The organism is Bradyrhizobium sp. SZCCHNRI3052 (genome assembly GCF_032484895.1).
Classification (GTDB): Bacteria; Pseudomonadota; Alphaproteobacteria; order Rhizobiales; family Xanthobacteraceae; genus Bradyrhizobium.
Genome location: NZ_JAUETW010000002.1, coordinates 852,173 through 956,869, shown reverse-complemented (window position 1 = coordinate 956,869; position 104,697 = coordinate 852,173). Strand labels below are relative to the sequence as shown.

144 protein-coding genes, 2 tRNA genes and 1 pseudogene (2 of these 147 only partly in view) are annotated in these 104,697 nt (G+C 62.2%); 120 read left to right on the top strand and 27 right to left on the bottom strand.

Going from position 1 to position 104,697, the window contains the following annotated elements; translation table 11 throughout:
• The 4 genes from QW887_RS09830 to QW887_RS09815 all read right to left on the bottom strand — a co-directional run.
• Window positions 1-258, bottom strand: partial view of a hypothetical protein gene (locus QW887_RS09830; protein ID WP_316194445.1) — the 5' portion only. Its footprint begins 174 nt before the window's first position; the window shows 258 of its 432 coding nt (coding positions 1-258); it begins with the start codon at window positions 256-258; its stop codon lies off the left edge, out of view.
• Entirely contained in the window at window positions 255-569 is a 315-nt protein-coding gene (locus QW887_RS09825) for a hypothetical protein (protein ID WP_315768417.1), read from the bottom strand. The genes QW887_RS09830 and QW887_RS09825 overlap by 4 nt, the downstream gene beginning before the upstream one ends.
• Before the next feature lie 97 nt (window positions 570-666).
• Window positions 667-987: a hypothetical protein gene (locus tag QW887_RS09820; RefSeq protein ID WP_315768419.1), complete on the bottom strand. Its 321-nt coding sequence runs from the start codon at window positions 985-987 to the stop codon at window positions 667-669.
• A gap of 109 nt (window positions 988-1,096) precedes the next feature.
• On the bottom strand, window positions 1,097-1,273 hold the full coding sequence (locus QW887_RS09815; RefSeq protein ID WP_315813937.1) for a hypothetical protein: 177 nt from the start codon (window positions 1,271-1,273) through the stop codon (window positions 1,097-1,099).
• 606 nt (window positions 1,274-1,879) lie between these two features.
• Between QW887_RS09815 and QW887_RS09810 the strand changes: the two genes are divergently transcribed.
• The 9 genes from QW887_RS09810 (at window position 1,880) to QW887_RS09770 (ending at window position 5,170) form a co-directional block, all read left to right on the top strand.
• Window positions 1,880-2,320, top strand: coding sequence for a hypothetical protein (locus tag QW887_RS09810; RefSeq protein ID WP_316194444.1), 441 nt, complete (start codon window positions 1,880-1,882; stop codon window positions 2,318-2,320).
• The gene (locus QW887_RS09805; protein WP_315768425.1) at window positions 2,317-2,586 is read left to right on the top strand and encodes a hypothetical protein; all 270 of its coding nucleotides are present in this window, start codon (window positions 2,317-2,319) and stop codon (window positions 2,584-2,586) included. The genes QW887_RS09810 and QW887_RS09805 overlap by 4 nt, the downstream gene beginning before the upstream one ends.
• Before the next feature lie 677 nt (window positions 2,587-3,263).
• A complete protein-coding gene (locus tag QW887_RS09800) occupies window positions 3,264-3,539 on the top strand; it encodes a hypothetical protein (protein ID WP_315768427.1) in 276 nt (91 codons plus the stop codon).
• Window positions 3,540-3,597: 58 nt separating this feature from the next.
• On the top strand, window positions 3,598-3,837 hold the full coding sequence (locus QW887_RS09795) for a hypothetical protein (protein WP_315768429.1): 240 nt from the start codon (window positions 3,598-3,600) through the stop codon (window positions 3,835-3,837).
• A 131-nt stretch (window positions 3,838-3,968) separates the two neighbouring features.
• Entirely contained in the window at window positions 3,969-4,211 is a 243-nt protein-coding gene (locus tag QW887_RS09790) for a hypothetical protein (protein ID WP_316194443.1), read from the top strand.
• Window positions 4,208-4,432 (top strand): hypothetical protein, encoded by a 225-nt coding sequence (locus QW887_RS09785; protein ID WP_316194442.1) that lies wholly within the window; start codon window positions 4,208-4,210, stop codon window positions 4,430-4,432. The genes QW887_RS09790 and QW887_RS09785 overlap by 4 nt, the downstream gene beginning before the upstream one ends.
• Window positions 4,429-4,674, top strand: a complete 246-nt coding sequence (locus QW887_RS09780) for a hypothetical protein (protein ID WP_316194441.1) — start codon at window positions 4,429-4,431, stop codon at window positions 4,672-4,674. Before QW887_RS09785 ends, QW887_RS09780 begins: the two co-directional genes overlap by 4 nt.
• On the top strand, window positions 4,671-4,955 hold the full coding sequence (locus QW887_RS09775) for a hypothetical protein (RefSeq protein WP_316194440.1): 285 nt from the start codon (window positions 4,671-4,673) through the stop codon (window positions 4,953-4,955). Before QW887_RS09780 ends, QW887_RS09775 begins: the two co-directional genes overlap by 4 nt.
• Window positions 4,952-5,170, top strand: coding sequence for a hypothetical protein (locus QW887_RS09770; RefSeq protein ID WP_316194439.1), 219 nt, complete (start codon window positions 4,952-4,954; stop codon window positions 5,168-5,170). Before QW887_RS09775 ends, QW887_RS09770 begins: the two co-directional genes overlap by 4 nt.
• Before the next feature lie 185 nt (window positions 5,171-5,355).
• On the opposite strand, the gene QW887_RS09765 is transcribed toward QW887_RS09770, so the two are convergent.
• The gene (locus QW887_RS09765; protein ID WP_316194438.1) at window positions 5,356-5,625 is read right to left on the bottom strand and encodes a hypothetical protein; all 270 of its coding nucleotides are present in this window, start codon (window positions 5,623-5,625) and stop codon (window positions 5,356-5,358) included.
• Window positions 5,626-5,735: 110 nt separating this feature from the next.
• The gene (locus QW887_RS09760) at window positions 5,736-5,894 is read right to left on the bottom strand and encodes a hypothetical protein (RefSeq protein WP_316194437.1); all 159 of its coding nucleotides are present in this window, start codon (window positions 5,892-5,894) and stop codon (window positions 5,736-5,738) included.
• 829 nt (window positions 5,895-6,723) lie between these two features.
• On the opposite strand from QW887_RS09760, the gene QW887_RS09755 reads away from it, so the two are divergent.
• The 27 genes from QW887_RS09755 to QW887_RS09625 all read left to right on the top strand — a co-directional run bounded on the left by QW887_RS09755 (window position 6,724) and on the right by QW887_RS09625 (window position 19,455).
• On the top strand, window positions 6,724-7,503 hold the full coding sequence (locus tag QW887_RS09755) for a hypothetical protein (RefSeq protein WP_316194436.1): 780 nt from the start codon (window positions 6,724-6,726) through the stop codon (window positions 7,501-7,503).
• Window positions 7,504-7,698: 195 nt separating this feature from the next.
• Window positions 7,699-8,175, top strand: coding sequence for a hypothetical protein (locus QW887_RS09750; RefSeq protein WP_316194435.1), 477 nt, complete (start codon window positions 7,699-7,701; stop codon window positions 8,173-8,175).
• Entirely contained in the window at window positions 8,172-8,369 is a 198-nt protein-coding gene (locus QW887_RS09745; protein WP_316194434.1) for a hypothetical protein, read from the top strand. Before QW887_RS09750 ends, QW887_RS09745 begins: the two co-directional genes overlap by 4 nt.
• Before the next feature lie 15 nt (window positions 8,370-8,384).
• Window positions 8,385-8,648, top strand: coding sequence for a hypothetical protein (locus tag QW887_RS09740; protein WP_315768452.1), 264 nt, complete (start codon window positions 8,385-8,387; stop codon window positions 8,646-8,648).
• Window positions 8,649-8,758: 110 nt separating this feature from the next.
• Window positions 8,759-9,043, top strand: a complete 285-nt coding sequence (locus QW887_RS09735; protein WP_315740079.1) for a hypothetical protein — start codon at window positions 8,759-8,761, stop codon at window positions 9,041-9,043.
• Between the two features lie 432 nt (window positions 9,044-9,475).
• A complete protein-coding gene (locus QW887_RS09730) occupies window positions 9,476-10,432 on the top strand; it encodes an IS481 family transposase (protein ID WP_315740559.1) in 957 nt (318 codons plus the stop codon).
• A 169-nt stretch (window positions 10,433-10,601) separates the two neighbouring features.
• On the top strand, window positions 10,602-10,772 hold the full coding sequence (locus QW887_RS09725; protein WP_315740078.1) for a hypothetical protein: 171 nt from the start codon (window positions 10,602-10,604) through the stop codon (window positions 10,770-10,772).
• A gap of 362 nt (window positions 10,773-11,134) precedes the next feature.
• On the top strand, window positions 11,135-11,374 hold the full coding sequence (locus tag QW887_RS34890; RefSeq protein ID WP_409999104.1) for a ribosomal protein L7/L12: 240 nt from the start codon (window positions 11,135-11,137) through the stop codon (window positions 11,372-11,374).
• A 102-nt stretch (window positions 11,375-11,476) separates the two neighbouring features.
• Window positions 11,477-11,653 carry a hypothetical protein gene (locus QW887_RS09715; protein ID WP_315740077.1) on the top strand — a complete coding sequence of 59 codons (177 nt, stop codon included), beginning with the start codon at window positions 11,477-11,479 and terminating at the stop codon, window positions 11,651-11,653.
• Entirely contained in the window at window positions 11,650-11,985 is a 336-nt protein-coding gene (locus QW887_RS09710) for a hypothetical protein (RefSeq protein ID WP_315740076.1), read from the top strand. The genes QW887_RS09715 and QW887_RS09710 overlap by 4 nt, the downstream gene beginning before the upstream one ends.
• Window positions 11,982-12,194 carry a hypothetical protein gene (locus QW887_RS09705; RefSeq protein WP_315740075.1) on the top strand — a complete coding sequence of 71 codons (213 nt, stop codon included), beginning with the start codon at window positions 11,982-11,984 and terminating at the stop codon, window positions 12,192-12,194. The genes QW887_RS09710 and QW887_RS09705 overlap by 4 nt, the downstream gene beginning before the upstream one ends.
• A 1-nt stretch (window position 12,195) precedes the next feature.
• Complete coding sequence (locus QW887_RS09700; protein WP_315740074.1) at window positions 12,196-12,408, top strand: hypothetical protein; 213 nt, start codon at window positions 12,196-12,198, stop codon at window positions 12,406-12,408.
• Window positions 12,395-12,577: a hypothetical protein gene (locus tag QW887_RS09695; protein WP_315740073.1), complete on the top strand. Its 183-nt coding sequence runs from the start codon at window positions 12,395-12,397 to the stop codon at window positions 12,575-12,577. The genes QW887_RS09700 and QW887_RS09695 overlap by 14 nt, the downstream gene beginning before the upstream one ends.
• 8 nt (window positions 12,578-12,585) lie before the next feature.
• On the top strand, window positions 12,586-13,092 hold the full coding sequence (locus QW887_RS09690) for a hypothetical protein (RefSeq protein WP_316194433.1): 507 nt from the start codon (window positions 12,586-12,588) through the stop codon (window positions 13,090-13,092).
• Between the two features lie 21 nt (window positions 13,093-13,113).
• Window positions 13,114-13,299, top strand: coding sequence for a hypothetical protein (locus QW887_RS09685; protein ID WP_315740071.1), 186 nt, complete (start codon window positions 13,114-13,116; stop codon window positions 13,297-13,299).
• Window positions 13,296-13,769, top strand: a complete 474-nt coding sequence (locus QW887_RS09680) for a hypothetical protein (protein WP_315740070.1) — start codon at window positions 13,296-13,298, stop codon at window positions 13,767-13,769. Before QW887_RS09685 ends, QW887_RS09680 begins: the two co-directional genes overlap by 4 nt.
• Window positions 13,770-14,249: 480 nt before the next feature.
• Window positions 14,250-14,465: a hypothetical protein gene (locus tag QW887_RS09675; RefSeq protein WP_315740069.1), complete on the top strand. Its 216-nt coding sequence runs from the start codon at window positions 14,250-14,252 to the stop codon at window positions 14,463-14,465.
• Between the two features lie 11 nt (window positions 14,466-14,476).
• Window positions 14,477-14,704: a hypothetical protein gene (locus QW887_RS09670; protein ID WP_315740068.1), complete on the top strand. Its 228-nt coding sequence runs from the start codon at window positions 14,477-14,479 to the stop codon at window positions 14,702-14,704.
• A 295-nt stretch (window positions 14,705-14,999) separates the two neighbouring features.
• A complete protein-coding gene (locus QW887_RS09665; protein WP_315740067.1) occupies window positions 15,000-15,326 on the top strand; it encodes a hypothetical protein in 327 nt (108 codons plus the stop codon).
• Window positions 15,313-15,690 (top strand): hypothetical protein, encoded by a 378-nt coding sequence (locus QW887_RS09660; protein ID WP_315740066.1) that lies wholly within the window; start codon window positions 15,313-15,315, stop codon window positions 15,688-15,690. The genes QW887_RS09665 and QW887_RS09660 overlap by 14 nt, the downstream gene beginning before the upstream one ends.
• Before the next feature lie 55 nt (window positions 15,691-15,745).
• Window positions 15,746-16,333: a hypothetical protein gene (locus tag QW887_RS09655; protein ID WP_315740065.1), complete on the top strand. Its 588-nt coding sequence runs from the start codon at window positions 15,746-15,748 to the stop codon at window positions 16,331-16,333.
• Window positions 16,334-16,567: 234 nt separating this feature from the next.
• Window positions 16,568-16,642: transfer RNA gene (locus QW887_RS09650), tRNA-Glu, on the top strand.
• 244 nt (window positions 16,643-16,886) lie between these two features.
• A complete protein-coding gene (locus tag QW887_RS09645; protein ID WP_315740064.1) occupies window positions 16,887-17,201 on the top strand; it encodes a hypothetical protein in 315 nt (104 codons plus the stop codon).
• A 106-nt stretch (window positions 17,202-17,307) separates the two neighbouring features.
• Window positions 17,308-17,505: a hypothetical protein gene (locus QW887_RS09640; RefSeq protein WP_315740063.1), complete on the top strand. Its 198-nt coding sequence runs from the start codon at window positions 17,308-17,310 to the stop codon at window positions 17,503-17,505.
• Window positions 17,505-18,047: an HD domain-containing protein gene (locus tag QW887_RS09635; protein ID WP_316194432.1), complete on the top strand. Its 543-nt coding sequence runs from the start codon at window positions 17,505-17,507 to the stop codon at window positions 18,045-18,047. The genes QW887_RS09640 and QW887_RS09635 overlap by 1 nt, the downstream gene beginning before the upstream one ends.
• 263 nt (window positions 18,048-18,310) lie before the next feature.
• Window positions 18,311-19,033: a hypothetical protein gene (locus QW887_RS09630; protein ID WP_316194431.1), complete on the top strand. Its 723-nt coding sequence runs from the start codon at window positions 18,311-18,313 to the stop codon at window positions 19,031-19,033.
• Between the two features lie 77 nt (window positions 19,034-19,110).
• Entirely contained in the window at window positions 19,111-19,455 is a 345-nt protein-coding gene (locus QW887_RS09625; RefSeq protein ID WP_316194430.1) for a hypothetical protein, read from the top strand.
• A gap of 17 nt (window positions 19,456-19,472) precedes the next feature.
• On the opposite strand, the gene QW887_RS09620 is transcribed toward QW887_RS09625, so the two are convergent.
• Both QW887_RS09620 and QW887_RS09615 read right to left on the bottom strand, forming a co-directional pair.
• Window positions 19,473-19,919 (bottom strand): hypothetical protein, encoded by a 447-nt coding sequence (locus tag QW887_RS09620; RefSeq protein ID WP_316194429.1) that lies wholly within the window; start codon window positions 19,917-19,919, stop codon window positions 19,473-19,475.
• Entirely contained in the window at window positions 19,919-20,572 is a 654-nt protein-coding gene (locus QW887_RS09615) for an HNH endonuclease signature motif containing protein (protein WP_316194428.1), read from the bottom strand. The genes QW887_RS09620 and QW887_RS09615 overlap by 1 nt, the downstream gene beginning before the upstream one ends.
• A 97-nt stretch (window positions 20,573-20,669) precedes the next feature.
• Here QW887_RS09615 and QW887_RS09610 point away from each other — a divergent pair, with 97 nt between their 5' ends.
• From QW887_RS09610 to QW887_RS09495, 24 genes are all read left to right on the top strand, one after another.
• Window positions 20,670-21,125 carry a hypothetical protein gene (locus QW887_RS09610; RefSeq protein ID WP_316194427.1) on the top strand — a complete coding sequence of 152 codons (456 nt, stop codon included), beginning with the start codon at window positions 20,670-20,672 and terminating at the stop codon, window positions 21,123-21,125.
• Window positions 21,118-21,510, top strand: coding sequence for a hypothetical protein (locus QW887_RS09605; RefSeq protein ID WP_315740055.1), 393 nt, complete (start codon window positions 21,118-21,120; stop codon window positions 21,508-21,510). The genes QW887_RS09610 and QW887_RS09605 overlap by 8 nt, the downstream gene beginning before the upstream one ends.
• Window positions 21,511-21,597: 87 nt before the next feature.
• The gene (locus QW887_RS09600) at window positions 21,598-22,353 is read left to right on the top strand and encodes a hypothetical protein (protein ID WP_315740054.1); all 756 of its coding nucleotides are present in this window, start codon (window positions 21,598-21,600) and stop codon (window positions 22,351-22,353) included.
• 74 nt (window positions 22,354-22,427) lie between these two features.
• The gene (locus QW887_RS09595) at window positions 22,428-22,802 is read left to right on the top strand and encodes a hypothetical protein (protein ID WP_315740053.1); all 375 of its coding nucleotides are present in this window, start codon (window positions 22,428-22,430) and stop codon (window positions 22,800-22,802) included.
• Window positions 22,799-23,092 (top strand): hypothetical protein, encoded by a 294-nt coding sequence (locus QW887_RS09590; RefSeq protein ID WP_315740052.1) that lies wholly within the window; start codon window positions 22,799-22,801, stop codon window positions 23,090-23,092. The genes QW887_RS09595 and QW887_RS09590 overlap by 4 nt, the downstream gene beginning before the upstream one ends.
• Window positions 23,093-23,241: 149 nt before the next feature.
• Window positions 23,242-23,640, top strand: a complete 399-nt coding sequence (locus QW887_RS09585; protein ID WP_316194426.1) for a hypothetical protein — start codon at window positions 23,242-23,244, stop codon at window positions 23,638-23,640.
• 555 nt (window positions 23,641-24,195) lie between these two features.
• Complete coding sequence (locus QW887_RS09580) at window positions 24,196-25,719, top strand: hypothetical protein (protein WP_315740050.1); 1,524 nt, start codon at window positions 24,196-24,198, stop codon at window positions 25,717-25,719.
• Window positions 25,720-25,740: 21 nt separating this feature from the next.
• Complete coding sequence (locus QW887_RS09575) at window positions 25,741-26,751, top strand: M28 family peptidase (protein ID WP_315740049.1); 1,011 nt, start codon at window positions 25,741-25,743, stop codon at window positions 26,749-26,751.
• A gap of 39 nt (window positions 26,752-26,790) precedes the next feature.
• Window positions 26,791-28,926, top strand: a complete 2,136-nt coding sequence (locus QW887_RS09570) for an ATP-binding protein (RefSeq protein ID WP_315740048.1) — start codon at window positions 26,791-26,793, stop codon at window positions 28,924-28,926.
• Window positions 28,927-28,943: 17 nt separating this feature from the next.
• Window positions 28,944-29,408 (top strand): hypothetical protein, encoded by a 465-nt coding sequence (locus QW887_RS09565; RefSeq protein WP_315740047.1) that lies wholly within the window; start codon window positions 28,944-28,946, stop codon window positions 29,406-29,408.
• Window positions 29,409-29,416: 8 nt separating this feature from the next.
• A complete protein-coding gene (locus tag QW887_RS09560; RefSeq protein WP_316194425.1) occupies window positions 29,417-31,429 on the top strand; it encodes a hypothetical protein in 2,013 nt (670 codons plus the stop codon).
• An 11-nt stretch (window positions 31,430-31,440) separates the two neighbouring features.
• Window positions 31,441-31,857 carry a hypothetical protein gene (locus QW887_RS09555; RefSeq protein WP_315740045.1) on the top strand — a complete coding sequence of 139 codons (417 nt, stop codon included), beginning with the start codon at window positions 31,441-31,443 and terminating at the stop codon, window positions 31,855-31,857.
• A 66-nt stretch (window positions 31,858-31,923) separates the two neighbouring features.
• On the top strand, window positions 31,924-32,346 hold the full coding sequence (locus tag QW887_RS09550) for a hypothetical protein (protein ID WP_316194424.1): 423 nt from the start codon (window positions 31,924-31,926) through the stop codon (window positions 32,344-32,346).
• 151 nt (window positions 32,347-32,497) lie between these two features.
• Window positions 32,498-32,869 carry a hypothetical protein gene (locus QW887_RS09545; RefSeq protein ID WP_315740043.1) on the top strand — a complete coding sequence of 124 codons (372 nt, stop codon included), beginning with the start codon at window positions 32,498-32,500 and terminating at the stop codon, window positions 32,867-32,869.
• Complete coding sequence (locus QW887_RS09540; protein WP_315740042.1) at window positions 32,869-33,240, top strand: hypothetical protein; 372 nt, start codon at window positions 32,869-32,871, stop codon at window positions 33,238-33,240. Before QW887_RS09545 ends, QW887_RS09540 begins: the two co-directional genes overlap by 1 nt.
• A gap of 66 nt (window positions 33,241-33,306) precedes the next feature.
• Window positions 33,307-34,932 (top strand): ATP-dependent helicase, encoded by a 1,626-nt coding sequence (locus tag QW887_RS09535; protein WP_315740041.1) that lies wholly within the window; start codon window positions 33,307-33,309, stop codon window positions 34,930-34,932.
• Window positions 34,932-35,300, top strand: coding sequence for a hypothetical protein (locus QW887_RS09530; RefSeq protein ID WP_315740040.1), 369 nt, complete (start codon window positions 34,932-34,934; stop codon window positions 35,298-35,300). The genes QW887_RS09535 and QW887_RS09530 overlap by 1 nt, the downstream gene beginning before the upstream one ends.
• Window positions 35,301-35,320: 20 nt before the next feature.
• A complete protein-coding gene (locus QW887_RS09525; protein ID WP_315740039.1) occupies window positions 35,321-36,079 on the top strand; it encodes a hypothetical protein in 759 nt (252 codons plus the stop codon).
• Complete coding sequence (locus QW887_RS09520) at window positions 36,079-36,264, top strand: hypothetical protein (protein WP_316194423.1); 186 nt, start codon at window positions 36,079-36,081, stop codon at window positions 36,262-36,264. The genes QW887_RS09525 and QW887_RS09520 overlap by 1 nt, the downstream gene beginning before the upstream one ends.
• 9 nt (window positions 36,265-36,273) lie before the next feature.
• Entirely contained in the window at window positions 36,274-36,597 is a 324-nt protein-coding gene (locus QW887_RS09515; protein ID WP_315740037.1) for a hypothetical protein, read from the top strand.
• Window positions 36,581-36,850 (top strand): hypothetical protein, encoded by a 270-nt coding sequence (locus QW887_RS09510; RefSeq protein ID WP_315740036.1) that lies wholly within the window; start codon window positions 36,581-36,583, stop codon window positions 36,848-36,850. The genes QW887_RS09515 and QW887_RS09510 overlap by 17 nt, the downstream gene beginning before the upstream one ends.
• Window positions 36,847-37,119: a hypothetical protein gene (locus QW887_RS09505; RefSeq protein ID WP_316194422.1), complete on the top strand. Its 273-nt coding sequence runs from the start codon at window positions 36,847-36,849 to the stop codon at window positions 37,117-37,119. Before QW887_RS09510 ends, QW887_RS09505 begins: the two co-directional genes overlap by 4 nt.
• A 336-nt stretch (window positions 37,120-37,455) precedes the next feature.
• Window positions 37,456-37,713, top strand: a complete 258-nt coding sequence (locus tag QW887_RS09500) for a hypothetical protein (protein WP_315740033.1) — start codon at window positions 37,456-37,458, stop codon at window positions 37,711-37,713.
• Window positions 37,710-38,102 (top strand): hypothetical protein, encoded by a 393-nt coding sequence (locus QW887_RS09495; protein ID WP_315740032.1) that lies wholly within the window; start codon window positions 37,710-37,712, stop codon window positions 38,100-38,102. The genes QW887_RS09500 and QW887_RS09495 overlap by 4 nt, the downstream gene beginning before the upstream one ends.
• Window position 38,103: 1 nt before the next feature.
• Here QW887_RS09495 and QW887_RS09490 read toward each other — a convergent pair whose 3' ends face one another.
• On the bottom strand, window positions 38,104-38,829 hold the full coding sequence (locus QW887_RS09490) for a helix-turn-helix transcriptional regulator (protein WP_315740031.1): 726 nt from the start codon (window positions 38,827-38,829) through the stop codon (window positions 38,104-38,106).
• A 230-nt stretch (window positions 38,830-39,059) separates the two neighbouring features.
• A complete protein-coding gene (locus QW887_RS09485) occupies window positions 39,060-39,683 on the bottom strand; it encodes a hypothetical protein (RefSeq protein ID WP_315740030.1) in 624 nt (207 codons plus the stop codon).
• Window positions 39,684-39,810: 127 nt separating this feature from the next.
• On the opposite strand from QW887_RS09485, the gene QW887_RS09480 reads away from it, so the two are divergent.
• The 37 genes from QW887_RS09480 to QW887_RS09300 all read left to right on the top strand — a co-directional run bounded on the left by QW887_RS09480 (window position 39,811) and on the right by QW887_RS09300 (window position 62,805).
• Complete coding sequence (locus QW887_RS09480) at window positions 39,811-40,638, top strand: helix-turn-helix domain-containing protein (protein ID WP_315740029.1); 828 nt, start codon at window positions 39,811-39,813, stop codon at window positions 40,636-40,638.
• Between the two features lie 270 nt (window positions 40,639-40,908).
• Window positions 40,909-42,420, top strand: a complete 1,512-nt coding sequence (locus tag QW887_RS09475) for a DnaB-like helicase C-terminal domain-containing protein (protein ID WP_316194421.1) — start codon at window positions 40,909-40,911, stop codon at window positions 42,418-42,420.
• 61 nt (window positions 42,421-42,481) lie between these two features.
• Window positions 42,482-43,096 carry a single-stranded DNA-binding protein gene (gene ssb, locus QW887_RS09470; RefSeq protein ID WP_316194420.1) on the top strand — a complete coding sequence of 205 codons (615 nt, stop codon included), beginning with the start codon at window positions 42,482-42,484 and terminating at the stop codon, window positions 43,094-43,096.
• An 84-nt stretch (window positions 43,097-43,180) separates the two neighbouring features.
• Window positions 43,181-43,513 (top strand): HNH endonuclease signature motif containing protein, encoded by a 333-nt coding sequence (locus tag QW887_RS09465; RefSeq protein ID WP_316194419.1) that lies wholly within the window; start codon window positions 43,181-43,183, stop codon window positions 43,511-43,513.
• A gap of 115 nt (window positions 43,514-43,628) precedes the next feature.
• Window positions 43,629-44,018 carry a hypothetical protein gene (locus tag QW887_RS09460; RefSeq protein WP_316194418.1) on the top strand — a complete coding sequence of 130 codons (390 nt, stop codon included), beginning with the start codon at window positions 43,629-43,631 and terminating at the stop codon, window positions 44,016-44,018.
• 3 nt (window positions 44,019-44,021) lie between these two features.
• A complete protein-coding gene (locus QW887_RS09455; RefSeq protein WP_316194417.1) occupies window positions 44,022-44,378 on the top strand; it encodes a hypothetical protein in 357 nt (118 codons plus the stop codon).
• A complete protein-coding gene (locus tag QW887_RS09450) occupies window positions 44,359-44,949 on the top strand; it encodes a hypothetical protein (RefSeq protein WP_316194416.1) in 591 nt (196 codons plus the stop codon). The genes QW887_RS09455 and QW887_RS09450 overlap by 20 nt, the downstream gene beginning before the upstream one ends.
• On the top strand, window positions 44,939-45,580 hold the full coding sequence (locus QW887_RS09445; RefSeq protein ID WP_316194415.1) for a hypothetical protein: 642 nt from the start codon (window positions 44,939-44,941) through the stop codon (window positions 45,578-45,580). The genes QW887_RS09450 and QW887_RS09445 overlap by 11 nt, the downstream gene beginning before the upstream one ends.
• 15 nt (window positions 45,581-45,595) lie before the next feature.
• Window positions 45,596-46,297 (top strand): DNA polymerase III subunit epsilon, encoded by a 702-nt coding sequence (dnaQ, locus tag QW887_RS09440; RefSeq protein ID WP_316194414.1) that lies wholly within the window; start codon window positions 45,596-45,598, stop codon window positions 46,295-46,297.
• Window positions 46,294-46,587, top strand: coding sequence for a hypothetical protein (locus QW887_RS09435; protein ID WP_316194413.1), 294 nt, complete (start codon window positions 46,294-46,296; stop codon window positions 46,585-46,587). The genes dnaQ and QW887_RS09435 overlap by 4 nt, the downstream gene beginning before the upstream one ends.
• Window positions 46,588-46,632: 45 nt before the next feature.
• Entirely contained in the window at window positions 46,633-47,598 is a 966-nt protein-coding gene (locus tag QW887_RS09430; protein WP_316194412.1) for a YqaJ viral recombinase family protein, read from the top strand.
• 36 nt (window positions 47,599-47,634) lie between these two features.
• Window positions 47,635-48,429 (top strand): hypothetical protein, encoded by a 795-nt coding sequence (locus tag QW887_RS09425; protein WP_316194411.1) that lies wholly within the window; start codon window positions 47,635-47,637, stop codon window positions 48,427-48,429.
• A complete protein-coding gene (locus tag QW887_RS09420) occupies window positions 48,419-48,619 on the top strand; it encodes a hypothetical protein (RefSeq protein WP_316194410.1) in 201 nt (66 codons plus the stop codon). Before QW887_RS09425 ends, QW887_RS09420 begins: the two co-directional genes overlap by 11 nt.
• A 4-nt stretch (window positions 48,620-48,623) precedes the next feature.
• Window positions 48,624-49,130 (top strand): hypothetical protein, encoded by a 507-nt coding sequence (locus QW887_RS09415; RefSeq protein ID WP_316194409.1) that lies wholly within the window; start codon window positions 48,624-48,626, stop codon window positions 49,128-49,130.
• A complete protein-coding gene (locus QW887_RS09410; RefSeq protein WP_316194408.1) occupies window positions 49,130-49,537 on the top strand; it encodes a hypothetical protein in 408 nt (135 codons plus the stop codon). The genes QW887_RS09415 and QW887_RS09410 overlap by 1 nt, the downstream gene beginning before the upstream one ends.
• Entirely contained in the window at window positions 49,534-49,689 is a 156-nt protein-coding gene (locus QW887_RS09405; RefSeq protein WP_316194407.1) for a hypothetical protein, read from the top strand. Before QW887_RS09410 ends, QW887_RS09405 begins: the two co-directional genes overlap by 4 nt.
• Window positions 49,686-49,922: a hypothetical protein gene (locus tag QW887_RS09400; protein ID WP_316194406.1), complete on the top strand. Its 237-nt coding sequence runs from the start codon at window positions 49,686-49,688 to the stop codon at window positions 49,920-49,922. The genes QW887_RS09405 and QW887_RS09400 overlap by 4 nt, the downstream gene beginning before the upstream one ends.
• On the top strand, window positions 49,919-50,197 hold the full coding sequence (locus QW887_RS09395; RefSeq protein ID WP_316194405.1) for a hypothetical protein: 279 nt from the start codon (window positions 49,919-49,921) through the stop codon (window positions 50,195-50,197). The genes QW887_RS09400 and QW887_RS09395 overlap by 4 nt, the downstream gene beginning before the upstream one ends.
• Window positions 50,198-50,213: 16 nt before the next feature.
• Complete coding sequence (locus QW887_RS09390; RefSeq protein ID WP_316194404.1) at window positions 50,214-50,393, top strand: hypothetical protein; 180 nt, start codon at window positions 50,214-50,216, stop codon at window positions 50,391-50,393.
• Between the two features lie 31 nt (window positions 50,394-50,424).
• The gene (locus tag QW887_RS09385) at window positions 50,425-50,934 is read left to right on the top strand and encodes a hypothetical protein (protein ID WP_316194403.1); all 510 of its coding nucleotides are present in this window, start codon (window positions 50,425-50,427) and stop codon (window positions 50,932-50,934) included.
• 226 nt (window positions 50,935-51,160) lie between these two features.
• Window positions 51,161-51,472, top strand: coding sequence for a hypothetical protein (locus QW887_RS09380; RefSeq protein WP_316194402.1), 312 nt, complete (start codon window positions 51,161-51,163; stop codon window positions 51,470-51,472).
• Window positions 51,469-51,744 (top strand): hypothetical protein, encoded by a 276-nt coding sequence (locus QW887_RS09375; RefSeq protein WP_316194401.1) that lies wholly within the window; start codon window positions 51,469-51,471, stop codon window positions 51,742-51,744. The genes QW887_RS09380 and QW887_RS09375 overlap by 4 nt, the downstream gene beginning before the upstream one ends.
• Window positions 51,744-55,184 (top strand): adenosylcobalamin-dependent ribonucleoside-diphosphate reductase, encoded by a 3,441-nt coding sequence (locus QW887_RS09370; protein WP_316194400.1) that lies wholly within the window; start codon window positions 51,744-51,746, stop codon window positions 55,182-55,184. Before QW887_RS09375 ends, QW887_RS09370 begins: the two co-directional genes overlap by 1 nt.
• Entirely contained in the window at window positions 55,181-55,315 is a 135-nt protein-coding gene (locus tag QW887_RS09365; protein WP_315768576.1) for a hypothetical protein, read from the top strand. Before QW887_RS09370 ends, QW887_RS09365 begins: the two co-directional genes overlap by 4 nt.
• A gap of 127 nt (window positions 55,316-55,442) precedes the next feature.
• The gene (locus tag QW887_RS09360) at window positions 55,443-55,880 is read left to right on the top strand and encodes a Tellurite resistance protein TerB (RefSeq protein ID WP_315768578.1); all 438 of its coding nucleotides are present in this window, start codon (window positions 55,443-55,445) and stop codon (window positions 55,878-55,880) included.
• Between the two features lie 65 nt (window positions 55,881-55,945).
• Complete coding sequence (locus tag QW887_RS09355; protein ID WP_315782214.1) at window positions 55,946-56,611, top strand: TerC family protein; 666 nt, start codon at window positions 55,946-55,948, stop codon at window positions 56,609-56,611.
• The gene (locus tag QW887_RS09350; protein WP_316194399.1) at window positions 56,611-56,946 is read left to right on the top strand and encodes a hypothetical protein; all 336 of its coding nucleotides are present in this window, start codon (window positions 56,611-56,613) and stop codon (window positions 56,944-56,946) included. The genes QW887_RS09355 and QW887_RS09350 overlap by 1 nt, the downstream gene beginning before the upstream one ends.
• Complete coding sequence (locus QW887_RS09345; RefSeq protein ID WP_316194398.1) at window positions 56,930-57,073, top strand: hypothetical protein; 144 nt, start codon at window positions 56,930-56,932, stop codon at window positions 57,071-57,073. The genes QW887_RS09350 and QW887_RS09345 overlap by 17 nt, the downstream gene beginning before the upstream one ends.
• Entirely contained in the window at window positions 57,070-57,453 is a 384-nt protein-coding gene (locus QW887_RS09340) for a nucleoside triphosphate pyrophosphohydrolase family protein (RefSeq protein WP_316194397.1), read from the top strand. Before QW887_RS09345 ends, QW887_RS09340 begins: the two co-directional genes overlap by 4 nt.
• 65 nt (window positions 57,454-57,518) lie before the next feature.
• Window positions 57,519-57,908, top strand: a complete 390-nt coding sequence (locus QW887_RS09335; protein WP_315782209.1) for a hypothetical protein — start codon at window positions 57,519-57,521, stop codon at window positions 57,906-57,908.
• 211 nt (window positions 57,909-58,119) lie between these two features.
• Window positions 58,120-58,578 carry a hypothetical protein gene (locus tag QW887_RS09330; RefSeq protein WP_315782207.1) on the top strand — a complete coding sequence of 153 codons (459 nt, stop codon included), beginning with the start codon at window positions 58,120-58,122 and terminating at the stop codon, window positions 58,576-58,578.
• 12 nt (window positions 58,579-58,590) lie between these two features.
• Window positions 58,591-58,800 (top strand): hypothetical protein, encoded by a 210-nt coding sequence (locus QW887_RS09325; protein WP_316194396.1) that lies wholly within the window; start codon window positions 58,591-58,593, stop codon window positions 58,798-58,800.
• The gene (thyA, locus tag QW887_RS09320; protein WP_316194395.1) at window positions 58,797-59,729 is read left to right on the top strand and encodes a thymidylate synthase; all 933 of its coding nucleotides are present in this window, start codon (window positions 58,797-58,799) and stop codon (window positions 59,727-59,729) included. The genes QW887_RS09325 and thyA overlap by 4 nt, the downstream gene beginning before the upstream one ends.
• Window positions 59,726-60,043 (top strand): hypothetical protein, encoded by a 318-nt coding sequence (locus QW887_RS09315; RefSeq protein WP_315739998.1) that lies wholly within the window; start codon window positions 59,726-59,728, stop codon window positions 60,041-60,043. The genes thyA and QW887_RS09315 overlap by 4 nt, the downstream gene beginning before the upstream one ends.
• Window positions 60,044-60,257: 214 nt before the next feature.
• A complete protein-coding gene (locus QW887_RS09310) occupies window positions 60,258-61,454 on the top strand; it encodes a tyrosine-type recombinase/integrase (RefSeq protein ID WP_316194394.1) in 1,197 nt (398 codons plus the stop codon).
• Between the two features lie 414 nt (window positions 61,455-61,868).
• On the top strand, window positions 61,869-62,159 hold the full coding sequence (locus QW887_RS09305) for a hypothetical protein (protein WP_316194393.1): 291 nt from the start codon (window positions 61,869-61,871) through the stop codon (window positions 62,157-62,159).
• A gap of 247 nt (window positions 62,160-62,406) precedes the next feature.
• Window positions 62,407-62,805: a hypothetical protein gene (locus QW887_RS09300; RefSeq protein WP_316194392.1), complete on the top strand. Its 399-nt coding sequence runs from the start codon at window positions 62,407-62,409 to the stop codon at window positions 62,803-62,805.
• A 30-nt stretch (window positions 62,806-62,835) separates the two neighbouring features.
• On the opposite strand, the gene QW887_RS09295 is transcribed toward QW887_RS09300, so the two are convergent.
• Together QW887_RS09295 and QW887_RS09290 are read right to left on the bottom strand one after the other, a co-directional pair.
• Window positions 62,836-63,384 (bottom strand): DUF6714 family protein, encoded by a 549-nt coding sequence (locus QW887_RS09295; RefSeq protein ID WP_316194391.1) that lies wholly within the window; start codon window positions 63,382-63,384, stop codon window positions 62,836-62,838.
• Between the two features lie 698 nt (window positions 63,385-64,082).
• Window positions 64,083-64,159: transfer RNA gene (locus QW887_RS09290), tRNA-Pro, on the bottom strand.
• A 229-nt stretch (window positions 64,160-64,388) separates the two neighbouring features.
• On the opposite strand from QW887_RS09290, the gene QW887_RS09285 reads away from it, so the two are divergent.
• Genes QW887_RS09285 through QW887_RS09270 form a run of 4 tightly spaced genes read left to right on the top strand, consistent with a single transcriptional unit; the run spans window position 64,389 to window position 67,895 of the window.
• The gene (locus QW887_RS09285) at window positions 64,389-65,387 is read left to right on the top strand and encodes an L-threonylcarbamoyladenylate synthase (protein WP_315717199.1); all 999 of its coding nucleotides are present in this window, start codon (window positions 64,389-64,391) and stop codon (window positions 65,385-65,387) included.
• Window positions 65,388-65,405: 18 nt separating this feature from the next.
• On the top strand, window positions 65,406-66,833 hold the full coding sequence (locus QW887_RS09280) for an FAD-binding oxidoreductase (RefSeq protein WP_315717200.1): 1,428 nt from the start codon (window positions 65,406-65,408) through the stop codon (window positions 66,831-66,833).
• A 15-nt stretch (window positions 66,834-66,848) separates the two neighbouring features.
• Window positions 66,849-67,304, top strand: coding sequence for a GNAT family acetyltransferase (locus QW887_RS09275; protein WP_315717201.1), 456 nt, complete (start codon window positions 66,849-66,851; stop codon window positions 67,302-67,304).
• Window positions 67,305-67,313: 9 nt separating this feature from the next.
• A complete protein-coding gene (locus QW887_RS09270; protein ID WP_315717202.1) occupies window positions 67,314-67,895 on the top strand; it encodes an NUDIX domain-containing protein in 582 nt (193 codons plus the stop codon).
• A gap of 160 nt (window positions 67,896-68,055) precedes the next feature.
• Here QW887_RS09270 and QW887_RS09265 read toward each other — a convergent pair whose 3' ends face one another.
• Window positions 68,056-68,826, bottom strand: a complete 771-nt coding sequence (locus QW887_RS09265) for an SOS response-associated peptidase (RefSeq protein ID WP_315717203.1) — start codon at window positions 68,824-68,826, stop codon at window positions 68,056-68,058.
• A gap of 86 nt (window positions 68,827-68,912) precedes the next feature.
• Between QW887_RS09265 and QW887_RS09260 the strand changes: the two genes are divergently transcribed.
• From QW887_RS09260 to QW887_RS09245, 4 genes are all read left to right on the top strand, one after another.
• Window positions 68,913-69,434 carry a hypothetical protein gene (locus tag QW887_RS09260; protein WP_315717204.1) on the top strand — a complete coding sequence of 174 codons (522 nt, stop codon included), beginning with the start codon at window positions 68,913-68,915 and terminating at the stop codon, window positions 69,432-69,434.
• Window positions 69,435-69,499: 65 nt separating this feature from the next.
• Window positions 69,500-69,919: an NUDIX hydrolase gene (locus QW887_RS09255; RefSeq protein ID WP_315717205.1), complete on the top strand. Its 420-nt coding sequence runs from the start codon at window positions 69,500-69,502 to the stop codon at window positions 69,917-69,919.
• Window positions 69,920-69,950: 31 nt separating this feature from the next.
• Window positions 69,951-70,349: a TIGR02301 family protein gene (locus tag QW887_RS09250; protein ID WP_315717206.1), complete on the top strand. Its 399-nt coding sequence runs from the start codon at window positions 69,951-69,953 to the stop codon at window positions 70,347-70,349.
• A gap of 168 nt (window positions 70,350-70,517) precedes the next feature.
• Window positions 70,518-70,784: a hypothetical protein gene (locus tag QW887_RS09245; RefSeq protein ID WP_315717207.1), complete on the top strand. Its 267-nt coding sequence runs from the start codon at window positions 70,518-70,520 to the stop codon at window positions 70,782-70,784.
• An 851-nt stretch (window positions 70,785-71,635) separates the two neighbouring features.
• On the opposite strand, the gene QW887_RS09240 is transcribed toward QW887_RS09245, so the two are convergent.
• Window positions 71,636-71,935: a hypothetical protein gene (locus tag QW887_RS09240; RefSeq protein WP_316171380.1), complete on the bottom strand. Its 300-nt coding sequence runs from the start codon at window positions 71,933-71,935 to the stop codon at window positions 71,636-71,638.
• A gap of 250 nt (window positions 71,936-72,185) precedes the next feature.
• Here QW887_RS09240 and QW887_RS09235 point away from each other — a divergent pair, with 250 nt between their 5' ends.
• Window positions 72,186-72,449, top strand: coding sequence for a hypothetical protein (locus QW887_RS09235; protein ID WP_316171378.1), 264 nt, complete (start codon window positions 72,186-72,188; stop codon window positions 72,447-72,449).
• Between the two features lie 200 nt (window positions 72,450-72,649).
• Here the strand turns inward: QW887_RS09235 and QW887_RS09230 are convergent, their stop codons facing one another.
• A complete protein-coding gene (locus QW887_RS09230; RefSeq protein WP_316171377.1) occupies window positions 72,650-74,179 on the bottom strand; it encodes a DUF1254 domain-containing protein in 1,530 nt (509 codons plus the stop codon).
• Between the two features lie 357 nt (window positions 74,180-74,536).
• Between QW887_RS09230 and QW887_RS09220 the strand changes: the two genes are divergently transcribed.
• Together QW887_RS09220 and QW887_RS09215 are read left to right on the top strand one after the other, a co-directional pair.
• Window positions 74,537-75,796, top strand: a complete 1,260-nt coding sequence (locus tag QW887_RS09220; protein ID WP_315754037.1) for an HlyD family secretion protein — start codon at window positions 74,537-74,539, stop codon at window positions 75,794-75,796.
• Between the two features lie 436 nt (window positions 75,797-76,232).
• A complete protein-coding gene (locus QW887_RS09215) occupies window positions 76,233-76,418 on the top strand; it encodes an Ig-like domain-containing protein (protein WP_316175991.1) in 186 nt (61 codons plus the stop codon).
• Between the two features lie 62 nt (window positions 76,419-76,480).
• Here the strand turns inward: QW887_RS09215 and QW887_RS09210 are convergent.
• Window positions 76,481-76,642 (bottom strand): annotated as a pseudogene (locus QW887_RS09210) (transporter); the annotation flags it as partial.
• Window positions 76,643-76,857: 215 nt separating this feature from the next.
• The gene (locus QW887_RS09205) at window positions 76,858-77,301 is read right to left on the bottom strand and encodes a CBS domain-containing protein (protein WP_316159425.1); all 444 of its coding nucleotides are present in this window, start codon (window positions 77,299-77,301) and stop codon (window positions 76,858-76,860) included.
• A gap of 737 nt (window positions 77,302-78,038) precedes the next feature.
• Between QW887_RS09205 and QW887_RS09200 the strand changes: the two genes are divergently transcribed.
• On the top strand, window positions 78,039-78,557 hold the full coding sequence (locus tag QW887_RS09200; RefSeq protein WP_315717215.1) for a protein phosphatase CheZ: 519 nt from the start codon (window positions 78,039-78,041) through the stop codon (window positions 78,555-78,557).
• 133 nt (window positions 78,558-78,690) lie between these two features.
• Here the strand turns inward: QW887_RS09200 and QW887_RS09195 are convergent, their stop codons facing one another.
• Window positions 78,691-80,025: a dihydroorotase gene (locus QW887_RS09195; RefSeq protein ID WP_316175998.1), complete on the bottom strand. Its 1,335-nt coding sequence runs from the start codon at window positions 80,023-80,025 to the stop codon at window positions 78,691-78,693.
• A gap of 198 nt (window positions 80,026-80,223) precedes the next feature.
• Between QW887_RS09195 and QW887_RS09190 the strand changes: the two genes are divergently transcribed.
• The 7 genes from QW887_RS09190 (at window position 80,224) to QW887_RS09160 (ending at window position 86,301) form a co-directional block, all read left to right on the top strand.
• Entirely contained in the window at window positions 80,224-81,108 is an 885-nt protein-coding gene (locus QW887_RS09190; RefSeq protein WP_316175990.1) for a folate-binding protein, read from the top strand.
• A gap of 9 nt (window positions 81,109-81,117) precedes the next feature.
• Entirely contained in the window at window positions 81,118-81,747 is a 630-nt protein-coding gene (locus QW887_RS09185) for a DNA-3-methyladenine glycosylase I (protein WP_316172769.1), read from the top strand.
• The gene (locus tag QW887_RS09180) at window positions 81,744-82,361 is read left to right on the top strand and encodes an HD family hydrolase (protein WP_315717218.1); all 618 of its coding nucleotides are present in this window, start codon (window positions 81,744-81,746) and stop codon (window positions 82,359-82,361) included. Before QW887_RS09185 ends, QW887_RS09180 begins: the two co-directional genes overlap by 4 nt.
• Window position 82,362: 1 nt before the next feature.
• The gene (locus QW887_RS09175) at window positions 82,363-82,602 is read left to right on the top strand and encodes a hypothetical protein (protein ID WP_315717219.1); all 240 of its coding nucleotides are present in this window, start codon (window positions 82,363-82,365) and stop codon (window positions 82,600-82,602) included.
• Window positions 82,599-82,823, top strand: a complete 225-nt coding sequence (locus tag QW887_RS09170; RefSeq protein WP_315717220.1) for a hypothetical protein — start codon at window positions 82,599-82,601, stop codon at window positions 82,821-82,823. Before QW887_RS09175 ends, QW887_RS09170 begins: the two co-directional genes overlap by 4 nt.
• A gap of 101 nt (window positions 82,824-82,924) precedes the next feature.
• A complete protein-coding gene (locus QW887_RS09165) occupies window positions 82,925-83,431 on the top strand; it encodes a protein tyrosine phosphatase (RefSeq protein ID WP_315754022.1) in 507 nt (168 codons plus the stop codon).
• Window positions 83,432-83,619: 188 nt separating this feature from the next.
• A complete protein-coding gene (locus QW887_RS09160; protein ID WP_316194390.1) occupies window positions 83,620-86,301 on the top strand; it encodes a DUF2339 domain-containing protein in 2,682 nt (893 codons plus the stop codon).
• A 12-nt stretch (window positions 86,302-86,313) separates the two neighbouring features.
• Here the strand turns inward: QW887_RS09160 and QW887_RS09155 are convergent, their stop codons facing one another.
• From QW887_RS09155 to QW887_RS09135, 5 genes are all read right to left on the bottom strand, one after another.
• Complete coding sequence (locus QW887_RS09155) at window positions 86,314-88,002, bottom strand: methyl-accepting chemotaxis protein (protein ID WP_315717223.1); 1,689 nt, start codon at window positions 88,000-88,002, stop codon at window positions 86,314-86,316.
• A 659-nt stretch (window positions 88,003-88,661) separates the two neighbouring features.
• Window positions 88,662-88,895 (bottom strand): DUF6894 family protein, encoded by a 234-nt coding sequence (locus tag QW887_RS09150; protein ID WP_315717224.1) that lies wholly within the window; start codon window positions 88,893-88,895, stop codon window positions 88,662-88,664.
• Window positions 88,896-89,071: 176 nt separating this feature from the next.
• The gene (locus QW887_RS09145; RefSeq protein WP_315717225.1) at window positions 89,072-89,740 is read right to left on the bottom strand and encodes a hypothetical protein; all 669 of its coding nucleotides are present in this window, start codon (window positions 89,738-89,740) and stop codon (window positions 89,072-89,074) included.
• A gap of 114 nt (window positions 89,741-89,854) precedes the next feature.
• The gene (locus tag QW887_RS09140; RefSeq protein ID WP_315717226.1) at window positions 89,855-90,841 is read right to left on the bottom strand and encodes an MDR family oxidoreductase; all 987 of its coding nucleotides are present in this window, start codon (window positions 90,839-90,841) and stop codon (window positions 89,855-89,857) included.
• A gap of 64 nt (window positions 90,842-90,905) precedes the next feature.
• A complete protein-coding gene (locus tag QW887_RS09135) occupies window positions 90,906-92,153 on the bottom strand; it encodes an MFS transporter (RefSeq protein ID WP_315717227.1) in 1,248 nt (415 codons plus the stop codon).
• A gap of 358 nt (window positions 92,154-92,511) precedes the next feature.
• On the opposite strand from QW887_RS09135, the gene QW887_RS09130 reads away from it, so the two are divergent.
• The 3 genes from QW887_RS09130 (at window position 92,512) to QW887_RS09115 (ending at window position 98,352) form a co-directional block, all read left to right on the top strand.
• Complete coding sequence (locus QW887_RS09130) at window positions 92,512-94,110, top strand: L-aspartate oxidase (protein WP_316175989.1); 1,599 nt, start codon at window positions 92,512-92,514, stop codon at window positions 94,108-94,110.
• 850 nt (window positions 94,111-94,960) lie between these two features.
• Entirely contained in the window at window positions 94,961-95,854 is an 894-nt protein-coding gene (locus QW887_RS09120; RefSeq protein ID WP_316175988.1) for a hypothetical protein, read from the top strand.
• 152 nt (window positions 95,855-96,006) lie between these two features.
• Window positions 96,007-98,352: an ABC transporter substrate-binding protein gene (locus tag QW887_RS09115; protein ID WP_316175997.1), complete on the top strand. Its 2,346-nt coding sequence runs from the start codon at window positions 96,007-96,009 to the stop codon at window positions 98,350-98,352.
• A 4-nt stretch (window positions 98,353-98,356) separates the two neighbouring features.
• On the opposite strand, the gene QW887_RS09110 is transcribed toward QW887_RS09115, so the two are convergent.
• From QW887_RS09110 to QW887_RS09100, 3 genes are all read right to left on the bottom strand, one after another.
• The gene (locus tag QW887_RS09110; RefSeq protein WP_315717230.1) at window positions 98,357-99,838 is read right to left on the bottom strand and encodes a cell wall hydrolase; all 1,482 of its coding nucleotides are present in this window, start codon (window positions 99,836-99,838) and stop codon (window positions 98,357-98,359) included.
• 438 nt (window positions 99,839-100,276) lie between these two features.
• Complete coding sequence (gene ppdK, locus QW887_RS09105) at window positions 100,277-103,240, bottom strand: pyruvate, phosphate dikinase (protein WP_315826960.1); 2,964 nt, start codon at window positions 103,238-103,240, stop codon at window positions 100,277-100,279.
• Window positions 103,241-103,346: 106 nt separating this feature from the next.
• Window positions 103,347-103,502, bottom strand: coding sequence for a DUF3096 domain-containing protein (locus tag QW887_RS09100; RefSeq protein ID WP_012042558.1), 156 nt, complete (start codon window positions 103,500-103,502; stop codon window positions 103,347-103,349).
• A gap of 248 nt (window positions 103,503-103,750) precedes the next feature.
• Between QW887_RS09100 and QW887_RS09095 the strand changes: the two genes are divergently transcribed.
• A complete protein-coding gene (locus QW887_RS09095; RefSeq protein ID WP_315717233.1) occupies window positions 103,751-104,104 on the top strand; it encodes a DUF1236 domain-containing protein in 354 nt (117 codons plus the stop codon).
• Between the two features lie 164 nt (window positions 104,105-104,268).
• On the opposite strand, the gene QW887_RS09090 is transcribed toward QW887_RS09095, so the two are convergent.
• A protein-coding gene (locus QW887_RS09090) for a class I SAM-dependent methyltransferase (protein WP_315826961.1) crosses the window boundary here: on the bottom strand, window positions 104,269-104,697 show its 3' portion. Its footprint extends 165 nt past the window's final position; the window shows 429 of its 594 coding nt (coding positions 166-594); the start codon falls outside the window, past its right edge — the gene reads right to left on this strand; the stop codon is at window positions 104,269-104,271.

Genomic DNA, 104,697 nt, shown 5'->3' with positions numbered 1-104,697 from the left:
CTCGAACACATCCACCTCCGGCTCACCATTCCTGGCGATGAGCCCGGTGTCGTATTCGCTCAGCTCCGGCGGATCTCCGATCTCACCAGCCAGAAACCAGCGGTGAAAGGCCTGAGCCCAGTTCAAGTTGCCAGAGCAGCCGCAAAGGGCTCCGTCGTCGCGCCTTACGATCTTGGTGACATGGCCAAACTTCGTCGACCCCTTGATGATGAGGGTGTCGGCCGCCATGACGCCGTTCTTGTAGGCAACTGTGGTCATGCGCCAGCCTTGATGAGCTGGCAGCCGTAGTTCTGGCCGCGCTTGATGAACTTGAATGAGCCGGTCACCGAACCCTTGACGAGGTGCGGGATCATGGCCTCGAAGTCCTTCAGGAAGACGATGACGATCTTGCCGTTGTGGTCCTTGAAGTCGAAATAGGCGGCGGACCTGCCGCGGCTATAGCCGACATAGGTCAGCGTCGCCACGAACGGAGCGTTGTCGCGCCATTCGAGATCAGTCATCCAGCTGTCAGCCCAGTGCTGCTGGTTGCCATCCTTGTCGAATGGGATCTGGTATTGCCCCTTCGGCATCAGCGCTTCCCTGCCTCGACGTCTGCGACGAGAACCATGAAGGCAATCGCGATAGCGAATCCGATCAGGATCTGTGTGATCTCATGCGCGATCATGTTCACGCTGCCTCCTGCCGGCGGCGACGGCGGCGCCCGGGTACTGGCGCCTCAGCGGTCGTGACTGCATTGACCGCAGCGCTGGTGATGTCGTCCTGGACGGCTTCGAGCGCCTTCTCCATCGCGTGGAAGAGCAGGAACTGGTGAACTAGGTCGTCGGAGACGTCATGATGCTGGATGGTCATCTCCTCGTGAGGAACGATGTCCGGCCCGATGGTGAGCGGCATCAGCATGTTCCGCGACTCGTCCCGGCGCAGCTGGGTCATGCCCGGCCGCCAGGTGCCGTGGCGCGTCCACAGCTTCAACTCGTCGTCGAAAGCCATTTGCGCCTTCGAGATCAGTGCAGCACTCACGCCCATGAGGTCTGGCCTTCTCGCTTTGAAAGGGTGAGCCGGGCTGCCGTTGGCGAGCACCGGTCTCTGGGAAACTGGTTCAGAACGGCCGATGCCGTTTGGGCTGCTCTGGCTTGGAGCGCCCGTTGATCTTCTCGACGAGGTGAGTGCCGAGAGCGAGAATCGTGATGAGGATCATGGCGCAGAAGCCGAGGGTGACGAGTTTGAGGACCAGCTGGCAGAGGACGACGACGAACTCGATGTCAGCGAACATCACGACCGCGCTCCCGGAGGCATGCCCCTCCACTGGGCGAGCCAGAACACTCCGAGCACGGCTGCACACACGGCCGGCGTCAGGACGAGGGAAACGAGGGGAGCCACAGGTGATCCTTTCCGCGCCGTCCCCCGGGGCTCGCCAGCGGTGGAGGCCGGCGTTCCCGGGATCGGGGCGAACTGTGAGGTTTCTTGAATTTGCAGGAATGCCAATCTAGCGCTTCTGTACCCCAATACACGACATTCGTCAAGAGGTGAATGCAAAAAAGCAAATACAGATGCAAATCACGGAACCTGATCGTCCCTGACCGGCTGCAGATGACGTGGCCGGCGCCCGCCGCCAGGCGGAAATGACATGGTTGGAGTGGGGGTTATAGTGAGGGTTCTAGTATACGGTTATTGGTGTCGGCCAGTTTGACAGGGGGTGTCGGCGTATTTGACAGGGGGTGTCGGCCGGTTTGACAGGGGGTGTCGGCCTGTTTGACACCCCCCTCACCGCCGCGGCGCCCTGTTTTGGTTCAGATCTGGGCGCGATAGCGCCCTCGCCCTATGCCCGGTTTCTACCCGGGCATAGTCGAGGGCAAACCTCAGCGTTCTTGGGACGGAAAGCATGGAACTCACCCGCCGGCCCAATCGAAACCGGCAACATGAAGGTGGTTGGCACGTCTACTTTGGCGACGTTCGGGTCGGGCACATCGGCCGGCGATCCGGCGTTCCGACCGACCTCCCACAATGGGGATGGAGCTGCGGCTTCTACCCGGGTTGCGGCCCAAGCCAGACCGCCAACGGATCAGCCTCGAGTTTTGAGGAGGCCAAGGCTGGATTCGAAAACGCTTGGCAGAAGCTACTGCCGAACTTGAAGGACGCCGACTTCGAGGCCTGGCGGAAGGATCGAGACTTCTCTGCCTGGAAGCAGCGTATGTGGGACGAGAAGTGCCGGCTGCCGACGCAGAACCCGAACGGGATCTCGCGCTGCTTCTGCGGAGAGACCATCACGAACGCCGACTACAGCCGGCACATCCATACAGCTCACAAGGGGATTGGGGCATGAAGCTCACCGAGGATCGTCCGTACGCCAAGCCGGAAGCTGCCGCTCGCCGGCTGATGGAGATCGCGCGAACGGTCGTGCCGGTCCAGGACGGACGCATTCACATTGAGAAGATCAACGGCCCCTTCCTGCTGGTCGATGGAGGCAAGCCGGCTGAGTATCGCGCCGGCCTCGATCTCCTGCTCGCAAGAGGCATCCTGGAAATCCACGAGAGCGGCACTTACGTGAGGATCCTGGATCATTCGGATGCAAGTTTGCCTGCGCTGTAGCAACGCCCGTTGGGTCTGTGAGGCCCACCCAGATCTGCCGTGGGGCATCGCAGATCATGCGTGCGGTTGTGGAGCGCCTGGTGAGCCCTGCCCGCTCTGCAATGTGGGGGACGTCCCACTGATGCCGGACGGATTCGTCGCTGAATCGGTTGTGGATGGCCACCTGCTCGATCTTCAAGATATTGACGAGGTGGAGGAGCTTCTCGTAAATATTGAACGACTGAAAAAGCCAACGTGATCAACCAGATGGATGATCGCTATGACGGACATAGCGAACGAAGTCCTAAGACCAATTTTTACGGCAACATTTCATTAAGGCCATAGGTGCAGGATCAAAGGTAAGCCAGGTCGTTCAATGGCCCGGTGAAACGGGGAGAAGTGTTTCCACCACCTCTCCCCATTCCGTAACGCCTTTGGAGCACCTCAGATGCTTATTCCCAAAGACGACCCATGGCGGTTCATCGAGATACTTCTCGATCTCGCCAAGCTTATCCTGTTGATCTTCCGCAGGTAAGCCACTACTCGACACGAAGGCCCCGGACCCCCGGGGCCTTTTTCGTGAGCTTCGATAGAGTTAAGAATGGTCTACTAGGAGTTAACGAAGGGTCAATTCTGTGGCGCCTAAATACCGTTGCAGCAATTTTCCGTTGGCGTTTGCTCCCGCGAGCTGACGCGGAATGCCCTGGTCCAGTGCCTTCGACGATCCAATCCCCCTCCCCAATGGCAAGCACGCGAAAACGTTGCGTGAGGCTGCTGACTACATCCTCAGCCTGCCAGAAGCTGAGCAGCAGCACCGTGCTTGGCAGCCGGCTATCGAGATCTTGATCGGCGCCGCAGAGGGGCGTGATTTCATGCTGCACGCCTGGATCGCGATGAAGCAGGCTCTTGGCAAAGACATGCCTGCTCCCGAGTCCCCGAAGAAAAGGGCGAAGAGCTATCGCATCATCCGGTAGCTCACACCGCAGACGGTGGATTTGGTAGCGGAGAAACAGCCGCTGGCCGAGGCCTGGAATGTCTCTGGCCACGACACCGATTTCCCCTGTGTCTTCCGCGGAACTCCTGCCGGCAACGGCGCTCCTGAAGCGGAGACCATGTCGGCCGCCCGGCAAGCAGGTCGTCGAGCACAAAGCTGATCACCTCGACCAGCTCGACGTTGGTCATAAGGTCGATCTCGGCGTTGGCCTCAACGCGGTTGTGAATGCGCTCGTCGATCAGGTGGGTGCGAATGCGTTGGACAAGGCTAGGCATTAATATCTCCAGTTCGGAATGTCAGAAATGTACCAGAAGAATTTCGTACCCGCAATGTTCTTTTTTGATCATAGGTAACATATTGCTGTTCGGCCACATTTGCATTTCATTTGCATTTATGCTAACCGGACGAGATGCAGCTTCACGACGTGCAAATTCACGACATCGAGATCATTGAAGTGAGCAAGGCCGCTCGCCTGGTCGACAAGTTCCATGGGGCCGCAATCTGCCCGATGCTCAAAGCGCAGGCGCTGTCGGAAAAGCAGATGATCCAGAACCTCATCATGGCGAGGCTCGGGGCGGCGACAGTCGATGAAGCTCAGGCCATCCACATCTGCGACCAGGTGATCGCTGCCTGCAAGAGGGCGAGGCCGTGACGGATATCACCAAGCTGATTGCCGATGCCATCGCCAATGCCGAGGCCGTCAAATCGGCCAACATGATCGGGGTCCGCATGCGCGACGAGAAGCGCCGCGAGGTCACCCTGACCACGATCATCCAGGGCAGCCCGCTCGCTTGGATCGCCTACAATGCTGACCAGCTCGATGAGCTGATCCGGCTGCTGCAGGCCTACCGAGCCGACATGGTGCCGGCATGACCGACGTCACCCGCGCCTGCGACACCTGCAAGCATCTCAAGGTGCCGGCCGACCCGGACCACGCCAAGCACTATCGCGTCTGCACGGTCATCACGCCGCTGCCGGCAAACATGCACGTCTGGAATCGCGAGGAGATTGAGGGGCGTCAATACAGCTCACAGCGCTGGATCACCATCCACTGCGTCGAGACCAAGCTCGGGCTCAAGGACTGTGAGTTGCATGAGCCGCGGGGCGTGCCATGACCATTCCAGATCCCATCCAGGAGCTGCTCGACCAGCTCGGCTGCCAGCTCGCCGAGGAGGAGCTGAACGTCCGCCAGAAGGTCGATCGCGCCCTGGCGCTCGGCAACGAAGAGGCGGCCAGCCACGCATGGTCCGTGTTTCATGATCGCGTGGCGCCGATCCGCGCCGAGATCAACCACATCATCCGCCAGCTCGCCGCGATCGAGGCCATGAAGCCTCGGCCGGTCGTCATCGTGCTAGATCAGGGCGAAGCCCTCGCCGCATTTGGGGACAGCCAATGAAGGAAACCCTGGTAATTCTGTCCCTGGTCATCGGCGCGGCATCGGTCTCGACGCTTGGCCTTGGCTACCTGGCCGCGACATTGCAGGACAAGGACAGGGCCTTCTGCTCATCGCACAATCTGCGAGCCACCGAGATGCCTCGAAGCGTCAGGCTGTGGTGCATGGATGAACAGGGCAGGATCATCTCGCCTTCCGCTATCAGGGATCGGCCATGACTGACCAGGAAGCGATCGTCATGGCTGAGGGGTACGGGCTCTGCCGCTTGTTTCCGGTGGTGCGGATCCGCCGCGGGGCTGCATCAACGAGGTGACGACAGTCGAGTGGCGACCAGGTCGAGAGCCGGCCGTCACTCGAGCGCCGAGCGAGCATCTGATTCTCTAGCGCGAAGCGCTCGCCGGCCTCAGCGATACAGCAGGCCGCCGCGGGACGAGCCCACCTCAGCAGCGCTGATCGAGCGGATCCCGCCGGGCGCCATGCCCTGGACCTCAGCCGCGGTCGCGTTGCGGATGCAGTCGCCGATCTTCTCGGGGACGTCCTTGAGCACGGTGACGATGGCTTCCTCGCCATCGGCAACGCCGGCAGCGACGAAGTAGCGGGCGAGATCGTCTTTGGCGTGGTCGTATACCTTGACGACGTAGCCAGGAGCAGCGGTTGATTGCGGGTCAGTCATGAGAAACTCCTAAAACAACGGGGCCAACCTGATAGCAGAGGATTTTCCGGCTTGGGTAGTCACGCTATCGGGAGCCGGCAATGATCTGCGGCCGGAGCATGTCGCGACAGTCAGCGGCGCCATGGCTTTTCGATCCAGCTCTCAAGCGCCCACTTCACGAATGGCCTTCGCTCAAGCCAGCGGATGAAGAAGAGCTGCCGGACGCTGTAGTAGGCCCGTGCCTTCTCCTCGTCGATCAGTGTGCCAAATGTTGTCCGCTTGCGCTTCATCCCGACCGCCCAGCCACCTCGGAGATTGTAGAGCGCGAAGCGCTCGCTGCAAATTCCCGTCCGTCCGCCGTCCCAGGATCGAGGACAGCCGGAAAAGGGCCTTTTAGGGCACGCGGCGCGGCGATGAACCTCCCGAAAGGGGTGGGGTCTTTTTCGAGGCCACCCCCATTTGCATTCCTGGGCCGCCGAGGCGCAGCGCGGGCCGCCTGTGAGCGCAGCCAACCAGGGTACCAGAGCAGCGGTCAGCCCTGTTGACGCTCTCCCGCCCCCGTTTCTGCAAGCCGACGAGCCCATTTGGCGGTGATGAGCCTCGGCCAGCGAAAAAGGCCCTTTTAGCGATTCGAAGTGTGGGGGTGACGGCCATGCCAGCCCCCTATTCGCATAAAAAATTCGGATTTCCCGTACACACACCTCGCGGGAGGGAACCTGCCATTTGCATACGAGGCATGCACATTTGCATATGAGCGGAATGCAAAAGCTATTAGTTATATGATTTTTCGATATCCATTTGTTTTCATTGTGCTTTTCGCCTTGAACTAATAGTGGAACTCGAAGTCTTCGGAATGTCAGAAGTATAAGCCATTGATTTTGCAGCGAAATCTTTTCCTTGAACGATTTGCATTATCAACTATTGTCTAGATGTCAGATGCAAACGAGCAAACGGGAGTTTCGGAACACGGTCTAGGTTTCTCACGCGATACGAGTCGCTCGACTCGTCTGGAACTCAGGAAAGAGAGCTTTCCAGAGCACGGGAAACCTTTGTCTCCACGCCGAAATCTTCCGGCACCTCCCGGAAACTGCATCTAGAGCAAAGGAAAGGGAACCGACGATGACCACGACTCAGAATGCTACCCCCGCGCGCTCGCTTGGCCAAATCGTTCTTGATGCGGCCGTCAGGGCTGTCAAGGCGGACGATGCCGCCGCGTTCACGGGCACCGTTTCGCTGGCCCTTGTCATGGCAAACAAGCAAGTGGAACTCGCCGAGTCCGACAAGGGAATCGACGACAAGGAAAACAAGAAGGTGTTCCGCGCCTTCCTGAAGTATTTCGCCAGCAAGGGAAACCCGGTCTGGCGCGACACGGATCATTTGGTGTCCGGTTTCATGGCGCTGCGCGACAAGAAGGCGCGTGAGGCTGCCGTGTCCGAATATATCGACGGCGGAAAGAGCGTGAAAACGCAATTCGCCAAGCCGGAAGGCGCCAAGCTTAACGAAGGGCTGTCCAAGCTTCGCACGTGGTCTTTCCGCCTGATGACGGACGTCTGCACCAATCATGCGGACGTCATCCGGGACATGCTGGCAAAGCAGAAGGCCGGCGCGTCGGGTGAGGCGCTTGTGCAGAACTTCACGGATTTCGTGAAACGCACCTATGGCCCATCGTTCGCCAAGATGACGGCGGCACTCACGGTCGACAAGCCGCAAAAGCAGGTTGACGCAATCGAGTCGATCGTCAAGCGGGCGGACGGCATGACGGACGGGGAACTCTCCGTTCTCATTCGGCGGCTCAATGAGATTGTCGCGAAGCGCGCCGCAACGGACGAAACCATCGAGTCGGTGTTCGGCGAAGCCCCGGCGGAAGCCCCGACTCTCATCCCGGCCCAAGCCGCCTAAGGGCAGCACGGCGAAACCAAATCCCGCGGAGTAGACCAAGCCCTGCCCGGCTCACCGGGCGGGGTTTCGGTGCGGTCTTTTTTTGACTTTTTCCGGCAGGGGCCGGCGCTGACACACAGCGCGAGCTGGCCGGGTTTGGAAATCTTCCCTCAGCCGCAGCTGAGACCCCCACCCTCAAATCTCTGGAGACCTGCGATGGGCAAGCGCTTCATCGAACGCCCCACTGCGCGCCAAATCATCGACCGTGCCGAGCGCGAGGCTCAGTACGAGAGAGCGCTGGACCGCGATCGCGACTGGCTGGCCGCAAACTTCGGCCCACCCCCTGCCCCGCGCCTGCCGACCAAGGCCGAGCTGAAGGCGGCTGAGGAGAAGGCCACCTTCGATCGCTTCTACGACGAGTGGGAGCACAACGAGATCCCAGATCGCCTTGGTAAGACCGGCCAGTACGAGCCGAAGTCGATCTATTCGCCGGCTCCCGCCGCTCGCATCCGCCGTGAAGCGCCCCGCAAGCGCAAGGCTGCCGGGCGCAACGAACGCGATTGCGAGCTGCCGACCGACTTGCGCCGGCATCACACGCTGCAGATCACCGATGGCCGTGGCCGCGACAAGGCGACGATCACGGTCAACCCGTTCTCGAAACGGATCACCATCACCGGGGCTGGCTTCCGATGATGCATCCGCGCTTCGAGGAGACGCAAGGCCGGCTGTCCCGGCTCGGGCGCCACATTCGCTGCCGCCTGTCCCGCAAACAGAAGCGGACCTACGCGGCGATGTTCCACACCGCACTCGAGAAGGACGAGCGAGGGGACCAAGCGGTCCGTCTCATCGACGACCTGATCGAGCAGAACCGCCCCCTGAAATGGTGACCATGAGGAATGACTATGGCCTACGCCTTTGATACGCTCGGCTATTCGAAGCGGCTGCAGGATGGGGGTGTCCCCCGATCCCAGGCCGATGCCCAGGCGGAAGCCGCAAGGGACTTCATCATGGCCGAGCTTGTGACCAAGACTGACCTGGCTGCCACCAAGACCGAGCTGACCGCAGCAATCGACAACGCGGTGCTGCGCCTGACCGTCCGCCTCGGTGGAATGGTCGCAGCCGGCATCGCCGCCCTGGCGATCCTCGAGCGCATCCTGCGACCGTAAGGTCTGCCGCCCCTCCATCTCACCTGATCTGAGCAACGCGCTGCACCCTCCGCAGCGCGTTTTTCTTTGCGCCTCCCACGCCCCGCCAACTCGAACACATGGTGACTGCCATGACCATCATCCCTGCCCTCGACTGGCTCAAGCTGGTCTCCCAAGACGACGTACCCGTCCCCGGCCTGTTCAATATCCGCGATCGCTCCGGTCGCATCATGCTCAATCACGACGTGGAGCGCTTCGAGGCCGAGCAGTGGCTCGACTACATGCGAACCCGCTACGCCCCCGGCAAGCCCTTCGAGAACGGCAAGGGCATCCACCCCGATCACGGCTTCCACATCGTCGAGGTCACCGCTGACGGCGCCTACGAGGAAGCCGTCGTTGAGCCGTTCGCTGCGTGAGGTGCGCCATGGGTCTGTTCTCGTACCGCGTCGACCCGTTCTGGAGCGCCATCATCATGCTCACAGCCGCGATCGCCGGCTGGACCACCGGAGGAATTTGGTGGTGAACACAACATCTGGTGTCTGAGACCTCCAAAATGGGGTCTCAGACCCGGTTTCGGGACCATTTTGACCCCTCAGCACACTAGATCTGGTGTTTCCAGGGTGCGTTGAGGCGTGAAAATGCAAATTTGTCTTTTATGGCGAGGGAAGGTTGAGATCGACGAACCTGGCGCTCTGGCTGCGATTTGCATCGATTTGCCGGCTTTAGGTGACCGTCGAGACTGGTGGGTCCGATTGGGTGATTAGCTGTGGTCTTCCAGGAGGTTGTCCATCCGGTCTGAACCGAGGAAGCTGAGGTTGCGAAGCTTCAGTGTTCCAAGGAGAGACCAGATGGACGTCCACAAGAATGCGCCTATGACACCGAAAGGTCGAGAGGCGATGGTGCGGAGTGTCGTTGAGGGTGGGCTGAGCTATGCTGAAGCTGCTTACCAGTACAATACGACGCCGAAGACCGTAGCCAAATGGGTGAAGCGGTTCCGCGAGGAAGGTGTCGAGGGATTGCTCGATCGCTCCTCCAGACCGCACTCATCGCCAGGCCAAACCACTGCTGCCACATGTACCGCTATCGAGGCTTTGCGCCGTCAGCGCCACACGGGCAAGCAGATTGCGGCTGAGGTTAAGGTGTCGCCGGCCACGGTCAGCCGCGTTCTGCGACGACTGGGGTTGAACCGAATCCGTGATCTGGAGCCGATCGAACCCGTGCGTCGCTATGAGCACGCTGCGCCGGGCGAGATGATCCATATCGATATCAAAAAGCTCGGCCGTTTCGCGCAAAGCGGCCATCGCGTCACCGGCAATCGGAACGGCTATAGTCATTGTCGCGGACTTGGCTGGGAGTACATGCATGTCTGCATCGATGACCACTCCCGTGTCGCCTTTTCACAGCTCAAGCCTGATCAGACCGCCGAGAGTGCTGTTGCGTTTCTCAAGGCCGCTGTCGCTCACTACAAGAGCTTGGGCGTTACCGTCACCCGCGTCATGACCGACAACGGTGGCTGCTATATCGGCTTCGATTTCGATAAGGCCTGCCGCGATATTGGTCTCAAGCATATCCGCACCAAGCCCTACACGCCCAGAACCAATGGCAAGGCTGAGCGCTTTATCCAGACAGCGCTCCGGGAGTGGGCCTATGCACACACCTATCCCACTTCCGATCAGCGCGCCGCGCAACTGCCCATCTGGCTGCACCAGTATAATTGGCACCGGCCTCACGGCGGCATAAACTCCCAGCCGCCTATCAGCAGACTCGGTTTAACCGAGGACAACCTCCTGAGGCTCCACAATTAGCCTCCCCCCTCCTGGTCTCCCTGCCTCTACTCCCTCTCCTGTCCCCTCTGCATCCCCTGTCTCTGCTCTCTCTTGAGGGTGTGCTTGTCCGGCGGCCCGCGAATGGGCGGCCCCTGGATTTTCGGCTGTTTCTTGGATGTTTCGTCAACTCTAACGCACGGAGCCAATCATGCTCGACATGCTTCAGAAGCTCTACCAGGAGCTTCGCTTTACCCCATCGAAGACCCTGGAACAGTGCTACGCCCTGAACGAGGTAGCCTACCTTCTGGGGTCTGGTAACGCCTCGGCCGGCTTGGTCCGTATGGCGTTCGAGTACCTTCAGGCGGCCTTCGGAAAATGAGGCCGAAATTCCCTCGCGGGAATTTCTGACGGGGTTTTTCGGGAATTAATCGACCAATTTCCTGGACCGGAACTTTCGCTGTTCCCGCCCCCTGATCTGGTGCCAATCCAGTCAACTCCGTTTGCATTTTCTATCAGAAATGCAAAGGAAAGTCAAGGGCTTGCCCCTTGGATGGTGTGATGGCCAGGCGTGAAGGCACGTCCCGGTAACGGGCTTTGGGGTCGCAAACGCCGGATGGCTACCATGCACGTTCGATCCGTGCCCTGGCCATCTCACCATCCAAAGTTCCATGCCGAGGGCACACATGCGCCCTTGCGTTTGCTTTCGTCTTCGTGCAAATGCACATGCCAACGAGGTTCGACATGATCACGCTCGACACAGACTTCATCGCCAGATTGGTCCGCTACGTCGTCGACGCCGAGAAAGGCCGGTCGCGGCAGATCGGCAGCAACAAGATCGCTGCCATCAAGGCGCTGCGTGAGATCACCGGCCTCGGCCTGGTCCACGCCAAAAGCCTCGTCGAAGCCGCCGAGGCTGCGCCGACAGATCCGCTCATGAGCGCGATCAAAGATATCCAGTACATCCTTTCCACCGAAGGCTGACCGGGAGCCTGACCATGCACGGACACATCGGTGAATACATCATCACCGGCGGGATGATCCTCTCCGCCCTGGGCGCCTTCCTCTACATCTGGCGAGGCTGACATGATCCGACGCAATCCGCCGCCGGGCTGCCACCAGGCTCGAATGCAGCTGCTGTTCGGCCTTCTGCTCACCGTGGCGTTCGTCGGCGCGGTCACCATCGGTCCACTGATCGGCATCCTCGCCACCTGCGCCGGCTTCACCAAGCTCGCCGCGTTCCTGTTCGTGGTGTTCGCATGAGATTCCCCGAAGGCTTCAAGCCACCGAGCCAAGAGACGATCGATCGCGTCAACAATTCCGCGACATTCGTCGTCGCGACGTGGAACGGCATCGCTGCCGATCACACAGGCAAGCGCGACGTCCGTTACCTGACAAGCCGGGTCGCTCCATGGAGCGAGACCGAGCTGTGGAGCAGCTGGCGCAGCAACGCCCGGCAGTTCGCCACCATGACCGAGGCCGAGGCCACCATCGCCACGCTCAAGCTGAAGTGGCTTCGAACGTACGCCAAGGTCTGCCCCAACTGCGAAGCCCACGTGTTGACCGGCGGCATCGCCGGCAAGGAGCTGACATGACCGAGGCCAGCGAGAAGCTCTGGAAGGATCTGTGCGGCTTCACCCCACCAAGCTGTCCCGTGTGCGCCAGGACCGCCGTGCTCGATGAGGATGGCTACTACTGCGAGTGGTGCGGCGATCCCGCGCATCCCAATCCCGCAGTCGACGACATCCCGAACGGCGCCGAGTTCGATGAGATCTTGGAGCGCTACAAGGCTGCGAGGAGCTGACATGAAGCATGCTGTTCTCGTGATCCTCGACGTCGAGGGCAACATCGATGATGCGGGTCTCTTTGCCCTGGCACGCGACAAGCTCGCAGCCCCGCCCATTGCGCTCGGCGACGACGTCATTGCCGGAGAGCTTGAAGAGGTTGCCAGCGCTGGAATGGAAATCGCCCACTCCGAGCAAGAGATCGACGAGGAGGATGACGATGCCGACGACTAACCAGCTCCTCCGTGAGATCGAACGAGTCCTGTCGCCCGGTCCGACGATCGAAGCTCGCTCCGCCGCCTATGAGTCCGAGCTGGTCCGCCGCTATCACGCTGGCGAACACCTCTCATGCGCGGACAAGCGCGAGGCTCGCCGGATCATCCATCGCAACACGAGCCACTGAGGCCAGCCATGCCGCATATCTTCGATCACGAGCCGAACGCTCAGGAAGTCTTCGATCAGGCCTGTGTCTTCTTTGCCACGTCCGAAGGGCCGTCCGCGATCCCCAGCACACGCAATTGCGCTGGCTACGAATGCGTCTACCGCAGAGATGACGGCCGGGTCTGCGTGGCAGGCTACTTCTTGCCGGATGAGAGCTACGATCCGGATATGGATGATCCGGAGAGTTCCTCGGACGGCTCCGATGTCCATGCACTGGTGAAGCACTACGGAGACCAGATTCCGTCCTGGTTCGGCCAGCACGTCGAACTGCTCAAGCAGCTGCAGCAGATTCACGACAACGAGTTTCACTGGACCGCCGATCACGCCTGGAACTATGCCGAGCTGATTCGTGATCTAGACGTCGTGGCCGACGATAACGGCCTTACCAAGGTTGCGATCGATCAGGTACGAGCCAAGGTCCCGAAACCGGAGTTCACGGCCGCTGACGAGCAGCTGCTGCGGGAGCTAGACCAATGAGCACATATTGGAGGAGTCCGCATGAAACGAACCAAACGGCAGCAGAAGATCGACGCCGACCGCATCCAGCGTGCCATTACCGGCATGATTCTCTCGATGACGGCGATCCCGCGCATCTACGCTCACGCCGAGAAACTGATCGAGGACGGCGCGACAGACGAGCAACTCAAGGCGGGCATCCGCCAATATCTGGGAGAGCCGGCATGATCGTCACGGCCAAATCGCAGGCAGCCTACGACACTGCGGCCAACCTGCCCTTCTCACTGCCACTCGGCCACATGCAGGTGGATGTCGATCCGGAATATGTCGGGAGCCTCAAGGCTTCCGACTATGATGGTCTGGAGCCGCCGTCCTTCAAGCCTGGACAGCTGGTGTGCGTCGTCGTCGGTTCTGGCAAATCAACGGTCGGCAAGGAGCGGCTCGCGTGCGTCGCCATCAAGCGCGATGGTGAGGTGAAGGGCGGACTGCGCTCGCACTATGAGCTGCGGCAATCGATCGACCCGAACGATCCAGATCCCCGGGTCGGCAAGCCCGACGATATCGACGGCTTCCTCACGTCCACGGGTCGCTTCGTGACGCGCAAGGAAGCCCGAATCATCGGCATCGAGTCCGGCCAGCTTCACCACAGCTGGAAGGATGCCAAGCGAGACGTGCTCTCGTCTGACATCAACTGGTGAGGTCCCCGGCGTGCGGTAAAGCGGTCTGCACGCCCATCTTATGGGGAGATCCGCAACGGTTCTCACTCAGAGCCCGAGCTAAAGGCGCGTGAAACCGTGCGCCTGGCTGTGACGGCACCCATGACCACGCAGGACGTTTGAGCGGAGAGACAGCACCGCTCTCATGAAGAGGCTACGCGAGCCGAGATCGCGACACCGAGGCCGGCGGTATAACCGGCCAACCTTGCTCTTCTGCGAGCGCGGGCATCCTCCCCCATAGCAAGCGAGCCCGGCTGTATATGCCGGTAGCTGCCAGATCCGGATGATCGCCGCGCTCACACAAGAGCAACGGAGGTAGGCCATGAAGAAGTAATCGAACCTTTCTGAAACCCTGACTGAGTGCAACTACGTTTTATGACCGGTGAAGCCGGGAGCGACCGGACCCATAGCCCGACCAGCGGCGGGCCAGCCAATTCCGCTGGTGCAATTCAAGGTGCAGCCATGTCGACCGTCACTGTTACGATCCACTTCGCGAACGGATCACATGACCAGCATCCGTTCCCCTCGTTCATCGAGGCGCGGGACTTCTACCGGAATCGTATCTGCTATTCCAACCGCGTGAGCCGCGTCACCGTCGCCGATCTGAGCAACTCAGCCCGCTCGGTGTGGGACGCATCGTGGGATGATCTGAGCAAGTACCACGGACTGAACGACTGAGAGGATTAGCTATGAGCGACGCACTACTTCGCGGCACCGATCACATCTACCGCAACCTGTATCTGACGCACAATGGCAGGTCGGAATCGCTTGAAGATATCGACACCGACACGGTCCCAGGCCTGACGCCAGCACAGCGCAAGGCGATCGGCGCGATCAGCTCTGGTGAAGCCGACATCATCATTGCCGATGACGGCACGATCAGGCTTTGGATCCACGGAGAAACGGTCTCGCGGTGAATCGTTAGGCAAGCGGGTCTCAGTCGCGAGCAGACCTGGTCTGGACCCAAGTACCTAGCAGGCCAAGCACCCCATTCCCGCCCGAGGTGCGCCTTGGACTTTGCTTGAAGGCAAATGCAAATGACGTTGACACAGCTGCAGCACTACGAAGTGGCGCGTCGCCGGCTCGCCGATGCCGACATCGCCTTCATGGAGATGGTCGCGCATCCGACTAACCCGTACCAGCCGCCCTCACGCCGCATGTATGGGGCGACATTCATTCCTTTGGTGCAACCATCAGCGAACGGAGCGAGCTGTGAGCTACACCCCGCCTGACTACATGGACGACCTCAACCGAGCGCTTAACGTTTCGCTGGACACCGATGACTGCGAGCTGCAGGCGACGGCGGCCATCGCAGAAGTTGACCGACTGCAGGGCATCGAGAAGCTGCTGCGCGACAACCTTGTCCACATCATCGCAGCCCTGGAGCAGAAGCGGGATAGCGACGCCGATAACGACCGTGAAGGCGAAGCTGAAGAGGCCGGCACACTGATCAGGCTGCTGCGAAGCCTTCCCGATCAAGCTCCAGCCGAGTCCTACATCGAGGACGAGGAAGAGGAGGACGAAGATGGGAGTGAGTGAGCACGCTTCCGGAACCAGCTCCGGCTGGCGCTATGACAATCCCGAGAACGACAGGATCATCCTGTCGATCTACGGTCCGAAAGGCGCGACCAAGTTCTGCGGCGTTCTTAGCACAATCGACGCCCGCAACCTGCGGGACCAGCTCGATATGGCGCTCAACAAGATCGTCGACGCCAGGGCGAGGACTACGGTCTATGTCGTGGTCGAGAATGCCGGCTACGAGGGGGAGCGAGATGCGCAGCAATGCGCCAGCTATGGTGACGCCATCGAGTGGATGACCAGCAAGTATTCTCCAAAGGAGATCGAGGAGAAGCGGATGGCGATCTGTCGCGACATCGCCGGAGAGCGCAGCTACGATCTGTGAATTTTCTTGACTTTTGCTTTGCTTGAATGCAAATCTGCCGCAAACGGAGGACGGAATGAAAATCTCACTGAAGCGAGCGTTGAAGCTCCGTAAGGAGCTGGAGGCGATGCTCGCCAAGATCGAGCTGCCGACCAACGTCAGCCTGTCGCTGCTGATCCAGCAGAATGTCGATGATCCGGCGGAAATGGTGATCCGACCCGGCGTCCGGACGCTGACGCAGCGCATCGACGAATACATGGCGCTCTCCCTGGTGCTGGCGAACCTGCGCCAGGCGATCGCCAAGGCCAACGTCGAGCAAGGCGTCGAGGCAGCCCTCGCCCAGGCGGCGCACCACAACCGCGTCATGGCGATCCTGAAGAAGCTGGCGTCCGCTGGTGTCACGCCGGCCGAGGAGCAGCTGAAGGCCGAGCTGGCTTTCAGCCTCAGCGCCCTGCAAAGCGCCGAGCGCAGCTATGGCGTGAACCGCGCTGTGAACGTGTCGGTGGTGTTGCCCGAGCTGCGGGACAAGGCCGCCGCGGGCTACATCGAAGCCAAGCGGTCGCTCGAAGCGATCGAAGATAATCGCGCCGGGCTGAACGCCGCGGTGCATCTGGAACTCGCAGAAGGCGATGCAAACCTGCTCCGGCAGACAGGCCTCATCTGACGCAAGTGGGCGGGAGACTTACCGAAGGCACACCGATCGAAAGATCATCATTGGCAAACAACGCCCTCACCCCGAGGTCGCAACGCTCCTCGTTACCCGGCTGAACCCGCTCCCCATCGTGTGGAGCTTCGTCACTCGTCCGGTTTTATGAGCGCTCGTTGCTTGTGGTTTGTTCCTCGTTGATCGTCCCTCGTTCGTGCTCTGACGTTCGTCTCCCGCTTCTGACCTGAGCAAGCTCCCGTCGTCTATCGGCAAGGACACCGCCCTCTCAAGGCGGAAAGGAAGGTTCGATTCCTTCCGGGAGCGCCAGGACGCTTAGCAAGCGATTGCATCGGCCGAGGGGTGAATCTGATCGTCGAAGATCAGGCGAGTCCAATTGGGCTCGGTAGCCAACAAGCGTGCGTGGGGACGTCGCCCCTCGCCCGATGCAATCCCTGCGATCCACCCCGACATCGCTGACCTTCCGCCCTGCGCTTCATCACGGAGCGCAGCACGGAGCGACATGCGTTGCTCTGCCGGACAACCTCCGGCTTCATCACAAGGAGTCTGCTACATGATCAAGAAGTTCGCGTTGCTTGCCGCTGCCACCATGCTCGCTGCACTGTCCGTGATGTCGTCCCCGGCCGCTGCCGGCGACTATACGGTCTACAACTCGGCGACCGGCCAGGTCGGCACCGGCAACCTGCATCTCGAATACACGGCGCCGTCCACGATCGTCGAGAGCGACGTCAAGACCTGGCCGAGCATCGGCGCCGGTTCGATCGACAGCCGGCCGTCGCACAACTTCTCGAAGAAGGCCTACGCCAAGAGCACCATCGTCGAGAGCGATCCGTCGACCTGGTACATCTTCAGCGCATCGGCGCGCTGATCAGCTGAACGTGACTTTCGGGAGGGGAGCAATCTCCTCCCGGGTTGCGTTTGTTTTGTGTTGCGTTTGCACGAATTGCGATGCAAATTTGGAGCAGGAGAAGCTCATGTTCGCCTTCGTAACAGGTCCGGAGTACCGCCTGCCCTTCGGCACATTCACCATCTGTCGCTTCCGGAAGAACCATGTGCATCGCGACTTCCAGAACCTCAGCTGGACCGAGCCGATGGACCTGAGCGTCAGCGTCCCGGCGCTGGACCTGGCCGCCATTCACCCCGCCAACAACGACAATGAGAGGGTCGCCTGATGGACCTGCACTGGATCCAGAAAGCCAGAGACTTCGCCAAGCACGCCCACGGCGCGCAGCTCCGCAAGTATACCGGCGTGCCGTACTGGCACCATCTGGAAGAGGTGGCCGGGATCCTTTTGCGCCATTCGCAGAACCCACAGGTCGTCGCCGCCGGCTGGCTGCATGACACGCTCGAAGACACCACGACCACATACGAGCAGCTGGTTGCGGAGTTCGACACCACGATCGCCGAACTGGTGCTGGAAGTGACGGATGTCAGCCGTCCCGAGCACGGCAAGCGCCCGATGCGTAAGCGGCTCGATCGGCAATACCTGGCTGGCGCCTCGGCTTTCGGCCAGATGATCAAGTGCGCGGACACCATCAGCAACACCAGAGACATCGCCGAGCACGACCCAAGGTTCGCTCGTGAGACCTACATCCCGGAGAAGGCTGAGCTGATCCCGGCGCTCGTCAACGCCAGGATGCTCTGCTATCCGCTCTGGCGGGCCGCCATGGACGAGGTCGAGGCGGTGCAATTCCATCTAGAGCCCGCGTCCTGATTGGAGCGGCCTGACGCTGTAAGATCAAGCGCTGAGGAGGGGTCTTTCCGATTCTGGCTGTTGCATAGCCATAGCACTCCCGGCATAGTGAACTTGTCGCAACCTACGGCGAATGGGAGCGGCAACGTTCGGCGGGGCATGTCACCCGGCAGGGCCGTTGGTGTTGCCCTACGCTCCGGAACTCTCTCCTGTGAAGGCGCACCTTAGATCCTATGCGTTCTAAATTCATAACCGAGCCACCGAGCAAATCCGAAAACGTTCGTATGAGCAGATTAAGGCAGGGACTGCTGCTCGCCGCCGGACTGATCGCCGTCTCGGGGCTGACGCTCGCATCGGCGGTGGCATGGGGGCCGCACTCCTGCGGAGTTGTCATCGTCAAGGTGATCGGCTGCGCGATCGGAAGCTACGAAAGCTTGTCCGGTGGATTGCTGGCGGCCGATGCGGCGATCTTTGCTGGCTGGCTGGCCTGGAGCGCGGTGCAGGTACAGATTGCCACTGAGGAAAGGAGAGCAACCGCTAGCCGCGTGGAAGTCGAAGACATCTTAGCTCTGGATATAGATGCAAAAGCTGAGGGTCTCGGCAGGATTTGGCGCATTCTCGAAGAGATGGACAACGACACGGAAGCGAGAAAATACGGAATAGAAAAGCGAGAGTCTATGATTGAAGGCGTGCGATGGGGCATTGATAAGATTGCATCCCAGGGCTGGATTGATTCCGCCAGATCGATGGCGCGCGAACTCGGATGGCAGAGGCGCCGACATTTTGAAGAGCTTTTCACCGAATTTGAAGAGCTGCGAGCGACGATGCATCAATCGCCTATTGATTCATCTGAATTGCTTCGGAAGGTAGGCTCAGTCGGAGACTGGATGAGCGTAGTCCAGCCAGAGGTCGAACAATATTTTGAAGGCCGGTTTAGGCGAAGCGGAAAGGCGTGGACGCTCGGATATGCGATCGGAATCCACGCGGGGGTTGACTTCGACGAGTGAGGTCCCACCTTCGCCTGTTGGAAATCCGCTCCCGCATCGCGGCAGCGTGCTACGTTTCATCTAGCCTGGAGGTTGCATTGCAAAAGTCGAAACATATCAAGCTGATGGATCGTGGTTCGGTAATGGACTTGATTTGCCCGCGCTGCGGTAGCGAGTATCTTCATCATACGGGCGCAGTCTTTTTCGAGCGCGGGGAAGATGCCGCGTCCGTCGTCAAGATCGTCGTTGATGGCGCTTCCACTACGACCAGCATTGACCCGGGTGCAGATAACCCCAGCTCACGGCGCCACGGCATGTTCGTCAAATTCGAGTGCGAACAGTGCAGTGGGCCTGGAGGCGTGTTGCAGCTCAACATAGCCCAGCATAAGGGGGCGACCGAGCTTAGCTGGACGTTCAGCCCGAGAATGCCGATCTCGGACTGATTTGCAATGCCGAGCTGCTAAGCCCGCTGGATCGTCTCCTCGATCTTTCGCTTTCGCACCGACCGCACGTGCTCCAACATCTCGCCATGCGACATGAATCTGATCCGGGACTTGTCTGTGGCGAGACGCATGGCCTGCACGGCGAACTCCGCGGTCACGTCGAACCAGCTGCCGGCGAGGCGCCGGTTCCCCTTGTCGAACACGCTGCACACATCGCCCGCGATCCGGTTTGCGAGCAGCTCACCATCGACCCAGATGATGTGGTGAACCTGAAGGTCCTTCCAGCAGCCGAGCTGCATGGTCTTCAAGCTGCTCTGCAGGTTCGCTGAGACGCCGATCCGTAGCGGCCGGCCGCCATAAGGCCCAATCGCGTAGACGGAGCAGAAGCCCAGCTTCGTGAAGATCTCGCGTTCCTGCTTCGTCGCGAACCAGGGCAGGCCGTTTACGATTTCAGATTTCGCCACTAGGCAGCACTCCGCCGGAGACCATTGCGGATCAGAGAAACAGTGCTCTCACTAACGTCGAACATCTGCGCGAGAGATTTTCCTGACAGATCAGACGATCGGATGATCTGAACCTGCTCATCTGTCAGCTTCTTCCTTCGGTTTCGCTTTTCCAGACCCGTAACCCTCTTCCACGAGAGTCCTGTCCTGATGCGATTTACCGTGTGCGAGGAGAGACTCAGCGATTCGGCGATCTCGCGATCTGATCTGCCCTCTAACCCTGAGATCTCCCTCACCTGGTCGGCAGACAGTTTTGCTGAGGGATGCGATTCTCCAAATCGCACACGCCCCTTGCGAACAGCATCTTCGCTGTTTTCCTTCGGAGTCCCGGCGAAAAGGTGATCAGGATTGACGCAAGCCGGCATATCGCAGCGATGGCAAACAAAGACGCCAGGAGGCAGGCTGCCAGGACCGTGAGTCAGAAGAAACGCTGCTCTGTGCGCCTTCATCATCAGAGGCGCCCGCGTCGGGCCGAACAGGCCGCTCCAGATCACGCCGTAGCCAGCCTTGTTCGAGGCTCCGAACCACAGAAAGCAGCCACAATTCGGCTCTGGTAGGTACCAGCGCTCGAACCGATTTTGCAGAGATGCCAAATCAATCGCATTTAAGTCCATTCCGGACCTATATACGATTCTTTGCTTGAATGCAAATTTGCTGTTGCGTCGCGCGCAAATGCAAATTACCCAGATCGCACCCACTCAGGAGGGATAGATGACCGATAGAAGACCAGTGCTTTCCGCTGACGCCCTTCAGATCATGCCAGCGGAACACAAGGCGTTGCTCGAAGTCCGTGAGCTGTTCGCCAACGGCGCTTTCCACCACGACCACGAGATGAATTTCGGCCAGCAGAACGGCTTCAACATGGAGTGCCTGTTCGACAAACGCGAGTGCGGGACGACCGCCTGCATCGGCGGCTGGATGTGGGCTGTCATGAAGCGAGATGGCGCCACCGAGAGCAAGAGCGGAGCCCGATACGTCAAGGACGATCGCAGCTATCGCCTTCAATTCCTGTTCTATCCGCCGCTCGATGACCTCAACGGCATGACCTACGACTACATCACGCCCGGCGCGGCCCTGGCGGCGATCGACAATTTCCTGTCCACGGGCGAGCCGAATTGGCCGCAGGCCTGCGGTATCGATCAGTCCTTCGAGGTCGAAGATGCTTGACTTCAGTAAGCCCATGCAGACCCGGGAGGGGCGCCCTGCCCGGTTCATCGGCCGTGGCTTCTGGAATGGCCCGGGCTGCGGACCACTGTTGTTTGCTGTTGATTGCGATGGCGTCGAGCGCCTCGCCTTCCGTGAGGAGGACGGCCGGTATCCGAAGTGTTACCGCGGCGGTGAAGAGCAGTCCATGTGGGACATCGTCAACGTCGGCCCTGACGTGGTCGTAATCGTGCTCGGCGGAAACGCACATGTGGCGCAGATGAAGCTCGGCATGTCGGTCGAGATCCGCGACTACGATGTCGAGGCCTTCTCCGAGGATCCTGAAAACGGAATCCTGAGGGACAACCACGGCCGACTGTATCAGTGCAGCCACTACAGCTGCTCCTAACCAACACCCCCGTTGAGCAAAGCGCGCCGCCCTCTGACGGGGGTGGGAATGCACGGCACGCACCAACCACCACCAAGGAGAGACTGAATGGACCCCACCATGGGCGAGGCCACCTTCGACGTTTCCGAGTCCGCTTCCGCGCTCGTGAACGAAACCGCCGTCGTCACCACGACGTCGCCGGCAACTGCTCCGGAGACAAATTATCCGGTCGGTGTCGTCGACTTCAACAAGCCGTTCGAGGTGTTCGACTCCAACGACGACGACGATCGACACAGCAACGCCCGCGTCCTGGCCGTCCTGGCCGGCAACAACTATCCGGTGGTCGTCGTCTCGAACGACGGCAGCGAGGAGGTTGTCACTCAGTTCGACACCGATGGCAACAGCCTCAACGGCGACCTGAGCGTCGAGAACGTCGGCCCCGCGGTCGAGCAGCTCAAGTTCGTGATCATCTTCAAGGACCGTCGCGAATTCTCGCTCGGCGCCGAGCTGTATGACACCGAGCAGGCGGCGTTCGACGTGGCACGCAACGAAAGCGATGTCTTCGCAGTCCTGCCGGTCACGATCCCTGCCCTCAAGCAGGAGATCCCGCCGGTCCAGGTCGCCGCCACGTCCGATGACGACGAGGAGGACGAGGGCGAGGCAGTCGATGCCGGTCCGAAGTACGTCGCCGGCATGACGCTGAAGACCGGCGACAAGGTGCGTGCGTATCGCAAGAACCGCGGTTCGCGCACCTGCACCATCCTCAAGACCCGCCACTACCCGGCACACAAGCAGCTCTACATCCAGGCGGATGCCGAGAACCCCTACTGGGCGCTGAACAAGAACATCAGCCGCAACTGGTGATGCGACCTGCCCGCTCTCTACGGAGGGCGGGCACCCCACCCATTTTCTTCGACCATCAACAACAAGGCCGTAGCATGAAAGAGCCAGTCCGAGTCATCGATGAGCCGACCTTCGCCGCTCGCCTTCGCGAGGTGCTGTCGAGCACCGATCTTTTCCAGGTGAATGCCGTCACCGGCCCCGGGCGATCCGGCGCTGTCGCCGCCGTCTATGCCTCGCATATCCTGCACATCCCGTATATTCCGTACGGAGCCCGCTGTCCGGCAGGCTTCAAGCTGCTGATCGTCGACACCGCACGTGAGAGCGGCCGAACGCTGCGCAAGGCAGCCCGGCGCTACACGGACTCCGATCCGACCGTCGTGGTCGCCTTCGAGGAACCGCCTCGCGTCATGTTCTGGTACGAGGCGCCGAAGCCGCAGTTCTACCGGCACGAGAACAAGGTGGCGGCATGAAGCGCGCCATCCTCATGGCAGCTCTGCTGCTCGCCGGCTGCGACGACGGCGATAACGGCATTCCCAAGCCGCGCCTGACATGCACCCAGGTCACAGCTCAATACCCGTGCGGACGCGGTGGCACATGCGAGCAATGCGGCAACTGGCAGATCGGATGCCCAAAGCCGCTGGAGCTGCATCAGCAAATCGCGACCGGCAAATACGGGAAGGATGAAACCCAGCTCGTCTGTCGATTGAAGGAGCATCGCGATGTTTCTGCGTCGTCGCCGATGGCGGCACCCCTGCGATAAGGGCGATCCGGCGCAGCGCGCCATTGGGGCTGCGTTCCGCTTCCTGCTCGAAGAGCGCACCTGGAAGCGCCATCCCGAACCATTCTCGAAGAGCAAACGAGGACGCGAACGTCGGGCCGTGAGGCGCTTCGTTCGCCGTGGAGACCACCATGAAGCTGAAATACTGGTCTGACCGCGAGCAGCAGATCCTGCGGGACAATCCGCAGACGCCGGTCAAGGAACTGAAGAAGAAGCTTCCCGGCAGATCGGAACAGGCGATCAGACGGAAGCGAGATGATCTCGGGCTCGCCGCCATTCGCGAGTACAAGAACTGGTACCCATCCGACGATCGGCAGCTGATCGAGCACGCGAAGACCAAGGGCGCGATCGAGGTGGCGCGGTTGATGGGGCGCGGTGAAGGATCAGTCCGCACGCGAGCCGAAACCCTCGGCATCAGGTTTAAGAGCGAGGTTTCGAAGTATGCGACGACCGGCAACGCGCTCGTTGATGCGATCCGGCGTCGCTGCGAGGAGGATGGCATCGCAGTCCGAGACCTCGATCGCAGCTAAAGACAGGGGCGTATTTCTCGAGTCATTGCCTGGGGTCGAAGGCCAGGCGCCGACTCCCGGTGATGAAGCACATCGCCAAGGCCGTCGACTTCTTCGGCGGTGAATTGGTCATCAACTGGAAAGACGAATAGAGGAGGGAACAATGGACGCAAGCCGGCCGCGATCTCGGGGCGGCCGGTGACTGAAAAGCGCGGTAACGAAGGGACATAGGCAACAGTGAGAACTCTTCTAGGACGGGCGGAGAAGAGTAGAAAGAACAGAGTATGCGTCACAACAGGACAGGCGGTCTCGTTCGGCGGGTCCGCCTTTTTCGTTCACGGGACAGACCGGATCGGACAACGACAACTCCAAATCCCGCACCCAGGAGACGTTGCCCGTGACCACTATTCGCTACCGATCAAGGGATAGACCACAAGAGGCGCTCAAGCGCCCAAACTTTTCGCTTGCTCTTTTGTTTGCTTGAATGCAAAAAGCGAACGGGAGAGGACTCCTCGCCGGCAGACGTGTGTCAGCTCGTTTGCTTGAATGCAATTCGCATGCACACCGGAGAAATGCATGTCCTTCTACCTCGTCCGGCTTGAGCCGGATCCGAACCAGCCCGGCGTCTGCACCGATGTGCCGCTGCCGGAATACGGTCCCTACGAGAAGGGGAGTGAAGCCGCCAAGGAGGCCAAGCGCGTCGGCGACTACCTTGGCGTCCGTGTGCAGCCTCGGCGCATGAGCCAGGCTGGAGATTGGCGCGAACGCCATCGCAAGCGCCTCGCTGATGGCATCGAGCGCGGCATTCTCAAGGCACTGCCGGCGAAATGGAACCTTCCGCCGATCGCGGACCACTTCGCCCATATCCAGCTGGTGGGCGCACCCACCATGATCACCTTCGTCGCAACCGAAGAGGACGCGATCCTCGACAAGTTCACCTCGATCACCCCTGGCCGGTACATCAGCCGGTACTTCGATATCGGCGACAGCAAGATCCCCGACGACCAGCGGCGCAAGCTGATCGCGGCGATCGACCCCAGCGGCGAGATCCATTTCGCCTTCTCTCCCGCAGATATCGCCCACGTGTACGCGAATGGCCCCTCCTCGTGCATGGACGGCGACCACTCGTTCTCAACCCCGGTCCGTCCGGTCTCGGTGTACGGGGGCGGCGACCTGGCGGTTGCTTACACGGTGAATAGCCGTGGCAGCATCCAGTCTCGTGCAGTGTGCTGGCCGGAGAAGAAGGTCTATGGCCGCTGCTACGGCGACGTGCAGCGTCTGGAGTCTGCTCTTCAAGCAGATGGCTTCGAGACGCCGCGCGACGATCACTCCGCCGATGGCAACGGCCCCACCTTCGTCGGCGCCAGGATGCTCAAGGTGTTCCTGCGTAACGACGAAAATTACGCGGTGATGCCCTACTTCGACGACCTCAAGGTCTGCATCGATGCGGGAGATCACTGGATCACAGCGGACAAGGAGCCGCCTATCGACGCGGCCGATCATCCAGACATCGTCAAGAGCGGTGGGACGAACGGCTACGCAGAGATCCAGCGCTGGTGCCCGAAGATGCTTCGCTACTTCAGCAAGCGGTCCTTCAAGCACGTCTACGGCGTCGAGCAGCAATGGTCGGCTGGAGCGATCGAACATTACGCCTTCAGGTGCGAAGGCACACAGGAGCTGTGGCCTGACGAGGCGAAATACAAGGTCGTCATCCCAGATGGCGGTCGCTACGGCAACGACATGTACGTCTCCAAGAAGTGGTTCGAGGAGAACGGCGCGATTTGCGAGGTGTCAAATTTGCCTTGCAAAAAGTCCGATCTCGTCGAGCACAACGGCAAGACGGTCTCCCGCCATTGGGTACGGCGGGAGAAGGAGCGCACTCAACGTGAATACGCTCGCAGGCCGTATGGCGGATTGAATGTCTGGGTCGATGAGTATGAACAGATCCCGATCAGCCGACTCACCATGCCACGTCCGGACTTCACCATCCGCGACATGCTCGAAAGCCGCTTCGATCCTCCGGCCCCAGCACCCCGCGAAGCTGAGTACGTGACGGCCCAAACGATCGATGGCCGCACGATCCGTCGACGCATCGCCTAATCCCCGACGAAAGCATAAGCAATGAGCAACAAAGACCTCGAAACCCTCACCGCGATGCTGACCTATCGCCGCCCGGCGGGATCGCCTACGGAGGCGGAGTTCATCGAACGCTTCCTGATGCCGCTCGGCGTCAAGAAGGACCAGTTCGGCAATCATTTCCTCATCATCGGCGAGGAAAGCCCGACTGTCCTATGGTCGTCGCACACCGACAGCGTCCACAATCGGACCGGCTACCAGAAGGTCCATTACGACGGCAAGTTCCTCCGCCTGCCGGAGAAATCGAAGTCGAATTGCCTCGGCGCCGACTGCGCTTCTGGCGTGTGGATCATGACGGAGATGATCAAGGCCAAGGTGCCTGGTCTCTACATTTTCCATGCTGCAGAGGAGATCGGCTGCATCGGCTCCAGCGCGATTGCTGAGAAGAACCCGAAGTTCCTGGAAGGCATCCAGGTGGCTGTGGCGTTCGATCGTCGCCGCACGCACTCGGTGATCACTCACCAGGGACCGCGCTGCTGCTCGGATACGTTCGGCAACTCGATCGCTGCTCAGCTGCCCGAGGGCTACAAGCTCGACCCGACCGGCTTCCTGACCGACACCAAGAAATACATCAACCTGGTGCCGGAGTGCAGCAACCTGTCGGTCGGCTACTTCGAAGAGCACCATCCGACCGAGAAGCAGGATGTTGATCACCTGATCAAGCTGCGCGACCACATGGTCAAGATCGACCAGAGCAAGTTCGTGGTCGAGCGTGATCCGAAGAAGCCAGAGCTGCCCAGCCAGATCCTGAGCAAGCTGTCCAGCTACCGGCGCAAGCGGCCATCCACGGTCTACGACCTGGTCTATCACAACCCGGGTCCAATCGCTCGCTTCCTGCAGGATGAGGTCGGCCTCACCTTCAAGGAAGTGAACACGATCATCGAATGCCAGAACCAGAAGCCTGACATCGATCAAGGCGGCAATCTCTCGATCTCTGACCTGTTCGATGACGACGACGATTTCGGCTTCGGCTTGGGCTCGAAGATCGCCTCCTGATCCACACAACATCACCACTGACAACAGAAAGACCACGCCATGAAGCTTGGAATGCAGGATCACGTCGACGTCGCATCCGGTGTGCAGTCGGAGATCAAGGTCACGTTCGACATGAACGCGGTCGCCTTCTACGCCCAGATGTCGGGCCTGGCGAAGGACAAGATCGGCTACCCCATCCGCGAGATCTCGACCAACGCCTGGGACGCCTCCCGCGGCAATTACGAGGTCCATCTGCCGACCGGTCTGAACCCGGTGTTCCGCGTCCGCGACTTCGGTCCTGGCATGACGCCTGAGCAGATGCAGGACGTCTACGCCAAGATGTATGCGTCGACCAAGCGCGAGAGCAACAACGACGTTGGTGGCTGGGGTCTCGGCCGCTTCTCGCCCTTCGCCTACCTGATCGGCGAGAACGGCGCTGGCTCCTACAACGTCGTCTCCTACACCGGCGGCATGATGCGGGCCTACGTGATGTCGCTGGCTGCCGGCGGCTTTCCGGTGCTGCGCCTACTCGCAGAGGTTCCGTCCGACGAGCCGTCAGGCCTCGACGTGTCGTTCCCGGTCCGCCGTGAAGACGTCCACGCCTTCAACAGCCGTGCCAGCCAGATCCTATGGTCGTTCAATCCGCGCCCCAGGATCACCCCGGCGCCGCAGTGGAATGATGCTGAGGTGTCGTCCTCCGGCGAAGGTTGGACCTGGTACAAGGACCATACGGTTCCGTTCTACGGTCCGCAGGTCCGCATGGGCTGCGTCATGTATCCCATCGATCTGCGCCAGATCGAGACCACCGGCTTCCTGCATCACGACGACACTGTGCTGTTCGACGCTCCGATCGGCTCGCTGAAGGTCACGCTATCCCGTGAGGAGCTGGCTTACGACGAGAACACCAAGGGGACGCTGAAGAGCCTGGTCGCGTCGTTCGAGCAGAACTTCATCAACCAGGTCCGCCGGAAGGTGGATGCGGCCAAGACGCTGTTCGAGGCCTGCAAGGTGTTCGAGACCGAGCAGGAAGAGCTGGGCATAACCCGGCTGGAAAAGCTGCGCAACCTGATCGAGTGGAGCGGTCGCCGCCTCCACCAGCACATTCTGAAGAGCGACTTCAAAACAGCCAAGCTGCATGACGGATGGCGGTCGTTCGAGAAGTTCGATGACATCGAGGTTCGCACGTCCTGGGCTGCGGACGCCACGATCGTCATCGAGCATAATCCGAGCTACTCGCTCAGCCGCTTCATGATGGCGGAGCTGGTCGGCAAGAAGGTGCTCTGGGTCCGCTGCAAGCGTATCAACCGCGATGCCACTCTCGCTCGCCTCGGCAATCCCGAGAATGTTGTCGATCTCGACAGCTTCAAGGTTCCGGTCGAGAAGCGTCGCGGCAAGACGGTCCGCAAGCGCCGCACCCTGGTGGTCAGCGCAAGCGGCCTGCACAAGATGACGCAGGACGTCGATCTGGCCGATGGTGGCGAGTACATCGAGGAGTCGACCGCGGGTTACGGCCGGCGGCGGCGCCACGACAGCTGGTTCTATGTCAACGGTCGCTCGATCAGCCTCTACGACCTCGACAGCGTGGTTGCTGACTGTGTGCGGCTCGGCATCCTGGAAGTTGGTCAGATGTTCCTGATCAAGGGCCAGGACGCGGTGACTCCGGACAACTGGTCGGAGCTGGACATCGTCTCCGACCTGAAGGCGAAGGTCGATCCGGAGCATCTGACCGAGAAGGACAATCGCACCTCGCTCAATAGCAACCTCTCGGTCTGGGCCAAGAGCCGTCAGATCGAGCGGATGCCGGACGATGTGCAGGCCTTTTGGTCAAAGCTGCACCAGGCTCAGTCCAGCCTGTCGCGCCGCGGCGCCCGGGAGACCACGCCATCCGACATCGCTCACGGTGCCCTCAAGAAGCTCGGCATCTCCGTCGAGATCAAGAGGGCAGATGATCCCGTGGTCGTGGTCGAGAAGGAATATGCCGCATTGGGCCAAAAGTACCCGCTGCTCCGGTCGATCATCAATCGCGCCGGCTACTACAGCTTCGACGGCGAGACCTACCGACAGCTGACGCACTATCTCGGCCTCCTGGTTGACAGCCAGGAGTTCCGGAAGTTGGCGCCGGCCAAGGACGAGAAGGTCATCGTCGAAGATGACGAGGATGCAGACCTCGACGAAGACCTCGACGAGGCGGCCTGAAACCAACGGAAACCGTCATGATCCCGAGCATCATCACTGACACTTCGATCACATTCATCGCACAGGGCCGTCCATGGGTCCTGGCGATGGACCATCCAAAGTTCGACGAGGTCAAGGAGCTGCTGCAGGCGGGTGCTGCCGACGCGGACAAGCTCGTTTGTCTCGCTGACGTGCGGGTGGCGGTCGAAGCGGCCACCGATGGAGCGGCCGTCCTCAATGAGGACGGTCTGTTCCTGAACGGCGAGAAGCTTTCGGAGGCGTGGGAACAAAAGGCTCAGGCGGCTCCGGATGCGATGAAAGTCCTGCTCGTGAGCCCGGGAGACCGGGTTCGCGTCCAGGGCGATCCCGATGCGCCTGACGGCATCTACACGGTCGGCGATGTCGACAATGCGGATGCCGACAAGCGCGTCTACGTCGAGAGCGACGAGGATTTCTTCGGCTTCGTCGCCAATATCTCCATCATCGAGATCATCAAGGAGTGAGAAACCACATGGACTTCTCTCTGTTCAAGCACGCCGTCTCGGCACAGTTCAAGAAGATGCGCGACGGCCATCTGTTCTGCACGGCGGTCGACAAGGACCAGCTGTGGGACGCCTATCTCGAAAGCTTCCCCGCGGGCACCAATCCGGTATTCCGCGAGCGCAGGGAGCATGACTGCAGCTGCTGTCGTCAATTCATCCGTGCAGTCGGCAACGTGGTCTCGATCGTCGACGGAAAGTTGGTCTCGATCTGGGATGGCAAGGTGGCCGATCCGGTCTATCAGACAGTCGCCGATGCGATGTCGCGGCTCGTGAAGTCCCGGGCGATCGCGGACGAGTTTTTCCACTACGAGGCGTCGGTCGGAACCGACAAGAACTTCGAGGACGTTCTCGGCAAGGTTCGGGCCTGGGAGCACTTTCACCTGCACCTGCCGGCGGGCCGCGTCATGCGTGGCGACATGCTGGTTACCAAGCGTTCCGAGATCCGCTCGGCGCACGACGTGTTCCATCGTGCTCTGACCACCCTCTCCATGGACTCGATCGACACCGTCCTGGAGCTGATCGGCCAGAACTCGCTCTACCGCGGCCACGAGCACAAGTTCGCCGTGGAGGCCTTCCGGAAGGCCAAGGTTGCGTTCGATCGGCTGCCGGAAGATCAGCGCGACCCGTTCGTCTGGCTCGCTGTGAAGGCCAATCCGGGCTCTGTGACGGGCATCCGCAACACCTCGATCGGCACCCTGCTCATCGACCTGTCCGAGGGCATGGACATGAACGGCGCGGTCCGCAAGTTCGAGGCCATGGTGGCCCCGGCCAATTACAAGCGGCCGACTGCCTTGGTGACCAAGGGCATGATCGAGAAGGCCAAGGCCACGATCACCGAGCTGGGACTGACGGGCGCCCTGGAGCGGCGCTACGCCCGCACGACGGACATCTCGGCGGCCAACATCCTGTTCGCAGACAACGCGACCAGGAAGGTGATCGACGGCGACGTGTTCGACTCGATCCCGGTCAAGTCGAGCACCCGGAAGATCGACAAGGTCGAAGAGCTGCCGATCGAGAAGTTCCTCTCGCAGGTCGTTCCGAGCGCCGAGTCGATCGAGGTGATGTTCGAGAACAAGCACATCTCGAACCTGGTCAGCCTGATCGCGCCGGTCGATCCAGGTGCCTCCCGGCTGTTCAAGTGGGACAACAACTTCTCCTGGTCCTACAACGGTGACATGGCGGACGGCGTCCGCGAGCGCGTCAAGCAGGCCGGCGGCAACGTCAGCGGCGACCTGTGCTGCCGTCTCGCATGGTCGAACTACGACGATCTCGACTTCCACATGCGCGAGCCGGACGGGAACGAGATCTATTTCGGCAACAAGGGTCAGCGGTCTCGCTGTGGCGGCATGCTGGACGTCGACATGAATGCCGGCGCCGGCCAGAGCCGACATCCGGTCGAGAACATCTTCTACAGCTCGCAATCGACGATGCGGGAGGGCATCTACGAGCTGATCGTGGAGAACTTCTGCAAGCGAGAGTCGGTCGATGTCGGATTCGAGGTCGAGATCGACTGGCTCGGCCAGATCACGCGGTTCGCCTATCCCAAGGCGGTCCGCCACAAGGAGAAGATCTCTGTCGCGAAGCTCAAATACTCCCGAGCCAAGGGCATCGAGATTATCTCCTCCATGCCGTCCACGCAGTCGACCAAGACGGTCTGGAACATAGCGACCCAGGCCTTCCACCCGGTCAACCTGATGATGCTGTCACCGAACTACTGGGACGGTCACGGCGTCGGCAACAAGCACTACTTCTTCATGCTCGAAGGCTGCCTGAACGACGGACAGGCACGCGGGTTCTTCAACGAGTTCCTCCGCGAAGATCTCTCCAAGCATCGGAAGGTCATCGAGATCGTCGGCTCGAAGATGAGGACGGCCGAGTCGGCCGACCAAATCAGCGGCCTCGGTTTCTCCAGCACACAGCGCAACGAGATCCTGGCCAAAGTGAAGGGCAATTTCACCCGGACCGTCAAGGTCATATTCTGAAGGAGAACTGAATGTCAGATTTGTTCGAGAAGGCCTCTCGCCTGAAGCTCCGCTTCCCCTCCCCGCTCGGCGGTGGCGGCCTGACGGTCGAGCAGCTCTGGGACCTGCAGATCAGCAGCAGGGCCAAGAACAGCGCGGACTTGACCAGCATCGCCCGCGAGCTGAACCGCCGGCTCAAGGACAGCAGCACCGACGATGACCTGCCCTGGCTCAGCAGCTCGTCGAAGGCTGACAACGAGCTGCAGCTCGCCTTCGACATCGTCAAGCACGTCGTCGAGACGAAGAAGGCAGAGGCCGAGAAGGCTGCCGAGACCGCGGCGAACCGCGAGAAGAAGCAGCAGATCCTGGCTCTGATCGCGGCCAAGGAGACCGAGGAGCTGGGCGGAAAGTCACTCGACGACCTCCGCAAGCTCGCTGCAGAGCTGTGATGCGCCGGCCGGGTGGCCTCTTGCTGCCCGGCCATTTGCTTGAATGCAAACAGAACAGAGGATCCGATGCCAGAAACGGCAAAATGCACCCTTTGCGCCGCGGTGGACTCACCTGGCTTCTACACCGGCTGTATGGTCAGGGACGGTGAGGTGACGGACTGGCGATGCGATGGAAAAGGGCACCTTACTCGCGCGACCTTCCGTGAGGCCCTCGACATCTTCTACCAGGGCTGCCAGCGGATCTCCGAGGAGCACCGCGCAGCGAATTACTCGTCGATCCCCAAGTACACCTGGCACATCGTGGAGCTGAACAAGCGCTGGAAGATCATCCAGGGGACCGGCGTCCACTGCTTCGTCGACAAGGCGACCGGCGACGTCCTCAAGGCCGAAAGCTGGTCCAAGCCGGCCAAGCACGCCCGCGGCAACATATTCGACGAGCATAACGGGCTCGAGAAAATGGGACCGTCCGGTCCAGCGTATCTCCGATGAGGCCCTACGGAGCCAAGCGCACCTTCGCCAGGTGCCGCACCTTCATCCGCAGGATGGGCGGGAAGGTCCATGTCATCATCGCGGTCAAGAACCGGAAACGAGATCGGGCCGCAGCAAAACTCACGGCAAAAAGGGAATCAGAGGCGACGCCATGACGGAAGACGAGATGATGGCTGTCCGGCAGGTCGATAAGACCCCGATCACGGTAAGCCCTGACGATGGTCCCGACCGGACCTTGCTCTACGGCTACGACTGCGAACGCTACACCTGGCACATCTACCAAAAGGACGGACAGATCCATCGGGCCATCTACCTCGGCAGCAATCCGAGCCCGCAAAGCTTCGATAGCGAAGCTCATTTCGTCGCATCGGCTCTTGTGCCGAACAAGCGTCTTTACCCCGAGCATTGCGACTTCGACTTCTGCATGAAGCTGGCCGCGCTCGGCATCCACCTTCCTTTCACAACCTACGGATCCGCAGCAGACGGCGTGAACCGGAAGCCGTTTGCCGGGAGGACTTTCTGATGGCAAAAACTTTCACAGACCTGCAAAACCAGATCATGGCGCGGGCGATCTCGCAGAGTGTCAGCGAGACCATCTACCTGCGCAAGGGTCACTTCCCTGCGACGCGAAGCCTGATCGAGAAGGGATTCCTCGATCCGCACTGCTATGGGATGGTGCAGACCCAGCACGTGACGCCGGAGGGCAAGACCGCCTTCTTTACCGAGCACGGCGAGGTGTTTGCGATCCCTGACATCTACGACAACTGCTGGATCGTCTTCGAGGATCGCAAGGTGATCGCCAAGCCGCGCAGCGAGGAGAACGCAAAGCGCATCGTCGCCGCGCTGAAGGTGCTTCGCCAGAAGGATCGCCTTGAGCAGAAAACCGCCGCTTGATTTGCTTTTATTTGCATGAATGCTAATCGATGCTAACGTGTCCGCACCCAACCAGACGAGGAACAAATGTCCAGCACCGCGGCAGCGCCCGCCATCTACGTTCCGTCGCCGCAGCAGGCTGCCTTTCAGGATGAGGCCTGGAACGGGACCAGCTCGATCGTCCTGATCGCTGTAGCCGGAGCCGGCAAGTCTACCACGATCGTCCACACGGTTAGCCGCATGCGCGGCAGCAGCGTCATCCTGGCGTTCGGCAGGAAGATCGCCGCAGAGCTGAAGGACAAGCTCCAGAAGCTGGGCATCGACTGGAAGAAGGCAGAGGCCTCGACCTGCCATGCGATCGCGCTCCGGAACCTCCGGAAGGACCGGCGCTTCTCCGGCGTGAGGATCGACGAGGAGAAGGTCGGCCGGATCACGGCTGGCTGGATCGACACCAACCGCATCGATGCCTCGCTCGCTCCTCATGTGGGCGTCGTGGTCCAGCTCGTGGGCCTTGCCAAGCAGTCAGGCATTGGCATCCCTGGCTGCGGCGATATCGAGGATACCTCGGTCTGGGAGGATCTCGCCGAGCACTTCGACCTGTTCGATGAAGAGGCTCTGGAGAAGAAGGCGGACGACCTGATCGATCTGGCGATTGAGGTGTTGAACGAGTCGAACAGCAATCCGCAGGTCATCGACTTCAACGACATGATCTATCTCGCCCTGCTCTATCGGGTGAAGATGTGGCAGTACGACACCGTCATCATCGACGAGGCGCAGGACACCAACACGGTGCGCCGGCTGCTGGCTCGGGCGTTGATGAAGCCGAACACCGGCCGGCTGTTCGCGGTCGGAGATCCCCACCAGGCCATCTTCGGCTTCACCGGTGCCGACAACGACAGCCTGGACATCATCAAGCAGGAGTTTGGCGCGAAGGAGATGCCGCTCACGGTCACCTACCGGTGTCCGAAGACGGTGGTCAAGTTCGCCCAGACCTGGGTCAACCACATCCAGGCTCACCCGAGCGCGCCGGAGGGCAGGATCAGCCTCGAAAGCTTCGAGCAGATGATCCAGCAGCGTGACCGGCTGAACGGCGATTCGGCGATCCTGTGCCGCAACACCAGGCCGCTCGTGAACGCCGCCTTCGCCCTGATCCGGGAGAAGGTGCCGTGCCGGATCGAGGGCCGGGACATCGGCGAGCAGCTCAAGAAGCTGGCCACCCGCTGGAAGTCCATCAACACCATCCCTGAGCTGGAGGACAAGCTGGAGGACTGGCTGGAGAAGGAGAAAGAGCGCTGGCTGCCGAAGAAGAAGATGTCGAAAGTCCAAGAGGCCGAGGACAAGTTCGAAACCCTCAAGGTCATCATGGATGCGTGCCGTGAGGACAAGCACGACAGCATCTCCGCGGTCGTGGCCTATATCGACAACATCTTCGCCGACAACGTCGAGGGCATTCTGACGCTCGCGACCATTCACCGGTCCAAGGGCCGGGAATGGAAGCGGGTCTACTGGCTCGACCGGTTCGGCACCTGCCCTTCCAAATACGCCAGCATGCCGTGGGAGAAGGAGCAGGAGATCAACCTGCAGTACGTGGCCGCAACACGTGCCATGGACGAGCTGATCGACCTGATGCCGCCGCTGCCCAAGGTCAAACCGGTCAACGACAACCAGCAGCCCGCCCAGGGTCAGCTGCCGCTGACGCAGAAGGTGGCTTGATGCTGCCGAAGCTCGTCTACCCCTACGGCCGGCCTCCTAATGGGAGTTCGGTCCTCTGGCGGTGCGAAGCCCAGCGATATTCCGTGTGCATCGATCCTGACGCCGATCGCTACGGCGTCACGGATCCGCAGCTGGAAATGCGCTGGCATCGCATCATCAGTCGAACCCCGAAAGGGGCCTGGATCAGCGGACGCTTCGTCCTGCTGACCGCAACCAAGCGATGGGCCTGTCCGACCGAGGAAGAGGCCCTCGAATCCTTCATCGCAAGGAAGCGCAAGCAGATCAGCATCCTGAGCCACAAGCTCCATCGCGCGGAGCAGGACCTGGCGCTCGCTTTTCCCCATATGCACGTCCTCAGACTTGCTTGAATGCAAACAAAGGAAATCCCATGAACGGATGTATCGTATGGAAGGGGCCGTCCGAGGTGGACGGCAGCCCCATTATGCTGCTCGCCACCGGTCTTGAGGACGGCGGCAGCAACTCCAAAACCGGTGCAATGGTGCAGCTCTACATCCTGCGCCAGGACATGAACCCGCTGAAGGCGAGCCAGATCGGCGCCGACAAGGCGATCTGCGGCAGCTGCATTCACATGGGCAGGGTGGTCACCGATCCCAAGACCAGGCTTCGCCGAAACGAGGGCCGCTCCTGCTACGTGATGCTGTGGCGCGGTCCGCACGTGGTCTTCGATGCCTACCAGCGCGGCGTCTATCCCGAGGTGACCCTGGCCAAGGCCAGGAAGCTTCTGGCCGGCAAGCGCGTTCGTGCCGGCGCCTATGGAGATCCTGGCGCGATCCCGATGGCTGTTTGGGAGACGATCCTCGCCAAGGTCAACGACGTCACCGGCTTCACCCACATGTGGCGCGAGAAGCCCGAGCTGGCGGCCTTCTGCATGGCATCCTGTGACACGGAGATCGACCGGGTGCTTGCCAAGGCGCTCGGCTTCCGAACCTACCGCGTGCGCCCTGAGGGCGCTCCGAAGCTCACTGGTGAGGGCCACTGCCCCGCGTCCAAGGAGATGGGCAAGGCCACGCAGTGCGCCCAATGCCTGCTCTGCGGTGGCCACAAGACCGCGGCGAAGGCCGACATCACTATCCAGATCCACGGGCCTGGCCGGAACAACTTTCAACCAGTGCTGCAGGCTGCGTAATGGCCAAGAACGCTGAATATTTCGGCCGCGGCTCCGTTGGCCTGCTCGAATCGCTCGATGGCGAGGAGGACATCGCGAGCCTCATCAGAACCTCGCGCGGCAGCAGCCGCTCCACCCTGCGCGCCACCGATCACCGCCGCCACGATGAGGCGGAGGATGGCTACGACGAATTGGACTTCGCATAGGAGACGACATTGGACAACGAAAAGATCGAGCGCCAGATCGCCGAGAAGATGGTCGATGACGCTCTTGCAGCCGGCTACACGATCGACGTGTGGGACGGCGGTGATTTCCCCCTGAAGCAGAGCAGCGACCGCGAGGCGATCCTCAAGGCAATGTTCTCGACCGACGAGGACAGGCTGTACCTGACCAAGGACGGCAAGACCGCCTGGGTGTGGCTGGTCTACGGCAACAGCTACCACCTGATCAGCGATTACACGATCAGCCTCGCAACGGTCCTGGCCGGCGCCGAGAAGCTCTCCGATGAGCTGGAGGACCAGTATGGCCAAGCTGCTTAAGGAGGCGTTTGGCTTCAAGGCCGAGCAGCGCGTGCGTCTCAAGATCGAGACCAAGGGCGCGGACCACGAGGACATCGAGCACACGATGCCGGCTGGCTCGATCGGCATCATCGACCACATCGAGGTCTACACCGGAAGCCAGGGGATCGTATTCCACGTCTGGATCCCCGTCGACGAGACCAACGAGCGCGGCATCGTCAATTCGTTCGACCAGCTCGATGGACCAATCACTAACTTCCTGGAGGCACTGTGAAGGAGAATCAGGAGCTTACGGAGGCGTTCGGCTTCAAGGTTGGCCAGAAGGTTCGGATCCTTGAAGAGACGATGGGTTCGGATCACGAGGACATTGAGCACGTCGTGGCGGCCGGCGCTACAGGAACGATCGAGATCATCGAGGTTCTGCGGGCGCAAGGCACTGCATTCCACGTCGCCATCCCGGTCGACGACACCAACGAACGTCACATCATCAACGTCTTCGATGAGCGCGACGGTCCCATCACCAATTTCTTGGAGGCACTATGACGAAGCGTAATTTCCGATCACCGCCGTTGTTCTATGTCGCGCAACGGAAGGACGGAAAATGGGTACTGATGGCGACCGAGCCTGTGCTCAGGACGGCGGCGGTACGTCTCGTCGCGTCGGCGTGGAAGGAAGGCAACCTCGCCCGCATCCGGGATGCTGATTCGGTGAGGAAGGCTGCATGATCGTGGGTGCTGATTTGCATAAATACAACCGCGTGTGCTCTAAAAATCACAGGACCGGTGTTTACATGGCGGTAGGAACATTCCTTTGTTCGTGGTGTATAGGCCTGTTGGCCGCCGCCGTGACACAATCGGGACCACAGCAACGAGGTGGGAAATGCCATCGCAGGCACCCGACAACGAGAAGTTTCTGACCGGTGAGGAGACCAAGCTGTGGCGGATTTCCCGCGGGCTGAACCAGGCCGAAGTTGCCCAGTGGCTGGGCATCACGCCGCAGGCGGTCAGCAAGCAGGAGCGGCGCGGCGTCTCAAAGATTGTAGCATTGGCGCTGGCGGCGCTCGACCGTGGTCTGCCGCCATTTCGTCCATCCCAGGAGGACTACGACGCCACCGAGAATAAGGGAAAACGGGAATGAAATCTTCCATCATAGAGGATCCACCTAATCCGGTTCGTAGGGAGATCAACCCGCGCTTCAAGAGCCGGCTGCCCGTCATCATCGGACGGGCATGCGACTGCCTCGTCAGGATCGAGCCCGAGATCAAGAAACTCGAAGTCTTTCTGAGGGAGTTCGCAGAGTATCTCGACTTCGAAATCGAGAAGGTCCGTCTCGAGATTGCGAAGACGGAATGGCAGGATCGAGTCGATCGAGCCCAGCTGGATGATGCTAGGGAGTGGCTCGCAAAGCTTCGTCAGCTTCGGAAGGACTTCGACATCGACCTGATGACGGCCCCTTCAGGCTACATCAGGTCAATGGTCGCTAGGGTCGAGACGCTCTTTGGAGCTATCGACGTAAGTCAGTGCTGACTTACAAGCGCACGATCACGGCGACGATGGCGATCTCAGCGACGTCGTCAAATGCCATCCGCTCTTCATCGCCGGCCGGCATCGTCTTCGTCATGACGAGGCCTCGCTCGTCGATGCTGGTCAGCAGTCGAACCTTCGACTTCCCGTCCTTGCCGGTCACCAGGATCATGTCACCGGCAACGGGATCACGGCGCTTCGTGCCGTAGCAGAGCGACCCTGCCTTCAGCCACAGACCAAACGAATCATCCGGCACATGGAACGCGAAGCCCGTCTCGTCTCCGTCAAGCTGAGGCGGAGCCGGAACGTAGCCATCCCTTCGGCTCGAAGCTGCAGCCTGCAACGAAGCCGGCAGAGCGGACACATGCTTGAACTCGACGGTCGCCGTCCTGGCGGCGATAGGACGCAGTCCAGCGCGCTTCGACATCCCTTCCGGGACTTCTGTGCCGTTCTCCTCCGTCTCAGCTCCGAGAGCCTCCATGACCTTCTTCGTGATCGGGATGCCCGAAGCGTCCGCGATCTTCGCAAGAGTCTTCTGAGTAGGAAGGAAAGGATGCTCAGGGTTGTTGAGGAGGCGCAGCAAAGTCGACGGAGCGAGTTCCGCCTTCCTTGCAAGCTCCGTAGCATTCCACCGCTTTCGATCGAGGATGTAGTCGATCCACTCGATCACGACCTGCTTCGGAGTTTGTGCTTTTGTTTTCGCTGCCACTTTTTCGAGAGCCAAGGTCATTGCAATGCGCCTTTTTCTATCAGTCTTTAGAAAATGAAACTAGGGTTGAACGGGATTTCCTCCCAGAATCGTTTTCGAGCAGTGATCTTCTGGTCAAGAATTCCGTTTGCATGCCGGCCCCATCCATTTGTTTGGATGCTAACACCTCTCCCCTAGTCTAGGTTTCAGGCGAATGCAACGAAATTTTCGTTCGCCATCCGTTCTCATTTTTCCGCAAATCTATAATAAAATCAATAACCTGCTGCTTGCGAGGCGGGCGCAGCAATTTTGAGCATTGCTAACAATTGCCTGAACTCCTGCAAATGCAGGCCTGCATGTACGATGGCGATCGCATCTGCAACATGCTCATTGTCCAGATGCAACTCGCCTTTCCGGTTCAGAATCTTACCGCCTTTCCCAATCGTGTCGCGGTCGTAGAGCTTCCAGGGAGCCTCTGGATAGCGCCGCGCAGCCCAGGAGATGATCTCCGGCTTCTCGGCCTTTGGATTGCCCACGCTCCCCTTCTTCGTCTCCAGCGGCATGACCTGGAAGAGCGGGATCTGGATCGACGCGAGAACGCCAGCGGCAGCTCCAAAGCCGTAGGAGGCTCTTGCAGCCTTGGCGCCTGACGGGATCTCCGCAAAGGCCACCGTGCAGCCGGCAAGCTCCTCGTGGAGCCCGGCATGCAGCTCTCGGGCACGTCGCAGGTCATCCGAGTTCTGCCGGATCAGCTTCTTTTTGCCGGCCAGCTTCTCGGTCGAGATCGTTCGGAATCTATCGAGCTTCAGTTCCAGCGTGCTGAGGTCGAGCCACATTCGGGCGATCCCGAAATTGGCGAACGCCGGATCGAGGCCGGCTACGAGGATGGGGTTCATCGGTCCCTAGTGGGTGTCGGTGTTGCCGCATCACCACATCTCGTGGCTTGCCTTTGCATTTGCATTCGGGCAAATACATCACCCCTCGCCGGCCGTCAAGCTGGCGACAGCCAACAAGAAACATCGCATGAGCCTCAGAGCACTCACCTGGGCGTTCGACCTTGTCGACGCGGATCTCACACCCACCCTCAAGCTGGTCCTCATCACGCTGGCGAACTACGCCAACGAGAAGTTCGAGACCTATCCGAAGCAGAGCACGATCGCCGTCAAGTCCTGCTTGACCCGGCAGACGGTCTGCACGGCACTGACCAAGCTGGAAGATCTCAACCTCATCACCTCCACCCAGCGCTACTACGACAACGGCGGATTCCGCTCGAAGGTCTACCGGCTGAACGTGCCGGCGGCGCTGGAGGAGAGCATCAATGATGATGACCCCCTGTCAAATACGCCGACACCGGGGGTGTCAAATTCCCCGACACCGGGTGTCAGCGACGATGACAGGGGGTGTCCGCCTCCCCGACGAGCCCTGTCAAATACGCCGACAAGGGGTGTCGGCGAGGCCGACAACAATAACCGTGTACTAGAACCAGACTCAGAACCGAAACCAGAACCACGTCGCAAGCAGCGACGGACGGCGGAGTGGCCTTCGGATTACGAGGAGCAGTTCTGGGCGGTTGTTGCCAAGAAAGTCGGCAAGGAAGCTGCACTGGCCAAGCTCGCTCGGATCGAGAAGGCCGACAAGGTCGAGTTCAAGGACATCATCGAAGGCATGCGCCGGTACGCAAACAGTCCGGACGTGCGTCGAGACCTCCGTGATCCGGATCGTCGCCGGTTCGTCATGCATCCGACAACCTGGCTCAACCAGGGCCGGTGGTCGGACGAAGACGGTATGCCGCCGGAGTCATCCGATGATCGCCATCGCCGGGTCCTGGCACGACGCACGGTGGCGATCTGATGGCTGGCGTCGATGTCGGAAAGGTGCTGGCTGAGCACGGTATCAAGCTCAGGTCCCTGAAGTTCGGCAACCAGTACACGCTCTGTCCGATGTGCTCGCACACGAGGAAGGGGGCTCACAAGAAGATCCGATGCCTCAGCGTCAAGATCGACGATCGAGGCGTCGTCTGGAATTGCCACCATTGCACATGGAGTGACGGAGAGAATGCTAAGCGAGAAGCACGCGAGAGGACTGGAGGACAGAGGCCTGTGCCCCGAACTGGCGGTGGCTATGGGGCTCTACAGCGGGAGTCTCTCGCGCGATGGGCAGGACCAGGTCATTGTCGTTCCGGACCCGGACGGTAAGGTTCTGTGCTGGCCCTATTTCGAAGAGAGCGACACGGAGGTCAACTGCAAGTACCGCTGGGCGCAGGACGGCGAACGCCGCTTCATGCAGAAGCGGAACGCTGCCAAGACCCTCTACAACGCGAAGATCTTCTGGGACGAAGCGATCATGAACCGGCTCGAAGCCGGAGCGGAATCGCTCATCTGGACGGAGGGCGAGCCTGACTGCCACGCCGTGCTCCTGTCCGGCTACGATACCTGCGTATCCGTGCCGGATGGAGCGCCGCCGGCTCGCGACAAGAACGGCAAGCTGATCCACGTTCCTGACGATGATCGGGACATCGACCCCGAGGACGATGACAAGTTCTCGTTCATGGGCCGGCTGATGGACTCGCTGCAGCGGGTCAAGCACCACATCATCGCTGTCGATGGTGACGAACCTGGCGGCCGGCTCGCGAAGGAACTGGTGCGGCGCCTCGGCGCGGCCAAGTGTCTCTGGGTCGAGTACCCAAAGGACGAGGTCGTTCCGGACAAGAAGCGCAGAGGCAAGAAGCGCGCTTGCAAGGACATGAACGAGGTCAAGCTGTACCTCGGCGCCGAGAAGGTGCGGGAGCTGATCGATAACGCCAAACCGTGGCCGGTCAAGGGCCTGTTCCGGCTGAGCGACTATCCCGAGGTTGAGATCCCGCCGATGGCTGAGGTCGGGATTTCGGACATCCTCGACAAGCACATGAAGTTCTACCCCGGCCAGTTCGTCGTTGCCACCGGCATCCCGAACGTCGGCAAATCGACCTTCATCAACCAGTGCGCCGTGCTGCTCGCCAAGCGGCACAAATGGCCGGTCGCGATCTTCTCAGGCGAGAAGGACGTCAAGCCGTTCCTGGCGCACGAGCTGATGACCGCCTGCCTCGACAAGCCTCGCGAGGACTGGTCGATGGAGGAGAAGCTGCGTGCGACGGCATTCGTTCAGCGCTACTTCCAGTTCATCGACTACGACGACTCGATGGAAGGCGATATCGACCTGAAGTTCGTCCTCGACACGGCTGCTGCCGCGGTCTTCCGAGACGGCGTGAAGTTGCTGATCATCGATCCCTGGAACGAGCTGGAGCACACCAGGCCGCCCAGCGTGTCGCTGACTGAATACGTTGGAAAGGCTATCAAGCAGATGAAGCGCTTCGCAAAGCAATTCGGCGTCTGCGTCATCGTCGTGGCTCACCCGACGAAGCTGGACCCGAAGGTCACGCCAGGCCTCTACAACATCTCAGACTCGGCGCACTGGGCCAACAAGGCGGACCTGGGCATCGTCGTCAACGCTGATCCCGAGCGCGCGGAAGAGGCGCCAAACGAACGTCAGATCATCATCCCAAAGGTGAGGCTGAAGCGGATCGCCGGTATGACCGGCACCGTGGATCTGACCTTCGACGATCGAGCGAGCCTGTTTCGCAAGTTCGATTTTTGAAAAAGTGTTTGCATGAATGCAAATGCTATGGTAGTGCAAACTGGAAAAGGAGAGACCATAGATGTCAGGTTCAGTGAACATGGTGATCCTCGCCGGCAATCTCGGCAAGGATCCTGAGGTGAAGAACCTCAGCAACGGCAAGTCGGTGTGCAACTTCTCGATTGCCACTTCCGAGACCTGGAAGGATCGGGACGGCGAGCGCCAGGAGAAGACCGAGTGGCACAACTGCCAGGTCTGGCAGGAAGGCCTGATCAAGGTCATCGAGCAGTACCTGTCCAAGGGCGACAAGGTTCACGTCGTCGGCAAGATCCAGACCCGCAAGTGGGAAGATCAGGATGGCAAAGATCGCTACTCGACCGAGATCGTGGTCGACAAGCTGACCATGCTGTCCACGAAGGGCAACGGCGGCGGCCGTGACGATGATGACCGCGGTGGTCGCTCGCGCAGCCGCGATGATGATGGCGGTGGCCGCTCGCGCGGCGGTGACGAAGGCGGCCGAAGCCGCAGCCGCTCCCGCGACGATGACCGCGGTGGCGACGATCGCGGTGGCGGTCGTTCGGCGAGCCGCAGCTCGTCCCGAGACGATCGTGGTCGGGATGACGACAGGGGCTCCTCGCGCTCGTCGAGCCGCTCCTCGTCGCGCCGCGATGAACTAGACGACGAGATTCCATTTTAGAGTCCGGTCGTGAATGACAACAACGAAATCTGGAGGCCGATACATCGGCTGCCAGAGTACCTCGCATCCTCCCTCGGGAGGGTGATGAGGATCCCTTATGTGGCCGCAATGCCTCATGGCGGATCCAGGTTCTACGGCGGTGAGCCGCACTTTGGTCAGTGGGACAGCGAGCAAAATCGCTTCGTCCTGATGTTCAAGGGGAGGACGTACCGCGTGGCCGTGCTCATCTGCGAAGCGTTCAACGGTGAGAAGCCGTTCGCTGATGCGGTTGTGATGCACCTCGACGAGGACAGCCGGAACAACCGGCCGACCAACCTCGAATGGGGCACACAGAAGGAGAACCTAAATTTTCCTGGCTTCAAGCAGAAGCGCTCGGAGTTGAGCACGAAATGCTGGTCTGATCGCAAGGTCGCCTAGCTGAGCTTCCCCGTTGAGCGGGGAAAATGCGGGGGCGCCTCCTACTTGGTTGGCGTGCAGGGGGCGCCCCTCTGTCTTTCGATTTGCATGAATGCCAACGGAGCAACAAAAGCAAATGAGAATCTTCCAGGTTACGCCGGACGGCATGGCTTCGCTGTTCGACGCGCATCACGCTCAGGAAGCTGACGAGCACGGTGAGTGCTCCTGCCCGCCTGGCATCTGCATCGAAGGCGCTACGCCAGCCGATCTCGACACGCCCGGCTTCCCGCCTCTCGAAGAGGTCCTCAGCGACCTCATGACGATCCTCGCCGAGGATGATCTCGACGAGAACGATGACGAAGACGATTTCGAGATCGAGTTCGAGCCAGACTTCGAATTGAGCGATGAGCCGCTCACCAAAGCGCAGCAGCTCGACCAGCTCGGATCCATCGTCGAGGACGTGACATCGCTCGCGGGCCTCTATGCCACGATGGTCCACGAGGACCGCAGCGAAGGCGAGGACTGAGCCATGGCTCGCACAGTCCTGGACGTCTCTCCCGGCGCCCTCTCGGACTACTACGACTGGCTCAAGGACGCGCCTGCCGGCGACGTCCTGGTCTACTGGAGCGGTGACCTCCAGTACGACCGCCAGGTCGTGATCCCCGAGACCGACGTGCTGCGCGGAAACGAGCGGCTCCGTCTCGCAACCCTCAACGTTCTCGCCGACCGCATCTTGGAGGACGCCAAGCATGGTCACCTCCTGCTCACGCAGAAGCGGATCGGTACGAACATCTTCGAATACCGAGCAACCCGCCGCCGGCAGCCCGCTTTCGGCAGCGACATCACGGGCAAGAAGATCACACCGCATGACCTCGTCCTCGCATGAGGATCGCACGAATGCTCTGAGCTGGCTGGCGCACGGTGCCCAGCTGGCTTTCGAGCTGAAGGGCGATCAAGCCAAGCACAGTGACGTCATCTGGCAGCTCCTGGTCGAGGCGATCGAAGTGATCGACAAGACGCCCGACCAGGAACGCCGTTGGCTGACTTCCGGCAACCGCTCAGGCGGTTGGAACATGGTCGGCATGTCGCGTGCCGAGCTGCTCGTGATCGAGCGTATCCGCCTCCTCAGTGCGATGAAGCCCTATGACGGACAGACCAAGGTCTCCCCCCAGAGAGACGATGTTGAACGATCTCTTGGCGTTCTGTCGTGGATGCGGTGGTGCAACGCCGCAAGACTGGCAGATCGACTTGTTAAGGCAGCTGTCGCGCTGGCACGCGGCGGGGAGGCCGAGATTGTGCATCGACTTTATTGCCCGACGCGGAAGTCTCGCAACCGGCAGGCCTCCTACGAAATCAAACAACGCACGGTCGGCTTCATTCTGACCGGACTCAAAAACGATCTCGGCATTGTGCCGGGTCACGGCCTCTCATTCCAGGAGCTGAACCATGCTGCATGATCTGCCGCTGCCGAAGAGAATCGACGTCGATCAGATCGTCGAGCATTCGTTCAAGGACTATCACGTCAAGGGCTTCGACTATCTCTGTCTCCAGCGTTCACCGGAGGAGACGGTGAAGCTGTACTTCTTCGACGGCGATATCTCCAAGCTGCCGGAGGTCGTGGCTCCGCACAATCACCGCTACGATTTCGAGACCTATGTCGCGGCCGGCCTCAGCGAGAACATCTGGTTCACGCGATCGGCGATGCGCCCAGAGCATCAGGGCACGGTCTTCAACTGGTTCGAGTATCGCACCCCGCTCAACGGCGGCGACGGCTTCACCTTTGCCGGCGAGGAAGAGCTGTTCGAGGCCAAGCGTGGTCGGTTCGGAGTTGGCGACTCCTACTTCATGCATGCCGAGGATCTGCACACAATCCGCATCGTCCAGAACGAGACGCTGCTGATGCTGGTGCAGTTCGAGGACATCGTGCCGCTCGACAAGCCGACGTGGACCTATTGCGAGAGCAACGCTCCGCCCCTGGACGGCCTCTACACCAAGTTCACTGCCGATGATGTCACCAGCCGGCTCCGCAAGTTCGAGGAGCGCACCGGCCTGGTGTTCAGCTCGATCGGCACCCGCAACGTCGCGTAGCCAACGGAGACCGCCTTGAAGCGCGAGATCATCCTCGATACGGAGACCACGGGACTCGATCGCAAGACTGATCGAATCGTCGAGATCGGCTGTGTCGAGGTGATCGATCTCATGCCGACCGGAAAGACGTTCCACAAATACATCAATCCGACGCATCCTGTTCACAAGGAAGCGTTCAAGGTCCACGGGCTCAGCAACGAGTTCCTAAAGAAATTCCCGACGTTCCGCCGACAGGTCAACCAGTTCCTCACCTTCATCGAGGGTGCGACGCTGGTCGCCCACAATGCCGGATTCGACGTCGGAATGCTCAATGCCGAGCTGGACCGCCTCGATCTGCCGCCGCTTCAAAACGAGATCGTCGACAGCCTGGCGCTCGCCCGCGAGAAGCGCCCCGGGGTCAGGCACACGCTCGACTCACTGTGTAAGACGTTCGGCATCAACCTGAGCAAGCGCGACAAGCACGGCGCGCTGCTCGATGCTCAGCTGCTTGCAGAAGTCTACTGCGAGCTGCGCGGCGGCCGGCAGATGGGGATGTCCCTGGACCTGTTCTCAGAGTCCACGGAAGCTGCTCCCATTGTCATCAGACAGCGACCTGTGCCGCTTGCGCCAAGGATCACAGACGATGACCGAGCCCTGCACGCGCAGTTCATCAGCGAGATGAAGGACGCAATCTGGCTCGACTATCGCGACCAGAAACTCGAGAAATCAGCAGCATGACCAACAAACATAAAGAGTGTTTCTATTGCGGTGGATTAGTCGCCGAGAGAAGTGGTCAAGGAGATCACTTCCCGATCCCCGACAGAAATGGCGGCCTTGAAACAGTGCCGTGCTGCGTGTCGTGTCACGACATGAAGGACAGGTTCACGCTCGAAAACTGGCCGATGGATTGGCTTTACAAAGTTTTGGCTGATTTCCCGAAGCTATCTAGGGAGACGAGGATTTTCCTAGCCAAAACGATGGCGATCGCATCCGACCTCAAACAGGAGCGCATGCGTCCAAACGCATGAACTAAACACTTGCACATATGTTTGCTTGAATGCAAAGGAAAGAATATGAGCGCACCAGCACTTTACCGGCGTACTGGCCACCTTGGCATGAGCGCCGAAGCCCGTGCCGCCCGCAAGACCTCGATTGGTGGATCGGATGCCAAGATCATCATGTCCGGTGATCAGAACGCGATCGAGCGTCTCTGGGCAGAGAAGCGTGGCGAGATGGCGCCGGATGACCTCAGCGAGGTCATCCTGATCAATCTCGGCAACCTGACCGAGCCGCTGAACGCCGACCTGTTCGAGAAGGACACCGGGCTATGGGTGACCGACGAGCAGAAGAAGGTCTTCTACGAGGACTGGGAGAACGCCCACGCTACGCTCGACGGACTGGTCCGAGAGAATGAGACCGGTCCTGCGATCGCGATGGTCGAGTTCAAATTCATGTTCCCGTTCGGCTTCTCGCTCGATGCGGCGATCAAGAAGTACTTCCCGCAATGCCAGCACAACATGATGGTGACCGGCATGCCGGTCTCTTACCTGTCGATCCTGACCGGTGCTGCGCAATGGTACAAGGTCGAGATCGAGGCCGACATCTTCTACCAGGTTGAGCTGCTGAAAGCCGAGAAGGACTTCTGGGATTGCGTCCAGACCGGCCGCATCCCCGGCAATCCGGTGATCAAGGTCGAGATCAAGGATCGCATAAAGATCGTCGACATGAGCGAGAGCAACGAGTGGGCATCTCTGGCTCACGATCTGAAGCGTACGCTCACTGCCGCCAAGAAGCACGAGGCGGCGAAGAAGGCGATCAAGAAGCTGATGCCGGAGGATGCCCTCCAGGCAGCCGGCAAGGGCGTGACCATCAAGCTGTCGAAGGACGGCAAGCTCCTGATCGATTGCGACAAGGACGAGGTCAAGAAGGTCGACGACGAGCAGGCCTGGTTCCCGCCGGAGGCGAAGAAGTCAAAGGGCGGCGGCAGGAAGAAAGCCAAGGCCGACAATGACAACACCGAGGAAGCAGAGGCGGCCTGACCGCCCCTGCCCTCACCTTTCACCAAGAGGAAGACCATGAGCAATCCATCCGAAAACCTCGCGATCTGGAACGAGGTCGAGCAGACCGACCCAAACTTCACCAAGTCGTTCAACCGCGGCGGCGGCTTCAAGGGTACGGCGACCAACGCCACGTACCTGATCAAGAAGGCCACGAAGATGTTCGGCCCGATCGGCATCGGCTGGGGCTGGACCATCGTCGAGGACAAGTTCCAGCCAGGCCAGGACAAGGACGTCATCCACATCCTGAAGCTGAAGCTCTGGTACATGTGGCGCGACAAGAAGGGCGAGGTCGAGCACTTCGGTCAGACCACCTTCGTCGGCAAGAACAAGAACGGCTGGTACACCGACGAAGAGGCGCCGAAGAAGTCACTCACGGACGCGCTGTCGAAGGCGCTCAGCACGCTCGGCTTCGCTGCCGACATCCACCTCGGCATGTATGACGACAACCGCTACGTCAGCGATCTGAAGCAGGATTTCCGCGGCTCTGACGAGTTCGACAGCGCCAACGACAATCAGGATCGCGGCGATCGCGGCGGCAAGTCGACTGACAAGGGCGGATCCTCGAAGGGCGGAAAGTCCAAGCGCGGACCGTCCGTCGACGAGAAGGAGCAGGACTCCATCCTCGACCACTGGGAGGATCAGATCGCCCAGGCCAACTCCGTCAAGGAGATCATGGAGATCATCGCCGAGAAGGCGTTCGCCGAGGATCTGGCGAAGCTCCACGAGGATGACGAGGCTCTCATCCGCAAGAAGGCCAGTGACCGCTCTCAGGAGCTGAAGTCGGCCAAGACCAAAGCGAATGCGAGCTAAGTCGCGCGCATACGTCCAGCTCGCCTTGCAGGTCATCCAGCTCGCCCAGAGCACGGATGATCTGCGGGCCTGGTGGGCGGCCGAGAGAGATCACCGCTACGACTACGGCCTGACGGACGATCAGATCGAGCGGCTCAAGGAGGCGTGCAAGGAGCGTGTGCTTCGCCTCGGTGGAGAGCTACGGGAATGAGCAGATGAGCAAGGCATCGAGCAAGTCGAGCAACCCCTGGATCTACGTCGTCAAGAACGAGGATGGGCACCTTGTGCCCTATGCGCCTTACGACCGAGAGAAATTCGACGAACTGCCGGTCAACAAGCTGCTGCGCGTCAACATTGTCCAGCAGCGCAACGCGCCACGGCACCGGCTCTATCGGGTGATCCTGCGCCTGGTCGTCCAGAACACCGACCTGTTCGTGTCGGAGGACAGTCTGCACAAGACCCTGCTGGTCGGCTGCGGCGTGGTCGAACCCATCATGACGGTTGCCGGCGAAATCATGATGGTCCCGTCGTCGACGGCCTACGATGCGATGACCGAGGAAACCTTCAAGCCGTTCTTCGACAAGGCCATGAACATCATCGAGACCAACATCCTCCCGGGGATCGACATTGATGAGCTGCTGAAAGAAGCCAGGAAGCAGGCGAATTACAAGGAACCGGCGAACGACAACGAAGATCGCCACAAGGACGAGGATGCAGCGTGATGGCAAACGTAGTGGAAGGCGAGCCGCGCAACAGCCAGGAATGGCACGGCTCCTATCTGGACGAGGATGGCATGGTTGCCGACATCGTCGCGAAGGTGAAGGCCGATCCGGTCGCTCTGCAGCGCTGGCTCGATCCGGTCAGCTGGCGCCCGCCGACCATGAACCCGTACCTGGCCGAGCTGAAGAAGGAGCCTGATCACGCCGGATGCCTTTGGCACGCGGGCATGTCCATCCGAAACTTCTATGGACTCTGGCACGCCAGCAACCCGCATACCGCCTTCGACCTCCATGATGACGTCGAGATCACGGACGGCATCATCACCGACAAGCGGCATCCGGACAACTTCTCGGACCGCGTGATCGAGCGCGTGAAGGCCGAGCTGGCGAAGCTGTCGGAGGTCGCATGAAGGTCTACCGGCCGATCATCAGTCTGCCGACCGGTTTTTGGGGCGGGGAATGGATTTTCCTCGCCAAGTCCGAAGGCGACGCCCTCCGGATGCTCAGACGGCGGATCGAGGCCGGCAAGGTGAAGTGGACGCCGCATGGAGCGCTGAAATGATCAAGCTAGATGACCAATCAACATGGCCTGAGATCGGCAGCATCTGGAGCCACTACAACGGAAATGTCTACGAGGTCGTGATGTTCACGAACATCGATAGCACCCGACAGGATCAGTATCCCACGACCATCGTCCACCGCAACGTCGTGAACGGAAAGAACTACAGCCGAAAACTGGCCGACTGGAAGCGCTCCATGACCCAGCTGCATCCACTGCCAGGGATGACGCCATGAACCCGAAATATCTCCCGACCACGCCCTATGGAAGACACGCCAGACTCTTTGAGGAGATCGGCGAGGTGCTGCAGGCGGACAGCAAATGGCGCCGCTTCGGCAGCTTCAGCCGGCACCCGAATGGCGGACCGACAAATGCCGAGCACATGCTGGCGGAACTGCATGACCTGAAGCACGCGATCGAGGCCTACATCCCTGATGTCGAGGCCACGATCCAGTTGGATAGCCAAGCCGCAGCGGACAACGACCATGCCGAGATCACCGAGGCTAACTGAGGCCCAGAAGCGGTTCATGGACGAACACGCTCCGGCCTATCTGTGTTGGATGGACGACACCAGTTCGGCTCTGCCGATCTTGCCGATGCGGCGGCTGAAGCGGACCTTCGACGCGATGGTGCGCAAGGAGTTCCTTACGCCTGACGGGCATATCACCGAGCTGGGGCGAGAGACCTGGCTCAAAACATTTGCTTGATTGTTTGCATTAATGCAAATATGAAGAACGAATGCAAAGCGTCCTCGATCTTGCTCCCCCGAAGGGCTTCCGGAAGGCCATTCCGGACAGAGTGAAGGTGCAGGTGATCCTGCAGCAGAACGCCACCTGCACGAAGTGCGGTGAGCGCCTGGGCAAGATCGAGGACTGCGAGTTCGACCACATCCCCGCGCTGGGACTGCGGTGCTGGGACGCTGAGGCCAAGGATACGACGCCGAGGGCGAACGATCCTGCCTTCATCGAGGGCAAGCACAAGGACTGTCACGCGAAGAAGACGTTCGGCTCGCATGGCGAGTTGGCGCGCGGCGACGTCACCGAGATCGCCCGCACCAAGCGGATCGCGAAAGAGACCGAGGATTTCAGGCGTCGAATGCTGGCGAAGGTCGACCCTGATGCGGAGGTCGATGCACCGCCGCGGCGCCCCAAGAAAGCGTGGCCGAAACGGCCTTTTCCGAAGCGGGGCAAGAAGCATGAAGCGCGAGGTGAGAGAGGTCCAGCAGGAAGTTCAGATCCTGAAGGATAACGGAGAGATCGAAGACTTCAGGCTTGGTCACAGCGCCAAGCACCGGACGGTCAACTTCCAATTTCGCGGCGCCTGGTACTCGACCGTTTTCCCGTCAACGCCTCGCACGCCCTACGCCAACAATTTCGTTCGTCAGCAGATCAGACGCCAAATCCGGCGTCTGGAGACGCTTTGAGTTCACCAAAGAGAGGAAGACATGGACGCTTTACGAGTTGAAGACACGTCGATGGGACTGATGAAGGCGCTGCATTTCATCACGACGCAGCAGCAGAGACGGAAGGTCAAGCCGAAGTTTCAGTACGCCTCGGCCGGATCCACCACCCGGGCCACTCGGTGTCTGACGCGCTTCGAGCGCAGCCACGTCACGGAACTGGTCCAGCAGCTCGTTCCTCTCGATCCGAAGGCGCAGCAGGATCAGATCAAGGAGATCATGCAGCAGCTGTCGAAGCTGCCGGTCGCCTTCTTCCCGGTCAAGCGCGAGATGCGGATCGACTATTCGAAGACCTATCCCTACCGGTCGACGAAGCGCGGCGGATGACCGCGATCACTGCAAGCATCCGGAAGGCACAGCGTGTCGCGATCGACGCAGGCGGATTCAACCTGCGTGGCGTGATCTACGGCGACACCAAGGGCCGCTATCGCGATGGCTGGTTCTTCTACACCGCGAAGGTGGTGGCGGAGATCGAGCCGAACGTCTTCCGGACTGCAACGGGCAATGTCTACCAGGTTGAGACCTGGTCGGCGCCGTCAAAACCCACCAACGAGTATGACCCCCTCCCGGCCGATTGGCCGTACTGCGCGAGTGCCTGATGAGAATTGAACGACGATATACGACTGCCGGCCAGGATCCCTATGGCCAGATCGAATGGCGCAAGGCGACCAGCGAGATCCGCAATCCGGATGGGACCGTGGTCTTCCGTCAGGAGGGCATCGAGATCCCGGCTGCGTGGTCGCAGGTCGCAACCGACGTGCTGGCGCAGAAATACTTCCGCCGCGCCGGTGTGCCGAAGCAGCTCATGCGCGTCGAAGAGGACGGCGTGCCGGAATGGCTCCAACGCCGCGTCTCCGTGCCGTACTTTGAGAGCGACGCGGCCAACTGGCTGACCGCGGAGGCGTCGGCCAAGCAGGTGTTCGATCGTCTCGCCGGCTGCTGGACCTATTGGGGCTGGAAGGGCGGCTACTTCTCGCCCGGCCCGATGAGCACGTTCACGAGCCTCGCCAGCATGAAGGCCGAGCAGGAGCAAGACGCACGCGCATTCTTCGACGAACTCCGCTTCATGCTCGCCAGCCAGATGTTCGCGCCGAACAGCCCGCAGTGGTTCAACACGGGTCTGCACTGGGCCTACAGCATCGACGGTCCGGCCCAGGGCCACTTCTATGTCGATGATGCGATTTATACGGCGCACCAGAATGATGACCTCTATCCGGACTCGCTGGCGGTTGTCCCTTCGCGCTCGGCATACGAGCGTCCGCAGCCGCATGCCTGCTTCATCCAGGGCATCTTGGACAACCTGATCCAGGACGGCGGCATCATGGACCTGTGGGTCCGCGAGGCTCGACTGTTCAAGTATGGCTCCGGCACGGGAACCAACTTCTCAAGCCTCCGCGGCAAGAACGAGGGGCTGTCCGGCGGCGGAAAATCATCGGGCATGATGTCGTTCCTCAAGATCGGCGATCGCGCTGCCGGCGCCATCAAGTCGGGCGGCACCACGCGCCGCGCGGCCAAGATGGTCGTCGTCGATGTGGACCATCCGGACATCGAGGAGTTCGTCACCTGGAAGGTCGAGGAGGAGCAGAAGGTTGCGGCGCTGGTGGCCGGCTCGAAGGCTGCCAAGAAGCTGTTGCAAGCCGTCTGGGAAGCGTGGGGCGACGGCGAGAGCCGCGATACCCCGTCTATGAAGGAGGCCATCCTCGCCGCCAAGCGAGCCTTCATCCCGGACACCTACATCAACCGGGTGATCCAGCTCGCAGAGCAGGGTGAGAACTTTTACGCCGAGGAGTTCGACGTTGACTGGCAGTCGAAGGCCTACGAGACCGTGTCTGGCCAGAATGCCAACAACACGGTGTCGGTGACCAACGACTTCCTGAAGGCGGTCGAGCAGGACACGAAATGGAATCTGATCGCTCGCACCACCGGCAAAACGGTGAAGACGGTCGATGCCACGTATCTATGGGACACCATCGCTCGCGCGGCGTGGGAGTCGGCCGATCCTGGCCTGCACTTCAACACCACGATGAACGAGTGGCATACGTGCCCGGCCGGCGGCGACATCCGGGCGTCGAACCCTTGCTCGGAGTACATGTTTCTCGACGACACCGCCTGCAACCTGGCGTCGGCGAACCTGCTCAAGTTCACGGCGAGCCATGGTGATGGTCCGATCGTGTTCGAGACGGAGAGCTTCATCCACGCCTGCCGTCTGATTCAGATCGTACTCGAGATCTCGATCTACATGGCGCAGTTTCCATCAAAGGAGATTGCCAAGCTCTCATACGAATACCGCACCACGGGCCTCGGCTACGCCAACATCGGCGGCATGCTGATGACCATGGGCCTCCCCTACGACTCCGACGAGGCTCGGGCTTTGGCTGGAGCTGTCGCGGCGATCATGACAGGGACTGCCTACCTGACCTCCGCCGAGATGGCGCGGGAACGGGGTCCGTTCGTCAAGTTCGAGGAGAACCGGCATTCCATGCTGCGCGTGATCCGCAACCACTATGCGGCGGCGGAGAATGGCGATGCGGAGTTCGAGGGGCTGACGATCAAGCCGGTGCCGCTCGATTGGGACAACTGCCCCCAAACCGATCTGCCGGCGCGGGCTTCTGCCATCTGGGCTGAGGCAGTCGAGTTGGGCGAGGCTTACGGCTTCCGCAACGCCCAGACCACGGTCATCGCGCCTACGGGCACGATCGGCCTGGTGATGGACTGCGACACCACGGGCGTTGAGCCCGACTTCGCTCTGGTGAAGTTCAAGAAGCTGGCCGGCGGCGGCTACTTCAAGATCATCAACCAGGCCGTGAAGCCGGCGTTGCAGCAGCTCGGCTACACGGCGAAGCAGATCGACGAGATGGTGACCTATGCTACGGGCACTGGCATCCTGCCAACCTACCTCCAGGGACTGCTCGATGACCAGGGGATCAAGGTCACTCCTGAGCAGGTCAAGTCGACCTTCGACGTTCGCTTTCTGGCTGACTGGGCATCTCTGGATCCCAAGCTGCCAGGGGTGATGGAGGAGATCAACCAGAAGGTCTGCGGAACCATGACTCTGGAAGGTGCCCCACACTTGAAGGAGGAGCACTACGCGATCTTCGACTGTGCCACCCCATGCGGCAAGCTGGGAACGCGGTCGATCTCCACTGAAGGCCACATCCGAATGATGGCGGCAGTACAGCCGTTCATCTCTGGCGCTATCAGCAAGACCATCAACATGCCTGCAACGGCGACGATCGCGGACGTGAAGGCGGCCTACATGCTGTCGTGGAAGCTGGGTCTGAAGGCCAACGCTATCTATCGCGATGGCTCGAAGCTGTCCCAGCCGTTGTCTTCGGCCCTGGTCGAGGACGAGGCGATCGAGGATGAGGCTCCGAAGACGGTCATCCAGGTGATCGAGAAGATCGTCCGGAAGCGGGAGAAGCTGCCGCACAAGCGGGCCGGCTACACCCAGCGCTCGATCGTCGGCGGGCACAAGCTCTATCTCCGGACCGGCGAATACCCGGACGGGCGATTGGGCGAGATCTTCATCGACATGCACAAGGAAGGCGCTGCCTTCCGGTCGGTGATGAATGCCTTCGCCATCGCTGTGAGCCTCGGCTTGCAGTACGGCGTGCCGCTGGAGGAGTTCGTCGATGCGTTCACGTTCTTCCGGTTCGAGCCCTCCGGGTTCGTTCAGGAGCATGGTCGCATCAAGAACGCGACCTCGATCATCGACTTCGTGTTCCGGGACATCGCGATCAACTACCTCGATCGTGATGACCTGGCGCACGTCACCCCGGAAGAGAGCGGCCACACCGCGATTGGTGATGGGGTGAATGGGGCGCCTGCTGTCGTCGTCAACGTCGCTGCCGGTGCTGACGTCAAGAAGGTGATCGAAGCTACGTCGAAGGCCATCGACAAGGCGCTGGATAAGCGCTCCGTCGCCAAACTGAGCGGATACACCGGGGACACCTGCGGATCGTGCGGGAACGTCACCATGGTCCGCAACGGCACCTGTCTCAAATGTGACACGTGCGGCGAGACCACGGGGTGTTCATGACCTGGCTGAAGCGACTGCTCTGCCTGTTCATCGATCACAGGCGGGAAGCTGACGACGAAGGGGCTTACGGAAGCTACGGCTGGAAGTGCCCGCGCTGCGGGGAGACTGGCTTCGGCATTCACGACATGTGAGCCGTAGGCGACAAGAACGGAACGGATCTACGGGTCCGTTCGCTTTTTTGCTTGCTTGAATGCAAATATTGCAGTAATGCAAACCCACGCAGGCGGGCAGCCTGCAACCGAACCAAAGGACTGAAACATGGGCTTCCTCTCCAATCTCCTGAAGCAGGCCGACAAGGCGATCAACAGCTACACGGGCGACAAGGCTTTCCTGGCCGGCGTCGCTGCAGCGGCTGCCAACGTCACCGCGGCGGATGGCTCGATCGATGACGCCGAGATCAATGCTGCGATCTCCGGCATGCTGGCGAACCCGATCGTGTCGGCTTCCTACTCCGCCTCGCAGATCGAGGAGGCTCTCAACGCCGCCCTCGCCCGCGCCAAGAGCCGCGCCGGCCGCATGGAGAACAAGCGCGCCATCGAGGCACTGATGACCCGCGACATCTCCGCTCGCCAGGACGTGTTCCTGATCGCCGCCGACGTGGCCGACCAGGACGGCATCGGTGACCAGGAGCGCGTCGTGCTCGCCGATATCGGCAAGGCGCTCAACGTCGACGACAACAAGCTGCTCGCTGCCTGATCCGGCGCTTCATTTGAACGGGGCGGTCCTTCGGGGCCGCCCTTTTTCTTGAACTGGAGATTTTCATGGACCACCTGTTCTGGGTCGCGCTTCTCGGTATCGTCTGGGTCGACCTCTTGCTCTCTGGCGACAACGCCCTCGTCATCGCCATGGTCAGCCGGCAGCTGCCGAAGGACCAGCAGAAGTGGGGAATCATCGGCGGCACGGCAGTGGCTATCCTACTCCGCGTCGTGATGGCCACGGTCGCCAACAGCCTGCTCGACGTTCCTGCACTCGGTATCCTCGGCGGCGCCTATCTGCTCTGGGTCGCCATCAAGCTGATCATCGTCAACGATGACGATGTCAGCGAGAAACCGGTCACGACCCTCTGGTCAGCGATCACGACCATCGCCATCGCCGATGCAACCATGAGCACCGACAACGTCATGGCGATCGCGGCACTCGCACACGGTCACGTGGGGTTGATGGCGATCGGCGTCCTCCTGTCGATCCCGCTCGTGATCGCCGGCAGCGCTATCATCTCGATGATGATCGAACGCTTCCCTGCCCTGAAATGGGCCGGCGCAGCCCTGTTGGGCTGGGTTGCTGGCGGCATCATCGGATCTGATCCTTGGTATCCGTGGCCCTGGGGTCCGAATGCCTTCACCGGCCTGATGATCGTCGTCACCGCAGGATGGATCGTCCATCTGTACCGTCAGATCGACAAGGCCAAGGAAGTGCCGACAGTCTGATGTTCACCGAGCTGGAGATCGTCGAGCGCTGTCTGCTGATGTTCTCCAAGCCTGGGCGCTGGACGCAGAAGACGCTTGCGAGGGACCGACAGGGTAAGCCGGTTCCGGTATTCAGCGAGATGGCGCGGTCCTTTGACATCGAGGGCTGCATCAGAAGAGCCGCTGGCATCGAAGACCGAGGCGCGTACGCGCGCTTCGTGCCCCTCATCAAGAGCCAGGTCGGCAAGCAACCATTCGACTGGAACGACCAGCGAGGCCGCATCCAGAAGGAGGTGGTCCGCATGTTCGAAGACCTAGCTGACGAACTGAGGTTTGGAAATGGACGTCACGGTTGACCAGCTCTGGGAAGCCCTGAAGCAGGTGTGCGGCAGCAATCCAGACAAGTCGAAGATCAAATCGCTCGTCGTCGTGCGGCGCGAGCACATCAAGGCCGCCATGGCCATCGTGAAGGAGAAGAAATGAGCATCGTGAACACCAACATCGATACCCAGGAGCCGATCAGAGCCGAAGAGCTGATCCGCGGATTCGACCTCTACCAGGAGCAGTCCATCAAGACGATCGCATACGGCGACGACATGAAGCTCTGGTATCCGGCGCTCGGCCTCGGCGAGGCCGGTGAGGTCCAGAACAAGGTCAAGAAGATCTTCCGCGATGACGGCGGCATCCTCACCGAGGAGCGCAAGAAGGCCATCGTCAAGGAGATGGGCGGGAACCTGTGGTATCTCGCGGCCCTGGCCCACGGCATGGGCATGAGCCTCGGCGAGATCGCGCTCTCCAACATCAGTGAGCTGCGCGGTCGCGTCGATCGCGGCACACTCCAGGGCGACGGCGACGATCGCTGACATTTCGCTTGACGTTTCGTTTGCTTGAATGCAAATAACGTCACATGCAAACAGGAGAGAGAACCTTGGACGCGAAACAGGCAGAGGCCAAGGCGTACGAACTGATCTTCGCCGAGATCAGCCGCCAGAACGAGATGTGGGGTGCGCTCGACACCCGCCGGGACGTCGGTAACGGCGAGCTATTCGAAGCAGGCGTCGGTCAGCTCGATGCTGTGTTCGATCGCCGCAACGGTGACGAGGCCGCCTTCGACGGACCGCCGCAGATCTATCCCGAGGGATGGAGCGGATTCCGCAGCTACGGGGGCGATATCCCGAACATCATCGTCGGTGTTGCCTTCCTCATCCAGGAGACCAAGCGCCTGCTGATGAACGGCGAAGATCCGACCCGGCTCTCCCGCCGGCCCGATCAACCCTACAACCCTGAAACCGGCTTGCCGGCAACAATCGAGGCCTGACATGCCCGTATTCGGCGTCTTTCTCGCCAACCACGTTCTCGATGCAATCGGCCTGCTCACGATCATCGCGAGCGCCGTCAAGATCACCAAGGGCTATCCGATCAGCCGCTGGTTCTTTTGACGCCCAGGCGTTTGCTTGAATGCAATCGACGGCCGCCTACGGGCGGCTGTCCTCTTTCATTTTGTCCATTTTCAGAGCGCGGAGCGAGCCATGAGCAGGTCGGGATACAGCGAGGATTGCGACGATGATCAGTGGGGCTTCATCCGGTACCGCGGCATGGTTGCCAGTGCCACGCGCGGCAAGCGCGGCCAGTCCCTTTTTCGAGACATCCTGATCGGCATGAACGGGATGATCTGCAAGCGCCTGATCGCCGACGAGTTGGAGCAGGAAGGCGCGGTCTGCGCTATCGGAGCCGCCGGCAAGGTTCGCGGTGTCGACATGTCCAGCATCGATCCTGAGGACTCCGACACGGTCGCCGGCAAGTTCGATATCGCCGACTGTCTGGCTCGCGAGATCGTCTGGATGAACGACGAGTGCGGTTCGACAGGCGAGTGGCTCGAAGACAAACGGCGGTGGCGCCGAGAGACCCCAGAAGATCGCTTCAACCGCATGCGCAAGTGGGTCCGTTCGCAAATCACAGACCCCCTGTTCGACGTGGTCTGGTGCTGAGGGAGTTCAATCATGACAACCATGAGCAAGACCATCGTCAAATTCCTCCCGCCCGAGGAGGTCGGTGAGGACCAGGCTGGATGGTGGCTCCTCCACATCGACATGAATGCGGATGGCACTGAGGCTGGCTGTTACGACGCCGCTGGTCCGTACGACAGCAAGGAAGAAGCAGACCGCCTGGCTCTGCCCTGGACCAAAGATCAGGAGGCTGCCGCAGCATGAAAAAGTACCACGACCTGCTCCAGAAGATCCTCACCGAAGGCGTGCAGAAGGGCGATCGCACCGGCACGGGCACATTGTCGATTTTCGGTCACCAAATGCGTTTCGACCTGAACGAGGGTTTCCCACTGCTGACCACGAAGCGTCTGCCGTTCAAGGCTATCGCGATAGAGCTGCTGTGGTTCCTGCGTGGCGACACCAACATCAAATTCCTGCACGACCACGGCGTGACCATCTGGGACGAGTGGGCGGATGCCAACGGTGATCTGGGCCCGGTCTACGGCGCGCAATGGCGGTCATGGCCGGCATACGATCGAGCGCCAGACCACATGCAGGATGCCTGCTACGTCACGTACACGGGACGCAATATCGACCAGATCGCCAACGTCGTCGAGATGATCAAGCGCAATCCGGACTCGCGACGTCTGATCGTCTCAGCCTGGAATCCGGCCGAGGTCGATCAGATGGCACTGCCGCCCTGCCACTGCCTGTTCCAGTTCAATACCAGGCCGATGACGTTGGAGGAGCGCCTCCAATTCGCAGGCGTCACAGCTGATCAGGTAGACGACCCCGAGGTGTTCCTGGGCGTGAATCGATACCCCTCGCGATACCTCGACTGCCAGCTATATCAGCGCTCGGCAGACGTGTTTCTCGGCGTCCCTTTCAACATCGCGTCCTATGCGCTGCTGACGCATATGATGGCGCAGGTGACCAACATGGCGCCGGGTCATTTCGTGCATTCGTTCGGCGACACGCACCTTTACCTGAGCCATCTGGAGCAGGCGAAGATGCAGCTAACGCGAGAGCCGCGACCATTGCCGAAGGTTGGACTCGACCCAGCCCGGATGGACATCTTCGAGTTCACATATGACGACATCGTCCTCTACGGCTACGACCCGCACCCATCGATCAAGGCGGACGTGTCCGTATGACGAAGGTAGCAAGCTCGTTCTACTCTGCGGCGGTCCCGCATCGGGATATCGATGGTCTCTATCACGCGACCTTCGGTATCCCAGGCGACCAGCCGCAGTGGGTCAATGGTCAGGATGGCAAGCGAGACGTTTTCCGCAGCCATGATGCAGCCGTCCTGGCTGGCTTCCGGGTCCTGGTGGCCAAGCTCAATCGAGCGCGCCAGGAGCAGACCTTCCAAGTGAAGGGGCATGTTCATCCAAGGACGAGGAGTTGGACTGCACCGGTCGACACCAGAGAACCAACTATTGAGCAGGTGTTCGGGAGTAAGAAATGACTGGTCTACCAAAGATCAATGGAGTTGGTAATGTCGACCTCATCGGGCCCAACACTCCGCTGAGATTGGAAACGGCAGCAAGACTCGCCTTCCCGGACGGGTCGATGAAGCTGGCCGGACTGCGTCGAGAGATCGCTCGCGGCCGGCTCACCTATGAAACGATCGCAGGCAAGCATTACACCACGCTCGCGAACATCGAGGCCATGAGAGAGTTATGTCGCGTAACAGCAAAGGCCCCCGTCTCTACAAGCGACCTTCGCGACGAGAGGGAGGCAAACTCAAACCGGCAATGTGGGTCGTCCGAGACAAGCAGAAAGTTGTCTCCACAGGAATTGCTGCGGGAGCGGCTGAGACTACGCCGCCAATCGAGGCAGAGCAGTTCCTGAGCAAATACATCGCCGACAAGTATGACCCGACCCGGCGAGCCAAGGACATCGCCAACATCCTGATCGGCGACGTGCTGACCATCTACGACCAGGACAAGGGAGGTGCCGCCAATCCGGACAAGAACCTGTCCGGACACATCGAGCGTCTCAACGATTTCTGGGGCGACAAGACCCTGATCGAGATCAATCCAAAGACCTGCCGAGATTATGTCGCAACCAGGCCCGGCAAGGGTGGCGCGCGGCGTGATCTCGAAGTCCTGCGCGCAGCCATCAACAACCACTCAGCCCAGAACCTGCACTTCGGCACGGTCAACGTCACGCTGCCGCCGAAGGGCGAGGCGCGGCAGGAGTGGATTACGCGAGACCAGGCCGCAGCCATAATCTGGGCCGCTTGGCGCTACCGCGAGATGCAAACAATCCACCGCGGCGAGCGGAAGGGAGAAGTGGTGGTCACCGACAAGCGACCGCTGCGGCACGTCGCGCGCTTTCTTCTGATCGGCTGCTATACCGGAACCCGCGCTGGCGCCATCGCCTCCGCCTCGGTCAAGAAGGAAGCCGGCAAGTCATACGTTGACCTGGAGGCCGGCCTGTTTCACCGGCTGGCGGTCGGCAAGCGTAAGACCAAGAAGCAGCAGCCGACAGTGCCCCTGCCACCTCGCCTGCTCGCCCACATGCGGCGCTGGGTCGCCAAGGGCATTGTGGCCGAAAACTTCGTCGAGTACCGAGGCCTGCCGGTCAAGCGGGTGAAGAAAGGGTTCGCGTCTGCGGTGCGCCTCGCCAAGGTCGACATCAAGGTCACGCCGCACACGCTTCGGCACACGGCCGCGACCTGGCTGATGCAGGCCGGCGTCGATGAGTGGCAGGCTGCCGGCTATCTCGGGATGTCAGTTGAAGTACTACGCGAGGTCTACGGACACCATCATCCGGACCACATGAAGGGTGCAGTCGAGGGGATCACGGCGAAGAAGGCGAAGACGCCGAAACAACCTCAATCTGTCCCCCGATCTGTACACCGGAAAAACTGAGAAAGTCGGGGTTATGAGAAGGCTTCGGGCCAAAAGCCGCCTTTCGGTTCTGCCGTAGGTTTTCTTCCGGTTGTTCCTCGAAGCGGACAGCGCCCGCGCCGACCGAAAGGTCGAGATGGGCCAACGGACCTCTCATCAAAGCCCGGGAGAGTCCGTTAAGGGCGAATTGCGGACGTGACAGGGCCGCCCGACCGGGCCATGAATGGCCTGGAGCCTGCCGACTTGCGGCGCTGCATCAAGTCGGCAACTATCCGAGGTACACCAGCCGTGACGCTAGCTCGTTCGGGAAGGCAGCTCGTGACCCGTAGCGGATGTCCTCCCGCTTCGATGAGGCGCAACGCCATCTTTACCATGGGGCCATCGGCAAGCCAAAAAGATCAACTTGGAGGTGCGGCGGGCTGCAAGGATGCATAAGTGATCAGCATGAGCAGAGGCATCCCCACCGGCAAAACGTATCTCGGGTTCGCCGCGCTATGGCACGCCATGTTTTTCGCCGTGTGGATCGCTTGTATTGCCTTTTTTGCGGCTGGTTACAGCGTCACCGCGATGGTTCTGATCCTGCTCACCGCATACGGCTTCTTTCGGCATGCCAGAGCGATTGGCCGACGCGCAAAGCAGGGTATTCGTCGGCCCTCGCCTGAGCTTCGTCGATGGTTGTCGATCACCTCAGAAAGCCGGGCCGCAATCGACGGCAATTCTCGATAGTGCGGCGGATGACCGCTTGTGGCCCATGGCTGCCGACTTGCGGCGCTGCGGCAAGTCGCCTGTTATCTGGGGTACACCGGCCATAGCGCCACCCCATTTCGGAGGATAGCCCATGGCCCGGCAGAGAAAAGCCGTCAGGGCCATGCCACGTCGGTTATTCGAGGTTGTGCAGAAGAGATCTACTCGGCATGAGAATTTCAGTCTTTGACCCATTGCAGACGACGCCCCGGGCGGGCACCATCATGCTATGACGAACGATTGGCTGGCCGACATTGTCGTTGTGAATGAAAGCCGCGAGTTGGCTGTGGCTGGTGACATCTCCGTGTTTCGGAGTGTGGGAGAAGCGTGCAGATCGCTGGAACATTGGTGGGTTGAGAATGGTGAGGGATTTGCATTCACCGCCGCGGGCGGCCGCCTCATCCTCGACCTGGAAGATGGAAAGCGAGTGATAGTCACTGGACAACAAACTGCGGAGGGCGGACCCGAGGTCGTGCAGGCGTGGCTTCGCGCCTGTGCCGCCGCTGTATTGGATGCCCGGAGAAGCAACGCCAAAAAGGGGAATGCGGCGCTTAGCCCCTTCGAGGAAAAAGGGCAGCTACCTACATCCATGGAAGGGCTGATCGCTTACATTGGCTTTAGCAGCTAATGCGCGCTCCTGACCCATTGCGGAAGACGGTCAGCGTTCTGGAGGCTTCGCCGCTCGATCATACCAATACGTTCCCAGCGCCTCGACGATGCTGTTCGCCTCGCTACGGACGTGATCTCGCATATCTCGCAGCGCTTGCCTTTCAAGATAGTGGACGATCGCGACGGCCTGGGCCTGACTTAACCGGCTCCAGCGATTGCGAGCATATTCATTCCAAGTCTTTTCGCTTTGAGGGTTGGTCCTCTTATTGTGCGTTCGGGGAGCAAAGCCGTGAGTGAGCACGAAAATTGGATTAGCCATCTGCAGTTGGATGGTCAAATCCGCAATAATATAGGCTGGTATGTAGAAGCAAATCGCTTCATCTGACAGAAAGCTCAAAGCTGATCCAAGGCCGCTTGGCACCTTGTCCAGCCATTCGGGTGCGAGCGCTGTCCAGTCATCCTTGTCATCGAATGCCGCGATTATCCGCAATGGCTCATCGCCTTGGGCGCTGTCGACCAGCGGAAGGAATCGGCCCGGCCTGCGTGCTGGAAAGGCTTGTCGTATTTCTTCGATTACGGCGTCGGCGGAAGCTGCCATGTTCCCCTGCAGATGCTCAGAGTCGCGCCTAGGCGGCGATCACTTTCCAGTTCAGACGAACCGTCGAGCTCGTGTTTCAGCACGCAACTTAAACGCCGAGCGGACAATGCGTGCACGAGATCAGGAGACACGATTAACGCATCGTTTCTGGGGCAGCTTGTTGGTCTTGGATTTCCGCATTTGGCCCATGGCTGCCGCCCCAGGATGTCCGCGCTGACGGTCGCGACCGGAGGTAACCCGGACATAGTGATCCAGCCCGGTTCGATCGTGAATACCAGCAGCCCTCCACGTCCGTGATGGGCTGAAAGCGGACTCCAGCAAATTGATTGCAAAGGTCCCACTGGGTCAGAGACAGACCTTCACGCGAGCTGACGGCCAGGGTCGTGATGGGCTCAGAAGCAGGCGCAGGTGGAGCGACGGCACGGCGGTTCGTCTGTCAGCCGAGGCAGCCCATCGGGTCGCCCACGATGTGCTCCAAATCCCGGATGATGTTCTTGACGACGTCTCCGATCGATATCACGCGCGCGACCCTGCCCGCGTCAGCAAGGGAATCGTCGCCGAGAACTTCATCGATTATCAGGGTGTGCCGGTGAAGCGCGTAAGGCCGCGAAACCGTCTCAATCTGTACCCCAACCTGTACCCCAGACGAGGGGGAAGAAATCGGCGTAAGGGAAAACACTATAACTGCAGGGGAAAAATGGTCGGAGCGGCAGGATTCGAACCTGCGACCCCTGCGTCCCGAACGCAGTGCTCTACCGGGCTGAGCCACGCTCCGACTTGGGAAGCCGGCTTATAGCGTCGGGTTTCCGTCTTCGCAAGGACACAAGGCAGGAAATCGCATCGAAATCGTCGATCGTCGGCGGAGGGGTTAACTGCTTGAGGCCGTGGGGCTTTGTCCGGCGGCCATGGCGCGAGCGCAAGGCGACAGGCGATTTGCGCGCTTCATTCGGACGTCCGCGCCCGCTATAGCCGAGCGCGGAAGCCACCGCCGTCCCGTACCATCGATGCCCGCCCCAGACATGCAAGCGATCGAGACCAGGATCCTGCCCGCCGACGCGGCTGGAATCGCGCAAGCCGCGGCGACGTTCGCGCGCGGCGGACTGGTCGCGTTCCCGACCGAGACCGTCTACGGCCTCGGCGCCGATGCGGCCAATGCCGCGGCCATCGCACGCCTCTATCAGGCCAAGGGCCGGCCCGCCTTCAATCCGTTGATCGCCCATGTCGCCGATATCGCAGCGGCGCAGCGTATCGGCCGCTTCAATGCCACCGCCGAGCGTCTGGCCGCTGCGTTCTGGCCGGGACCGCTGACCCTCGTGGTGCCGCAGAGCGACGGCTGTCCCGTCGCCGACCTCGCCACCGCCGGCCTCGATACGGTGGCGATCCGCGTGCCGGCGCATCCGACCGCACAAGCTCTGCTCATGGCGTTCGGCGGCGCCGTCGTGGCGCCCTCCGCCAACATCTCCGGCCACGTGTCGCCGACCACGGCGGCGCATGTCGCGGCCGATCTCACCGGGCGAATCGACCTCATCCTGGACGGCGGGCCGGTCGAGGTCGGCGTCGAATCGACCATCGTCGGCTGCTTCGATGCGCCGACGCTGCTGCGCCCGGGCGGAGTTCCGAGCGAGGCGATCGAGGCCGTGCTCGGCCGTGTGCTGGCGCGGCCCGCCGCAGAGACCGAGACGTCCGAGCAGCCTCTGGCACCGGGCATGCTGGCCTCCCACTATGCCCCGCGCGCCCGCGTGCGCCTCGATGCCAGCGAGGTCGCGCCCGGCGAGGCGTTGCTCGCCTTCGGACCCACCACCCTGCCCGGAGCCCACGAGGCCGCCGCGATCCTGAACCTGTCGCCCTCTGGCGATCCGGCAGAGGCGGCGACGCATCTTTTCGGCTATCTTCGCAGCCTCGATGCCAAGGGAGCGCGCAGCATCGCGGTGATGCCGATCCCGAACGACGGACTGGGCGAGGCCATCAACGACCGGCTGCGCCGCGCCGCCGCGCCGAGATAACACTGGAAGCGACTAAGCATGAACATCAGCCAGCCTGCCCTGCCGCCGCTGCCGCCCGATTTGATCGCGCAATTCGCTGCCATCGTCGGCGAGCGCCAGGCGCTGACCGCGGAGACCGACGTCGCGCCTTACGTCACCGAGGAGCGCAACCTGTTCCACGGCCGCTCGCCGCTGGTGCTGCGCCCAGGCTCGACGGCCGAGGTCGCCGCAATCTGCAAGCTTGCCAGCCAGCATCGCATCGCGCTGGTGCCGCAAGGCGGCAACACCGGCCTCGTCGGCGGCCAGACGCCGCACAATGGCGAGGTGGTGGTGTCGCTGAGGCGCATGGACAAGATCCGCGACGTCGACACCGCCTCCAACACGATGATCGCCGAGGCCGGCGTCGTGCTGCAGGTGGCGCAGCAGAAGGCTGCCGAGGTCGACCGCCTGTTTCCGCTGTCGCTCGGCGCCGAGGGCAGTTGCACCATCGGCGGCAATCTCTCGACCAACGCCGGCGGCACCGCCGCGCTCGCCTATGGCGTGGCGCGTGAGATGGCGTTGGGGGTCGAGGTGGTGCTGGCCGACGGGCGGGTGCTCAATGCGCTGTCGAAACTGAAGAAGGACAACACCGGTTACGATCTGCGCAATCTGTTCATCGGCGCCGAGGGCACGCTCGGCATCATCACCGCGGCGAGCCTGAAGCTGTTCCCGAAGCCACGCGCGATCGAGACCGCCTTCGTCGGCCTCAAGTCGCCGGAGGACGCGCTCAAGCTGCTGGCGATCGCGCAACGCGAGGCCGCCGGCAGCCTCACGAGCTTCGAGCTGATCGCCGCGATCGCGCTCGACTTCTCGATCCGCCACGCCGCTGGCAACCGCGCGCCGCTGTCGGGCGTCCATCCCTGGTTCGTGCTGATGGAACTGTCGTCGTCGCGCGAGGATGCCCGCGCCACGCTCGAGACCATTCTGGAGCAAGGCCTCGAAGACGGCATCGTCGACGACGCCGCGATCGCCGACAGCCTCGCCCAGCGCATGGCGTTCTGGAAGCTGCGCGAGGACATCTCTGCGGCGCAGAAGCCGGAGGGTGGCTCGATCAAGCACGACATCTCGGTGCCGGTCGCCGCGGTGCCCGCCTTCATTGCCGAGGCCAATGCCGCCGTGGTGAAGCTGATGCCCGGCGCGCGTCCGGTGCCGTTCGGCCATCTCGGCGACGGCAACATCCACTACAACGTCAGCCAGCCGATCGGCGCCAACACCGCCGACTATCTCGCGCGCTGGCACGAGGTCAACGCGGTCGTGTTCGAGATCGTGCTGCGCATGGGCGGCTCGATCTCGGCCGAGCACGGCATCGGCGTGCTCAAGCGCGACGAGCTGCCTGACGTCAAGGATCCGACCGCCATCGCGCTGATGCGCGCGATCAAGGCACAATTCGATCCGCTCGGGATCATGAATCCCGGCAAGGTGCTCTAGGCTGTCGACGCTCCCATGGATTCTGCTCCCGCTCTCGCCATTTCCGACATCACCGATGCCGACGTGCCCGCGATCATTTCGCTGTGGCAGCGCTGCGGCCTGACGCGGCCCTGGAACGATCCGGCCGCCGACATCGCGCTCGCGCGCCGCGGCGACAGCTCCACCGTGCTGGTCGGCCGCAGCGGCGGCGCCATCGCAGCCTCCGTCATGGTGGGCCATGACGGCCATCGCGGCTGGGTCTACTATGTCAGCGTCGATCCCGAGCATCGCGGCCGCGACCATGGCCGCGGCATCATGGCCGCCGCCGAGGACTGGCTGCGGGCGCGCGGCATCGCCAAGCTGATGCTGATGGTGCGCGGCGACAACACCAAGGTGCAGGAATTCTACCAGGCGCTCGACTATGCCGTGCAGGACAGCGTCGTGTTCTCGAAATGGCTCGACGGCCGCCCGCCGACGCCCGGAATGAAATAGAGGCGAGCGATGAGCATCTCCGACCGCATCCGCGTCCACGAGACGCGCGTGCTCTCCGACCATTACGGCACGCTGACCTCGACGAAGTTCGAGTGGCGGCGCGACGACGGCACGTGGCAGATGCAGAGCCGCGACGTGTTCGACCGCGGCAACGCGGCGGCGATCCTGCCCTACAACCTCGCCCAGCGCAGCGTCATCCTGGTCAAGCAGTTCCGCTATCCCGCGTTCGTCAACGGCCATGACGATCTGCTGATCGAGGCGGCGGCCGGCCTGCTCGACGACGCCTCGCCGGAGGAGCGCATCCGGCTCGAAGCCGAGGAGGAGACCGGGTTCCGGCTGCACGACGTCAAGTTCGTGTTCGAGGCGTTCATGAGCCCGGGCATCGTCACCGAGAAGATCCACTTCTTCGTCGCCGAGTACGAGCCTCACATGCGCGTCGGCGCCGGCGGCGGGCTCGCGCATGAGGGCGAGGAGATCGAGGTGCTGGAAGTCTCGATCGACGACGCGCTGGCGATGATCGCCGACGGCCGCATCCAGGACGCCAAGACCATCATGCTGCTGCAGCACGCCGCGCTGAGGATCTTTGGCTGAGCGCGGCCAACGCTCGGTCGCGGGTCTTGCTCCTTTGTCGTCCTCCGCGAAGGCGGGGGACCCAGTATTCCACCGGCAGCCGTTTCGGCACGAGAGGCCCCGGCGCACTGGATCCCGCTTTCGCGGGGGATGACGATCTTCTCTGTCGAGATATCCCGCCTCAGAACAAACTCCCCTGCCCGTCATCCGCAGGCGCAGGCGAAACTTTGCGGGATGCAACCTTCTTCGCCGGCTTGCGCTGCGCGTCCTCGGCGGCGCGCAGCTCCGCGGTCATCGGCAGCAGCAGCTGCTCGTCGTCGTTGGCCACCGCGTTGACGCGCGTGGACACCTCGTACCACGCGAATTCGCCCTCGCGAGGCGCGACCAGCAGCCTCATGGCCTCCTCAGGATCATCGGAACGGCAGTCGAGCCACAGCGCGAAATCATCCGGCCTGATCGTCACGGGAACACGATGATGCAGCGTGGCGAGATCGGGGCTCGCAGCCGCGGTGACGATCGCCACCGTATCGACCTCCTCGCCGTTCGGCCCGCACCAGGTCTCGGCGAGGGCCGCGAAGCCGAGCGGCGCGCCGTCACTGCGGTGGATGAAGAACGGCCGCTTGCGACCATCGATCACCTGCCACTCGTAATATCCATCAGCGGGCACCAGCACGCGGCGCCGCCGGATCGCATTCTTGAACGCCGGCTTCTCGTGTACGGACTCCGAACGCGCATTGATCAGCAGCGTGAAATTACGGGGATCCTTGACCCAGGCCGGAATGAATCCCCAGCGCATGAGCCGAAAATGCCTGATGTCCTGATCCAGAAGAACTACGGGAATCGGCTGCGTCGGAGCAATATTGTGCCGCGGCGGAAAGTTCGGCTGTTCCTCGTAGCCGAAAATCTGCCTGAGAGCCGCGGGTGGTGAAGTGATCACGAAGCGTCCACACATAATCTCACTCAAATCGTCGTGTGTTCAGCACCTTTTAACTTGGGTTGCCAACACTGCAGCGGATGACCGCAGCGGCGACCCATTCCGTGCCTACCGATCGCACGACCCAACGACCGGCGGGCAGCGCCATTGACCCGGCGCGGGCCGCGATGCTGCGCGCCGCCAACATCAATCCGCGCACCGGGCTCGCCACCGACTATCTGAATCATTTCAACGAAGCCGTGATGCTGCTCGAAATGATTCCCGATATTCCGGAATGCGCCGAGGATTTTCTGGCGTGGTCGCCGCTGACCTATCCAGAACATTTCACGCACACCAATTTCAAGGCCCGCGATCTCGTCATCGAGGCCTATGAGCAGGCCGACCCCGCGATTCGCGACAAGTTCGATCATCTCACGAAGACCATGACCGACATCCTGCTCGCGGTCGGCAGCGCGATGCGCGCAGCCAAGCAGGACGCCACCAAGGCCAAGCTCGCCGAGCAGGCCGCGGCGTGGGTCAAGCCGCTGGTGACGCAGGCCGGCGGCATCATCAATGGCGACATCGAGGTCGACCCTGACCCGGTCGACGAGGTCGACGCCGTCGATGCCATCATGGCAAGCTTCTGAGCGGCACGGGCTGCCGGCCCGGTCGTCTTCACGCTACGGTGCAGACCACGCCTGGAGCCATTGGCATGACCGCCCCGACGCCGCCCCGCCACCCCCAGCTCGCCGTCAGCGCCGCCATCTTCCGCGACGGCAAGCTCCTGCTGGTACGCCGGGCGCGTTCCCCCGCCAAAGGCGTCTACACGCTGCCCGGCGGCCGGGTGGAGCTCGGCGAGACCCTGCACGAGGCCGTCGCGCGCGAGGTCATGGAGGAAACCGCACTCTCGATCGCAATTGTCGGGCTGGCCGGCTGGCGCGAGGTCCTGCCGGCCCAGGGCGGCGGCGGCCACTATGTGATCCTTCCCTTTGCGGCCCGCTGGCAGGCCGGAGAGCCCCGGCTCAACCCGGAACTGGACGACTTTCAGTGGCGCCTCCCCGATGCGCTCGAGAGCCTCACGCTGACTGACGGACTGCCGGAGATCATCGCCGCCGCACGGACCCTGGTGTAGGCGCCTTGCGTCCGCCGTCCGGCAAAGGCATATGACGTCGGTGTTCCCCATGATCCCCAAGCGCCTCCTGGCCGTCCTCATGCTCGTTGCCGCCTGCGCCATTGTGCCCGCGCGCGCGCAGGATGCGGCCGCGCCGTTCGATGGCGATCTGCAGCGGCTGGCCGAGATCCTCGGAACCCTGCATTACCTCCGCGGCATCTGCGGCAGCAATGAAGGCGCCAAATGGCGCAACCAGATGCAGGCTCTGATCGATGCCGAGACGCCGTCGGGCGAACGCCGCGCCCGGATGATCGCCGGCTTCAACCGCGGCTATAACGGCTTTCAGCAGACCTATCGGACCTGCACGCCGGCGGCGATGGTGGCGATCCGCCGCTACATCGACGAGGGCTCGAAGATCTCGCGCGACCTCACGGCGCGCTACGCCAACTGATGGCCCATGGTTGACGGCGCGCGGGCGTTATCCACGTTTGCGTTAACCTTGTTAACCTTTCCTAAAGAACTGGCCTAGGCGTCTGCCGCCTGCGTGGTAAACCTCACTGGTCCGGCGCGTCCGCGTTCGGAATTCAACGCGCCTCGCGGCCTCGCCAGACTGAATTCAATGAGCTTTCCCGTCACTTTCAGCGCCCTCCCCGCCGTCCTGCCCGACCACGAGCAGAAGCAGGCCGCGCTCAGCTACCTCAACGAAGCCTGGGCGGAAGCGCGCCATGACGGCGTCGACGGCGACTGCCTGGCGCAGGCCAGCCTGTTCGCGGCGCTGGCCGAACTCGTCACCACCTATGGCGAGGACGCGGTGGCGACCTTCGTCGAAGGCCTGCCGGAGCGCGTCCGCAACGGCGAGTTCTCGCTGTCGCGCGCGACGCAGTAGGGTCTCCCGCTCCTCGCGCGTAGCCCGGATGCGCGCAGCGACATCCGGGGTCTCATCCGCAGCCTCGTTGAACCCGGATATCGCTGCGCTCGTCCAGGCTACGACAACTACGTCGACAAACTCCGCGTCATTGCGAGCGCAATGACGGAGCCAAAACGGAGAGCGCCCATCGGGCCGAGATCCGTCTCCACATCTCAAACAGCATCGAGACACGCCTCATCGTCCTCGCGGCGCGATGCGTCCGAGCGATGACCAACGTTCGGCCCTCATTCAATCGAGGGCGCAGGGAAGGCTGGGCGTCGGCTGACGCCCATGGCCCCCGTGCGAACAAAAGTGCACGGGGCAGGAACCACAGGTGCAGCCGGATGAGCCCAGCCTTCCCTGCGCGATGGTTTTAACGCTTCTTTCGCGCTCTCCCTGGGGACCGGCTTGATTGCCCCCATCGCCTGCGCCGATGCTCTCGCATCACGCTCAGGCTTGACCTCGGCATCGGGAGGCCAGGACCACGCGACTTCACGTCCGCATCGGGATTGTTCGTCCGCGCAGCCAAAGCCACGCTGCAACCCGACGCGTCCACCGCCTGCCCGCCTCGCGTCTCGTGACGACCGCGCGTACGCCCCTCTCGTTGAGGCGGGATGGGTGGAGGATAGACACGTATTCTGGAAAAACGAAAGTGAAATCTTTCGCCCGGAAGAGGCTGCGGGCGCGATCACGTTGAGACAATACGCAAAATTGCCGTTTCGGCACAGGCGTTTCGTGTAGTTGCGGCGAGCCAGAACGACGGCGTTGCAGACAAGATCGCGCGACTGATTCGCCCGACGGGCTTTTTGCTTTGCATTTCTTGCGGCGCTTCAGTCCCAATCCATTCCGCCAATGACGCCAAGAAACCAGCCGCCGATAAAAGCGGCCGGAAGCGCCATGAGATGGATCGTCGCGGAGGGACCAAGTTCCTGGTTGTCTTGAACATGACTGAGTCCAATCAACCCAAGCTCAAAAATTGCCGCGCAGAATACAGGCCAAAGCGCCCGCCGCCGCGCTGCCAGCCGCTGGGCCGGGCCAGCCCCCCGAGCGTTCCGTGATAGAGTCATGGATCGGCGAAGCGACACCACGGCAGTCAAGACGACCACGATCATAAACGCGATGAAGTACACCGGACATTATCCTTGGGGCCAACCTTACCGTCTTGAAGGTCACAGGCGAATAGCGCGAACCGGTTTCCTCAACCCTAAGAAGACAGCAAAATACAGCCGAGTCGGAGCGCTGTTCCCGGGCCCCTGCTTCCGGTTGAGCATCAGAAGCAGACCCTCACGCGAGCCGGCGACCAGATCCGTTATGGGCCCAGCAGGAGACATCGAAAGTGCGGAGTGTTATGTGAACGGGTCTTAACTGATGGACCGCGCTATGCACGATGAAACGTGGCCTAGTCTCCTTGAACAGTTTCTGGCCTATGAATGCACGCCTAGCGTGAAGGCGCTTTTGACGAGCGCAATGGCCGAACCCTCGGCATCTCAATTGCGCTTCGAGTTCAACCGCTTCGAGGTTTTCGTCGAGCCAGATGGAGATTCGGTTCTGATCGTGGACGTCTTGGACCCATCTGAGGCGGGCGAGCAGCGAGTCACAAGGTTGCAATTTTTGCAGGATTTGCCGCGCTGTTGCGCGACCTGAAGCCGGCTGGCGACGACTGCAGGAAATGGCTCAACATGAGGCTGACTTCCGCTAGGGATCAAAAGCAGCCCTCCGCTCCCGCGAGTGCTTACTTCCGGTTGAGCCCCAGCAGCCGACGTCGGCCAGGGCCGATCGGAAGGTCCGAGATGGGGCCAGGAGCGGAAATGAAGAGGCGCGTCGAAGCTCGGACCTCCTTCTTGCTATATCGGCTCAATCTCGCCGGGACGCCAAGTTTTGTCGAACCACGGCTGAAGCGGGCCGTAGAGGCGCAGGAGCGTGTTCCATCCTTTGCCGGGGATGGTCTGCACCCAGTTGTTCTCCTTCCCAGCCGGAGCCTTGGGCCCGAAATAGACGTCCACTGACCCGTCCGCGTTGACCATGAGTTTCGGGTTCTGGCTGGTTGCGGCTGGCCAGCGCTGGTCGGTCTGCAGCATGGAGCGGGTCTGATTGTCGTAGAGGATGACCGACCAGAACTGCTTGACTGGAATATTGGGCGGCAAGTGCAGCTTGTAGTTCTTTCCGCCGTCGAATGGCTTGTTTTGGCTGTCGACGAACGCGGCCATATATTGCGATCCCTCGCCAACCGACTTGGAATCCATCGCCGGTGTCACGCCGGTCGCGTAGAAGAAGAATGCCGAGTAGGCATCGAGAATACGCGCGCCGTTTTCTTCGAACTTGTAGCCGCCGAAGAAGCCCGTTCGCCACGCGCTGTTGGGGTAATAGTAGCTTTCCTTGATCCGCAACCGACCATTGATCGCACGGGCGGTCGCATCGCCTACCAGGGCGGCTTCGGTCAGAATTTTTTTCATCCGTGTATCGGGCGCGAAGGGCTTACCCTTGCGGATGCCGACCGATGCGTAGAGGCCGAGTGTGACCGGGTCGACTGTATCGGTCGGCTCCTCCTGCACAACCTGATTCAGATACTCCCAGAAGGGATAATCTCCCGGAGCCAGCGTGCTAAATGCTTTGCCGGAAACATGCACGAAATTGAGTTTCGGCGGATTCGCAGCATCTTTCAGGTGATAGATTTTCGTGTGCTCTTCGACCGCGTCGACGCCGGGCTTCGGATCGCCATTGACCAAGAACGAGCGCCACGGAACCCAGACGCTGAACGTCGCCGGCTTCACGACAAAGAAGCCGGTCGGCACCTCGCCGTTGTAGCCGGGCGGCAAGATCAGGTACTTGCCGCCCTGACCCTTGTCCGGACCGACGAGTCCAACATCAGTGACAAAATTATACCACATGTCGTTGATGAGGCCGAGCACATTGGGTGGCACTTCGAGCACCAGAGGCCCGTCACGCAGGTCGAGCCAAAACCAAGTGTACGGCGTGTTGTTGTTCGGCGTGAGAAAAAGCGACTTCGAGTCCATCCTATCCTCGAAGATCGGCACCGTCAGATTGAATGGACCCAGCTCCGCCATTCCCTTTCGATTTGCCAACTGGTTCACTGGAGCCAGCGCCAACATGTAGGCCTGGACGGCGTGTTGGAAATCCAGATTGTCGTAGAGCTTTTCCACGGTCGCATCGTCGGGAAAACCGTCGAAGAAGTTCAGCGTCCCAAGGCGGGTCTCCACCTTGTCCGGGATTGCAACGCCCGGCGGTATCGGCGTTTGCATCTTGTATTGCTGAGCGTTGAGCGGAATTGCCGAGAGCGCCACAAGAGACAACGCAGAAACTACTGATGACGCTAATTTCATGATACGGCCCTTCTTGTCAGATGTTGAATTCATAAAGCATCTCTTCGTAAGTCCCATGATTATCGGGACTTCGTGCAGGGCTACAAATCTCGCAGCTCGCAGAATGACCAATCAACGTCTGCCAGCGCGATTGACCGGGCCACCGCGATTTACCGTCCCAGCACCCACCACCGCCTGTCGTGCAACGGGTCGCGGCCTCAGAACTACGCCCGGCCGTACGACGCAATTGGCTGGATAGCCAACGTATGTGCAGTACACCACAGCGCTGGCTTTCTCAGTGCTCGCGGCTACGAACCCGGTTATCAGCAGCGTAGTCGCTATTGCGATTGAGAGCTTCATTTTCGCCTCCTCCGCCAAAGACGAATAGTTTCATTAGAATCGATCTTCGCGTTGATCCAGATCAACAGGCCAACTCAGAATAATTTGGATGAGAATGTTGCAGATGCCGTTTGCGAGAAGCCGAATCGTCCTTGGCAAACCGCCGTAATGCGGCCGGCTCAATTTTCGGCTGTCTCGCGGCATACGAAGGAGCGAAGCGCCATGGTCCTCGTGATGGTACTCTACATCGTCATGGTCTGGCTCCTGTTCTCGAAGCTGAAGCTTGTGAAATGGGGATGGGGGGCCGGCACCATCACCGTTGTCATCGGCGCTTTCATCTTGATGGTCTTCCTTGGCCTGTTCAACTCGCTCACGCCCGCCGGCCGCTTTGTCGTGATCTCTAGGGTGGTCGAGGTCACACCCAACGTCTCGGGCCAGGTCGTAAGCATCCCCGTCCAAGTCAACGCCCCGGTGAAGGCCGGCGCCATCTTGTTCCAGATCGATCCGGCACCTTACAAATACAAGGTCAGCCAATTGGAGGCCTCGCTCGCTCAGGCGCAGCAGCAAGTCAAACAACTCAAGGCCAGCTATGATCAAGCCAAGGCGAACGCCGATGCCTTGAAGCAACAGCTCGTCTACCAGACCCAAAGGTTGGCCGACATTCGGAAGCTCGTCGCAACCGGCTCTCAGGCTGAGTTTCGTCTGCAGGACACGCAGGTGCAGTACGACACCGTGCAATACCAATTGCTCGCAGCGGAAGCCGCAGTAGAGAACGCCCGGCTCGCAATGGAATCCGAGATCGGAGGCGAGAATACCAACGTTGCACAACTCCAGGCTCAGCTCGAAAACGCCCGGTGGGAGCTGGATCAGACCACCATTCGGGCAACGGGCGACGGCTACGTCAGCAGCCTGGCACTGGCGGTTGGCGCTCGGGCATTGCAGACGCGTTCCGAGATGTCATTCATCCTCACCAACGACATCACCATTCTCGCGACGTTCAAGCCGAACGCCTTCCAAACAGTGAAGCCCGGAGCAACCGTAAAGCTGGTCTTCGACGATAATCCCGGCGAGATATTCGGGGCGCGAATACTCGAAATCCCTCGCGGCATCGGTCAGGGCCAGATCGCCGTTTCCGGCCAATTAGCACGCGTCGGTTCGATCGGTGGCGCTCAGGGCTACCCGGCGACGATCTCGTTGCCGGATAATTTTGACAAGACGCGGCTGCGCCTCGGGATGCCCGGCAGCGCATGGGCCATCGCCGCAAACGCCGGCCCAATCGGAATGATCACGTCGATTCTCGTCTGGATAAGTTCGTACCTCGCATACTTGTGAGACTCTGCGTAGCTCAAATACACCGACGGCTCCGACGAGGAATCAAGTCTCGGTCTAATGACCGCTTTGGAGCAGACATCTAGCTGTCTGAGCAGTCTTGGGTGCCACAGGAGTTGCGAATTTTCGCCAAGGGTCACACCTTGGCACGCATTTCAGCCAAGTGGGCGGTGTATGTTGATCCTGGTCAATATTGGAAACGCTGGGAGCGCGATCCTATTGTTACTCAAAAACAAGGGAGGCTTTCATGCGATGTTCGACAGCAGTTCTTTTAGCCCTCGTTGCCGCCGCGCCCATCTCGGCGTCACTCTCGCCAGCACGCGCAGCTTCGGAGTGTCCAGCTTCCGGAAGCTTATCGGACTGGGGTATCAATTCGACCGGCTACTTCAACGTCGCTTCTGGTGGAAGCTGCCTGTTTCCAATTCGGATAGCGGGCGTGATGAAAAGCTCGAGCATTTCACAGAAGCCGGCTCACGGCACCCTGAAGAAGCTAAATATTTCGACATTCCAGTACACGGCGAAAGCAGGCTACAAGGGCCCCGACAGCTTCGCCGTGACGGCAGCTGGCAAGGGACCGACTGCCTCCGGAACGTCGGTGATCACCATGAACGCGACGGTTCAATAGGACTTCCTTTTTCGCCGATAGACAAAGGCCCACTTCCAACCGGAGTGGGCCGCTTTTGTTTAGCCGAGCACGCGCGAACGGAAACCGCCGAGCACGGCGGGCTGACTGAAATCATCGGTAGTCTGCTGGTAGGCGTAGCCGACGAAGCCGACAAAGACCTGCTTCGACAAGAATTGCGATACGCCCCAGTCGAAATGGAAGTCGATGCCGCTCTGGTACTGCGTAGCGGTAGCCTCGCAGACGTGCTGCCACACCTGCCGTCCATCAAATCCCCATAGAGCCTGCCGCACCAGTCCTGCCCACCAAGCGCGGTTTCCTCCCTTGGAGGCTTTCGGACGCCGGCCGCCCGAATATGCCGCGCCATCAATCATGCGGCCGGCATCCGAAACCCTTCACAAAAGCAGACATAGGCGGAGGGCGACGGCACCACGTTCGTCCGTCAGCCCCCGGGGCCGTCCTTCATGATGTAGCCCATCAGGTCGTCGACGTTGTGCTCCAGATCCCGGATGATGTTCTTGACGACGTCTCCGATCGAGATCACGCCCACGACCTTGCCCGCGTCCAGCACCGGCAGATGGCGAAAACCACGCTGAGACATCATGGCCATGCAACTGTCCAGCCGGTGGTCCGGCTTGACCGTCACCGGGTTGCCCGTCATCACCTGGCCCACCGGCGTCTGCTTGGCGTCGAGCCCGGGCAGCAACACTTTGATGGCGCAGTCCCCCTGCGTCACGATGCCGACCAGCGCGCCGTCGTCGATGACGAGCACCGACCGGACCCGGTTGTCGCGCATCTGGCGCAAGGCTTCGACGACCATGTCGTCGGAACGAACATGGATCACGGCGCCACTCTTCTGCGCCAGCGCGCTTCTTACTGTGCTCATCGATGTCCCCTCCTGGACCCATCCTGCCCCGCCTTGATGGTCCACATGGCAGGATAGTCGAAATATCCGGCTTCGTCAGCGCCGCGCCGATGCCGCGCGCCTGGCCGTGAACCGAACGATGATCGGGGTCACAGGCGGGCCTATCGATTCCCGGGATTGCAGAGGTCAGGTCGTCCCCGAGAGCGGAACCATCGGGTGCCGGCAAGAATGTTGCTCGGCAAAACGCAAGTCGATCGACGATTGCGGTCAGGTAGAGAGCTCTGGGTCAAGAGGCGGCGTACCGGAATTTCTCCCCCACGTCCGCGTCGTCCCTGGCAGCGGACATTCGCATTCATTTTGGCCGGCCGCGCGCCGCCTGCCTCCTGTCGTGACGCCCGCGCGCTCATCCAGGCTCCAAGCGCTGTCCGCGCGTCGCGGAAACCGACAGCAGACCGAGCACTGCCCAATGGCCTCCCCCGGCAGCCACGTCGGCTCGGAAACTCTTCACGAAGCAATTTGAAGGCTTTGACGTGAATGAACATGCGCCCTTAACGAAAACGGGCAAAAATAGGTCGCTGATCTTCACCTACCTGACCACAGTACCGTTTCGAGCTGACGTGAAATCTCGATAGCCGCGTCGCGAGCCGGTCACCGCCGAAGCGAAATCCGAAATGCCTTCACAGAAGAGCAGGCCGGGGTTTGCAACTGCCGCGTGAAGAATTGGTAAGGAAACGTTAAGGAAAATTCGGGGATTTCTGATGATTGCGCCGGAAGAAGAGAGATTGCTGAAGACGTACCTGGTCGAGATGTTCGGCCAGATCAGCAGCATGCGGCGCGAACTCGCCGCTCTTCAAGGCGACGGCAAGGGCAGTTTCGCGACGATGACCGACACCCTCGACGCGATCGTCGAGAATACGGAGACGGCCGGGAACGCGATCCTCGAAAGCATGGAGGCGATCGGCGCCAGCGTCGCGAAGTTGCAGAAAGTCAAAGACCCGACTGCCGCAGTGGTCTGCGACGAGATCGTCGACAGCACAAACAAGGTGTTCGAGGCGTGCGCGTTTCAGGACCTCACAGGGCAGCGGATCACGCGCGTGGTCAAGTCGCTGCAGTTCATGGAGGACCACATCAACAAGCTCGTCCGCATCTGGGGAAAAGAGGAGCTGGCGCGGCTGGCCACCGAGCTTGCTGCCCCAAGCGCCCCGGACTTGATGGAGGGCCCGAAGCGGCCGGGCGTGGCGATTTCCCAGGACGACATCGACAAGCTGTTCGCGTGAACGACGGCGAGGTGTGATGCCCGCTCCGCGTCATTGCGAGGAGCAGAGCGACGAAGCAATCCAGGGACGCGCTAAGGACTCTGGATTGCGTCGCTGCGCTCGCAATGACGGAGCAAACCAACGCGCAGCGCCGTTACGGCCGCAGCGTCTCCATGAACCGCACCGGCTCGCCGGTCGCCGGCGTCAGCAGCTCGCCCTGCCACATCACGCGCTGGCCGCGGACGAACGTGCCGACCGGCCAGCCGGTGACGCGCAGGCCATCATAGGGCGTCCAGCCGGCTTTCGAGGCGACCCATTCGTTGGTGATGGTCTCGCTGCGCTTGAGGTCCACGATGGTGAGGTCGGCGTCGTAGCCGGCGGCGATGCGGCCCTTGCGGGCGATGTTGTAGATGCGGGCGGGGCCGGCGCTGGTGAGGTCGACGAAACGTTGCAGCGACAGCCGGCCGGCATTGACGTGGTCGAGCATGATCGGCACCAGCGTCTGCACGCCGGTCATGCCGGAGGGCGAGGCCGGATAGGTCTTGGACTTTTCCTCCGCGGTGTGCGGCGCGTGGTCGGAGCCTAAGATGTCGACGATGCCCTGGTGGACGCCCCACCAGATGACGTCGCGATGATCGGCTGATCGCACCGGCGGATTCATCTGCGCGTAGGTGCCGAGCCGCTCGTAGCACTCCGGCGCCGCCAAGGTGAGATGATGCGGCGTCGCCTCGACGGTGGCGACGTCCTTGTGGTCGCGCAGATACACGATCTCCTCCTTGGTGGAGATGTGCAGCACGTGGATGCGCTTGCCGGTCTCGTGCGCGAGGGTGACGAGACGTTGCGTGGCGCGCAACGCCGCCTCCTCGTCGCGCCACACCGGGTGTGAGCGCGGATCGTTCTCGACGCGCAGGTCCTTGCGCTCGTTGAGGCGGTACTCGTCCTCGGCGTGGAACGCGGCACGGCGGCGGATCACCTGGAAGATGCGGCGCAGGCTGTCGTCGTCCTCGACCAGCAGCGAGCCGGTGGAGGAGCCGACGAACACCTTGACGCCGGCGCAGCCCTCGGCGCGCTCCAGCACCGGGAGCTGCTCGACGTTCTCGCGGGTGCCGCCGATGAAGAAGGCGAAGTCGCAATGCATGCGATGGCGGCCGGCAGCGACCTTGGCGGCGAACGCCTCCTCGGTCACCGTCAGCGGATTGGTGTTGGGCATCTCGAACACGGCGGTGACGCCGCCCATCACGGCGCTGCGCGAGCCGGTTTCGAGGTCCTCCTTGTGAGTGAGACCAGGCTCGCGAAAATGCACCTGGGTGTCGATCACGCCGGGCAGCACGTGCAGGCCCTTGCAGTCGATGATCTCGGCGGCCGAGGCGGTGCCGAGATCGCCGATCTCGACAATGCGTCCGCCCGACATGCCGATGTCGCGGACGCCCTCGCCGTCCTGATTGACCACGGTGCCGGATTTCAGAATGACGTCGAAGCGCGCGCTCATGAAGCCCTCATAGGATTTCATTCTCCTGACCGCCCCAAGACAGATCGATCATGCTGCGCGCCTGCCCATTTGCTGGCCTCCGGTGGCACACGAGTCTCGATCTTTAGAATGAAGCCACCGCGCGGCGGCGTTTCAGCCTTGTGGTTTATGCCAGGGCGGCTTACGTTTCAGTGCGGCCTGTCGCAAGAGGTTTTTCGGATGAAGGCGACGTTTCTCGACGACCGGGGCGTGGTCCAGGTCAGCGGCGACGATGCACGCAAGTTCCTCAACGGTCTCTTCACCACCGACGTCACCAAGCTCACGCCCGGCGATGCCCGGTTCGGCGCGCTGCTGACGCCGCAAGGCAAGATCATCGTTGATTTCCTGGTGGCGCAGGTGCCGGCGACGGACGCCGGCGAGCGCTTCCTGCTCGACTGTCCGCGCGCGCTGGCGCAGGCGCTCACCGACAAGCTCAACCTCTACAAGCTCAGGGCCAAGGTCGCGGTCAGCAATCGCTCCGGAGAGCTCGGCGTGATCGCGGTCTGGGATGGCGCCATCGGCGCCACGCCGGAGCCGAGCTTCGCCGATCCGCGTCATGAGCGCCTCGGCGCGCGCGTCATTGCGCCGCAGGAGGCGCTGGCGGAGATCGCCGCACGGCTCGGCGCCGAGATCGTCGATTCCGACGCCTATGAGGCGCATCGTATCGACTGCAGCGTGCCGCGCGGCGGGCTCGACTTCATGTATGGCGACGCCTTCCCGCACGAGACCAACATGGACCGGCTGCACGGCGTCGACGTCGGCAAGGGCTGCTATGTCGGCCAGGAGGTCGTGAGCCGCATGCATCATCGCGGCACCACGCGCACGCGCGCGGCGAAGGTGCTGCTCGACGGGCCGAGTCCCGAGCCGGGCACGCCGATTCTGGCCGGCGACAAGTCGGTCGGCACCATGGGCTCGGCCGCCGCGCAGAAGGGCATGGCGCTGCTGCGCATCGACCGCGCCGCCGAGGCGTTGGAGGCGGGAACGCCGCTCACCGCCGGCGGCCTCGTTCTGCGCATCGCTGATCCCGACGCGCTGCAGGGCGCGCCGAAACAGACGGTCGCCTGAGCCGGTCTCATGGGTCGCGCTGCTGTCGTCCATCCCGATGGCCTGACGCGCTGCCCCTGGCCGGGCAGCGATCCGCTCTATGTCGCCTATCACGACACCGAGTGGGGCGTGCCGGAATATGACGACCGCGCGCTGTTCGAGAAGCTGATCCTCGACGGCTTCCAGGCCGGGCTGTCGTGGATCACGATCCTGCGCAAGCGTGACAATTTCCGCCGCGCCTTCGATGATTTCCAGCCGGAGAAGATCGCGCGCTACGGCGACAAGAAGATCCACGCGCTGATGAACGATGCCGGCATCGTGCGCAACCGCGCCAAGATCGAAGGGACGATTCTCAGCGCGAAATCCTGGCTCGACATCCAGGACAAGGGTCCCGGCTTCTCCAAGCTGCTGTGGGACTTCATGGACGGCGCGCCCAAGGTCAATCAGTTCAAGACCACCGCGAGCGTGCCGGCCTCGACGCCGCTGTCGATCAAGATCTCGAAAGAGCTGGCCGCGCGCGGCTTCAAGTTCGTCGGTCCCACGATCGTCTATGCCTTCATGCAGGCGACCGGCATGGTCAACGACCATCTCGTCACCTGCTTCTGCCACGAGACCTGCAGCGGCAAGCGCCGCGCCCCGCGCCTCAAGCCTCCCAAATGACGACTGACAAGGCCCCGAGCGGGCACGACCGCGTCTGGCAGCGCATGCTGTCCGGCCGGCGGCTCAACCTCATCGATCCCTCGCCGCTCGATGTCGAGATCGCCGACATCGCCCACGGGCTCGCGCGTGTCGCGCGCTGGAATGGCCAGACCACCGGCGCGCACATCTTCTCGGTCGCGCAGCACACGCTGCTGGTCGAGACGGTGATGCGCGCGCGCAAGCCCAACATCGATGCGAAGCTGCGGCTCGCCGCGCTGCTGCACGATGCACCGGAATACGTCATCGGCGACATGATCTCGCCGTTCAAGGCGGTGCTCGGCGACGGCTACAAATCAGTCGAGAAGCGGCTGCTCGGGGCGATCCACATCCGCTTCGGGCTGCCGGCGGAGATTGCTCCGGAGATCGAGCGCCAGATCAAGGCGGCCGACCGCGGCGCCGCTTTTCTGGAGGCGACCCGGCTGGCCGGCTTCTCGGAAAGCGAGGCGAAGAAGCTGTTCGGTCGCGACCCCGGCCTGCCGGACGCCACCGTGACGGATTATCTGACGCCCTGGAGCGCGGCCAAGGCCGAGAAGCAGTTCCTGACCCGCTTCAACGCGGTGCTGGGGGCGTGCTGAGATGCCGCTGACGCCGGACGAGCGCCGCAACGAACGGCTGAAGCTGGCCGCCAACTGGGTCAACACGCTGGCGACGGCCATCGTCACTGCCGGGACGTTCGTGCCGCTTGCCCAGTTCGTCTATGGGGTGCTGCCGCCCAGCACCCCCGCGGGCCTGATCTACGGGTCGGGGGTCGTTTGCATTATCACCGGAGTGCTCATACATTTGCTCGGTCAGTGGATCCTGGGAGGTCTTCGATGACCACGCACCAGTTCGTTGCCCTGAGCTTTCCGCTCCTGACCGCCTTGGCCGTCGCCATCGTGGCCCTGTTCGTGCGCCGTCCCTGGTCCGAGAAACCGGTCGAGATCGCCCCCCAGAACCGTGAGCGGGTGCTCGATCATCTCGAGCGGCTCAACGCGGAGATCGAGGGCAAGGCCCATCTGGTCCGCCAGGAGTTGCGGCAGCTCAAGAACACGCGCTGAGGGCCGTCGGCGCACACATGCGCCAGCCCGACGGCAGACATCCAAAACGCGCTTTTGCCCTTGTGCCCCCATTCGTATAATCGGGCGTTCAAAGGCTCGCCATGATCCACGTCTGCTCACTCGCCGCCCTGCCCGAGACCGTGCGCCTGACCGGCGCCAGCCACGTGCTGACCATCATGGCCAATGTCGAGCAGGTGCGGCGACCGGAGACGATCCGCCCCGAGAACCATCTGCGGGTCTCGGTCGACGACATCACCGAGCAGCTTCCTGGCTTCATGGCGCCGAGCGAGGATCACGTCGCCCAGGTGCTGCAGTTCGTGCGCGGCTGGGATCGTGCGGCGCCACTGGTGATCCACTGCTATGCCGGCATCAGCCGCTCCACCGCGAGCGCCTTCGCCGCGGCCTGCGCGCTCAACCCCAATCGCGACGAGCTCGATATCGCCTGGGCGATCCGCCAGGCCTCGCCGATCGCCTCGCCGAACCGGCTGATCGTCAGCCTGGCCGACAGGGCACTGGGCCGCCAGGGGCGCATGGTGCGCGCGCTGGACGCGATCGGGCCCGGCGCCATGATGGTCGACAGCGCGCCGTTCCGGATCGATCTGGACTGAGTTGCAACGCTGCGTAGCCGCGTACCGGTGCGCTTTGAACTTATGTTCCACGGTTTGACACAGAGGGAACGACGGCCATCGTGCGGCCCGCCGGAGCGGTTGGCCGATTCGCCGGGGTCCGCAAGGGCTCGCAGCTTCCCTCCACCCGTGACGCCCCCCGGCGGCATCGATTTCAGGATTCCCGCGTGATGTTCGATTGGCCCCTGGATTGGATCGCCCTGCTGGTGGCGTTCGCGGCGCTCGCCTTCGCGCGCCGGACCTCCGACCGATTGGCCGAGGTGCAGGCACGGCTGGCCAAGCTCGAGGCGGCACGCCCGATCGCGGCCGCGCCGGTGGTCGCGCCGCCGCTCAGCCCGCTTCAGGAGCCCGCTGAAGCCCCGCCAATGCCGCCCCCATTGCCGGAGCTGACCGAGGCTGCCCTGCAGCCGGCGGCGATGGCGAGCGATGCAGCGGCCGAACAGCCGCCGCTCGCGTCGCCGCCACCCGTGCCGCAGCCCGCGGCCGGCTTCGAGGAGCGCATCGGCACCCGCTGGGTGGTGTGGATCGGCGGGCTGACCCTGGCGCTCGGCGGCTTCTTCATGGTGCGCTACTCGATCGAGGCCGGCCTCGTCGGCCCCGAGGTGCGCGTCGCGCTCGGCGCGCTGTTCGCCGCCGCGCTGCTCGCGGCCGGCGAATGGACACGGCGCAAGGAGAGCATCTCGCAGATCGCGGCGCTGCCGATCGCCAACATTCCGGCGATGCTCACGGCGGCCGGCACGGCGGTCGCCTTCGCCACCATCTATGCGGCCTACGCGCTGTACGACTTCCTGCCGCCCGCGATCGCCTTCGTGCTGCTCGGCGTGGTCGCGCTGGGCACGCTGGCGGCGGCGCTGCTGCATGGCCCGGCGCTCGCCGGGCTCGGCATCGTCGCGGCGTTCACGACGCCGGTGCTGGTGTCGACCGGCGAGCCGAACTACTGGGCGCTGTACATCTACCTCGCCATCGTCACCGCCGCCGCGTTCGCGCTGGCACGCGTGCGGCTGTGGCGCTGGCTCGCGATGACCACGATCGGGCTGTCGTTCCTGTGGACCTTGCCCGGACTCGACGCGGGCGTCGAGACGGTGGCGCCGCATGTTTTCCACGTCGCGGTTGGTTTCGCGCTGGCCGCACTGATCGTGGTCTGCGGCTTCATGTTCGGACCCGCCGCCGAGAACGACGAGGTCGAGCCGATCTCATCCGTCGGCCTGGCGGTTTATCTGCTCGGCGCCATGCTAGTCGTGCTGGCGAGCTTCCATGACGGCCTGGCGCTGATCGGCTTCACGGTGCTGGTCGCGGCGACGCTGGCGGTCGCCTGGCGCGCGCCGAGCGCCGTCGGCGCGGTGGCCGCCGCCGCTGCGACCGTGTTCCTCGTGTTCGCCGAATGGGCGCTGCGCGACAATCCGGACCTGCTGGTGCTGCCCGGCGGCGCGCTGCCCGGGATGGGGCCGAACCCGCTCGGCGCGTCGGTCACGTCGCATCTGGTGACGGCAGCGATCTTCGCGCTGGGCTTCGGCGGCGCCGGCTTCCTGGCGCAGGGGCGCGCGCACAACGCCGTCGTGCCGGTGGTGTGGTCGGCGGCCGGCGTGTTCACGCCGCTGGCGCTGCTGGTCGCGCTCTATACGCGCATCGCCCATCTCGACCGCTCGATCCCGTTCGCGATCCTCGCCGTCGTGCTCGCCGCCGGCTTTGCCGTCGCCACCGAGGCGCTGACGCGGCGCGAGGAACGTCCCGGCCTCAGTGCCTCGATCGCGCTGTTCGCGACCGGCACGCTGGCCGCGCTGGCGCTGGCCCTGACCTTCGCGCTTGAGAAGGGCTGGCTGACGATCGCGCTGGCGCTGATGTCGCTCGGCACCGCCTGGATCTTCGAGAGCCGGCCGATCCCGTTCCTGCGCACGCTCGCGGCCGTCTTTGCCGGGCTCGTGGTGCTGCGCATCGGCCATGATCCGCGCATCGTCGGCGCCGATGTCGGCACCACGCCGATCTTCAACTGGCTGCTGTGGGGCTATGGCGTGCCGGCGGCGTCGTTCTGGGGCGCGAGCTATCTGATGCGCCGCCATGGCGACGACGCGCCGCTGCGCGCGGTGGAGGCCGCCGCGATCCTGTTCACGACCCTGCTCGCCTTCCTGGAGATCCGCCACGCCGTCAACGACGGCGACATGCTGGCGGTGCCGTCGCTCGCCGAAGTGGGACTCGACGTCTGCGTGGCCCTGGCGCTGGCGATCGGGCTGGAGCGGCTGCGGGAGCGCAGCGGCAGCATCGTGCACAACATCAGCGCCGTGATCCTCACCGGATTCGCCGGCGGCGCCACCGTGCTCGGCCTGCTGCTGTTCGAAAACCCGATGATCTCGGACGTCGCGATCAAGGGCGGCCTGCTCAACATCCTGATCCTGGCCTATGCGTTCCCGGCGGTACTGATGCTGCTGTTGTCCTACGCGGTCGCAGGCCGCCGTCCGCCAGCCTATGGCAATACGCTGGCCGCGGGCGCACTGATCCTGGCGCTGTCCTATGTCAGCCTCGAGATCCGCCGCATCTATCACGGCCCCGATCTGACGGCAGGACCGACCAGCGCCGCCGAGCAGTACACCTATTCGATCGCCTGGCTCGCCTTCGGCGTGATGCTGCTCGGGATCGGAATCATCGTGCAGTCGCAGCGCGCGCGTCTGGCATCCGCGATCGTGATCGCGCTGACGATCCTGAAGGCCTTCCTGATCGACATGTCGGCGCTGACCGGCGTGTGGCGCGCCCTGTCGTTCATCGGGCTCGGCCTGGTGCTGGTCGCGATCGGCTGGCTGTACCAGAAGGTGCTGTTCCGACGGCAGCAGCAGGCGCCGCCGGCTCAGCCGGCGGCATAGCGCCATGTCGGATTAGGCTGCGCGCACCGACTCCAGGAACGACGCCACCTCACGCTTCAGCCGGTCGCTGTCCGAGGCCAGCGACTGCGCCGCGGCCAGCACGTGCGTGGAAGCCGTACCAGTCTCGGTCGCGCCGCGCTGCACGTCGACGACGTTCACGGAAACCTGCTGCGTGCCCTCCGATGCCTGCTGGACGTTGCGCGAGATCTCCTGCGTGGCGGCGCCCTGCTCCTCCACGGCCGCCGCGATCGCCGACGAGATTTCCGACAGCCGCTCGATGGTCGTGGAGATCGCCCGGATGGCGCCGACCGATTCCTGCGTCGCGGCCTGGATGCCGGACACCTGCTGGCCGATCTCGTCGGTCGCCTTGGCGGTCTGCTCGGCCAGCGCCTTCACCTCGGAGGCGACGACCGCGAAGCCGCGACCGGCTTCGCCGGCGCGCGCCGCCTCGATGGTCGCATTCAGCGCCAGCAGGTTGGTCTGGCCGGCGATCGTGTTGATCAGCTCGACCACGTCGCCGATGCGCGCCGCCGCCTTGCTCAGCTCGCTCACGCGATCATTGGTCATGCGCGCCTGGTCGACGGCCTCGGTGGCCATGCGGGCGGATTCCTGCACCTGGCGGCTGATCTCGGTGATCGACGACGATAGCTCCTCCGTCGCGGAAGCGACCGACTGTACGTTGGTCGAAGCCTCCTCCGAAGCAGCCGCAACCGCGGTCGAGATCTCCTGCGAGCGCGTCGCGGTGGATGACAGCGCGCCGGCGGAATGCTCGAGCTCGGTCGAGGCCGACGACACCGTCTGCACGATCTCGCCGATCGTCGCCTCGAACTGGCGGGTGATATTGTCGACGCGCCGGCCGCGTTCGATCTTGACCTCGGCATCGTGTGCCGCAAGCTCGTCGGCCTCCTTCTTGGCGATCAGCGCCTCCTTGAACACCTGCAGCGTATCGGCCATGGCGCCGATCTCGGTCGGCTCGCCGCGATGCGTCACCTCCGCGCCGAGATCGCCCTTGGCGAGCTCCTGCATCGGCTTGATGATCGACGCAATGCCGGACGAGACGTTCTGCACGAGATAGAAACCGACGGCGACGCCGGCAATGACGGCCGCGACAATGATCGACACCACCAGCCAGATCGCACGCGTGAAGCTCTCGGCTGCCTGCCGCGTCGCGTTGTCGGCACCCTTGTTGTTGAACTCGATGTCCTGGATGAAATACTTGTCGGCGTCGCGCGCGATCGCCGCGGCCGATTTTTCCAGCATTTCGGTGGCTTCGCGCGGGATCTTTCCGACGCTCTTGTTGGATTCGTCCATCACCTGCTTGACCGCGACGACGTACTTCTCCCAGGACTGCACCCAGTTGTTGTAGATCGCCCGTTCCTCGGCCGAGGTGATCATCGGCTCGTAGGTCTTGCGGTCCTTGTTGATCGTCTCAAGGATTCCGTTGACGCGCTTCTCCGCGCCCTGCTTGGCCTCGGCCGTCTCCGACATCACATGCGCGCGCAAGGCGATGCGCAGCAGATTGATGTCGGCGCGCAGCTCGCCGATCGCGCGCACGCTCGGCAGCCAATTGGTGGCGATGTCGACCGTGTTGGCATTGATCGACTGCATGCTGGTGACGGCGAGCACGCCGAGCCCGCACATGGTGACGAGCATGAAGGCGATGACCGATATGATCTTCGTACGGATGGACATCTTTGACACGGAGGACCCCAGCTGACTGCGTGGTTCGGCCGCGTCCTGCCAGCGCCAAAGACGGCCCGAACATCCAGGTCTGCGCTGCGCTGCGCGGTCGAGGTCAGAGGATCAGAGGGCTCCGAAAATTCCGAACCCGCCTATCGTCTCTGCCGACCTCATTGGGCGCGAAACAGGCTTATCAGAGGTTAATGCTGGAACCGTAAGATTACTGACAATGCCCATAAAATGATGGCGCGCAGGGATGACACGGTACCGTGAAACCGGCCACCGCCACACCTGGTCTCCCGATACCGCTGAAGGATCGCGTCGAAGCAAGACCTTTGGAGCGCGCACGGGGCAAAGGACGATTGCCGCCACAACCTGCGCCGGCAGGCGGCAGCACCGGAAGACGCTGATCACCGCGCGGATGAATCCGGAGATGAGGTGGGCCGGGCCAGGACCGACGTTCGGCAGCATCACAAGCGACTGAGCACGAGAAGCGTGACGGAGATCGGCGGCGCCGGGGCACGACGCGGAGCCTAGGCCGAACTCCATCAATCCCGACTGACGTGCCCGAGGCGGACGCAGACTTCATCAAAAGGCGCCTGCGCGCAGAAGATTGCCGCCACGGCAAACCGGACTCGAATCCGACGGCCAGCGGCGCAATCACCCCGGACAGCTCGACCTCAGCCGACCGCTTCGGACACCAGGCGAATCCGGAACACCGGCTGCTTGGCTTCGTCGAGCAGCTCCATCTGCCACTCGGCCCCCTGCTGCAACGACCTCGAGATCCCGCCGATCAGGTCGGAGCAGACAGCCGTCAGCTCGTTCCAGGCGGTTTCCCGGTTGGCGAATTCATACGGCTGATCAGCCGCGCCAGAATAGCGGCCCTGGCTGATCCGGAAGAAATAAAGCGACATAACGACCCTTTCTCGTGGGCCACCCCCCTGGTTGCAAACTGCACACGAGTCGCTACCGAGGCATGAATTTGAGATTCCGTACGATTACGGCGCAATGACCACTAACGTGCGGTCAGCTTAAAATATTACTCTATGATAATAGGGAACCGGTTTTTCAATGATCGGTGAACTAACAACTAATCGGTCGAGCGACGCAGCTCCGGCGCCGCATCCGACTTCGCGTTATCGGATTTGGTAATTTCAGTCTTCGCGTTTTCGGCCTTCATGTTCTCCGTCTTGGAACTTTCCGCCCTGGCGGCCTTCGCAGCATCTGCCTTCAAGGGGTCCACCTTGCTGCGTTCCACCCGCGGGGTCTCGACCCGTGCCGCTACTTCGGTGTGGGAGCCGTCAGCCGCGGGTCCAGCAGCGCGTGCGGCGCGCGGCCGCGCCACGGCGCGCGCCATCAGCATGGTGGCTCCGCCCTGGTGCTGGAAGTCGCAATAGGCGAAGGCGCCGAGCCCGGAGACCGAACCGCGGAAGCTGCGATCGTCCTTCTTGTCGAGGTTGAAGCACGGTTCGAACGGCATGCCCTTGATGGCAGCGCAGACATTCTGGCCGCGAATCTGCAGGGTATTGCCCGGCAGGCGGATGTGACGCACCGGCCCCGAGCCGGAGAACTGCACCGCACCGGCCGCGCCCATGTCGTCGAGAATGCGGCCCGCGCCACGGGTGCCGTCGACGCAGGTGAAGGCGAACACCTTTCCGGCGACGAATTTGCGGGCCTCGTCGGCTGTCATCGAACCCGCCATCGCAGGAGCAATCACGGCACCGGCAGTCACGGTCCCCAGCAATATACGCGCGAGCATGCATCAAACTCCCACTTAACCCCACGCAGCGGGTAAGGCGGTATCTTTACCCCATGCTTACCATACCAACCATGGCAACAATGGAGCAGCATGGTTTGAAAAGTCTGAACGTCCTCAGGATATTCTTACCACCGTACGGCCGCGGACCTGGCCGGCGAGGATCTGCGGCCCCAGCGACGCCACCTGGTCCAAGGCGATTTCGTGAGTGATTTCAGCTAGTTTTGCGCGATCCAGATCGGTCGCGAGGCGCTGCCAAGCCGCCTTGCGCGCCGGCAGCGGGCACATCACCGAATCGACTCCGAGGAGGCACACGCCGCGCAAAATGAACGGCGCCACCGACGTTGGCAAATCCATGCCCGCAGCGAGGCCGCAGGCGGCGATGGCGCCGCCATATTTGGTCATCGCCAGCAGGTTGGCGAGCGTATTGGAGCCGACGCTGTCGATGCCGCCCGCCCAGCGCTCCTTCGCCAGCGGCTTGGCCGGTCCGGACAGCTCGTTGCGGTCGATGATCTCGGCGGCACCGAGCGACTTGAGATAGTCAGCCTCGGCCAAGCGGCCGGTCGAGGCGATCACATGGTAGCCGAGCTTGGCGAGCACAGCCGTCGCCACCGAGCCGACGCCGCCGGCCGCGCCCGTCACCACCACCGGCCCGCTCGCCGGCGTCAGCCCGTGCTTCTCCAGGGCGAGCACCGCAAGCATCGCGGTGAAGCCGGCGGTGCCGATCGCCATCGCGTCCCGGGCCGACAGGCCCTGCGGCAGGCCGACCAGCCAGTCGCCCTTGACCCGCGCCCTCTCGGCATAGGCGCCGAGATGGGTCTCGCCCATGCCCCAGCCGGTGCAGATCACGGCATCTCCCGGCTTCCAGTCGGGATGGCTGGACTGCTCGACCGTGCCGGCGAAATCGATCCCGGCGATCATCGGGAAGCGGCGCACCACCGGCGCCTTGCCGGTCAGCGCCAGCCCATCCTTGTAATTCAGCGCCGACCACTCGACCTTCACGGTGACGTCGCCGTCCATCAGCTCGGCTTCATCGAACTGCGTCAGCGTCGCGGTCGTTCCCTTGTCCGCCTTGTCGATCCGGATCGCCTTGAACGTTCCCACAGCCGCACTCCCTGCGCTTTCTTCGTCTCGCGCCATGTTTAGCCGATCGGATCGGCCGCGCAACTCACGTCGCGGGAACGGCGCGCGCCACCGGCTTCTCGACGATCGGCAGGTTGATCAGCGCCGACAACACGCCGAACACGATCGACAGCCACCAGATCGGCGTGTACGAGCCGTAGCGCTCGAACACGAGGCCACCGAGCCAGACGCCGAGGAAGCCGCCCACCTGGTGGCTGACGAAGGCGAAGCCATAGAGCGTGGCGAGCCAGCGGGTGCCGAACATGATCGCGACCAGCGACGAGGTCGGCGGCACCGTGGAGAGCCAGGCGAGCCCGGAAACCGCGCCGAAGGCGATCGCGGAAGCCGCCGTGACCGGGAACGAGATGAAGGCGAGCGTCGCCAGCGCACGGGTGAAATAGATGAAGGACAGGATGTAGCGCTTCGGCAGCCGGCTCTGCAGCCAGCCGACACTAAGCGAGCCGATGATGTTGAACAGGCCGATCGCCGCGATCACCCAGCCGCCAACCTGCGCCGAAAGGCCGCGATCGACCAGGAACGCCGGCAGGTGCACGGTGATGAAAGCGAGCTGGAAGCCGCAGGTGAAGAATCCGAGCACCAGCAGCACGTAGGAGCGGTGGCCGAACGCCTCCATCAGCGCGGTCGTGAACGACTGCTGCTCGGCCTCCGACGGCTTGGCCTCGGCTGCCGGCGGCGTCGCCACGGCGAGCGACAACGGCACGATGAACAGCATCAGCGTTGCGAACACCATCAGCGCGCTCTGCCAGCCGAACTGGTCGATCAGCGCGACGCCGAACGGAGCGAACAGGAACTGGCCGAGCGAGCCGGCCGCGGTGCCGGCGCCGAGCGCGACGCCGCGGCGCTCCGGCGGCAGCAGCTTGCTGAAAGCCGACAGGATGAGATTGAACGAGCAGCCCGACAGGCCGAAGCCGACCAGCACGCCGGCGCCGATGTTCAGCGACAGCGGCGAGCTGGAATAGCGCATCATCAGCAGGCCGCCGGCATAGAGCAGCGCGCCGACACAGATGACGCGCATCACGCCGAAACGATCGGCGATCGCACCGGCGAGCGGCTGACCGAGTCCCCACAACAGGTTCTGCACCGCCACCGCGAGGGCGAACACGTCGCGTCCCCAGGCGAATTCACGGCTCATCGGCTGCACGAAGAAGCCGAGGCTGGAGCGCGGACCGAAGCTCAGCAGCGCAATGGCGCAGCCGCACACGATGATGACCACCGGTGTGCGCCAGCCCTGATTGCGGGACACCGTACCGAGATCGCCTGCCTGTACCGACATCAGTGTCCTCCCCTGCCGCGGTCGCTGTCCGCCGCGCCTCTCCGGTTAATGCATTTGCATTGAACTCCCAAGCTCAAAAGCGGAACCCAGTCATGAAAAATTTCGATGCGGCGGCCAGCCATGAGCAGGTGTCATCCGAAGCGAGTTCCGGCAGCGGAACTCGCTCATGCGTCTTTGTCCCCGCGCGAAAACGTCCTGATGCGCGAGTCGCAAACGACGATTCATCCTGTGCGGGAGCGACCTTCAGAACGGCCGCTATTTGTCGCCAAACACCGATAAACAGCGAAGGAAGTCTCTGAAGAAGAACTAACAGGTACCGCGGTACACATGCGCACGGAATGTGGAATTTGGACAGCACATGGACCACGATCAGATCGAGACATCCGGCCACGTCGTGATCGTCGGTGCCGGAGTTGCCGGACTGTTCTGCGCGCTGAAGCTCGCCCCGCAGCCGGTCACGTTGATCTCCGCGACCTCATTGGGTGAGGCCTCGTTCGGCACGACGATGCAGGCCGACATCGCCGCAGCGGTGTCATCCGGCGACAGCCCCGATACCCATGCCGCCGACATGATCGCTGCGGGTGGCGGCCTGGTCGACGCGACGGCGGCGCTGGCGCTCGCGCGCGATGCCTCGGCTGCAATCGAGGACCTGGTCCGTCTCGGCGTGGCATTCGATCGTGATCACGGCGGCAGGCTGGCGACGTCTCGTGCGGCTGCGCACGCCGCGCGACGGATTCTCAGCGTTCGCGGGGACTTCACCGGACAGGCGATCATCACCGCGCTGTCGCAAGCCGTGCGCGCTACGCCCTCGATCCGCATCATCGAGGGCCATGTCGCCGACGCGCTGCTGACGGAAGACGGCGCGGTGCGTGGCCTGCAACTGCGGCCGACCGATGACGACGCGGCCGCGCCGATGCTGATCGCGGCGCCGGCAATCGTGCTGGCCACCGGCGGCATCGGCCGGCTGTTCGCGGCGACCACGAATCCGCCGCACGCCACCGGCATCGGCCTCGCCATCGCCGCCCGCGCTGGCGCGGTGATTGCCGATCCGGAGTTCGTGCAGTTTCATCCGACCGCGATGATGACCGGTCACGATCCGGCGCCGGTTGTGAGCGAGAGTCTGCGCGGCGCCGGCGCGATCCTGATCAACCGGCGCGGCCAGCGTTTCATGCTGCCGCGCCATCCGCTGGTCGATCTTGCGCCGCGCGACACGGTGGCCCGCGGCGTCATGGCCGAGATCATCGCTGGACGCGGCGCTTTTCTCGATGCGCGCGACGTGCTCGATGACGACGTCGCCGAGCGCTATCCGATGCTGCACCGGGCCTGCGTCGCCGCGGGGCTCGATCCGACCCGCCAGCCGATTCCAGTGGCGCCGGCGGCGCATTTCCACATGGGCGGGATCGCGGTCGACGCGCAGGGCCGCAGCTCGATCGAGGGGCTCTGGGCGGCAGGTGAAGTCGCCGCGACGGCAACGGATGGCGCCAACCACATCGCCGGCAACGCGCTGCTCGCGGCGCTGGTGTTCGCCCGGCGGATTGCCGACGACATCTCCGGCCGGACGTTGACCGCGTCCTCCACCCTGCAGCACGTTGCATTCGCCGATCCGGCCGGATCCTGCGCGGGCGCAGCGAAGGTGTCGCTGCGCGAGATGATGACGAGCCAGCTCGGTGTCATCCGCGACGAGGAGCGGCTCGCCGAGGCCATCGCCGCGATTGCCAGGATGGAGCGCGACGCCGGCAGCCCGAGGCTGCGCAACATGGCGAGCGCCGCGCTGCTGATCGCCACCGCGGCCTGGAGCCGGCGCGAGAGCCGCGGTGCGCATTGCCGCGCCGACTGCCCCGCGGAGAATCCGAGTTTCGCGCAGCGGACGATGACCACATTGGCCGCTGCCCGCGAGATCGCCGACGAGCTCGCGGCACGGCCGACGGCGCGGCAGTCGCGGCCATTGAGCGCGTAGCAAGAGCTGATCCGACTGCGTCACGACGGAGCTCGGCAGTCGCGTTTTCACCGTCATTCGTGATCACCGTCATTCCGGGTTCAGGGCCTGCGGCCTTGTCCCGGAATGACGGTGCTCATGACGAAGCAGCCATCGTCGCCCAATACAGATATTACGACTCGTTGTTATTTGCTGCCTCGCCGGTATTTGGGGGCAGGCACGATGTAATTAGTGCGTGCCGTGTCGGCCGCGTGCATCCATTGATCCGCGGGCGCTGGACGAACAAATCGGCCGTACCGTTGCGCTGGTGCTCGTAGTCATCACGCGCACGATCTGAGCGGCCCTCGCCAATGAGTTGGACGAGGCCTTTCGTCGAAGCAGATCACCGGCTGACGCTGATGCGACTCGCCGCACGGATCGAGCACATCCTCTACGCGCGCGACTAATTCGCATCGATCTGTGGGTATACGCCACATGCTCCTGCGCCATGGTTTCAGATCGTTCTCGGCCAGACGCCGCCGCACTATCTCGTGCGCCCCGGCGCCGACGGCATTTACCAGCACCAACTAAATGGCTGGACAGGTTCGCCATGATTTCGGCAAAAGAACCGCGGAACCTGTACAAATAAGAAAAAGAGATGGTCGAAATTTAGCGGTGCTCAAGTAGTAGCGCGCGTTTTGTCCGTCCTGCTGACGAGGAAATGGGAATTCACGGCTGCCAGATCGCCGATTCACCGCTTGGCATGGCCATAGATTCGGTCATCGGTCTCGCCGCCGGTTTGGAAGCCGAGACGCCGAGCAGAAAGGCGCCAAACGGTCCAGGGAGTGTTGCGGGGCGACGCGATGGCGCGTGTCCGCAGGAGTAGTTGAGGATGAGTTCCTTATTGCGGAGTAGCGGATCGCGGATCACCGTGGGTGATGCGCAGAGCGAACGTTGGCGCCCGGCAAAGCCTGCCGCTTTGTCCAACAGCCTCGCGCATGCGACGTCTGAGCCTGATGAGGATGCGGCCACCGATCTCTCCCGGCCGTGGTGGCAAACCACTTCAGCGGTTGACGATGCGCCGATGCCAATGGCGCCAGCAGAAGCGGACCGATCCTGGCAGATCCCTTCACTCGATCCCGTCGTGATGCCTCCACCTCCGCCCGAACGGCTCGAATTCGATTCTGTTTTCCGGTTCGGTGCCGCAGCGGCCGCGCTTGCGTGCCTCGCGTTCTTTGCGGTGCGCATCATGCAGGCTCCGAACATTGAAACAGTTACGAAGTCTGAAGCGACCGCTTCATCGTCTCCCCGAAACTTCGGGACAGCGGGGAAATCGAAATCCGATGACGGCCAAGCATCGCTGGACGCCGCGGCGCACACGATCGGACGGGCCGATTCGATCTTGGCGTCGGTCCCGATCGTCAAGCCGGCTCCGGGCGGAGGCGAGACCCCGCAGTCAATTCCGCCGAAAGCATCTCGGACCATCGCGACCAGGAGCCCTGCACCGGCGGCCGCGTCTGCGCTGACCAAGAACGAGATCAGCGAAATGCTGAAGCGCGGACGCGATCTCATCGGCGCGGGCGACGTTGCGAGTGCCCGCCTGATCCTGGCGCATGTCGCGGAAGCGGACGCCGAAGCATCACTGACGCTGGCCGGCACCTATGACCCCGCGATCTTGTCCAGCCTGAAAGCCGTTGGCGTCGCGCCCGATCCGGCCAAGGCCCGCGCCTGGTACGCGAGAGCCGCCGAACTCGGGTCACTCGAGGCTCGACGGCGGCTCGAGTGACCCGAGCTTCGAAACCGGGTGATCCAGCGCGGTCTCACGCCGGTCGCTGCGCAGGAATTGCGGCGAGGCGCGGACCGCCGGATCCTGGTCGATGGTGTCGTGCGGGCGACGCGCGTCCCCGCAAAGTGTTGTGTTGCGTGATGAGGTCCATGATGGGAATGTTTGATCGTCTGTTGCAACCGGCCTTGTCGTCAGCGCCCCGTGGTCCTCGGCTGCTTGGCGCGCCGGGTTCTCCGACCGTGGCGTTGCTCCTCGTGCTTGCCGCCGTGCCAGGCCTGGCGCGTGCTGCCGAGGGCGAGATCCGGATCGGCAATACCACGCCCTACAGCGGGCCGGCGGCCGCCTACGGCAGCGTGAGCAAGGTCATCTCCGCCTATTTCCAGAAGGTGAATGACGAGGGCGGGATCAGGGGCCGCAAGATCACCTACATCTCCTATGACGACGGCTATAATCCGCAGAAGACGGTGGAGCTGACACGACGGCTGGTGGAGGAAGACAAGGTCGACGTCATCTTTGCGAGCGTTGGAACAGCGACCAGCGCGGCGGTGCGGCCTTATCTCAACGCGAACAGGATACCGCAATTGTTCGTCGGCTCCGGCGCCTCGATCTGGGATCAGCCTCGCGACTATCCTTGGACCATGGGAGCGCAACCCAGCTACCAGATTGAAGCTCATATTCACGCGCAATATCTGCTCGAGCAACATGCCGGTGGCGCGCGCATCGGTGTGCTTTATCAAGACGACGAGTTCGGCAAGGACTATCTGAAGGGTTTGAAGGACGGGCTCGGCGGCAAGCTGCCGATCGTCGCGGAAGCGGCTTACGCGGTCACCGATGCCGACATCAATCAGCAGATCGCGAAGCTGAAGACCGCCGGAGCCAACATCCTGGTCGACGTCAGCACCCCGAAATTCACGGTGCTCACGATCCGCCGCCTCGCCGAGCTCGGCTGGAGACCCGAGCACATCATCCCCACGGTTTCGGATTCGGTTGCCACCGTGCTGCAGCCTGCAGGCCTGCAGAACGCGGAAGGACTGCTTTCCGCCACCATCCTGTACGAGGGCGGTGTGCAGGGCGGCGATCCCGGCTTCGCCGAGTGGTCCGCGTTCATGGATCGCTACGCGCCTGCAATCAGCAAGAACAACAGCTTGGGAATCGTGGGCTACGCGCTTGCCAACCTGATGGTTGCGGTCCTGCGCAATTGCGGCGACGACTTCTCCCGCGACAACATCATGAGGCAGGCGCGTTCCTTGAAGGGGACGCCAATTCCCATGTTGATTCCCGGGATCGTCGCCAATACCAGCGCCAGCGACCACGCGCCGATCGAGCAGATGCAGATGAAGCGTTTCGTCAATGGCCATTGGGAACGGTTCGGGCCTGTGCGCAGCGGAATCGACCCGGGTGCGGTCAGCGATTCCTTCAAGGCGATCTTCCGCTATGCCTCGGCCAAGCGCGATCTCGCGAGCCAGCTCAACGCCAATACGGTGAGCCTGATGACGGGCTCGTATGGCAGCACCTATTCCCAGATGGGCGCCGACGTCGCCTCGGTCCTCAATGACGGCATCAACCTGCGGGTCATGCCGGTCCTCGGCAGCGGCTCGGTTCAGGCGGTGGCCGACATCCTCATGCTCAAGGGCGTCGACGTGGGAATCGTGCGCAAGGACACGCTGTCCTATCTCGAACGCAAGGACTTCGCGAGCAACATCCGCAATCAGCTCGTCTACGTCACCAAGATGTTCAACGAGGAAATGCATGTTCTGGCGCCGCGATCGATCCGCACCATGCGGGAGCTCGACGGCAAGACCGTTGCGGTCGACCTGCCGGACGGCAGCACCTTCGTGACCGCGATCAACGTGTTCGAGCGGCTCGCGATCAAGCCGCATCTGCTCTATATCGAGCCGCGCATCGCGCTCGAAATGTTGCGCAAGGGGGAGATCGACGCGATGATTGCGGTCGACGGCAAGCCGGTGCCCTGGCTCAGCCAGATCACGGATGCCAATCTGCATCTCGTCCCGGTCGGCTACGACAAGACCTTGCGCGAGGATTACCTTCCATCCAAGCTCACCGCGGACGACTACCCCAACCTGATCTCCAATTCCGAGTCGGTGGAAACGATCGCAGCAGAGGCAATCCTGGCGTCGTATAATTGGCAGCCGGGAAGCGACCGCGATCGCCGGCTGTCGCTGCTGGTCGAGTCGCTGTTCTCACGCATGTCGCAGCTGCAGCGGCCTCCCTTCCATCCGAAATGGCAGGAGATGGCGCCGCGCGCGCCGGTCGCCGGCTGGACCAGGTTCCGGGCCGCGCAGGAATGGCTCGATGGGACGACACGGATTCCGGCGGCCACTACGGCCACCGTTAGACCGTCGAAGCCGGTCGCGGCCGCCGCACCGTCCCCGCGCATTCCTGTCACGGCAAAGCCGACGGCCGCAACGCCGCCGGACCAGGCGCGCCAGACCGAGTTGTATCGCCGCTTTCTCGAGTGGAATGCGACGCGTCGCTAGATGATTAGCGCCGCGTCCAGTTCGGATTGCTCTCGGCCTCGCTCTTGGCGGCCTCGGTGAGCTCGGCCGAAATGGCCGCGGTCTGCTGCGGCGTGCCCCAGCTCGGCGCGTCGCTGCCGTCGCCCCATTTCTTCGGCCGGTAGAAGGTGTGAACGCCGAACTTGTACATGCGCTTCATCTCGGCGACCCAGGACGGCCGCACCCAATAGGCATGATAGTGGGTCGACTTGCCCACCTCCGGCAGCCAGATCAGCCCGTCCAGCATGGCCTTCGCGATCTTCCTGGCGCGATCCCACATATCGGGCTCGCGGATCACATCCGGATTGTTGTCGCAGGCGAAGGTGAACTGGCAGGCGAAGTGGCGGTATTTGTTCTGGTAGACGACGCCGCACACCGTCGTCGGATAATAGCCGGAGAACGCTCGGTTCAGCACGACCTGCGCCACGGCCATCTGGCCGCGCACCGCCTCGCCGCGGGATTCGAAATAGACTGCTTCGGCAAGACACTTCTCGGACTTGAAGCGCGCCTTCTCGTCCGTGAGCCCCAACCGTTCGGCCGGAGTCCTGTCGCGCTGATTGTCGGCATTGACCTCGCCCTTCGGCGCGATGCTCTCGCCGCCATCGCCGGCCTTGGCAGCATCGTCGGCCGGATGTGACAGCACCGCCATCGGCTTGAGGTCCGGATCCGGCATCACGATCAGTGGCGCCTCGCCCGGCAGCCATGTCTCCATGGTGCCGGCAGCACCGCCCAGCGACGACGTGCCGAAATAGAGGTTGGACGTCTTGATGGTGAGGCCGTCATAGCTGACGGCGCCGTCCACCCGGATTTGATCGGCTGCAGGCTTCAGTTCGCCCGATGGCTGGATCTCGGACTTCGCCGCGTCGTACTGCACAAGCGGCGGCGCGCTCAGCGCCTCCTGCAATTCGGGATCGAGTGCAGAACGCTGCGGGAGCGGCTCCTGCGCCGGCGCTTCCGTCGTCTTGGCGCCGAACACCGAGGAATTCGAATCCGGTTGTGTCGATGGCGTGGGTGCGGGCTCGGAGGGCGCGGGCTCGACGGGCGCGGCCGATTCGGTCGGCTGCGCCGACGGCGTCGGGGGACGCACGACGAGACGATCGCCCTTCAGCGTGCGATCGACCTTGGGAAAATCGGAGGCCTGATAGCGCGGCGGAACCTGCAGCGCCGGATTGCGCGGCGTCGATCCGGTGATGTCGAGATCGCGCCCATCGAGGCTTGCGAGGCGGATGCTCACCGCCTGCGGCGCCGAGGTTCCGATCGGACGACCGAAACTATAGGTGGCGAGCTGAATGGAGGCCGCAGCCGAGAACACACGCTTCTGCCAGCGTTCGGCGACGCCCGGCTGGCGGGCGAGCAGAGAGGCGATGTCTTGATACCCGGTCTCTGTCGGCATCAGAGCGAAGACGCAGAGACCGAGTCCGAAGGACGCAAATCGCGCGCCCTTCGGATCGGGACGCAGAACTAACATCGATACGCTCAACGCAACGCTTACTGGATCGACCGAACAACAGTGCTTCCGTGCAATTCGATCTTCTCTCTTCGTATCGGGTTTAGGTTGCCGAGGAGTTAATCCGCGTTGCAATTGTGAAACAGGCAAGCGGGGAAGTTGCAGAGCGCCGAGCGATCGAGATGCTTGGTAAACAGCGCACCGACGAGAACGGGTGAACATTCAGTCAACAGATGCGGTGAATGAAAATCATCTGCACATCATGAGGCGGAGTGTTCCATCGGCCTGCGACGTTCGCTCTCTCCACTCGTCATTCCGGAGCGCCCCCGGCATGGCGGCAGTGGTGGAGAAGAAGTGCACCTTGCGTCACGTGCGCGCAGCATCGCGACGAACCCTCACCAATGAAAAAGGCCGGCAACATGTGCCGGCCTTCGTCAGATCAGATCGATCGCAGCAGGATCAGGCCTGGCTCGCGATCTCCTTGCCGAGCGCGGACTGCGCAGCGGCCAGGCGGGCGATCGGCACGCGGTAGGGCGAGCACGACACGTAGTTCATGCCGACCTTGTGGCAGAACGCGACCGAGGCGGGATCGCCGCCATGCTCGCCGCAGATGCCGACCTTGAGGTTGGGTCGCGTGGCGCGGCCGCGCTCGACGCCGATCTTGACCAGCTCGCCGACGCCCTCGCGGTCGATCGAGATGAACGGATCGATCTCGAGGATGCCCTTGGCGACGTAGGCGCCGAGGAAGCTGCCGGCGTCGTCGCGGCTGATGCCGTAGGTCGTCTGCGTCAGGTCGTTGGTGCCGAACGAGAAGAACTCGGCGGCCTCGGCGATCTGGCCGGCCATCAGAGCTGCGCGCGGCAGCTCGATCATGGTGCCGACCTGATACTCCAGCTTGGCGCCGGTCTCGCGGATCACGGCCTGCGCCATCGCGTCGATGCGCGCCTTGACCAGGTCGAACTCGGCCTTGGTCGCGATCAGCGGCACCATCACCTCGAGGCCGACGGCCTCGCCGGTGCGCTTCTCGGCCTCGACCGCGGCCTCGAAGATCGCGCGCGCCTGCATCTCGGCGATCTCCGGATAGGCGATCGCCAGACGGCAGCCGCGGAAGCCGAGCATCGGGTTGAACTCCGACAGCTCGCGAGCGCGATCGGCCAGGCGGCGCGGATCGGTGTTCATCGCGCGGGCGACTTCCTCGACCTCGGCCTGGGTGTGCGGCAGGAACTCGTGCAGCGGCGGATCGAGCAGACGGATCGTGACGGGAAGCCCCTTCATGATCTCGAACAGCTCGACGAAGTCGGCGCGCTGCATCGGCAAGAGCTTGGCGAGCGCGGCGCGACGCTCCTGCTCATCCTCGGAGAGAATCATCTCGCGCACCGTGCGGATGCGGGTCTCCTCGAAGAACATGTGCTCGGTGCGGCACAGGCCGATGCCCTCGGCGCCGAACTTGATGGCGGTGCGCGCATCCTCCGGCGTGTCGGCGTTGACGCGCACGCCGGTCTCGCGCACGGCGTCCGCCCAGCCCATCAGGGTGCCGAACTCGCCGGACAGCTCCGGCTCGATCATCGGCATGCGGCCCGCGAGCACCTGGCCGACCGAGCCGTCGATGGTGATCACGTCGCCGGTCTTGAAGGTGCGCCCGCCGATGCTCATCGTGCCGCGGCCGTAGTCGACGCGGATGGTGCCGCAGCCGGAGACGCAGGGCTTGCCCATGCCGCGCGCGACGACGGCGGCGTGCGAGGTCATGCCGCCGCGCGTGGTCAGGATGCCCTCGGCAGCATGCATGCCGTGGATGTCCTCCGGCGAAGTCTCGATACGGACCAGGATGACCTTGCGACCGTCGGCCTGCAGCTTGGTGGCCTCGTCCGAGGAGAACACGATCTCGCCCGATGCCGCACCGGGCGAGGCCGGCAGGCCGGTCGCGACCACGTCGCGCTTGGCGGCGGGATCGATGGTCGGGTGCAGGAGCTGATCGAGCGAGGCCGGGTCGACGCGAAGCACGGCGTCGTTCTCCGAAATCAGGCCCTCATTGGCGAGTTCGACCGCGATGCGCAGCGCCGCCTTGGCGGTGCGCTTGCCGCTGCGGGTCTGCAGCATCCACAGCTTGCCGCGCTCGACCGTGAACTCCATGTCCTGCATGTCACGGTAGTGCTTCTCGAGCAGCGTGTAGATCCGCGTCAGCTCCTTGAACGCGTCGGGCATCGCGACTTCCATCGACGGCTTGTCGGAGCCGGACTCGACGCGGGCGTCCTCGGTGATGTCCTGCGGGGTGCGGATGCCGGCGACGACGTCCTCGCCCTGCGCGTTGATCAGGAACTCGCCGTAGAGCTTGCTCTCGCCGGTCGAGGGATTGCGGGTGAAGGCGACGCCGGTGGCCGAGGTGTCGCCCATGTTGCCGAACACCATGGCCTGGACGTTGACGGCGGTGCCCCAGGATTCCGGGATGTCGTGCAGCTTGCGATAGGTCACCGCGCGCGCGTTCATCCAGGATGAGAACACCGCGCCGATGGCACCCCACAGCTGGTCGTGCGGGTCCTGCGGGAAGTCCTTGCCGGTCTCGTGGGCGACGGCGTCCTTGTACTTGCCGACCAGCATCTCCCAATCCTCGGAGGAGAGGTCGGTGTCGAGCTGATAGCCCTGGGTGTCCTTGAAGCTGTCGAGGATGTCCTCGAAATGATGGTGCTCGAAGCCGAGCACGACATCCGAATACATCGTGATGAAACGGCGATAGCTGTCGAAGGCGAAGCGGCGGTCGCCGGACAGCTGTGCCAGCGCTTCCACCGTCTGGTCGTTGAGGCCGAGATTGAGCACGGTGTCCATCATGCCCGGCATCGAGGCGCGGGCGCCGGAGCGCACCGAGACCAGCAGCGGGTTCTCCGGATCGCCGAATTTCTTGCCGGTCAATTTGCCGATGTAGTCGAGCGCCTTGTCGACCTGCGACTGCAGCTCCTTCGGGTAGGTCTTGTCGTTGGCGTAGAAGTAGGTGCAGACCGAGGTCGGGATGGTGAAGCCCGGAGGCACCGGCAGGCCGAGATTGGCCATCTCGGCCAGATTGGCGCCCTTGCCGCCGAGCAGGTCGCGCAGGCCGGCCTTACCTTCGGCCTTGCCGTCACCGAAGGTGTAGACCCACTTGTTCGGCTTGATCGCGGTGACCGCGCTCTTGGCCGGGGCCTTGGCGGCCGACGCCTTCGCGGCCTTGGCGACCGGCTTGGCAGCCGTTTTGGCCGGCTTCTTCGGAGCGGTTTTCACTGGCGCTTTCGGTGCAGACCTGGGCGCGACCTTGGCCGGGGCCTTGGCCACGGGCTTCGACGCCGTCTTGAGCGCCTTGCGCGGTGGAGCGAGTGCTGCGGTCTTGGCCTTGCCGGGCTTGGAAGGCTTTGATTTCGCTGTAACTTTCTTAGACTTCGCTACCGCTTTGGCCATGAGGTGCTTCGATCCGCAAATGGGAGGAGAAATCGCGCGCCTTACACCACTTTGGGCGCTGCGGCGCAAGCTCGGGGGTTCCCGACCTTGGGACTAGAACCTGGGACTAGAAGTGGAGCCACTTCAGCAGGCCCATGCCGATCAGGCCGTTCAGGATGAGGAAGATCGCGACGATCAGGTTCAAGAGGCGCGGCATGATCAGGATCAGGACGCCGGCGATCACGGACATGATCGGCGAGATATGGGCAACGGTCAGGGTCATCGACGAGCTCTGAATGATTGAAGGACGAGGCTGGGGCGATTCGATTTGGCCGGACTTTATCCTGGCCCATCGTGGCGGAATAGGAGACGCACGGCACGAGTTCCGGTTCCCCCACCGCTGGATCTGCCGCAAAAATGCCGCCGGTTCCACATGGCGTTGCGCGGAACGATGACCTGTTGCCGGCATTGGGAGCAGATGCCGGCGCGCGCCGGTCTCTCTCAGCGATCAACAGCTCAGGAGTCCCGTCCATGCGAACCCATCTCACCCTTGCTGCCCTCGTGGCCGCACTCGTGATTCCGGCGGCCGCACAGGCGCAATCCTACACCACGGGCGTCGGCCGCAGCGTCGTGGTTGAGGAGGACGCTCCAGTGATCACGGTCGAGCGACGGCCGGAGTTTCGCGAATATGTCGTCCGCGAGCGTGTTCCCAACTATGTGATCCCCGATCGCGTCGTTGTTGGCACCGTGCTGCCAGAGTCCGGTGTTACATATTACGACGTCCCGCAGCGCTTCGGTGCGACCCCTTACCGTTACACCGTAGTCAACGGCGAAACTGTTCTGGTCGAACCGCGATCCCGGCGGATCATTCAGGTTGTTGAGTAGTTATAGAGCTGCATTTGGTCGCCAACGCCCCCGCAAGCGGCCAGATGTAAAAGGCCCTGCCCGGTTCCCCCCGCCGGGTGGGGCTTACTTTTTTCGCCGTCATCGCAAGCGACGCGATCCAAGGCGACCGACGACGCCTGCTGTGAGCCAGGGCGCGGTGACGTTCAGGCAGCCGTCTTCACCACCAGGCGATGGATGACCTTGCCCGAGGAGGCGCTGACCACATCCTCGTCGAGCAGGCTCGTATCAGCTTCAAAGAGTGCGCGGATGGTTGCGATGTCGACCACCGCATAGAGCCGGCCGTGGGCATCACGCTGATCGGCCTGCTCCGTCACCCGCCAGCTCAGATACAGGACGCCACCGGGCTTCGTGATCGCGCGCATCCGCCGCACCGACGGCACCACGTCGCTGCGATCGAGATGCATCAGCACGGTCTCGCACAGCACGTTGTCGAAGCTTGCATCTGCGATGTTGGCGAGAGCGGGCAGTTCGGCACGCGTGAACGACGCGTTCGGATAGCGCGTGCGCGCTTCAGCCAACAGTCCCTCCGACGCGTCGAAACCTTCCGCAGGATACCCGTTGGCATTCAGCCA

What these genes read in the sequence shown, in the direction of transcription:
- QW887_RS09295 (WP_316194391.1), bottom strand. Translation starts at nt 63,384, where the DNA reads ATGGCAGCTTCCGCCGACGCCGTAATCGAAGAAATACGACAAGCCTTT.
- QW887_RS09715 (WP_315740077.1), top strand. Translation starts at nt 11,477, where the DNA reads ATGATCCGACGCAATCCGCCGCCGGGCTGCCACCAGGCTCGAATGCAG.
- QW887_RS09450 (WP_316194416.1), top strand. Translation starts at nt 44,359, where the DNA reads ATGACCTCGTCCTCGCATGAGGATCGCACGAATGCTCTGAGCTGGCTG.
- QW887_RS09700 (WP_315740074.1), top strand. Translation starts at nt 12,196, where the DNA reads ATGAAGCATGCTGTTCTCGTGATCCTCGACGTCGAGGGCAACATCGAT.
- QW887_RS09535 (WP_315740041.1), top strand. Translation starts at nt 33,307, where the DNA reads ATGTCCAGCACCGCGGCAGCGCCCGCCATCTACGTTCCGTCGCCGCAG.
- QW887_RS09565 (WP_315740047.1), top strand. Translation starts at nt 28,944, where the DNA reads ATGATCCCGAGCATCATCACTGACACTTCGATCACATTCATCGCACAG.
- QW887_RS09525 (WP_315740039.1), top strand. Translation starts at nt 35,321, where the DNA reads ATGAACGGATGTATCGTATGGAAGGGGCCGTCCGAGGTGGACGGCAGC.
- QW887_RS09485 (WP_315740030.1), bottom strand. Translation starts at nt 39,683, where the DNA reads ATGAACCCCATCCTCGTAGCCGGCCTCGATCCGGCGTTCGCCAATTTC.
- QW887_RS09175 (WP_315717219.1), top strand. Translation starts at nt 82,363, where the DNA reads ATGCCGCTGACGCCGGACGAGCGCCGCAACGAACGGCTGAAGCTGGCC.
- QW887_RS09655 (WP_315740065.1), top strand. Translation starts at nt 15,746, where the DNA reads ATGAAAATCTCACTGAAGCGAGCGTTGAAGCTCCGTAAGGAGCTGGAG.
- QW887_RS09355 (WP_315782214.1), top strand. Translation starts at nt 55,946, where the DNA reads ATGGACCACCTGTTCTGGGTCGCGCTTCTCGGTATCGTCTGGGTCGAC.
- QW887_RS09365 (WP_315768576.1), top strand. Translation starts at nt 55,181, where the DNA reads ATGACCTGGCTGAAGCGACTGCTCTGCCTGTTCATCGATCACAGGCGG.
- QW887_RS09410 (WP_316194408.1), top strand. Translation starts at nt 49,130, where the DNA reads ATGGCAAACGTAGTGGAAGGCGAGCCGCGCAACAGCCAGGAATGGCAC.
- QW887_RS09250 (WP_315717206.1), top strand. Translation starts at nt 69,951, where the DNA reads ATGACGTCGGTGTTCCCCATGATCCCCAAGCGCCTCCTGGCCGTCCTC.
- QW887_RS09430 (WP_316194412.1), top strand. Translation starts at nt 46,633, where the DNA reads ATGAGCGCACCAGCACTTTACCGGCGTACTGGCCACCTTGGCATGAGC.
- QW887_RS09800 (WP_315768427.1), top strand. Translation starts at nt 3,264, where the DNA reads ATGCCCTGGTCCAGTGCCTTCGACGATCCAATCCCCCTCCCCAATGGC.
- QW887_RS09825 (WP_315768417.1), bottom strand. Translation starts at nt 569, where the DNA reads ATGCCGAAGGGGCAATACCAGATCCCATTCGACAAGGATGGCAACCAG.
- QW887_RS09560 (WP_316194425.1), top strand. Translation starts at nt 29,417, where the DNA reads ATGGACTTCTCTCTGTTCAAGCACGCCGTCTCGGCACAGTTCAAGAAG.
- QW887_RS09540 (WP_315740042.1), top strand. Translation starts at nt 32,869, where the DNA reads ATGGCAAAAACTTTCACAGACCTGCAAAACCAGATCATGGCGCGGGCG.
- QW887_RS09325 (WP_316194396.1), top strand. Translation starts at nt 58,591, where the DNA reads ATGACAACCATGAGCAAGACCATCGTCAAATTCCTCCCGCCCGAGGAG.
- QW887_RS09790 (WP_316194443.1), top strand. Translation starts at nt 3,969, where the DNA reads ATGCAGCTTCACGACGTGCAAATTCACGACATCGAGATCATTGAAGTG.
- QW887_RS09585 (WP_316194426.1), top strand. Translation starts at nt 23,242, where the DNA reads ATGAAGCTGAAATACTGGTCTGACCGCGAGCAGCAGATCCTGCGGGAC.
- QW887_RS09640 (WP_315740063.1), top strand. Translation starts at nt 17,308, where the DNA reads ATGTTCGCCTTCGTAACAGGTCCGGAGTACCGCCTGCCCTTCGGCACA.
- QW887_RS09595 (WP_315740053.1), top strand. Translation starts at nt 22,428, where the DNA reads ATGAAAGAGCCAGTCCGAGTCATCGATGAGCCGACCTTCGCCGCTCGC.
- QW887_RS09400 (WP_316194406.1), top strand. Translation starts at nt 49,686, where the DNA reads ATGATCAAGCTAGATGACCAATCAACATGGCCTGAGATCGGCAGCATC.
- QW887_RS09230 (WP_316171377.1), bottom strand. Translation starts at nt 74,179, where the DNA reads ATGAATTCAACATCTGACAAGAAGGGCCGTATCATGAAATTAGCGTCA.
- ppdK (WP_315826960.1), bottom strand. Translation starts at nt 103,240, where the DNA reads ATGGCCAAAGCGGTAGCGAAGTCTAAGAAAGTTACAGCGAAATCAAAG.
- QW887_RS09545 (WP_315740043.1), top strand. Translation starts at nt 32,498, where the DNA reads ATGACGGAAGACGAGATGATGGCTGTCCGGCAGGTCGATAAGACCCCG.
- QW887_RS09675 (WP_315740069.1), top strand. Translation starts at nt 14,250, where the DNA reads ATGTCGACCGTCACTGTTACGATCCACTTCGCGAACGGATCACATGAC.
- QW887_RS09735 (WP_315740079.1), top strand. Translation starts at nt 8,759, where the DNA reads ATGACCATCATCCCTGCCCTCGACTGGCTCAAGCTGGTCTCCCAAGAC.
- QW887_RS09180 (WP_315717218.1), top strand. Translation starts at nt 81,744, where the DNA reads ATGACGACTGACAAGGCCCCGAGCGGGCACGACCGCGTCTGGCAGCGC.
- QW887_RS09275 (WP_315717201.1), top strand. Translation starts at nt 66,849, where the DNA reads ATGGATTCTGCTCCCGCTCTCGCCATTTCCGACATCACCGATGCCGAC.
- QW887_RS09145 (WP_315717225.1), bottom strand. Translation starts at nt 89,740, where the DNA reads ATGCTCGCGCGTATATTGCTGGGGACCGTGACTGCCGGTGCCGTGATT.
- QW887_RS09170 (WP_315717220.1), top strand. Translation starts at nt 82,599, where the DNA reads ATGACCACGCACCAGTTCGTTGCCCTGAGCTTTCCGCTCCTGACCGCC.
- QW887_RS09780 (WP_316194441.1), top strand. Translation starts at nt 4,429, where the DNA reads ATGACCGACGTCACCCGCGCCTGCGACACCTGCAAGCATCTCAAGGTG.
- QW887_RS09750 (WP_316194435.1), top strand. Translation starts at nt 7,699, where the DNA reads ATGGGCAAGCGCTTCATCGAACGCCCCACTGCGCGCCAAATCATCGAC.
- QW887_RS09215 (WP_316175991.1), top strand. Translation starts at nt 76,233, where the DNA reads ATGAAAAGCTCGAGCATTTCACAGAAGCCGGCTCACGGCACCCTGAAG.
- QW887_RS09550 (WP_316194424.1), top strand. Translation starts at nt 31,924, where the DNA reads ATGCCAGAAACGGCAAAATGCACCCTTTGCGCCGCGGTGGACTCACCT.
- QW887_RS09110 (WP_315717230.1), bottom strand. Translation starts at nt 99,838, where the DNA reads ATGTTAGTTCTGCGTCCCGATCCGAAGGGCGCGCGATTTGCGTCCTTC.
- QW887_RS09680 (WP_315740070.1), top strand. Translation starts at nt 13,296, where the DNA reads ATGATCGTCACGGCCAAATCGCAGGCAGCCTACGACACTGCGGCCAAC.
- QW887_RS09490 (WP_315740031.1), bottom strand. Translation starts at nt 38,829, where the DNA reads ATGACCTTGGCTCTCGAAAAAGTGGCAGCGAAAACAAAAGCACAAACT.
- QW887_RS09435 (WP_316194413.1), top strand. Translation starts at nt 46,294, where the DNA reads ATGACCAACAAACATAAAGAGTGTTTCTATTGCGGTGGATTAGTCGCC.
- QW887_RS09095 (WP_315717233.1), top strand. Translation starts at nt 103,751, where the DNA reads ATGCGAACCCATCTCACCCTTGCTGCCCTCGTGGCCGCACTCGTGATT.
- QW887_RS09500 (WP_315740033.1), top strand. Translation starts at nt 37,456, where the DNA reads ATGCCATCGCAGGCACCCGACAACGAGAAGTTTCTGACCGGTGAGGAG.
- QW887_RS09580 (WP_315740050.1), top strand. Translation starts at nt 24,196, where the DNA reads ATGTCCTTCTACCTCGTCCGGCTTGAGCCGGATCCGAACCAGCCCGGC.
- QW887_RS09395 (WP_316194405.1), top strand. Translation starts at nt 49,919, where the DNA reads ATGAACCCGAAATATCTCCCGACCACGCCCTATGGAAGACACGCCAGA.
- QW887_RS09480 (WP_315740029.1), top strand. Translation starts at nt 39,811, where the DNA reads ATGAGCCTCAGAGCACTCACCTGGGCGTTCGACCTTGTCGACGCGGAT.
- QW887_RS09635 (WP_316194432.1), top strand. Translation starts at nt 17,505, where the DNA reads ATGGACCTGCACTGGATCCAGAAAGCCAGAGACTTCGCCAAGCACGCC.
- QW887_RS09710 (WP_315740076.1), top strand. Translation starts at nt 11,650, where the DNA reads ATGAGATTCCCCGAAGGCTTCAAGCCACCGAGCCAAGAGACGATCGAT.
- QW887_RS09160 (WP_316194390.1), top strand. Translation starts at nt 83,620, where the DNA reads ATGTTCGATTGGCCCCTGGATTGGATCGCCCTGCTGGTGGCGTTCGCG.
- QW887_RS09150 (WP_315717224.1), bottom strand. Translation starts at nt 88,895, where the DNA reads ATGTCGCTTTATTTCTTCCGGATCAGCCAGGGCCGCTATTCTGGCGCG.
- QW887_RS09285 (WP_315717199.1), top strand. Translation starts at nt 64,389, where the DNA reads ATGCCCGCCCCAGACATGCAAGCGATCGAGACCAGGATCCTGCCCGCC.
- QW887_RS09120 (WP_316175988.1), top strand. Translation starts at nt 94,961, where the DNA reads ATGAGTTCCTTATTGCGGAGTAGCGGATCGCGGATCACCGTGGGTGAT.
- QW887_RS09360 (WP_315768578.1), top strand. Translation starts at nt 55,443, where the DNA reads ATGGGCTTCCTCTCCAATCTCCTGAAGCAGGCCGACAAGGCGATCAAC.
- QW887_RS34890 (WP_409999104.1), top strand. Translation starts at nt 11,135, where the DNA reads ATGATCACGCTCGACACAGACTTCATCGCCAGATTGGTCCGCTACGTC.
- QW887_RS09245 (WP_315717207.1), top strand. Translation starts at nt 70,518, where the DNA reads ATGAGCTTTCCCGTCACTTTCAGCGCCCTCCCCGCCGTCCTGCCCGAC.
- QW887_RS09455 (WP_316194417.1), top strand. Translation starts at nt 44,022, where the DNA reads ATGGCTCGCACAGTCCTGGACGTCTCTCCCGGCGCCCTCTCGGACTAC.
- QW887_RS09425 (WP_316194411.1), top strand. Translation starts at nt 47,635, where the DNA reads ATGAGCAATCCATCCGAAAACCTCGCGATCTGGAACGAGGTCGAGCAG.
- QW887_RS09730 (WP_315740559.1), top strand. Translation starts at nt 9,476, where the DNA reads ATGGACGTCCACAAGAATGCGCCTATGACACCGAAAGGTCGAGAGGCG.
- QW887_RS09795 (WP_315768429.1), top strand. Translation starts at nt 3,598, where the DNA reads ATGTCTCTGGCCACGACACCGATTTCCCCTGTGTCTTCCGCGGAACTC.
- QW887_RS09495 (WP_315740032.1), top strand. Translation starts at nt 37,710, where the DNA reads ATGAAATCTTCCATCATAGAGGATCCACCTAATCCGGTTCGTAGGGAG.
- QW887_RS09300 (WP_316194392.1), top strand. Translation starts at nt 62,407, where the DNA reads ATGACGAACGATTGGCTGGCCGACATTGTCGTTGTGAATGAAAGCCGC.
- QW887_RS09280 (WP_315717200.1), top strand. Translation starts at nt 65,406, where the DNA reads ATGAACATCAGCCAGCCTGCCCTGCCGCCGCTGCCGCCCGATTTGATC.
- QW887_RS09460 (WP_316194418.1), top strand. Translation starts at nt 43,629, where the DNA reads ATGAGAATCTTCCAGGTTACGCCGGACGGCATGGCTTCGCTGTTCGAC.
- QW887_RS09740 (WP_315768452.1), top strand. Translation starts at nt 8,385, where the DNA reads ATGGCCTACGCCTTTGATACGCTCGGCTATTCGAAGCGGCTGCAGGAT.
- QW887_RS09615 (WP_316194428.1), bottom strand. Translation starts at nt 20,572, where the DNA reads ATGGACTTAAATGCGATTGATTTGGCATCTCTGCAAAATCGGTTCGAG.
- QW887_RS09765 (WP_316194438.1), bottom strand. Translation starts at nt 5,625, where the DNA reads ATGACTGACCCGCAATCAACCGCTGCTCCTGGCTACGTCGTCAAGGTA.
- QW887_RS09385 (WP_316194403.1), top strand. Translation starts at nt 50,425, where the DNA reads ATGCAAAGCGTCCTCGATCTTGCTCCCCCGAAGGGCTTCCGGAAGGCC.
- QW887_RS09725 (WP_315740078.1), top strand. Translation starts at nt 10,602, where the DNA reads ATGCTCGACATGCTTCAGAAGCTCTACCAGGAGCTTCGCTTTACCCCA.
- QW887_RS09235 (WP_316171378.1), top strand. Translation starts at nt 72,186, where the DNA reads ATGCACGATGAAACGTGGCCTAGTCTCCTTGAACAGTTTCTGGCCTAT.
- QW887_RS09570 (WP_315740048.1), top strand. Translation starts at nt 26,791, where the DNA reads ATGAAGCTTGGAATGCAGGATCACGTCGACGTCGCATCCGGTGTGCAG.
- QW887_RS09760 (WP_316194437.1), bottom strand. Translation starts at nt 5,894, where the DNA reads ATGAAGCGCAAGCGGACAACATTTGGCACACTGATCGACGAGGAGAAG.
- QW887_RS09130 (WP_316175989.1), top strand. Translation starts at nt 92,512, where the DNA reads ATGGACCACGATCAGATCGAGACATCCGGCCACGTCGTGATCGTCGGT.
- QW887_RS09200 (WP_315717215.1), top strand. Translation starts at nt 78,039, where the DNA reads ATGATTGCGCCGGAAGAAGAGAGATTGCTGAAGACGTACCTGGTCGAG.
- QW887_RS09805 (WP_315768425.1), top strand. Translation starts at nt 2,317, where the DNA reads ATGAAGCTCACCGAGGATCGTCCGTACGCCAAGCCGGAAGCTGCCGCT.
- QW887_RS09165 (WP_315754022.1), top strand. Translation starts at nt 82,925, where the DNA reads ATGATCCACGTCTGCTCACTCGCCGCCCTGCCCGAGACCGTGCGCCTG.
- QW887_RS09375 (WP_316194401.1), top strand. Translation starts at nt 51,469, where the DNA reads ATGACCGCGATCACTGCAAGCATCCGGAAGGCACAGCGTGTCGCGATC.
- QW887_RS09370 (WP_316194400.1), top strand. Translation starts at nt 51,744, where the DNA reads ATGAGAATTGAACGACGATATACGACTGCCGGCCAGGATCCCTATGGC.
- QW887_RS09610 (WP_316194427.1), top strand. Translation starts at nt 20,670, where the DNA reads ATGACCGATAGAAGACCAGTGCTTTCCGCTGACGCCCTTCAGATCATG.
- QW887_RS09605 (WP_315740055.1), top strand. Translation starts at nt 21,118, where the DNA reads ATGCTTGACTTCAGTAAGCCCATGCAGACCCGGGAGGGGCGCCCTGCC.
- QW887_RS09185 (WP_316172769.1), top strand. Translation starts at nt 81,118, where the DNA reads ATGGGTCGCGCTGCTGTCGTCCATCCCGATGGCCTGACGCGCTGCCCC.
- QW887_RS09510 (WP_315740036.1), top strand. Translation starts at nt 36,581, where the DNA reads ATGGCCAAGCTGCTTAAGGAGGCGTTTGGCTTCAAGGCCGAGCAGCGC.
- QW887_RS09770 (WP_316194439.1), top strand. Translation starts at nt 4,952, where the DNA reads ATGAAGGAAACCCTGGTAATTCTGTCCCTGGTCATCGGCGCGGCATCG.
- QW887_RS09340 (WP_316194397.1), top strand. Translation starts at nt 57,070, where the DNA reads ATGAGCATCGTGAACACCAACATCGATACCCAGGAGCCGATCAGAGCC.
- QW887_RS09310 (WP_316194394.1), top strand. Translation starts at nt 60,258, where the DNA reads ATGTCGCGTAACAGCAAAGGCCCCCGTCTCTACAAGCGACCTTCGCGA.
- QW887_RS09670 (WP_315740068.1), top strand. Translation starts at nt 14,477, where the DNA reads ATGAGCGACGCACTACTTCGCGGCACCGATCACATCTACCGCAACCTG.
- QW887_RS09100 (WP_012042558.1), bottom strand. Translation starts at nt 103,502, where the DNA reads ATGACCCTGACCGTTGCCCATATCTCGCCGATCATGTCCGTGATCGCC.
- QW887_RS09475 (WP_316194421.1), top strand. Translation starts at nt 40,909, where the DNA reads ATGGGGCTCTACAGCGGGAGTCTCTCGCGCGATGGGCAGGACCAGGTC.
- QW887_RS09630 (WP_316194431.1), top strand. Translation starts at nt 18,311, where the DNA reads ATGAGCAGATTAAGGCAGGGACTGCTGCTCGCCGCCGGACTGATCGCC.
- QW887_RS09380 (WP_316194402.1), top strand. Translation starts at nt 51,161, where the DNA reads ATGGGACTGATGAAGGCGCTGCATTTCATCACGACGCAGCAGCAGAGA.
- QW887_RS09590 (WP_315740052.1), top strand. Translation starts at nt 22,799, where the DNA reads ATGAAGCGCGCCATCCTCATGGCAGCTCTGCTGCTCGCCGGCTGCGAC.
- QW887_RS09690 (WP_316194433.1), top strand. Translation starts at nt 12,586, where the DNA reads ATGCCGCATATCTTCGATCACGAGCCGAACGCTCAGGAAGTCTTCGAT.
- QW887_RS09820 (WP_315768419.1), bottom strand. Translation starts at nt 987, where the DNA reads ATGGCTTTCGACGACGAGTTGAAGCTGTGGACGCGCCACGGCACCTGG.
- QW887_RS09205 (WP_316159425.1), bottom strand. Translation starts at nt 77,301, where the DNA reads ATGAGCACAGTAAGAAGCGCGCTGGCGCAGAAGAGTGGCGCCGTGATC.
- QW887_RS09645 (WP_315740064.1), top strand. Translation starts at nt 16,887, where the DNA reads ATGATCAAGAAGTTCGCGTTGCTTGCCGCTGCCACCATGCTCGCTGCA.
- QW887_RS09190 (WP_316175990.1), top strand. Translation starts at nt 80,224, where the DNA reads ATGAAGGCGACGTTTCTCGACGACCGGGGCGTGGTCCAGGTCAGCGGC.
- thyA (WP_316194395.1), top strand. Translation starts at nt 58,797, where the DNA reads ATGAAAAAGTACCACGACCTGCTCCAGAAGATCCTCACCGAAGGCGTG.
- QW887_RS09695 (WP_315740073.1), top strand. Translation starts at nt 12,395, where the DNA reads ATGCCGACGACTAACCAGCTCCTCCGTGAGATCGAACGAGTCCTGTCG.
- QW887_RS09445 (WP_316194415.1), top strand. Translation starts at nt 44,939, where the DNA reads ATGCTGCATGATCTGCCGCTGCCGAAGAGAATCGACGTCGATCAGATC.
- ssb (WP_316194420.1), top strand. Translation starts at nt 42,482, where the DNA reads ATGTCAGGTTCAGTGAACATGGTGATCCTCGCCGGCAATCTCGGCAAG.
- QW887_RS09115 (WP_316175997.1), top strand. Translation starts at nt 96,007, where the DNA reads ATGGGAATGTTTGATCGTCTGTTGCAACCGGCCTTGTCGTCAGCGCCC.
- QW887_RS09415 (WP_316194409.1), top strand. Translation starts at nt 48,624, where the DNA reads ATGAGCAAGGCATCGAGCAAGTCGAGCAACCCCTGGATCTACGTCGTC.
- QW887_RS09685 (WP_315740071.1), top strand. Translation starts at nt 13,114, where the DNA reads ATGAAACGAACCAAACGGCAGCAGAAGATCGACGCCGACCGCATCCAG.
- QW887_RS09255 (WP_315717205.1), top strand. Translation starts at nt 69,500, where the DNA reads ATGACCGCCCCGACGCCGCCCCGCCACCCCCAGCTCGCCGTCAGCGCC.
- QW887_RS09575 (WP_315740049.1), top strand. Translation starts at nt 25,741, where the DNA reads ATGAGCAACAAAGACCTCGAAACCCTCACCGCGATGCTGACCTATCGC.
- QW887_RS09390 (WP_316194404.1), top strand. Translation starts at nt 50,214, where the DNA reads ATGGACGAACACGCTCCGGCCTATCTGTGTTGGATGGACGACACCAGT.
- QW887_RS09530 (WP_315740040.1), top strand. Translation starts at nt 34,932, where the DNA reads ATGCTGCCGAAGCTCGTCTACCCCTACGGCCGGCCTCCTAATGGGAGT.
- QW887_RS09660 (WP_315740066.1), top strand. Translation starts at nt 15,313, where the DNA reads ATGGGAGTGAGTGAGCACGCTTCCGGAACCAGCTCCGGCTGGCGCTAT.
- QW887_RS09705 (WP_315740075.1), top strand. Translation starts at nt 11,982, where the DNA reads ATGACCGAGGCCAGCGAGAAGCTCTGGAAGGATCTGTGCGGCTTCACC.
- QW887_RS09465 (WP_316194419.1), top strand. Translation starts at nt 43,181, where the DNA reads ATGAGGATCCCTTATGTGGCCGCAATGCCTCATGGCGGATCCAGGTTC.
- QW887_RS09600 (WP_315740054.1), top strand. Translation starts at nt 21,598, where the DNA reads ATGGACCCCACCATGGGCGAGGCCACCTTCGACGTTTCCGAGTCCGCT.
- QW887_RS09755 (WP_316194436.1), top strand. Translation starts at nt 6,724, where the DNA reads ATGACCACGACTCAGAATGCTACCCCCGCGCGCTCGCTTGGCCAAATC.
- QW887_RS09745 (WP_316194434.1), top strand. Translation starts at nt 8,172, where the DNA reads ATGATGCATCCGCGCTTCGAGGAGACGCAAGGCCGGCTGTCCCGGCTC.
- QW887_RS09265 (WP_315717203.1), bottom strand. Translation starts at nt 68,826, where the DNA reads ATGTGTGGACGCTTCGTGATCACTTCACCACCCGCGGCTCTCAGGCAG.
- QW887_RS09270 (WP_315717202.1), top strand. Translation starts at nt 67,314, where the DNA reads ATGAGCATCTCCGACCGCATCCGCGTCCACGAGACGCGCGTGCTCTCC.
- QW887_RS09420 (WP_316194410.1), top strand. Translation starts at nt 48,419, where the DNA reads ATGCGAGCTAAGTCGCGCGCATACGTCCAGCTCGCCTTGCAGGTCATC.
- QW887_RS09810 (WP_316194444.1), top strand. Translation starts at nt 1,880, where the DNA reads ATGGAACTCACCCGCCGGCCCAATCGAAACCGGCAACATGAAGGTGGT.
- QW887_RS09775 (WP_316194440.1), top strand. Translation starts at nt 4,671, where the DNA reads ATGACCATTCCAGATCCCATCCAGGAGCTGCTCGACCAGCTCGGCTGC.
- QW887_RS09350 (WP_316194399.1), top strand. Translation starts at nt 56,611, where the DNA reads ATGTTCACCGAGCTGGAGATCGTCGAGCGCTGTCTGCTGATGTTCTCC.
- QW887_RS09345 (WP_316194398.1), top strand. Translation starts at nt 56,930, where the DNA reads ATGGACGTCACGGTTGACCAGCTCTGGGAAGCCCTGAAGCAGGTGTGC.
- QW887_RS09405 (WP_316194407.1), top strand. Translation starts at nt 49,534, where the DNA reads ATGAAGGTCTACCGGCCGATCATCAGTCTGCCGACCGGTTTTTGGGGC.
- QW887_RS09195 (WP_316175998.1), bottom strand. Translation starts at nt 80,025, where the DNA reads ATGAGCGCGCGCTTCGACGTCATTCTGAAATCCGGCACCGTGGTCAAT.
- QW887_RS09315 (WP_315739998.1), top strand. Translation starts at nt 59,726, where the DNA reads ATGACGAAGGTAGCAAGCTCGTTCTACTCTGCGGCGGTCCCGCATCGG.
- QW887_RS09555 (WP_315740045.1), top strand. Translation starts at nt 31,441, where the DNA reads ATGTCAGATTTGTTCGAGAAGGCCTCTCGCCTGAAGCTCCGCTTCCCC.
- QW887_RS09520 (WP_316194423.1), top strand. Translation starts at nt 36,079, where the DNA reads ATGGCCAAGAACGCTGAATATTTCGGCCGCGGCTCCGTTGGCCTGCTC.
- QW887_RS09330 (WP_315782207.1), top strand. Translation starts at nt 58,120, where the DNA reads ATGAGCAGGTCGGGATACAGCGAGGATTGCGACGATGATCAGTGGGGC.
- QW887_RS09135 (WP_315717227.1), bottom strand. Translation starts at nt 92,153, where the DNA reads ATGTCGGTACAGGCAGGCGATCTCGGTACGGTGTCCCGCAATCAGGGC.